This window comes from Cohaesibacter gelatinilyticus (assembly GCF_900215605.1).
GTDB lineage: Bacteria > Pseudomonadota > Alphaproteobacteria > Rhizobiales > Cohaesibacteraceae > Cohaesibacter > Cohaesibacter gelatinilyticus.
Genome location: NZ_OBEL01000003.1, coordinates 1 through 115,343, shown reverse-complemented (window position 1 = coordinate 115,343; position 115,343 = coordinate 1). Strand labels below are relative to the sequence as shown.

103 protein-coding genes and 1 tRNA gene (1 of these 104 running past the window's edge) are annotated in these 115,343 nt (G+C 51.5%); 41 read left to right on the top strand and 63 right to left on the bottom strand.

Going from position 1 to position 115,343, the window contains the following annotated elements; genetic code table 11:
* Window positions 1-502 carry the 5' portion of a heme ABC exporter ATP-binding protein CcmA gene (gene ccmA / locus CRO57_RS14370; protein ID WP_097154467.1) on the bottom strand. The gene continues 167 nt to the left of window position 1, outside the view, so 502 of the gene's 669 nt are visible here — the first part of the coding sequence; it begins with the start codon at window positions 500-502; its stop codon lies off the left edge, out of view.
* A 235-nt stretch (window positions 503-737) separates the two neighbouring features.
* Here ccmA and acnA point away from each other — a divergent pair, with 235 nt between their 5' ends.
* On the top strand, window positions 738-3,413 hold the full coding sequence (acnA, locus tag CRO57_RS14365) for an aconitate hydratase AcnA (RefSeq protein ID WP_097154180.1): 2,676 nt from the start codon (window positions 738-740) through the stop codon (window positions 3,411-3,413).
* Window positions 3,414-3,476: 63 nt separating this feature from the next.
* Here the strand turns inward: acnA and CRO57_RS14360 are convergent, their stop codons facing one another.
* The 3 genes from CRO57_RS14360 to CRO57_RS14350 all read right to left on the bottom strand — a co-directional run bounded on the left by CRO57_RS14360 (window position 3,477) and on the right by CRO57_RS14350 (window position 5,215).
* The gene (locus tag CRO57_RS14360; RefSeq protein ID WP_097154179.1) at window positions 3,477-4,265 is read right to left on the bottom strand and encodes an RDD family protein; all 789 of its coding nucleotides are present in this window, start codon (window positions 4,263-4,265) and stop codon (window positions 3,477-3,479) included.
* 97 nt (window positions 4,266-4,362) lie between these two features.
* On the bottom strand, window positions 4,363-4,821 hold the full coding sequence (locus tag CRO57_RS14355) for a thermonuclease family protein (RefSeq protein ID WP_170956113.1): 459 nt from the start codon (window positions 4,819-4,821) through the stop codon (window positions 4,363-4,365).
* A gap of 94 nt (window positions 4,822-4,915) precedes the next feature.
* Window positions 4,916-5,215: a DUF1674 domain-containing protein gene (locus CRO57_RS14350; protein WP_097154466.1), complete on the bottom strand. Its 300-nt coding sequence runs from the start codon at window positions 5,213-5,215 to the stop codon at window positions 4,916-4,918.
* Window positions 5,216-5,327: 112 nt separating this feature from the next.
* On the opposite strand from CRO57_RS14350, the gene htpX reads away from it, so the two are divergent.
* A complete protein-coding gene (gene htpX, locus CRO57_RS14345; protein WP_097154177.1) occupies window positions 5,328-6,326 on the top strand; it encodes a zinc metalloprotease HtpX in 999 nt (332 codons plus the stop codon).
* Between the two features lie 281 nt (window positions 6,327-6,607).
* Here htpX and CRO57_RS14340 read toward each other — a convergent pair whose 3' ends face one another.
* A complete protein-coding gene (locus tag CRO57_RS14340) occupies window positions 6,608-6,988 on the bottom strand; it encodes an MAPEG family protein (protein WP_097154176.1) in 381 nt (126 codons plus the stop codon).
* Window positions 6,989-7,098: 110 nt separating this feature from the next.
* On the opposite strand from CRO57_RS14340, the gene CRO57_RS14335 reads away from it, so the two are divergent.
* Window positions 7,099-7,683, top strand: coding sequence for a TetR/AcrR family transcriptional regulator (locus CRO57_RS14335; protein WP_097154465.1), 585 nt, complete (start codon window positions 7,099-7,101; stop codon window positions 7,681-7,683).
* Here the strand turns inward: CRO57_RS14335 and CRO57_RS14330 are convergent.
* The 6 genes from CRO57_RS14330 to CRO57_RS14300 form a co-directional block, all read right to left on the bottom strand.
* Window positions 7,658-8,176, bottom strand: coding sequence for a P-loop NTPase family protein (locus CRO57_RS14330; RefSeq protein ID WP_097154175.1), 519 nt, complete (start codon window positions 8,174-8,176; stop codon window positions 7,658-7,660). The two genes, CRO57_RS14335 and CRO57_RS14330, sit on opposite strands and share 26 nt — an antisense overlap.
* 123 nt (window positions 8,177-8,299) lie before the next feature.
* Window positions 8,300-10,120: a translational GTPase TypA gene (gene typA, locus CRO57_RS14325; RefSeq protein ID WP_097154174.1), complete on the bottom strand. Its 1,821-nt coding sequence runs from the start codon at window positions 10,118-10,120 to the stop codon at window positions 8,300-8,302.
* A 497-nt stretch (window positions 10,121-10,617) separates the two neighbouring features.
* The gene (locus tag CRO57_RS14320; RefSeq protein ID WP_097154173.1) at window positions 10,618-11,493 is read right to left on the bottom strand and encodes a hydrogen peroxide-inducible genes activator; all 876 of its coding nucleotides are present in this window, start codon (window positions 11,491-11,493) and stop codon (window positions 10,618-10,620) included.
* 459 nt (window positions 11,494-11,952) lie between these two features.
* Window positions 11,953-12,471: a DUF1643 domain-containing protein gene (locus CRO57_RS14310; RefSeq protein ID WP_097154171.1), complete on the bottom strand. Its 519-nt coding sequence runs from the start codon at window positions 12,469-12,471 to the stop codon at window positions 11,953-11,955.
* 79 nt (window positions 12,472-12,550) lie between these two features.
* Entirely contained in the window at window positions 12,551-13,777 is a 1,227-nt protein-coding gene (locus tag CRO57_RS14305) for an argininosuccinate synthase (RefSeq protein WP_097154170.1), read from the bottom strand.
* A gap of 261 nt (window positions 13,778-14,038) precedes the next feature.
* Complete coding sequence (locus CRO57_RS14300; RefSeq protein ID WP_097154169.1) at window positions 14,039-14,818, bottom strand: phosphatase PAP2 family protein; 780 nt, start codon at window positions 14,816-14,818, stop codon at window positions 14,039-14,041.
* A gap of 203 nt (window positions 14,819-15,021) precedes the next feature.
* Between CRO57_RS14300 and CRO57_RS24305 the strand changes: the two genes are divergently transcribed.
* The gene (locus CRO57_RS24305) at window positions 15,022-15,471 is read left to right on the top strand and encodes a hypothetical protein (protein ID WP_101728128.1); all 450 of its coding nucleotides are present in this window, start codon (window positions 15,022-15,024) and stop codon (window positions 15,469-15,471) included.
* A 183-nt stretch (window positions 15,472-15,654) separates the two neighbouring features.
* Here the strand turns inward: CRO57_RS24305 and CRO57_RS14290 are convergent, their stop codons facing one another.
* The 9 genes from CRO57_RS14290 to CRO57_RS14245 all read right to left on the bottom strand — a co-directional run bounded on the left by CRO57_RS14290 (window position 15,655) and on the right by CRO57_RS14245 (window position 26,682).
* The gene (locus CRO57_RS14290; RefSeq protein WP_097154168.1) at window positions 15,655-16,980 is read right to left on the bottom strand and encodes a TRAP transporter large permease; all 1,326 of its coding nucleotides are present in this window, start codon (window positions 16,978-16,980) and stop codon (window positions 15,655-15,657) included.
* Entirely contained in the window at window positions 16,977-17,657 is a 681-nt protein-coding gene (locus CRO57_RS14285; protein WP_097154167.1) for a TRAP transporter small permease subunit, read from the bottom strand. Before CRO57_RS14285 ends, CRO57_RS14290 begins: the two co-directional genes overlap by 4 nt.
* Window positions 17,658-17,876: 219 nt before the next feature.
* A complete protein-coding gene (locus CRO57_RS14280) occupies window positions 17,877-18,890 on the bottom strand; it encodes a C4-dicarboxylate TRAP transporter substrate-binding protein (RefSeq protein WP_097154166.1) in 1,014 nt (337 codons plus the stop codon).
* Between the two features lie 751 nt (window positions 18,891-19,641).
* Window positions 19,642-21,030, bottom strand: a complete 1,389-nt coding sequence (locus CRO57_RS14270) for a sigma-54-dependent transcriptional regulator (RefSeq protein WP_097154164.1) — start codon at window positions 21,028-21,030, stop codon at window positions 19,642-19,644.
* Window positions 21,027-22,901 carry a sensor histidine kinase gene (locus CRO57_RS14265; protein WP_170956112.1) on the bottom strand — a complete coding sequence of 625 codons (1,875 nt, stop codon included), beginning with the start codon at window positions 22,899-22,901 and terminating at the stop codon, window positions 21,027-21,029. The genes CRO57_RS14270 and CRO57_RS14265 overlap by 4 nt, the downstream gene beginning before the upstream one ends.
* A 204-nt stretch (window positions 22,902-23,105) precedes the next feature.
* A complete protein-coding gene (locus tag CRO57_RS14260; RefSeq protein WP_097154162.1) occupies window positions 23,106-23,558 on the bottom strand; it encodes a hypothetical protein in 453 nt (150 codons plus the stop codon).
* Window positions 23,559-23,620: 62 nt separating this feature from the next.
* The gene (gene rlmN, locus CRO57_RS14255; protein WP_097154161.1) at window positions 23,621-24,934 is read right to left on the bottom strand and encodes a dual-specificity RNA methyltransferase RlmN; all 1,314 of its coding nucleotides are present in this window, start codon (window positions 24,932-24,934) and stop codon (window positions 23,621-23,623) included.
* Window positions 24,935-25,273: 339 nt separating this feature from the next.
* Window positions 25,274-25,786, bottom strand: coding sequence for an invasion associated locus B family protein (locus CRO57_RS14250; protein ID WP_097154160.1), 513 nt, complete (start codon window positions 25,784-25,786; stop codon window positions 25,274-25,276).
* A 353-nt stretch (window positions 25,787-26,139) separates the two neighbouring features.
* Window positions 26,140-26,682 carry an RNA methyltransferase gene (locus CRO57_RS14245; protein WP_097154159.1) on the bottom strand — a complete coding sequence of 181 codons (543 nt, stop codon included), beginning with the start codon at window positions 26,680-26,682 and terminating at the stop codon, window positions 26,140-26,142.
* A 210-nt stretch (window positions 26,683-26,892) separates the two neighbouring features.
* On the opposite strand from CRO57_RS14245, the gene CRO57_RS14240 reads away from it, so the two are divergent.
* Window positions 26,893-27,867: an NADPH:quinone oxidoreductase family protein gene (locus CRO57_RS14240; protein WP_097154464.1), complete on the top strand. Its 975-nt coding sequence runs from the start codon at window positions 26,893-26,895 to the stop codon at window positions 27,865-27,867.
* 13 nt (window positions 27,868-27,880) lie between these two features.
* Here the strand turns inward: CRO57_RS14240 and CRO57_RS14235 are convergent, their stop codons facing one another.
* The 3 genes from CRO57_RS14235 to CRO57_RS14225 form a co-directional block, all read right to left on the bottom strand.
* Window positions 27,881-28,252, bottom strand: a complete 372-nt coding sequence (locus CRO57_RS14235; protein WP_097154463.1) for a YkvA family protein — start codon at window positions 28,250-28,252, stop codon at window positions 27,881-27,883.
* A gap of 128 nt (window positions 28,253-28,380) precedes the next feature.
* Window positions 28,381-29,295, bottom strand: coding sequence for an RNA polymerase sigma factor SigJ (gene sigJ, locus CRO57_RS14230; protein WP_097154158.1), 915 nt, complete (start codon window positions 29,293-29,295; stop codon window positions 28,381-28,383).
* A gap of 108 nt (window positions 29,296-29,403) precedes the next feature.
* Window positions 29,404-29,832: a carboxymuconolactone decarboxylase family protein gene (locus CRO57_RS14225; RefSeq protein ID WP_097154462.1), complete on the bottom strand. Its 429-nt coding sequence runs from the start codon at window positions 29,830-29,832 to the stop codon at window positions 29,404-29,406.
* Between the two features lie 249 nt (window positions 29,833-30,081).
* Between CRO57_RS14225 and CRO57_RS14220 the strand changes: the two genes are divergently transcribed.
* Window positions 30,082-30,867, top strand: a complete 786-nt coding sequence (locus CRO57_RS14220) for an SDR family NAD(P)-dependent oxidoreductase (RefSeq protein WP_097154157.1) — start codon at window positions 30,082-30,084, stop codon at window positions 30,865-30,867.
* A gap of 78 nt (window positions 30,868-30,945) precedes the next feature.
* On the opposite strand, the gene purH is transcribed toward CRO57_RS14220, so the two are convergent.
* The 8 genes from purH to CRO57_RS14180 form a co-directional block, all read right to left on the bottom strand.
* Window positions 30,946-32,559, bottom strand: coding sequence for a bifunctional phosphoribosylaminoimidazolecarboxamide formyltransferase/IMP cyclohydrolase (gene purH, locus CRO57_RS14215; protein WP_097154156.1), 1,614 nt, complete (start codon window positions 32,557-32,559; stop codon window positions 30,946-30,948).
* 192 nt (window positions 32,560-32,751) lie between these two features.
* Window positions 32,752-34,449 (bottom strand): heparinase II/III family protein, encoded by a 1,698-nt coding sequence (locus CRO57_RS14210; RefSeq protein ID WP_097154155.1) that lies wholly within the window; start codon window positions 34,447-34,449, stop codon window positions 32,752-32,754.
* A gap of 228 nt (window positions 34,450-34,677) precedes the next feature.
* A complete protein-coding gene (locus CRO57_RS14205) occupies window positions 34,678-36,021 on the bottom strand; it encodes an RsmB/NOP family class I SAM-dependent RNA methyltransferase (RefSeq protein WP_097154154.1) in 1,344 nt (447 codons plus the stop codon).
* Window positions 36,022-36,282: 261 nt separating this feature from the next.
* A complete protein-coding gene (xth, locus tag CRO57_RS14200; RefSeq protein ID WP_097154153.1) occupies window positions 36,283-37,101 on the bottom strand; it encodes an exodeoxyribonuclease III in 819 nt (272 codons plus the stop codon).
* Between the two features lie 171 nt (window positions 37,102-37,272).
* Window positions 37,273-37,932, bottom strand: a complete 660-nt coding sequence (locus tag CRO57_RS14195) for a LolA family protein (protein ID WP_141401251.1) — start codon at window positions 37,930-37,932, stop codon at window positions 37,273-37,275.
* Window positions 37,933-38,162: 230 nt separating this feature from the next.
* Window positions 38,163-41,153, bottom strand: a complete 2,991-nt coding sequence (locus CRO57_RS14190) for a DNA translocase FtsK 4TM domain-containing protein (protein ID WP_097154151.1) — start codon at window positions 41,151-41,153, stop codon at window positions 38,163-38,165.
* Window positions 41,154-41,262: 109 nt separating this feature from the next.
* A complete protein-coding gene (locus tag CRO57_RS14185) occupies window positions 41,263-42,456 on the bottom strand; it encodes an aminotransferase class I/II-fold pyridoxal phosphate-dependent enzyme (RefSeq protein ID WP_097154150.1) in 1,194 nt (397 codons plus the stop codon).
* Window positions 42,457-42,857: 401 nt separating this feature from the next.
* The gene (locus CRO57_RS14180) at window positions 42,858-47,684 is read right to left on the bottom strand and encodes an NAD-glutamate dehydrogenase (RefSeq protein ID WP_097154149.1); all 4,827 of its coding nucleotides are present in this window, start codon (window positions 47,682-47,684) and stop codon (window positions 42,858-42,860) included.
* Window positions 47,685-47,885: 201 nt separating this feature from the next.
* Here CRO57_RS14180 and CRO57_RS14175 point away from each other — a divergent pair, with 201 nt between their 5' ends.
* Window positions 47,886-48,488 carry a peroxidase-related enzyme gene (locus CRO57_RS14175; RefSeq protein WP_097154148.1) on the top strand — a complete coding sequence of 201 codons (603 nt, stop codon included), beginning with the start codon at window positions 47,886-47,888 and terminating at the stop codon, window positions 48,486-48,488.
* 102 nt (window positions 48,489-48,590) lie between these two features.
* On the opposite strand, the gene leuB is transcribed toward CRO57_RS14175, so the two are convergent.
* The 5 genes from leuB to CRO57_RS14150 form a co-directional block, all read right to left on the bottom strand.
* Window positions 48,591-49,700, bottom strand: coding sequence for a 3-isopropylmalate dehydrogenase (gene leuB, locus CRO57_RS14170; RefSeq protein ID WP_097154147.1), 1,110 nt, complete (start codon window positions 49,698-49,700; stop codon window positions 48,591-48,593).
* Between the two features lie 140 nt (window positions 49,701-49,840).
* Entirely contained in the window at window positions 49,841-50,518 is a 678-nt protein-coding gene (locus CRO57_RS14165; protein WP_097154146.1) for a formylglycine-generating enzyme family protein, read from the bottom strand.
* 92 nt (window positions 50,519-50,610) lie between these two features.
* Window positions 50,611-51,216: a 3-isopropylmalate dehydratase small subunit gene (gene leuD / locus CRO57_RS14160; protein ID WP_097154145.1), complete on the bottom strand. Its 606-nt coding sequence runs from the start codon at window positions 51,214-51,216 to the stop codon at window positions 50,611-50,613.
* Between the two features lie 82 nt (window positions 51,217-51,298).
* Complete coding sequence (gene argC / locus CRO57_RS14155) at window positions 51,299-52,255, bottom strand: N-acetyl-gamma-glutamyl-phosphate reductase (RefSeq protein ID WP_097154144.1); 957 nt, start codon at window positions 52,253-52,255, stop codon at window positions 51,299-51,301.
* A 145-nt stretch (window positions 52,256-52,400) separates the two neighbouring features.
* Window positions 52,401-52,673 carry a hypothetical protein gene (locus CRO57_RS14150; protein WP_097154143.1) on the bottom strand — a complete coding sequence of 91 codons (273 nt, stop codon included), beginning with the start codon at window positions 52,671-52,673 and terminating at the stop codon, window positions 52,401-52,403.
* A gap of 404 nt (window positions 52,674-53,077) precedes the next feature.
* On the opposite strand from CRO57_RS14150, the gene CRO57_RS14145 reads away from it, so the two are divergent.
* The 3 genes from CRO57_RS14145 (at window position 53,078) to CRO57_RS14135 (ending at window position 55,003) form a co-directional block, all read left to right on the top strand.
* On the top strand, window positions 53,078-54,127 hold the full coding sequence (locus CRO57_RS14145) for an aspartate-semialdehyde dehydrogenase (RefSeq protein WP_097154142.1): 1,050 nt from the start codon (window positions 53,078-53,080) through the stop codon (window positions 54,125-54,127).
* Between the two features lie 106 nt (window positions 54,128-54,233).
* Window positions 54,234-54,539, top strand: a complete 306-nt coding sequence (locus CRO57_RS14140) for a hypothetical protein (protein ID WP_097154141.1) — start codon at window positions 54,234-54,236, stop codon at window positions 54,537-54,539.
* Window positions 54,536-55,003 carry a GNAT family N-acetyltransferase gene (locus CRO57_RS14135; protein ID WP_097154140.1) on the top strand — a complete coding sequence of 156 codons (468 nt, stop codon included), beginning with the start codon at window positions 54,536-54,538 and terminating at the stop codon, window positions 55,001-55,003. The genes CRO57_RS14140 and CRO57_RS14135 overlap by 4 nt, the downstream gene beginning before the upstream one ends.
* 22 nt (window positions 55,004-55,025) lie before the next feature.
* On the opposite strand, the gene CRO57_RS14130 is transcribed toward CRO57_RS14135, so the two are convergent.
* The 4 genes from CRO57_RS14130 to CRO57_RS14115 all read right to left on the bottom strand — a co-directional run bounded on the left by CRO57_RS14130 (window position 55,026) and on the right by CRO57_RS14115 (window position 59,029).
* Entirely contained in the window at window positions 55,026-55,670 is a 645-nt protein-coding gene (locus CRO57_RS14130; protein ID WP_097154139.1) for a carbonic anhydrase, read from the bottom strand.
* Window positions 55,671-55,727: 57 nt separating this feature from the next.
* Window positions 55,728-56,687, bottom strand: coding sequence for a threonine/serine dehydratase (locus CRO57_RS14125; RefSeq protein WP_097154138.1), 960 nt, complete (start codon window positions 56,685-56,687; stop codon window positions 55,728-55,730).
* Window positions 56,688-56,697: 10 nt separating this feature from the next.
* The gene (gene pdxY / locus CRO57_RS14120) at window positions 56,698-57,660 is read right to left on the bottom strand and encodes a pyridoxal kinase (RefSeq protein WP_097154137.1); all 963 of its coding nucleotides are present in this window, start codon (window positions 57,658-57,660) and stop codon (window positions 56,698-56,700) included.
* 196 nt (window positions 57,661-57,856) lie between these two features.
* The gene (locus CRO57_RS14115) at window positions 57,857-59,029 is read right to left on the bottom strand and encodes an NAD(P)/FAD-dependent oxidoreductase (protein WP_097154136.1); all 1,173 of its coding nucleotides are present in this window, start codon (window positions 59,027-59,029) and stop codon (window positions 57,857-57,859) included.
* Between the two features lie 214 nt (window positions 59,030-59,243).
* Here CRO57_RS14115 and CRO57_RS14105 point away from each other — a divergent pair, with 214 nt between their 5' ends.
* From CRO57_RS14105 to CRO57_RS14095, 3 genes are read left to right on the top strand one after another with little or no spacing between them, the layout of a single operon-like run.
* Window positions 59,244-60,131 carry an HpcH/HpaI aldolase/citrate lyase family protein gene (locus CRO57_RS14105; RefSeq protein WP_097154134.1) on the top strand — a complete coding sequence of 296 codons (888 nt, stop codon included), beginning with the start codon at window positions 59,244-59,246 and terminating at the stop codon, window positions 60,129-60,131.
* Window positions 60,132-60,133: 2 nt separating this feature from the next.
* Complete coding sequence (locus tag CRO57_RS14100) at window positions 60,134-60,343, top strand: DUF1737 domain-containing protein (RefSeq protein ID WP_097154133.1); 210 nt, start codon at window positions 60,134-60,136, stop codon at window positions 60,341-60,343.
* A gap of 39 nt (window positions 60,344-60,382) precedes the next feature.
* Entirely contained in the window at window positions 60,383-60,811 is a 429-nt protein-coding gene (locus CRO57_RS14095) for a DUF5333 family protein (RefSeq protein ID WP_097154132.1), read from the top strand.
* 71 nt (window positions 60,812-60,882) lie between these two features.
* Here CRO57_RS14095 and CRO57_RS14090 read toward each other — a convergent pair whose 3' ends face one another.
* Window positions 60,883-62,100: a glycerophosphodiester phosphodiesterase family protein gene (locus CRO57_RS14090; protein ID WP_097154131.1), complete on the bottom strand. Its 1,218-nt coding sequence runs from the start codon at window positions 62,098-62,100 to the stop codon at window positions 60,883-60,885.
* 228 nt (window positions 62,101-62,328) lie between these two features.
* On the opposite strand from CRO57_RS14090, the gene CRO57_RS14085 reads away from it, so the two are divergent.
* From CRO57_RS14085 to CRO57_RS14005, 17 genes are all read left to right on the top strand, one after another.
* A complete protein-coding gene (locus tag CRO57_RS14085; RefSeq protein ID WP_170956111.1) occupies window positions 62,329-63,381 on the top strand; it encodes a MaoC family dehydratase in 1,053 nt (350 codons plus the stop codon).
* 337 nt (window positions 63,382-63,718) lie between these two features.
* Window positions 63,719-64,117, top strand: coding sequence for a succinate dehydrogenase, cytochrome b556 subunit (gene sdhC, locus CRO57_RS14080; RefSeq protein WP_097154129.1), 399 nt, complete (start codon window positions 63,719-63,721; stop codon window positions 64,115-64,117).
* 16 nt (window positions 64,118-64,133) lie between these two features.
* Complete coding sequence (gene sdhD / locus CRO57_RS14075; RefSeq protein ID WP_097154128.1) at window positions 64,134-64,514, top strand: succinate dehydrogenase, hydrophobic membrane anchor protein; 381 nt, start codon at window positions 64,134-64,136, stop codon at window positions 64,512-64,514.
* A 4-nt stretch (window positions 64,515-64,518) separates the two neighbouring features.
* Window positions 64,519-66,381: a succinate dehydrogenase flavoprotein subunit gene (gene sdhA, locus CRO57_RS14070; protein ID WP_097154127.1), complete on the top strand. Its 1,863-nt coding sequence runs from the start codon at window positions 64,519-64,521 to the stop codon at window positions 66,379-66,381.
* A gap of 102 nt (window positions 66,382-66,483) precedes the next feature.
* The gene (locus CRO57_RS14065) at window positions 66,484-67,266 is read left to right on the top strand and encodes a succinate dehydrogenase iron-sulfur subunit (protein WP_097154126.1); all 783 of its coding nucleotides are present in this window, start codon (window positions 66,484-66,486) and stop codon (window positions 67,264-67,266) included.
* A 467-nt stretch (window positions 67,267-67,733) separates the two neighbouring features.
* Window positions 67,734-68,186, top strand: a complete 453-nt coding sequence (locus CRO57_RS14060) for an arsenate-mycothiol transferase ArsC (RefSeq protein ID WP_097154125.1) — start codon at window positions 67,734-67,736, stop codon at window positions 68,184-68,186.
* Between the two features lie 142 nt (window positions 68,187-68,328).
* Window positions 68,329-68,967, top strand: coding sequence for an AprI/Inh family metalloprotease inhibitor (locus CRO57_RS14055; RefSeq protein ID WP_097154124.1), 639 nt, complete (start codon window positions 68,329-68,331; stop codon window positions 68,965-68,967).
* Between the two features lie 174 nt (window positions 68,968-69,141).
* Window positions 69,142-69,714 (top strand): AprI/Inh family metalloprotease inhibitor, encoded by a 573-nt coding sequence (locus CRO57_RS14050; RefSeq protein ID WP_097154123.1) that lies wholly within the window; start codon window positions 69,142-69,144, stop codon window positions 69,712-69,714.
* Window positions 69,715-69,807: 93 nt separating this feature from the next.
* Window positions 69,808-70,941, top strand: a complete 1,134-nt coding sequence (gene zapE, locus CRO57_RS14045) for a cell division protein ZapE (protein WP_097154122.1) — start codon at window positions 69,808-69,810, stop codon at window positions 70,939-70,941.
* A gap of 149 nt (window positions 70,942-71,090) precedes the next feature.
* Window positions 71,091-72,056 (top strand): malate dehydrogenase, encoded by a 966-nt coding sequence (gene mdh, locus CRO57_RS14040; protein ID WP_097154121.1) that lies wholly within the window; start codon window positions 71,091-71,093, stop codon window positions 72,054-72,056.
* A 123-nt stretch (window positions 72,057-72,179) separates the two neighbouring features.
* Window positions 72,180-73,376: an ADP-forming succinate--CoA ligase subunit beta gene (gene sucC / locus CRO57_RS14035; protein WP_097154120.1), complete on the top strand. Its 1,197-nt coding sequence runs from the start codon at window positions 72,180-72,182 to the stop codon at window positions 73,374-73,376.
* Window positions 73,377-73,381: 5 nt separating this feature from the next.
* On the top strand, window positions 73,382-74,296 hold the full coding sequence (gene sucD, locus CRO57_RS14030) for a succinate--CoA ligase subunit alpha (protein WP_097154119.1): 915 nt from the start codon (window positions 73,382-73,384) through the stop codon (window positions 74,294-74,296).
* 119 nt (window positions 74,297-74,415) lie between these two features.
* Window positions 74,416-77,400, top strand: a complete 2,985-nt coding sequence (locus tag CRO57_RS14025; RefSeq protein ID WP_097154118.1) for a 2-oxoglutarate dehydrogenase E1 component — start codon at window positions 74,416-74,418, stop codon at window positions 77,398-77,400.
* Window positions 77,401-77,439: 39 nt separating this feature from the next.
* Window positions 77,440-78,651, top strand: coding sequence for a 2-oxoglutarate dehydrogenase complex dihydrolipoyllysine-residue succinyltransferase (gene odhB, locus CRO57_RS14020; protein ID WP_097154117.1), 1,212 nt, complete (start codon window positions 77,440-77,442; stop codon window positions 78,649-78,651).
* Between the two features lie 100 nt (window positions 78,652-78,751).
* Window positions 78,752-79,180, top strand: coding sequence for a hypothetical protein (locus CRO57_RS14015; RefSeq protein WP_097154116.1), 429 nt, complete (start codon window positions 78,752-78,754; stop codon window positions 79,178-79,180).
* 5 nt (window positions 79,181-79,185) lie between these two features.
* Window positions 79,186-80,586, top strand: coding sequence for a dihydrolipoyl dehydrogenase (gene lpdA, locus CRO57_RS14010; RefSeq protein ID WP_097154115.1), 1,401 nt, complete (start codon window positions 79,186-79,188; stop codon window positions 80,584-80,586).
* Window positions 80,587-80,891: 305 nt separating this feature from the next.
* On the top strand, window positions 80,892-81,314 hold the full coding sequence (locus CRO57_RS14005) for a hypothetical protein (protein ID WP_097154114.1): 423 nt from the start codon (window positions 80,892-80,894) through the stop codon (window positions 81,312-81,314).
* A gap of 21 nt (window positions 81,315-81,335) precedes the next feature.
* Here the strand turns inward: CRO57_RS14005 and CRO57_RS14000 are convergent, their stop codons facing one another.
* The 3 genes from CRO57_RS14000 to fsa form a co-directional block, all read right to left on the bottom strand.
* A complete protein-coding gene (locus tag CRO57_RS14000; protein WP_097154113.1) occupies window positions 81,336-81,749 on the bottom strand; it encodes a hypothetical protein in 414 nt (137 codons plus the stop codon).
* A 100-nt stretch (window positions 81,750-81,849) separates the two neighbouring features.
* Window positions 81,850-82,800, bottom strand: coding sequence for a tyrosine recombinase XerC (locus CRO57_RS13995; RefSeq protein WP_097154112.1), 951 nt, complete (start codon window positions 82,798-82,800; stop codon window positions 81,850-81,852).
* Between the two features lie 238 nt (window positions 82,801-83,038).
* Window positions 83,039-83,692 (bottom strand): fructose-6-phosphate aldolase, encoded by a 654-nt coding sequence (gene fsa / locus CRO57_RS13990; protein ID WP_097154111.1) that lies wholly within the window; start codon window positions 83,690-83,692, stop codon window positions 83,039-83,041.
* Between the two features lie 242 nt (window positions 83,693-83,934).
* Between fsa and CRO57_RS13985 the strand changes: the two genes are divergently transcribed.
* The 8 genes from CRO57_RS13985 (at window position 83,935) to CRO57_RS13950 (ending at window position 93,011) form a co-directional block, all read left to right on the top strand.
* A complete protein-coding gene (locus CRO57_RS13985; RefSeq protein ID WP_097154110.1) occupies window positions 83,935-86,130 on the top strand; it encodes a primosomal protein N' in 2,196 nt (731 codons plus the stop codon).
* A 218-nt stretch (window positions 86,131-86,348) separates the two neighbouring features.
* A complete protein-coding gene (locus CRO57_RS13980; RefSeq protein WP_097154461.1) occupies window positions 86,349-86,909 on the top strand; it encodes a F0F1 ATP synthase subunit delta in 561 nt (186 codons plus the stop codon).
* On the top strand, window positions 86,909-88,438 hold the full coding sequence (gene atpA / locus CRO57_RS13975) for a F0F1 ATP synthase subunit alpha (RefSeq protein WP_097154109.1): 1,530 nt from the start codon (window positions 86,909-86,911) through the stop codon (window positions 88,436-88,438). Before CRO57_RS13980 ends, atpA begins: the two co-directional genes overlap by 1 nt.
* A 31-nt stretch (window positions 88,439-88,469) precedes the next feature.
* Window positions 88,470-89,357, top strand: coding sequence for a F0F1 ATP synthase subunit gamma (locus tag CRO57_RS13970; protein WP_097154108.1), 888 nt, complete (start codon window positions 88,470-88,472; stop codon window positions 89,355-89,357).
* A gap of 23 nt (window positions 89,358-89,380) precedes the next feature.
* Window positions 89,381-90,808, top strand: a complete 1,428-nt coding sequence (gene atpD / locus CRO57_RS13965; protein WP_097154107.1) for a F0F1 ATP synthase subunit beta — start codon at window positions 89,381-89,383, stop codon at window positions 90,806-90,808.
* A 39-nt stretch (window positions 90,809-90,847) separates the two neighbouring features.
* Window positions 90,848-91,249: a F0F1 ATP synthase subunit epsilon gene (locus tag CRO57_RS13960; protein ID WP_097154106.1), complete on the top strand. Its 402-nt coding sequence runs from the start codon at window positions 90,848-90,850 to the stop codon at window positions 91,247-91,249.
* A 119-nt stretch (window positions 91,250-91,368) separates the two neighbouring features.
* Window positions 91,369-92,424: a glycosyltransferase family 4 protein gene (locus tag CRO57_RS13955; protein ID WP_170956110.1), complete on the top strand. Its 1,056-nt coding sequence runs from the start codon at window positions 91,369-91,371 to the stop codon at window positions 92,422-92,424.
* A gap of 287 nt (window positions 92,425-92,711) precedes the next feature.
* Complete coding sequence (locus CRO57_RS13950) at window positions 92,712-93,011, top strand: RES family NAD+ phosphorylase (protein ID WP_170956109.1); 300 nt, start codon at window positions 92,712-92,714, stop codon at window positions 93,009-93,011.
* A gap of 20 nt (window positions 93,012-93,031) precedes the next feature.
* On the opposite strand, the gene CRO57_RS13945 is transcribed toward CRO57_RS13950, so the two are convergent.
* The 14 genes from CRO57_RS13945 to CRO57_RS13880 all read right to left on the bottom strand — a co-directional run bounded on the left by CRO57_RS13945 (window position 93,032) and on the right by CRO57_RS13880 (window position 105,282).
* Entirely contained in the window at window positions 93,032-93,532 is a 501-nt protein-coding gene (locus CRO57_RS13945) for an RNA pyrophosphohydrolase (RefSeq protein WP_097154103.1), read from the bottom strand.
* 4 nt (window positions 93,533-93,536) lie between these two features.
* Window positions 93,537-94,643: a divergent polysaccharide deacetylase family protein gene (locus tag CRO57_RS13940; RefSeq protein WP_097154102.1), complete on the bottom strand. Its 1,107-nt coding sequence runs from the start codon at window positions 94,641-94,643 to the stop codon at window positions 93,537-93,539.
* A 115-nt stretch (window positions 94,644-94,758) separates the two neighbouring features.
* Window positions 94,759-96,219: a S41 family peptidase gene (locus CRO57_RS13935; RefSeq protein WP_097154101.1), complete on the bottom strand. Its 1,461-nt coding sequence runs from the start codon at window positions 96,217-96,219 to the stop codon at window positions 94,759-94,761.
* Window positions 96,216-97,628, bottom strand: coding sequence for a murein hydrolase activator EnvC family protein (locus CRO57_RS13930; RefSeq protein ID WP_097154100.1), 1,413 nt, complete (start codon window positions 97,626-97,628; stop codon window positions 96,216-96,218). The genes CRO57_RS13935 and CRO57_RS13930 overlap by 4 nt, the downstream gene beginning before the upstream one ends.
* 127 nt (window positions 97,629-97,755) lie before the next feature.
* Complete coding sequence (rlmH, locus tag CRO57_RS13925; protein WP_097154099.1) at window positions 97,756-98,238, bottom strand: 23S rRNA (pseudouridine(1915)-N(3))-methyltransferase RlmH; 483 nt, start codon at window positions 98,236-98,238, stop codon at window positions 97,756-97,758.
* Window positions 98,239-98,363: 125 nt separating this feature from the next.
* Window positions 98,364-98,741, bottom strand: coding sequence for a ribosome silencing factor (gene rsfS / locus CRO57_RS13920; protein WP_097154460.1), 378 nt, complete (start codon window positions 98,739-98,741; stop codon window positions 98,364-98,366).
* Window positions 98,742-98,887: 146 nt separating this feature from the next.
* Window positions 98,888-99,541, bottom strand: a complete 654-nt coding sequence (locus CRO57_RS13915; protein WP_097154098.1) for a nicotinate-nucleotide adenylyltransferase — start codon at window positions 99,539-99,541, stop codon at window positions 98,888-98,890.
* A 30-nt stretch (window positions 99,542-99,571) separates the two neighbouring features.
* Entirely contained in the window at window positions 99,572-100,846 is a 1,275-nt protein-coding gene (locus CRO57_RS13910; protein ID WP_244580103.1) for a glutamate-5-semialdehyde dehydrogenase, read from the bottom strand.
* 36 nt (window positions 100,847-100,882) lie between these two features.
* Window positions 100,883-102,022, bottom strand: coding sequence for a glutamate 5-kinase (gene proB / locus CRO57_RS13905; RefSeq protein ID WP_097154097.1), 1,140 nt, complete (start codon window positions 102,020-102,022; stop codon window positions 100,883-100,885).
* Entirely contained in the window at window positions 102,010-103,047 is a 1,038-nt protein-coding gene (obgE, locus tag CRO57_RS13900) for a GTPase ObgE (RefSeq protein ID WP_097154096.1), read from the bottom strand. Before obgE ends, proB begins: the two co-directional genes overlap by 13 nt.
* A complete protein-coding gene (locus CRO57_RS13895) occupies window positions 103,044-103,592 on the bottom strand; it encodes a GNAT family N-acetyltransferase (RefSeq protein WP_097154095.1) in 549 nt (182 codons plus the stop codon). Before CRO57_RS13895 ends, obgE begins: the two co-directional genes overlap by 4 nt.
* The gene (locus CRO57_RS13890) at window positions 103,592-104,179 is read right to left on the bottom strand and encodes a GNAT family N-acetyltransferase (protein WP_170956108.1); all 588 of its coding nucleotides are present in this window, start codon (window positions 104,177-104,179) and stop codon (window positions 103,592-103,594) included. Before CRO57_RS13890 ends, CRO57_RS13895 begins: the two co-directional genes overlap by 1 nt.
* A gap of 158 nt (window positions 104,180-104,337) precedes the next feature.
* Complete coding sequence (gene rpmA / locus CRO57_RS13885; RefSeq protein ID WP_097154093.1) at window positions 104,338-104,607, bottom strand: 50S ribosomal protein L27; 270 nt, start codon at window positions 104,605-104,607, stop codon at window positions 104,338-104,340.
* A 24-nt stretch (window positions 104,608-104,631) separates the two neighbouring features.
* Window positions 104,632-105,282: a 50S ribosomal protein L21 gene (locus CRO57_RS13880; protein ID WP_097154092.1), complete on the bottom strand. Its 651-nt coding sequence runs from the start codon at window positions 105,280-105,282 to the stop codon at window positions 104,632-104,634.
* A 395-nt stretch (window positions 105,283-105,677) separates the two neighbouring features.
* Here CRO57_RS13880 and CRO57_RS13875 point away from each other — a divergent pair.
* A tRNA-Ser gene (locus tag CRO57_RS13875) sits at window positions 105,678-105,767 on the top strand.
* Between the two features lie 212 nt (window positions 105,768-105,979).
* On the opposite strand, the gene CRO57_RS13870 is transcribed toward CRO57_RS13875, so the two are convergent.
* The 4 genes from CRO57_RS13870 to CRO57_RS13855 are packed head-to-tail and all read right to left on the bottom strand — an operon-like array spanning window position 105,980 to window position 110,423.
* Window positions 105,980-106,711 (bottom strand): hypothetical protein, encoded by a 732-nt coding sequence (locus CRO57_RS13870; protein WP_097154091.1) that lies wholly within the window; start codon window positions 106,709-106,711, stop codon window positions 105,980-105,982.
* A 20-nt stretch (window positions 106,712-106,731) separates the two neighbouring features.
* Window positions 106,732-108,024 carry a lipopolysaccharide biosynthesis protein gene (locus tag CRO57_RS13865; RefSeq protein WP_097154090.1) on the bottom strand — a complete coding sequence of 431 codons (1,293 nt, stop codon included), beginning with the start codon at window positions 108,022-108,024 and terminating at the stop codon, window positions 106,732-106,734.
* Between the two features lie 9 nt (window positions 108,025-108,033).
* Window positions 108,034-109,185 (bottom strand): lipid II:glycine glycyltransferase FemX, encoded by a 1,152-nt coding sequence (locus CRO57_RS13860; RefSeq protein ID WP_097154089.1) that lies wholly within the window; start codon window positions 109,183-109,185, stop codon window positions 108,034-108,036.
* The gene (locus CRO57_RS13855; RefSeq protein ID WP_097154088.1) at window positions 109,182-110,423 is read right to left on the bottom strand and encodes an ATP-binding protein; all 1,242 of its coding nucleotides are present in this window, start codon (window positions 110,421-110,423) and stop codon (window positions 109,182-109,184) included. The genes CRO57_RS13860 and CRO57_RS13855 overlap by 4 nt, the downstream gene beginning before the upstream one ends.
* Window positions 110,424-110,642: 219 nt before the next feature.
* Here CRO57_RS13855 and CRO57_RS13850 point away from each other — a divergent pair, with 219 nt between their 5' ends.
* Both CRO57_RS13850 and CRO57_RS13845 read left to right on the top strand, forming a co-directional pair.
* Window positions 110,643-111,728 (top strand): GNAT family N-acetyltransferase, encoded by a 1,086-nt coding sequence (locus CRO57_RS13850; protein WP_097154087.1) that lies wholly within the window; start codon window positions 110,643-110,645, stop codon window positions 111,726-111,728.
* Window positions 111,729-111,862: 134 nt separating this feature from the next.
* Window positions 111,863-112,873: an NAD-dependent epimerase/dehydratase family protein gene (locus tag CRO57_RS13845; protein WP_097154086.1), complete on the top strand. Its 1,011-nt coding sequence runs from the start codon at window positions 111,863-111,865 to the stop codon at window positions 112,871-112,873.
* Between the two features lie 75 nt (window positions 112,874-112,948).
* Here the strand turns inward: CRO57_RS13845 and CRO57_RS13840 are convergent, their stop codons facing one another.
* Window positions 112,949-114,931, bottom strand: a complete 1,983-nt coding sequence (locus CRO57_RS13840) for a M23 family metallopeptidase (RefSeq protein ID WP_097154085.1) — start codon at window positions 114,929-114,931, stop codon at window positions 112,949-112,951.
* Window positions 114,932-115,343: the final 412 nt, after the last annotated feature.

The following is a 115,343-nucleotide window of genomic DNA, read 5'->3' as shown; positions in this document are numbered from 1 at the left end:
GGATTTCGAGTTTGCGCTCGGAAGCCGCATCAAGAGCAGAGGTTGGCTCATCCAGCAGCCAGAGCGGACGGTGGCAAACAAGCAAGCGGGATAGGGACAATCGACGACGTTGACCAGCCGAGAGATATGCCGCTGGCATATCGATGAGATCACCAAGATCCACTTCCAGCAAAGCTTCATAAGCCGTGCGGGTAGGGGAGCCATAAAAGCTCTGCCAGAAATCGAGATTTTCTTTCAGGGTCAGCGCTGGTTTGATGGCATCGGCATGACCGAAATAATGCGCTTGCTGACCAACGCTTAGTTCCTCGTCGCCACCTTCCAGCTTAACCGTGCCAGCATTGGCGTGAACAAGACCTGCAAGCGTACGCAACAGAGAGGATTTCCCGATGCCATTGGGGCCTGTGACGACAAGGGCTTTGCCCTGTTCCAGCGTAAAACTGACATTTTCCAAAACCGGACGCCCCCCGCGAATGCAGCTCAGGCCATTTACGATTAATTGCATGGTCATCCTTGTCGGTTGGCGCTTGGGTCATCTGGTTTTTAGCGGCTTGGCTCGCTTTTGCCTTGATTTTTATCATCTGGCAAGACGCATGATCTTCAATTCTAAGTATCAATGCCTATTTCATAAGTGCACGCAGGTGTGAAGGGACAAATTTCCTTCATCTGTGGCATGATAGAAGAGACCTCATACTTATATATTGCCCCTTTTGCCAGACCAAGCCTAAGGACCGACCATCATGACTAAATCCCTGAATAGTTTCAACGCCAAGCAAAGTCTTGAAGTGAATGGCAAGACCTATCATTATTTCAGCCTGATTGAGGCCGAGAAGAATGGCTTGCCCGGCATTTCGAAATTGCCTTACTCTCTGAAGGTGGTGTTGGAAAATCTCTTGCGGTTTGAGGATGGCCGATCCGTGACGGCCGATGATATCCGTGCCTGTGCCGATTGGCTGAAGGAGCGCCGCTCCAGTGCCGAGATTTCCTATCGTCCAGCTCGCGTCTTGATGCAGGACTTTACCGGTGTACCGGCCGTAGTGGATCTGGCTGCCATGCGTGATGCAGCTTCCGATCTTGGGGCGGATCCGCAAGCCATCAATCCGCAGGTGCCGGTGGATCTGGTGATTGATCACTCGGTCATGGTGGATCATTTTGGCAATGAGCGTGCTTTTGGTCGCAATGTTGAACTGGAATATGAGCGCAATGGCGAGCGCTATGAATTCCTGCGCTGGGGACAGCAAGCTTTTGATAATTTCCGCGTTGTGCCTCCCGGGACCGGTATCTGCCATCAGGTCAATCTGGAATATCTGGCCCAAACTGTTTGGACGCGGGATGAAGATGGCGAGACAATTGCCTATCCTGATACATTGGTTGGAACTGACTCCCACACCACCATGGTCAATGGTCTGTCCGTTCTTGGCTGGGGTGTCGGTGGTATCGAGGCGGAAGCGGCGATGCTGGGTCAACCGATCAGTATGCTGATCCCCGAAGTGATCGGGTTCAAACTGACCGGCTCCATGGTGGAAGGGACAACAGCTACCGATCTGGTTCTCACCATCGTGGAAATGCTGCGTCAAAAAGGCGTGGTTGGGAAGTTTGTTGAATTTTATGGTCCCGGTCTTGATCATCTCACATTGGAAGATCAGGCAACCATTGCCAATATGGCGCCGGAATATGGCGCGACTTGCGGTTTCTTCCCCATTGATAGCGATACATTGAACTATCTGGACGTCACCGGGCGTGATCAGGATCGAATAGCCTTGGTCGAAAGCTATGCCAAGGCGCAAGGCATGTTCCGTGAAAGCGGAAGTGAAGATCCTGTCTTTACCGATGGCCTGGAGCTTGATCTGTCTGAGGTCGTGCCCTGCATTTCAGGCCCGAAGCGCCCACAGGATCGCATCACTCTGGATGCAGCGGCGCAAACTTTCACGTCCGTCATGGATAGTGAATTTGGCAAAGCTGGTGAGCTCCAAAAGCGTGGTGATGTTGATGGAAAGGACCATGATCTTGGCCATGGGGATGTGGTCATTGCAGCCATCACCTCTTGCACCAATACGTCCAACCCGTCGGTTCTGATCGGGGCAGGGCTTGTGGCGCGAAAGGCACGCGAGAAAGGTCTTTCCATCAAGCCATGGGTGAAGCCTTCCTTGGCACCGGGATCTCAGGTCGTGACCGACTATCTGGAGAAAGCCGGGGTTCAGGATGATCTGGATGCCTTGGGCTTCAATTTGGTTGGTTATGGCTGTACCACTTGTATCGGCAATTCCGGTCCATTGCCGCCTGAAATCTCAAAGGCGGTTCAGGATCATGATCTTGTGGCTTGCTCGGTTCTTTCCGGCAACCGCAATTTTGAAGGCCGCGTGAACCCCGATGTGCAGGCCAATTTCCTGGCCTCGCCCCCGCTTGTGGTTGCTTATGCCTTGGCTGGCTCGCTGTATGTGGACCTGACCAAGGATCCGCTTGGTGAGGATAAGGAAGGCAATCCGGTTTATTTGAAAGACATTTGGCCGAGCAATGCCGAGATTGCGGCTCTGATGCGGGAAGCCGTCAGCAGGGATATGTTTGTCTCGCGCTATGGCGATGTCTTCAAAGGCGATGCCGAGTGGCAATCTATCGAGATAGAGCCAGGTCAAACCTATAAATGGAATTCCGGTTCAACCTATGTGCAGAACCCGCCCTATTTTGAGGGTATGAGCATGCAGCCAAAGCCGGTGGAAGATGTGAAGGGCGCGCGTATTCTATCGCTCTTCCTGGATTCCATCACCACAGATCATATCTCTCCCGCAGGTGCGTTCAAGAAAGATACCCCTGCGGGCAAATATCTGACGGATCGGCAAGTGGCAGCCAGGGATTTCAATTCTTATGGGTCTCGTCGTGGCAATCATGAAATCATGATGCGCGGTACCTTTGCCAATATCCGGATCAAGAACCAGCTGGCTCCTGGCACGGAAGGGGGCTTCTCCGTCAAGGATGGCTCGGTTCAGCCTATGTATGATGTGGCCATGGCTTATAAGGCTGAAGACACGCCACTGGTTGTCTTCGGTGGCAAGGAATATGGCACGGGCTCTTCCCGTGACTGGGCGGCAAAAGGCACCAATCTTCTTGGTGTGCGTGCCGTGATCGTCGAGAGCTTTGAACGCATTCATCGCTCCAATCTGGTTGGCATGGGCGTCCTGCCGCTTCAGTTCAAAGATGGGCAAAGCTGGCAATCCATCGGCATCAAAGGGGATGAGGAAATCACGATTCTCGGCCTCGAGAGCCTGCACCCTCGTCAGGATGTAGCGGTTCAGATCAAATTTGCAGACGGATCAGAGAAGACCATCCAGACCCTATGCCGGATCGATACCGAAGATGAGCTGGATTACTTCAAGAATGGCGGCATCCTGCATTATGTGCTGCGTGGACTGGCTGCGTAACTTCAGCCCAATTCAAATTGATGAAAGCCCCGGAGTTTTCACTTCGGGGCTTTTGTGTTTGGCTTAATCTTTGATCACCTTGAAACCGGTCAGTCGATCATAAGGCATTTGGCCCTGCCAACGAATGAGAGGGAGGATGTACCAGAAAAAGCCGAGAGCAAATGTCATTATGCCAATGATGATTGCGATCCAAAGATTACTGGCTAGGAAGTTTATGACCTTGGATTCTTGGTTTGTTAAAGCAGCGATCCAAACAATTAGGCCATTGGCGATTAGAATGACTGTAGGCAGGTATTTAAGGAATTCTCTTTTGACATAGCGACTATAGGTCGGCTTTTGATCATTGATCAACTTTAAGCCGAGATGCTCTTTTGCTATGGTTTGGCCCCTATTTTTCATAAGAATATATGCGATCAAAAAAACCAGGAATGTCCAAAAGAAGAGAGTGTAGATATCGGTTGCTGGGGTCGGATTGCCATGCTTGTCTATCGTTGATGAATATGATTTTCTGAAGGTGCTTGAGTTCCCATCTTCGTCAGTGCTCTCTGTTTCTGAAAAGGCAATACCAACGGTTCCTGACTCGAGAAAGAACGCATAAATAGTACAAACTCTATAGTTCACTTTTGCATCAGGTTTGAAATAATCAGTAGGTATTTTCTTTCGAAATGCGTCTGTTGGTTCTTGCCTTGGAAGGCAGCTATATCCGTTGACGGGAGCATCCAGAATAACGAAATAGTTTGGTTGAATTACAGTGAGCGGGTAGCTGATCATAAATGCTAAGATGCCCATATAGAGGCAATCAAGAATGAAGGCGAATCCGCGTCGCCAGAAATGTCTTGGTTCTTGTTCCATATTGGGGCAATCAAGTGAGAGTTGAATTTGAATATTCTCTCTATGGTAGTGTTGTAATTTTCAATACACCAGTTTCGATTATAAAGATTTCCGTGTTTTAGACAGGTTTGCACCAGCTCTTGCGTTTGCCTTTTTTGTAGAGGCGGGCGAGGCCGGATCGGAGCATGTCCTGGGAGAGGTTCTCTGACTGATCAGTTTGAACGATTGCCACAACCCTGCCGAAATATTTACCGCCCTGAATGGATGTGAGTTGCAAACTCTGATCACTGAGCAAGGATGCCAGATATTGTCTGGATTGGATTGCAAGTTCTTTCTCGGCAGCACATTTGGGACGGCGGAGTTCCGGGGCATCGATACCATTGAGGCGCACCAGAATTGAAATGCTCTGATGAAGCCAGATCTTGGCTCGGACGCGGATCGTATCACCATCCAAGACTTCAACAAGTTCTGCTTCTACCGGGCCAGCCAGATAATTTGCCTTTGACCATGCGAGCTTTGAAAAAGCTCCATGATATAAAAGTGTTAGACAAACTATGGACAGGGTGCGAATCAGCATGGTTTGGATTTTTATAAAGAACATTCCATGAACATATAGAATGATTCTTAAGCAAATCCAAGCAGATCGGCTTTAAGATTGTGATGCCATCCAGTTAGAAATCGATGACACGACCATCGATTTCCCAATCATCATATCGGGTGGGATCGAGGCCACCACGCCCACCAACTTCGGTTGGCAGCTTTTCAGATTCCTTGACCACATCGCGCTGTTTGCGGCGCTCTTCGGCTTCCTTCAGAGCGCGTTGGGCTGCTGGTGGCAGATCTTCAAAGCGGCGGCGCTTTGGCTCTTCTTCCTCGGCGGGTTTTGGCGGTTCCCAATCGGTTTGCTTGAATTGCAGAATCTCGGCACTTTGGCTCTTGTCTGCTTGCGGCTTTTTGCTGTCTTCAACCATGGTTGCGCCTCTTCGCTCTTGAAAAAGGATGGTGCTGTCTACCATATAGAGAAACAACAGACCAGTGATACGGGTCGCATTTGATAATGATGAGTGAAAGGACCGCTTTTCGATGAACTTCTTCCGTACCGCAATGCTCTTGGCCGGGATGACCGGTCTTTTCATGGGAATCGGCTATTTGCTGGGCGGATCTGGCGGCATGATGATTGCCTTCATCATTGCGCTTGGCATGAATGTCTTTTCCTACTGGAATTCGGACAAGATGGTTCTGAAGATGCATAACGCTCATGAAGTGGATGAGCGCGATGCCCCGGAATATTATGAGATTGTGCGCCGGCTGGCCGAAGCCGCCGAGCTGCCCATGCCAAAGGTTTATGTGATTGATAGTGATCAACCCAATGCCTTTGCGACGGGTCGTAACCCCGAAAATGCTGCCGTTGCTGCATCAACCGGCTTGCTGAACCGCCTGTCTTACGAAGAAGTGGCGGGCGTGATGGCGCACGAGCTCGCGCATATCAAGAATTATGACATCCTGACCATGACGGTGACAGCAACGCTGGCCGGTGCCATCTCCATGCTTGCCAACTTTGCCTTTTTCTTCTCTGGCTCCAATGATGACGAAGAAGGTGGTGATCTTGGCTTCATCGGTACAATCGCGCTGATGTTCCTTGCGCCAATGGCAGCCTCCATCGTGCAGATGGCTGTGAGCCGGACACGCGAATATCAGGCTGACAAAATTGGTGCGCAGATTTGTGGTCAGCCGCTTTGGTTGGCGTCCGCCTTGGCAAAAATCGCCAATGCTGCGGGTCGTGAAGTGAATTATGCCGCCGAGCGCAATCCGGCAACGGCGCATATGTTTATTATCAATCCACTGTCCGGCCAGCGGATGGACAATCTCTTCTCTACCCACCCGGATACCCAAAACCGTATTGATGCTCTGCAGAGCCTGCATCAGGACTGGTATGGGCAGGAAGATGCCCTGCGGGTGAGCTCCGGTGGGTCGCTTGGTGCCAATCAGCGTCGCAGCCAGATGGATCAGGATGATGGTCCCTGGGCTGGCGGTTCTTCTTCCTCGCAGGCCCATGATGATCATGGTGGCCCGTGGGGCTAAGAGGTTGATTTAAAAATCCTGAACCGGGCCCTCTCCCCCTCCCAAACCACCCGTCATCGTACCCTCTTGGTACTTTCAGGGGCGGTTGGAAGGGGGAGAGGGCTGGTGATGCGGCCTACAGCGCGTTCCCGAAAAGTTGCAGACTTTTCGGATAAGAACTCGCTCTTAAAAGTCTCATTCAGAGACTTTTAGATCGGGCACTAAGAGTTTCAACTCTGTGAAAGAAAGGCGCTTCTCCTGGATTAGGGAAGCGCCTTTTTCTTTGGGTCTTTTGGAAAACTCTAGCCAAGAAGCGAAGCATAGATGCTCCATGCCCCCAGAAGGATACCGGGAAGGAGCGTGAAGACCATGCCTATGCCACGTTTGGAGCTGTTGAAATGGTGGTAGTGCCAAACCCGACCAAACAGAAATATAGCGACTGCAAGCCAAAGCCATAAAGTGCCAAGGTCGAGTAACTCGGCGATCAACAGGGTTAGTGCAAAAGCAGGCGTGGTTTCCGTCAAATTGCCATGGATGCGAATGCGTTTGTGCAATTCTGTGTCCTGTTTGTCTCCATGTAGAGCAAGGACGGCTTTTCTGCGTAAGCCGACACGGGCAACCATGATGAAGAGAGCAATGGCATAGAAGGTCACAAAAACTGCTGTAACGGGAAGGGACGGCATAAAACGCCTCACTATCGATTTAAACTGCTTGCCATATTGAAGGAAGCTTAAATATGTTCAAGAACATATTTAGATTTTTTGCTATGGTGATGTGTAATCAGGAGAAAGCCATGCCCTATTCTGCGGAACATAAAGCTGAGGTGCGAAAGCGTATTGTCGAGAAAGCGCGCATATTGTTCAATCGTCATGGTTTTGAAGGGGTTTCCATTGATCAGATCATGGCGGAAGCAGGCCTGACCCGCGGTGGTTTCTACAATCATTTTCGCAACAAGGAAGAGCTTTATTCCGAGGCTGTTTCCAGCTTTCTTCATGGTCGTGGCAAAATCTGGCGGGATGAAGCGGGTGTCGATCCCATGAATGGTGGACCGCAAACGGTACAAGCCATGATCCGCAGTTATCTGTCTTCCGGTCATCTGAACGATCTCGATGGGCATTGCCCAATGATTGCATTGCCGTCAGATGTAGCACGGGCAACGCCAGAGGTCCGCTCTTCCTACGAAAGTCTTCTGAGGGCCATGGTGGGCTTGTTCCAGCATAATATGGATACGGAAGGGGACACCCGCGAAAAAGCGCTCGTGCTGGCCTCTGTGTGCGTTGGCACAATGATATTATCGCGTACTGTCGAGGACAGTGCCCTTGCTGATGAACTTCGCTCTGCTGCCGGCAAATTTACGAAAGTCTATCAATCTGGCTGAGTGATTTCAGAAAATGACGCACTTCTGTCGGGCTTTTCAGCTGATGCTTGGGTCCTTTGAAGTCATCAAATCGTTTCTGCAGGCCGGGGCCGGAGCGCTTTTCGAAATTCCAGATCCATTTGACAAATTCCCAGTCAATTTGTTCTGGGCAACCTTTCGCCATATCGGGTCGCGTTTTACCAAAGCTGAGCGCAATGCGTTTGAACACGCGATAGAGGCAAAGCCAGCGCGGGAAGTCGAGATAAATGAAGAGATCGGCCCGCTCCAGACGGTTCGGCAATGTTTCCTTGTAATTGCCTTCCATGATCCAGCACTCATCTTCGGCAAGCTTGAAGATCTCCGCCTGAAATTCAGCCTTCTCTTTCTGCACCCATCCGGGCAGCCAGAAATGTTTGTCCATATGAATGATCGGAAGATTGAAGATCTGACCAAGCCTGCTGGCAAGGGTCGACTTACCAGCGCCTGCACAGCCAACAATGACAATACGCTTCATGGGAAATACCTGAAATATGAAAAGGTGGGACGCGGGTCATAGCTTTGTTGACTTGGGAATGCAACAAAAAAGCCGCTCTGGATGTCCAAAGCGGCTTTTCTAAAATTTGGAAGCTAGCGAAGATTAGCTGGCTTTTTTCGCTGCGCGTTCTGCTTTTTTACGATCATTTGGATCCAGCAGGATTTTGCGCAGGCGAATGGAAGCTGGAGTGACTTCCACCAGCTCATCATTGGAGATGTAAGACAGGGCTTCTTCCAGGCTCAGCTTGATCGGGGTGGTGAGCTTGACCGCATCATCCTTGCCGGAAGAGCGGATGTTGGTCAGCTGCTTGCCTTTCAGGATGTTGACTTCCAGATCATTGCCGCGGGTATGTTCGCCCACGATCATGCCCTGATAGACCTTGGTGCCCGGATCAACCATCATTGGGCCACGATCTTCCAGCTGCCACAGAGCATAAGCCACTGCTTCACCATTGCCGTTGGACAGCAACACACCGGTGTGACGGGATGCGATATCGCCTTTATGCGGAGCATATTCGTGGAAGATGCGGTTCATGATGGCGGTGCCGCGCGTATCGGACAGCAGCTCTGACTGGTAACCGATCAGGCCACGGGTTGGCGCGTAGAAAACCAGGCGGGTACGACCGCCGCCGGATGGGCGCATTTCGATCATTTCGCCTTTGCGCTCAGCCATTTTCTGCACGACAGCACCTGAATATTCGTCATCAACGTCGATGATGACTTCTTCAATTGGCTCCAGAACGTTGCCTGCATCGTCTTTTTGCATCACGACCTGAGGACGGCCAATGCCGAGTTCGAAGCCTTCGCGGCGCATATTCTCAATCAGGATGGAGAGCAGCAATTCGCCACGGCCGGATACGATGAACGCGTCGGCATCGTCAGCTTCGCGAACCTTCAGGGCCACGTTGCCTTCGGCTTCTGACAGCAGACGAGCACGGATCACACGGGACTGAACCTTGTCGCCTTCGGTACCGGCCAGCGGGCTGTCATTGACGCGGAAGGTCATGGACAGGGTTGGTGGATCGATAGGCTGCGCTTCGACGGCATCCTTGATTGAAGGCGCGCAAATGGTGTCAGCAACAGTAGCTTTTTGCAGGCCAGCAATGGAAACGATATCGCCGGCTTCGCCTTTGTCGATGGCCTGACGCTCCAGACCACGGAAGGCGAGAACCTTGGAGACACGGCCATTCTCAACCACAGAGCCATCACGGGCCAATGCCTTGACGGTCATGTTTGGTGTCACTTCACCAGCAATGACGCGACCGGTCAGGATACGACCAAGGAAGTTGTCGGACTGAATGGTGGTCGCCAGCAGGCGGAATTCACCTTCTTCAACCTGTGGCGCAGGCACATGATCGATGACCATGTCAAACAGAGGCTCGAGGCTATCCTGTGGGCCTTCTGGCTCGGTTGCCATCCAGCCGTTCTTGGCAGAACCATAAAGAACAGGGAAATCGAGCTGCTCTTCGTTGGCGTCCAGGTTGGCGAACAGATCGAAGACTTCGTCCAGAACTTCGTCAGCGCGTTGCTCAGGCTTGTCGATCTTGTTGATGGCAACAATCGGACGCAGGCCGAGTTTCAGGGCCTTGGAGACCACGAATTTGGTCTGTGGCATTGGGCCTTCAGCCGCGTCAACGAGAACGATCACACCGTCAACCATGTGCAGAATACGCTCAACCTCACCGCCGAAGTCGGCGTGGCCCGGGGTATCCACGATGTTGATGCGAGTGTCGTTATGCTCCAGCGAAGTGACCTTGGCGAGAATGGTGATACCGCGCTCACGCTCGATATCGTTGCTGTCCATCATGCGCTCTTCGGTCTGCTGGTTTTCACGGAACATGCCGGAGGCTTTCAGCAGTTCGTCAATAAGAGTGGTCTTGCCATGGTCAACATGGGCAATGATCGCGATGTTACGCAAGTTCATGAGGTTTGATCTCTTAATCGATAGGGCACAGAAAATGCGCCCGGTTGCGACCGGGGAACCGTGTTCGACCCGCCTTGTCTATGGAATTGGCGCAAGCTCTATACTATTGCGCATGATTTGAAAAGCCTTCATTGCGCGTAAATGCGCAGATTTGCGCCACAAGGCCCGATTAGGGTTAGGACGTAGTCTCATAGATGCGGTAGATTTGGTAGAGGCAAGTTTTTCTGCTCACTAGAAGCAAGAGTGCAGACAATATGGTCTATTTTCTAGCTCTTGTGACGCGATGAGCAGAAAAAATCGCCCTATCCTTCGGACGACAAAATGGTCAAGATCTGGCGTCGATAAAGAGTTTGAATGGGCAACCAGCCCATCCTTCACTCTTTTTCTAGCCATATCAGACCATTTTGACGCCAAATCCATCTCATCTATGAGACTACGTCCTGTTGCTTATCGACTTCTCGTGACAGGATCATGAAGTTGAATCCGGGGCCTTGGACCTATCGCAACTTGATGATCTCGGCCAGTGCTTCGAAATCTTTGCTTCTGGGTGAGCTTTTGCGCCAGACCATCCCGATTGTGCGGCTGGGGGCTGGATCCAGGAATGGGATCAGACTGATATGGTCCAGCCCGGCTTCTTTCTCGATGCACATTTGCGGCAATAGTGTGCTGGCATAGCCATTGGTGATGAGCTGGATAAGCGTGGTGAGGCTGGAAGCACCAAAGCTTTTCATCAGCGGATTGGTCGCTAGACTACAAACCTGCAAGGCTTGATCGCGCAGACAATGGCCTTCTTCCAGCAGCAACAGATCGTCCATGGGAATTGAGGAGGCTGAAATAGCGCTGGGTTCGAGCTTCTTTTTGGGAGCGGCAAGATAGAAGGGATCTTCAAACAACGGCAGGCAGTGCAAACTTTCTTCGGCAAGCGGCAACGCCACTATTGCTGCATCCAATTGACCTTCTTCCAACTCGCTGATCAGATTATTGGTGCGACTTTCGCGCAGGATCAATTCCAGATCGGGATAGGTTTGGCGAAGGCGCGGTAGAATATCTGGTAACACATAAGGACCGATGGATGGAATGACACCCAGTCGGAAGGGCCCGGTAAGCGGACCTTGCCGGGTTTGGCCAAAGGCTTGCAGATCTTGTACTGCCAGCAGGATCTGTCGGCTTTTTTCGAGAACCTCCTCGCCAACATCGGTCAGACGCGCACCCCCGGAATACCGTTCCACCAATGTAAGGCCGAGATGGGCTTCCAGATCCTTGATCTGGACGGAAAGGGCGGGTTGTGAGACGGAGGCACGTTCGGCTGCACGACCGAAATGGCCTTCCTTGGCAAGGGCTTCGAAATATTGAAGTTGGCGCAGAGTGAGCATGGAGGTTTTCCAATAAGAAAAAATTATTGAACTGAGAAAAACATAATATTGGATCCTATGGAAGTTTTTTATCATTGTGGGTGCAGGTCATGTGAATGATCAACTTCGACGAGGACCAATGGAGCCATTTTGCCCGTACCCCAATCAAAGGAGAGCCTGTTGTGAGCCCAATCGTTTTGACGGTCCAAAAGACAATTAATCAGTGGCTGAGCTTACGTTTGATCTCTCAGGGGTTGCGGACCGCCATGATCACTGAGAAGGCAATGACGGTTACTCTCAGTTCCGTACGCTCTTTGAACTGATGACTGCGGACCATCAAGGATGCTTCATGGATATTCTTGTTGAAGCAAGAAATAAACGAAATCAGGATTTTCTGGTAGGTTTCTCTCCAGGGTTGCCTTCCAGTAAAAGTGGGGATGGGGTCCTTGGTGGCCTCATTTCTGCGTTTGCATCCTGAATCTAAGTCACTTCCCAATGTCGGGGTTGTTCCTGATAGCCGATATAGAGCGGATGTTTTGGGTGACCATCCTTGCTCAGCCCCAGATGCAATAGATTATAGCCATTATGGCGCAAGAGTGCGCCGATTGCCGGGCCTATTCCCATATGGGCGCCGTGGGTTCCCCATGCGCATAGAATATCATCTGCCCAATCAGCGGCCTTTAGAATTTCGACCAGATTGTCCGGGCCGATGGGCTCTTTTTCTTTTTTCAGATCGCGGGGGTCGGTGGCGCAAAAGGCAAAGAGATTGCAGGCGGTGAAAGCACCATAGCCAAGGGCTAGAGCACGTCGCTCGCAGCGTTCGATGGTAGGATCATTCTTCAACTCCGTCGCCTTGGACGGATTAAGCATGATGAAGAGCAGCTTCTTGCCTGTGGCATCCCATTCCCGGCTCAAGGCATAGCGATAGCGCTGGCAGGGCGAATAGAGCGCCTTTGAGACTTTGCCATCTTCGCTATGGGTCCGGATGATCAGAGACATGGAGTAATTCTCTTGATTGAGACAAAAATGGCGGAGCCAAGCCCCGCCATCTGAATGTTTGATCAGGTTCTAAAGCTTCTTATTTTAGCTTGCGATTGCGGTAAGCGACGGTACGCAGACGCAGAGCATTCAGCTCAATGAAGCCAGCTGCATCGTTGTGATCGTAATCGACTGCGCCTTCCTCGAAGGTCACAAGATCTTCGGAATAGAGGCTATGCTCGCTATCACGGGCAATCACATCGCAATTGCCTTTGTAGAGCTTCAACTTCACGGTGCCGGTGACATGTTCCTGAGACTTGTCGATCAGGGCCTGTAGCATTTCACGCTCCGGGCTGTACCAGAAACCGTTATAGATCAGCTCGGCATAGCGAGGCATGATGCTGTCTTTCAGGTGTGCAGCGCCACCATCCAGAGTGATGGATTCGATGCCACGGTGTGCTTCGATCAGGATGGTGCCGCCTGGGGTCTCATAGATACCGCGAGACTTCATGCCAACGAAACGGTTTTCAACCAGATCGAGGCGACCGATGCCGTTGTCACGACCCAGCTCATTCAGCTTGGTCAGGATCTCAGCAGGAGACATGGCAACGCCATCAATGGAAATTGCGTCACCTTTTTCAAAACCGACTTCGATGATGGTGGCTTTGTCTGGTGCATCTTCAGGGCTGATGGTGCGGGAATAGACATATTCTTCCGCAGGGACTGCCGGATCTTCCAGTGCCTTGCCTTCGGAAGAGGTATGCAGCAGGTTGGCATCGACGGAGAAAGGAGCTTCGCCGCGCTTGTCCTTTGCGATTGGAATCTGGTTCTTTTCAGCAAAGTCGATCAGCTTGGTGCGAGAGGACAGATCCCATTCGCGCCATGGAGCGATGCATTTGATGTCCGGGTTCAGAGCGCGAGCGGCTAGCTCGAAGCGCACCTGGTCGTTGCCTTTGCCTGTTGCGCCATGAGCAATTGCGTCAGCACCGACTTCTTCAGCAATCTCGACAAGACGCTTGGAGATGAGCGGGCGGGCAATGGATGTGCCAAGCAGGTAAACACCTTCATAGAGGGTGTTGGCGCGGAACATCGGGAACACGAAGTCGCGGACGAATTCTTCGCGGACATCTTCGATATAGATGTCCTTGATGCCCATCATCTCGGCTTTCTTGCGTGCTGGTTCCAGCTCTTCACCCTGACCAAGGTCGGCGGTGAAGGTTACCACTTCGCATTCATATTCGGTCTGCAGCCATTTCAGAATGATGGAGGTATCCAGACCACCGGAATAAGCCAATACGACTTTCTTGATATCGCCTTTTTTAGCCATGCGACTTCATCCATTTTCAGTAAGGCCAGCACGGGATGGGCAGGATGCCACCACTGGCCGGGAGGGTCGTCAATAGGCTGTATGATCAGCCCGTATTTTCAATTCTGGCGCACTATAGGCACTAGAAAGCTCTGCGCAAGGGAAAAGACGCCAAATTTTATGCTGTTTTGCGTCATTGCTACCCTTTGAAGCGGTTTTTAAAGCTCAGTTAGCGATTTTTGATTCGAAAGCTGAGCTTTAACTTCTTTTTGAAGCGAGTTCTTATCCGAAAAGTGCTGCAACTTTTCGGCAATACGCTCCAACCCTGTCTGCTGCTCTATCCCAGCTTGCTTCGAGTCTTTCCTCACGCAGCCAGTGAGGCGGATGGTTGGAAAGGAACTTCCAAAAGGCCACCATGACAAAGGCCGTGATCACCCAGGAGAGCAGGATATCGGAGAGATAATGGCCTCCGAAAGCCATGCGATTGACGGAGATGATTGCGCCGAACCAGCCAAGGCACCAAAGTGCGCTGACGCGATGAGTGACGGGGACCAGCAAGGCAAGCCCCAGGAACCAGAAGCCCATGGCGCCTTCGCCTGAAACAAAGGAGCAATTGGATTGGCAATTGCCTGCGATGACCCACACTTCGCTATAAGGCCATTCGCCACCAAAGAGATCGGTCTGAGCCGGGCGAGCGCGACCCCAATGGCTTTTCAGGATGAGATTGACAATGATGCCAGGGCCAATGATGGCGGATCCGAGCAGGAACAAAGCATTCTTGATACTTAGATGTTTGTTGAGTTTCGGCCAGATCAGTCTTGCGAACAGGAACAGGACCAATCCCAGAATGGCCAGACGCGGCACCAATATACCGATCCGACGCAAAAGACGTGGTCCATCAAGGACGCGCATGGGGAAGGAACCCTTGCCATCATAGAAGAGATTGGCTGCCCAAAGATCGATTTGAGGGAAGAGCAGGAATATCAACGATAGGAGGCCCCCAAGGGCGAGGATGGCTCGCAAGGGTCGGGACCGGAACTGGTCTTTCAATTTCACAAACATGGAAATGCTGTTCACCGCTCATTCAGATGATATTTCGTAGGCACTATTTAGGCCATTTCGGATCAGAAAGAAAGACGATTGGCTCGGTTGCAAACTGCATCGATCTGTTGCACCAGTTGGCCACTGGTTCTTGGGGAATCACAGATGTTTCTAAGCGCAGTCGGGTGATGCTGCGCAAAGCCCAATGGGCAAGGTGAGAGAAAATGAAAGCAAGATTTGCGAAAAGTGGGGCATTGGCTCTGGCACTGACAATTGGTTTGCTCGGATCTGTAGCTCTTGGCGTCGGTTCGGCGGAAGCTGCGGAATGTAAAGGCAAATCCAAGAGCGCTTGTGGTTCGGACAATTCCTGTACCTATGTGAATTCTTACAAGACCAAGACGGGCAAGAAGGTAGATGGCTATTGCCGCAAAAAAGGTGGCCAAACCAAGAAGAGCACGTCCAAGAAAACCTCTTCTGCCAAGAAGGCCGTAGACGATAAGAAGGCTGACGCAAAGAAATCTGCTGACAAAAAAGCAGATGCGAAGAAAGCAGATGCTAAAAAAGCGACCAAGAAAGCTGAAGCCAAGAAGTCTGATGCGAAGAAGGCTACCAAGAAAAAGCCTGTCGTAAAAAAGAAGAAGACGACCAAAAAGAAAAGCACCAAGAAGAACTGATCTTTCTGCTCGCTTCAAAGCTTGAATGAAAAAAGGCGCCGGAATTTCCAGCGCCTTTTTTGTTGTTCTGATTTGTCTTTGCTAGTGCTTGTGCGATGAATGGCAATCATCGCACAAGCACTAACACTTTTCTGATGCGAATCTTTTACGCTGGATTGTGAAGTCAATCCAACGAGACGCGCACTAATTGAACATCTGTTGTGGGAGCCACAATACGATGGAAGGGAAGGCGATCAGCACGCCGACTGTCAGCACATCAGCAAAGAAGAAAGGCGTTGCCCCTTTGAACACATCTTGAACCGGTATATCCGGCCTGACCCCGCTGACCACAAAGCAATTGAGGCCAATCGGAGGGGTGATCAGGCAAAGCTCAGCCATTTTCACCACAATGATACCGAACCAGATCGGGTCGTAACCAAGGGCAATGACGGCTGGATAGACCACAGGCAGAGTGAGCAACAGCATGCCGATGGCGTCCATGAACATGCCAAGGATTGCATAGGCCAGCAGGATCAGCAGCAAGGTGACGATCGCTGGTTGATCAAGAGATGTGATGAAATTCTTGAAGGCTTCGGGAAGGCCGGCAAAACCAAGGAACCGTACATAGAGCAGCACACCCCAGATGATCGTGAAGATCATTGCAGTCAGTTTGGCGGTTTCATGCAGGGCCTGGCTGAGTTGCTTCCATCTCATGCCTTTCCAAAGTGCAATCACGAGAATGACAAAAGCGCCAAGAGAACCAGCCTCGGTTGGGGTTGCCAGACCGAGATAGAGGCTGCCGAAAATGATGCCAACCACGATCAGGATCGGGAAGGTACCGGGAACGGCGGAGAATTTCTCAACCCAACTATAAGTGCGAGTGGAAGGCGCCATGTCCTTCTTCCACATCGCAAGGCCAATGACGATACCACCATAGATGAGGGCTGAAACCATGCCGGGAATGAAACCGGCAATCAGTAGCTGACCGACCGATTGTTCCACGATGATGGCATAGATGACCAAGATCGTTGAGGGCGGGATCAAGGTTGCCAGAGTTCCGCCTGCGGCGACGACACCTGCGGCCAAAGGCTTGGAATAGCCTTCCTTGAGCATTTCCGGAATGGCAACGCGTGAGAAGACAGCAGCGGTGGCAACGGATGCGCCAGAGACGGCAGCAAAGCCAGCTGTTGCGAAAATGGTCGCAACACCCATACCGCCCGGCAGCCAGCCAAGCCAGCGTTTGGAGGCTTCGAACAATTTCTTGGTCAGACCTGCATGGAATGCGAGGAAGCCGATCAGGATGAAAGTTGGCAGAAGCGACAGAGCATAGGTGACGGACTTGGAATGGGGTATGGTGCCCGCCATCTTGATGGCGACCCAGATACCTTTGTCAAAGCCCAGTTTCATGGTGAAGATGGTGGCAAGGCCCAGAAAACCGATCAGGCCAGCAGCAAAAGCAACACGCATGCCCATCAGAACAAAAACGAGAAGCAGACCGGTATAGAGAAGGCCAATATCAAACGGGGTCATTGGACGTTCTCCCTGGATTGGCTCTTATTGGAGATATCACCTGTTTCATCACCCAATGCGTCTTCAATTTCATGCTGGGCATGTTCCTTGATAGACTCGATCAGAGGCACTGCAACCGGTGCTTTGTCCGGGGCAAGCAACAAACGTGCATAGCCTGCAAACTGGATGATCAAACGCAGCCACAGAAGGGACAGGGCGATTGGAACAACCAGTTTTGATGGCCAGGTTGGCAAGCGGATATCAATTGTGGAATCACCAAGATTCCAGGAGCGCAGGAAATGATCGAAGGAGCCATTGATCAAGGCTGCAATCAGAACCAGAACCAGCAGTGTGGCGAAAGCTTCTGCAAACCAGAGAACACGACCGCTGAGACCGGATAATATGAGTTCCATTCGAATATGGCCGCCCAGACGCTGGGTATAGGCTATGCCCAAAAAGGCAAAAAGGGCCATGGATTGCTCGACAAAGTCGATGAAACCAGGAACTGGTGTATTAAAGACGGCTCGGCCAACGACCTGAACAACCGCCAGAAGAATGAGAAAGAGAATGGACAGCCCCGCCAAGGCGTTGAAACTGTCTTCGATTTTTGCAACCCATCCATCCCAAAGACGCAAGGTTGGTGCGTCTTGATGGGGAGTGTGTGGGTCTGGATGTATCGATGTCGATGATCCAGGCATGATATATCGCTCCGCAAGGAAGGTCGGTGACCAGATGCCCCAAAGTCTCTCATGGAGACATTACGCCTGATCGACAGGCATGAGATATTGATTTTGTTTGGGGCTTGGTGCGATTCCACGCCCACCGGCAGCGAGGGCGTGGAAGGCAATGGTCAGAGGTTGCTGTTGGAAACCTCTGACATGTAATCCAAATTCAGGATCTACTCGCAAGGAGCGGTCTTATTTCAAGTTGTCCTGAACGAGCTTGAACAAGTCATCGCCCGGAACGCCTTTTGCCTTCATGTCAGCCAGCCATTTATCCCAGTTTGGCTTGCCCGCCGCAGCTTTGAAGGCCGCCAGCTCGTCTGCATTGAAAGTCACTTTTTCGATGCCCAGCTTATCCAGCTCAGCTGCAAACTTTTCGTTCAGCTTGGCATAATTGGCAACGTAATGAGCATAGGCTTCATCGATGGAATCCATCAGAGCTTTCTTATGGTCATCGGACAGAGCTGCCAGCGCATCGGTGTTGGCGACAACCGGGCAGTTCACGGTGCCTGGATTGAGGTTGGTGGTGTACCATTTGCCAGCTTCGACTGTCTTGAAGGCCAAGTGAGCATGTGGAGCAAAGGATGCTGCCTGAACAGTGCCGGATTCGATTGCCTGATAGGTTTCAGACGCGGTCACGGTGGTTGGAACAGCACCGATTGTCTTCATGGCAGCGCCAACGCCACCAAGAGCGCGAACGCGCATACCTTCAAAGTCTTTCAGGCTTTTTGGAGCATCGCCACGACCCACAAAGTTATATTGTGGCATTGGGGAAGACATCAGGATTTCTGCATTCCAACGGCCCAGATCTTTTTTCACGGCATCGGTTGCATAGACCAGCTTGTCCAGTTTGATCTGGGTTTCCAGATCTGGCACGCCCAGGAATGGCAGTTCCAGAACGGTGATGGATGGGTTCTTGTCTGCATGATAGGAGGCGCAGAACTGAGCCATCTCGAATGCACCGATGGAAATGCCGTCAAGATTTTCACGAGATTTGGAGAGAGCTGCACCATAATGAAGCTTGATCTCGAATGTACCATTGGTCTTTGCATTGACCAATTCAGCCAGTTTCTCAACATGCTCGGTAAAGGCGCGACGTTTGCCCCAGAGGGATACGTTCCAGGTTACATCTGCAGCGGCAGCTTCGCCTACAAACAGAGCAGCCATGCCAATGACGGTGGTGGTGGTAAGCAGTTTCTTCAAGGACATGTTTTCCTCCCTATGTCACTTGTTGTTTTTCTTTCGTCTGGTCATTGCCTCGAGTAATGTCCAGAAGGTCTTGATCAGCATTGTAGCAAACACCATGCCAACTTGAATTTTGCAAAGATGCAAGGCAAAGAAGCGAATTTATTGCCGCATTGAGGATAATGTGAGCGGATTTTCGCCTATGTCGAGATGTGGTCGAGCAAAAACCCGCCTATGGGTAATCTGATTGATCTTATATTCCAGGACGCCAAATCCAGTTCATTTATGAGCCTACGTCCTAATAGAGATTTCGGTATTGGCGGGCTGATTCTTCGAGCCAGATATATCGACCATGGCGATTGCTCTTGTGATGGCATTTTGGTGGATGGCCCGTTGAAGAGCAAAAGGCGTGCCACCATTGATGCCCCTTCCATGTTTCGCAAAAGCAGGTAATACCAACGAGGGGGAACAATAACCCATAGGATGCTTTTCGATTGCTCGCTGACAAGGCAGCTTTCGACGGACAATGCCGGGGCATTTTCGGAAGAAAGATAACGATGTTCAGCGAGCAATCGAAAAACACCAAAGGCCGGATTTTCAAGCTTCGTGGACTGCGTCGCCGCTGCCTTGTGGTCAGTCAGACCAAGACGGCACCCGCTCCTTGCCACAAAGCCCGAAAAGTTCGGTCATATGGGGCATTCTTTCCCTTCGTTGATATAATATCAAAATATGGACCCTTAGCCCAGATTGCTGCAAATATTGCTTTGGAACGAACTTATAAGAAATCCGAACGTTCAATGGCATATTTGGCCATCTTTTCATTCAAGGTTCGCCGCGGCAAATCCAGTCTTTCCATGGCTTTGGCAATGTTGCCTGATGTCTCGTTCAGTGTTTGACGGATCAAGGCTGCCTCAAAGGCTTCCATGCGCTCTTTCAAGGAAATGGGGGAATCGCTCAGTGTGTTTTCAGAACTGGCAGAGCCATTGAGCAACTCCTCTACGCTTGTGGTCTTTCGGATATTTCGCAACACATAGCGTTCGGCAATATTGATGAGCTGGCGCACATTGCCTGGCCATGTATAGGATAACAACGCCAGACGATCGGTTGCGTCCGGTGTCGGGCTGGACCGATTATATCGTTGTCCAAAACGGTATGTGAAAAGATCAAACAGGATCAGAACATCTTCTCCACGCTCTCTTAAAGGCGGAATATGCAGCTCCACGCTGTTGAGGCGATAGAGAAGATCTGACCGGAAGTCCCCCTCATTGGCAGCCTTTTCCAAGTCCAGATTGGTTGCGGAAATCACACGGATATCGACAGGCAGAAGCTTTGAACCACCAAGCCGTGTGATCTCTCTTTCTTGCAGGGCACGGAGGAGCTTGGGCTGTAATCCTACTGGTAATGCTGACAATTCATCCAAAAAGAGGGTTCCCTTGTCCGCCTGTTCGAACCAGCCTGCGCGCTGGTTATTGGCTCCAGTGAAGGCTCCTGCTTCATGGCCAAAGACTTCGCTTTCGAACATGCTTTCCGGAATGGCGGCACAATTGATGGCGGCGAAGTCATGGTCCTTGCGCGAGGATTGATCATGCAGAGCGCGGGCGACCAATTCCTTGCCGGTGCCCGTCTCGCCTACGATCAGAATGGAGGCATCCGTCTGTGCAAAGGTCAGAATATCCTCACGCAAACGATGCATGACTTCGGATGTTCCGACCAGGCGTCCGCCCAATTGTCCGGCCTCATCCAGATTGTGGCGCAAGCGTCTGTTTTCCATAACGAGATTGCGCTTGTCACATGCACGGGCGACGATATCGACAAGAAGTTCCGGGTCGAATGGCTTTTCGATGAAGTCATAAGCTCCCGCGCGCATGGCAGAAACTGCCATTGGCACATCGCCATGGCCTGTGATCAGAATGACCGGCAATTCCCTGTCTATCTTCTGGCAATGAGAGAGAAGATCATGACCATCCATGTCGGGCATCTTGATATCGCTCAATATGATGCCTTCAAATTCCTTGGTGATGTGGGCAAGAGCATCTTGTGCGCGTGAATATTCCTGTACCTGATAGCCTGCGAGGCCAAAGAATTGAGCGATGGATGCACGCATATCGCTCTGATCATCAACAAGAATGACGGGACCTTTGGGCGTGGTGGGTGCAATATTCATGAGGCCCCTGTTTCTTCAAGTTTCGTGACAGAAAGACTGGTTTGGCTCTGTTTTTTTGATTTTGCGGGCAGAAGTGGCAATTGGACCGTGAAAATGGCACCCATGCCCTGCTGGTTGCTGTTTTGTGCACTCAGGCCGCCGCCAAAACTCTCGACAATTTTGGTGGAGATGGCAAGTCCCAGACCCAGACCATCGCCATGAGGTTTCGTTGTAACGAACGGATCAAACAAAGTGGTCTCGATATCCTGTGACAATCCCGGCCCTGAATCGTGGATGCTGATTTTGGCCATTTCGTCCATATTGGTCATGGTCAGGATGATTTTGCGGACCGATTGATCAGACACCGCATCGATGGCATTTTGCAGGATATTGAGGAAAACCTGCTCCATTTGGCCACGATCCCCCATGATCATCAAAGGAGTATGGAAAGGTTTGATGGTGAGGTGAACATCCAGTGTTTTGAGACGCGGCTCGGCAACGGCCAAGGCGCTCGTCACCGCATCCTGCAGATTGAGTGGACTTTGATGCTGGTCTGATTTGCGGGAAAAAGCCTTCAACTGGCGTGTGATGGCCGTCATGCGTTTCATCAGGCTATCGATTCGTTCCAACGTGCCGCTTGCTTCATCCAGACGGGATTGTTTCATCAACATCTTCATGCCTGCAATGAAGGTGGTTGCGGCGGCAATATGCTGGTTGATTTCGTGAGAAATGGTTGCTGACATATGACCCAGCGAGGCCATTTTTGATGCATGGATGAGATTGCCCTGGGTGGCACGCAATTCTTCCTCTGTCCGTTTGCGTTCTTCGATCTCACGTTCGAGACGTTGATTGAGCCGGCGTTGCATTTTGGCGTCAGCCTGGGCACGCAGGGATTGACGTTTCAGATTCGTGCCACGCAAATAGAGAAACAGAACCAACAGGGATGAGAGCGCCAATCCTTCCAACGCCAGTGCAGACAGGCTGCGTTTTTCGACCTCGGATGCCGGGGTGAGATAGTGCAAGGTCCAGGTCTGGCTGGCCATCTTGCGCGATTGATGGATGAAAGCTGTACCATCGAGAGAAATCTCACTGGCATCATATAGTGATCTGGCCCCGTGATGCAGAGGGGGAAGGTCATTTTCGGCGAATTGGCGTTCCTTGCGAATTGTCTGCAGATCCCCATCGGATAGAGGTCCGACCACATGGTAGAGATATTGTCTATCGCTGGATAGAACGACGATGCCTCGTTGATCGGTGACAAAGACTGTTTCCCGGGCTTCCTGCCAGCTTTGCTCAAGCGGACTGAAATCGACCTTGACCGCCATGACACCAATCACTTTGCCATTTTGTCGAACCGGACTGGAATAGAACATGCCTCTGGTTCTGGTGGTGACACCTACGGCGAAAAATGCACCATCCCTGCTGTTCAAGGCGTCCTTGAAATAGGGGCGGAAGGAATAATTATTGCCGATAAAGGAGGTTGAATCCCTGAAATTGGAGGAGGCGATGGTCAGGCCTGATGGATCCATCAGGTACAGTGCTGCCGCTCCGGATTGTTTGACAAAACTGGCGAAGCGTCGATTGACCAGATCTCCTTGCTGTTTTGCATGTGGGCTTTTTTGCTGATGTTGTACCAGTAATGTCTGGACGGTGGAATCCTTTGCCAAAACAAAGGGAAGATATTTGTATTTCTCCAATTCGGCGGAGAGAAATGCGCGGTGCAGAGCCAGACGCTCCGCTGCAAGATCGGTTGCAACCTGGCTATAGTGAGTGCGTAAATAAACATAAGATGCCACCAAAATAGCCCCGACCAGCATCAGTCCGACGACCCAAAGGGCGCGCTGATCCCGCGGTTTGTTGTGATGGCGGATTGTTTTGGTGGATTGATCCATCTTTGGGCACTGCATGAGGGTGACAAGATGGGGCTATTATTACGATCTGGTTTGAAAAGCCAAGTTTAAAGCACTTCTCACAATCGTTGAATCGTGAGTAGTGCTTTAACTCTTTGATCCAAAGCGAGTTCTTATCCGAAAAGTGCTTCAACTTTTCGGGAACACGCTCTTATTGCCTGGCAAGCGATAGAGCAGGGTCAGGCGTCAGAAAGATTTTGGCTTGTTGGCTGCATTGCGTTTGACCACGCCGGCTCCACGACCGGCAATCAGCCAATAGACAAAACCTCCGACAAGACCTGAAGCCATGGCTCGCATATCTAGGGCGGTTGCAACCTGATCCTGGGCTTCTTGTGGCAGATGGAAGGCAAAGAGGGACAAGGCGAGACCGAAGCCGAGATAGATATAGAGGCTACGCCAGGATAGCAATTCAGCCACCAGCAGGAATGCCAATGTCGGGGTTGCTGACAGCGGACCAAGCATTGCGGCAATAACGACACCCCAGAACAGGGTGAAAATGGACTGAATTTCCGGATCGGATGCCTGATGAGGATCCATGGTGAGCAAGGCGAAGGCCAGAAAGATGCCAGTTGCGAGAATCGCACAAAAAAGGCCGATTGGTACCATCATCAGGCGGGCAATTATGCGGGAAAAGCTCACACTCTCTCCAATCTTGATGCAAATGCAGGTCTGTCTTGCCGTTGGCAATTATGGGACAAGGACTATTCCTCGTCCTCCATATTGTCACTGGAGCCGTCTCCTGCAAGGTTGGAAAGGCGCATTCTTTCCAAGGCTTCCAGTTCGAGCTTCTCACGCTCGACTTTGCGCAAGCGTTCGGTCTCGGATTTCAGCTGACCGCAGGCAGCAAAGATATCGCGACCGCGTGGGGTGCGGACAGGGGAAGCGTAGCCAGCCTTGTTGATGAAATCGGCAAATTCTTCAATCTGGTCCCAATCTGAGCATTCATATCGGGTTCCGGGCCAGGGATTGAACGGGATCAGGTTGATTTTGGCGGGAATGCCTTTGAGCAATTTGACCAGCTTTGCTGCATCATGCAGGGAATCGTTCACGCCTTTCAGCATCACATATTCAAAGGTGATACGTTTGGCGTTCGATACGCCGGGATAGGTACGGCAAGCTTCCAACAGATCCCTCAAGGGCCATTTCTTGTTGATCGGCACCAATTCATCGCGCAGCTCATCATTGGTGGCATGCAAGGAGATGGCCAATGCACAGCCTGTCTCTGCCCCGATACGTTCAATATTTGGCACATGGCCGGAGGTGGACAGCGTGATGCGGCGGCGGGAGATGGAAAGACCTTCTCCATCACACATGATCAACAATGCTTTTTTGACATGATCATAATTGTAGAGCGGCTCGCCCATGCCCATCATCACGATATTGGAAACAAAGCGACCGGTTTTTGGTACGATGGCACCGGTCTCGGGTTCACGCTCCGGGAAGTCGTTGAGCATTTCCCGCGCGATACGCAGCTGGGCAATAATTTCTTCTGAGGTGAGGTTGCGAACCAGTTTTTGGGTTCCGGTATGACAGAATGTGCAATTGAGGGTGCAGCCGACCTGACTGGATACGCAGAGCGTGCCACGGCTTTGATCTGGAATATAGACGGTTTCCACTTCCACCGGTTTGCCTGCACCACGGGCTGGAAAACGAATCAGCCATTTGCGAGTGCCATCAACGGAAATCTGTTCGGCAACCAGTTCCGGATGAGCAATGGTGTGTTGTTCATCCAGTTTGGCACGCAGATCCTTGGAGACATTGGTCATTTCGTCAAAGCTGGCTGCACCACGCAAATAAATCCAGTGCCAAAGCTGATTGACCCGCATGCGAATCTGCTTTGGTTTGACGCCAATGCTTTCCAGAACCTGGCCGAGATCATCGCGATCCATACCTACCAGATTGGTTTTGGCAGGATCTGCAATTTCCCAATTTCCGGGACGGGCAGGGGTTTCGATTGCCACAATTGTGGTATCGGAAGTGGTGTCTTGAATGTTTACGGCTGCTTCTGCACTCATCTGGCTCTCCCCCAATTTGAGGGCCTCTTTTCAAGGTTGATTGGCAGCGCAAATCAGGTGTCCCGTTCAGGAATGCGTATGCTCAATCCATGTATTCACCATTCCAGACGGATCCTTTGCCGGTGAGCCGGGCAGGGAAGGACCTCAGCTTTGCCCTTGGTGACAGTTTATTATCATTCAGGGGGTGAATAAGTGTGATTAATTAGGTCGTTCTTGGTCTGCTTCAATAGCAAAACGGCGCAAACCATCAATGGTTTTACGCCGCTTGTTGTGCCTTATAGGCCAGAAAGGTTGCTTTGTCAGCTTCTTTCTTGGCGAAATTTCCGCTCTGGTTGCCACTTATTGGCAGGATTCCAGTGCTTTCTTGGTGGCAGCCGTAATGCCAGCCAGAGAATAGGTATCGATGGTCAGAGTGCCGCGGCGAGACGTGCCACGGACAACCATGGTGGAACCACGGCGCATAGCATTGACCAAGCGTGCCTCATCAGCGGCATTTTCCAGCCATGCCCCATCACCGGAGGTGTAGAGGGAGAAACTGTCAGAGCCAATCTGAATGGTGGTCTTGGAGCCTTCCTTATAAGGATAGCCAGTGATCACATTGACTTCTTCACGGACGCCTTCGCGAGGGCGGGTGGTGATGAAGAAGTAAACCGGGTCACGGTTCACATTCTTTGGTTCCATATCTTTTGGCTGACTGGCTGCAAAACACATTTTGCCGCGCTGACTGTCATTCAGAACATAGGTGCCCCAGTCCTTGAACTGCTGGATACGGGATGCAGAACCCTGCGCAAAAGAGGCAGAGGAGGCAAGAGCGAATAGGGTGGCTACACCAAGGATTTTCAAGCTTTTCATATCGACCTGTCGTGCGTTCGTTCGACTGGGATTCGTGTGGAGCGCAATGCCCACTCATTCATATTAGGTTTACCCAAAATGGGGTTACCAAACCGTGAAGCATTTGCAAAAAATTGTCTTTAATGTTCGGGAGGACACCTGCAAGAGCATTTTTTGCGCTTAAAGCATGTCCAGTAATTGGTGAATCGCGAGACTTGCTTCAGGCTTTTATTCTTTAAAACGGGCCCTGATCCGAAAAGTGCTTCAGTTTTTCGAAGACGCGTTCCAAATTTACCTTGGTTGCAGAATGCGGCAAGAGATTGACAAACTTGGCAACTCCAACCCTTCTTTTGGCCAAGGATGACATTTCGGTTCTAGCCTTTCAGAGCATCTGGCACACCTGAGCGAAATTTGGGCTGACCATGTTTGTGAATTCTCTCTTCCGCGGGCCCGCCAGCGCGCACCGGACGTTCGGAAAACCCGCCCATGGATTGAACGCGGTCATACATGATGATAGAGCCGGCCGTCGCGACATTGAGACAGAACTTTGTTGGGATCTTGATGATGAATTCGCAACGATCCTGCATGTTCTGCGTGAGGCTTCCTGCTTCCGGGCCAAGTATATAGGCTGCTTTTGTGGGATGGCGAAAGCTAGGCAAGGTAACAGCATCATCGGTCAGCTCCACGCCAACCAGGCGGCAATCCTTCGGCAGCATCATCTCGTCGGCATTGGCCCATGGATAGTAGGGAATATGATCAGATGTGCGTGAGGTGTCGGTTCCTTGACGAGAGAAAATTTTCTCGGCGGAGACCGTGAAAAAGAAGCTGGCTCCAAAGGCATGGGCGGTTCTGACGAGATTGCCGAAATTGCCCTGTTTGGATAAGCCTTCCACTCCGATTGCAAAATATCCGCGCATTCTGATCCTCGTTGCTGCGTCGCCAAGGGGTGTTGTAAATATGTTCCTTGCAATAGGCATTTGTACGTGAATTGTCCATCTTTTGCTGATTATGAGCGGTTCAAAGACATGCTTTTCCAGTCCGAGGGGCCAAGAAAGTTATCTTCCGCTCTTTCAAATGCCATGCTAGCCCTATTGTGGTTGGGGCGAATCAATCATGGGGGGAATATGATGCGTGCCGTATTGTGCAAGAGCTATGGCGGACCGGAAGAATTGGTGGTTGAGGAAGTTGCCAAGCCAATTGCTGGTCCTGGTGAGGTGCTGATCGCAGTAAAAGCCGCAGCGTTGAATTTTTTCGATACACTCATCATTCGTAATAAATATCAGTATAAACCTGCCTTGCCTTTTTCTCCGTCGGCCGAGATTGCCGGTGTCGTAGAAGCTGTTGGTGAAGGCTGTGAGACCTTGAAGCCCGGCGATAAGGTTGTCGCCTATTTGCGTTGGGGCGGTTGCCGCGATTATGTGGTGGTAGCGGAAGAAGAAGCCATTTTGATGCCCGATGGTGTGGCGTTCGAGAAAGCTGCCGGTTTGATGGTGACCTATGGCACCACGATTTATGCTCTGAAGAATCGCGCCAATTTGCAGCCCGGTGACACATTGGCTGTTTTGGGGGCTGCAGGTGGAGTCGGGCAGGCTGCCATTGAGATCGGCAAATTGATGGGTGCGCGGGTGATTGCCTGTGCCTCATCGGAAGAAAAGCTGGACTTTTGTGAGCAGTTTGGTGCGGACGAGCGCGTCAATTACCTGGCTCAAGATTTGAAACCGGCGTTGAAAGAGCTGACCAATGGGCGTGGTGTGGATGTTGTCTATGATCCGGTTGGTGGGGATTTGGCCGAGGCGGCGCTGAGGGCTACCACATGGTATGGTCGTTTTTTGGTGGTTGGATTTGCTTCTGGCACCATCACCAAGATGCCGCTCAATCTGGTGATGCTGAAAGGCGTTGATGTCTTGGGCGTCTTCTGGGGCGAGGCTGTTATCCGCGAACCGGAAGAGCATGCTGCCAATGTGCGGCAATTGCTGGATTGGGTCGCCAATGGAGATCTGGTGCCGCATATTCACCAGACTTATTCTTTGGAAGAGACGCCAAGGGCTTTGGTTGCGATTGCCAATCGTGAGGTCAAAGGCAAGGTCATCATCACTCCGTAACCGGTTGCGCGGATCAGTTGGCGCCTTCATCATCCATCAGGTGATCATGCAGGGCTTGTTTGGCCTTGCGGCGATGCTCGTCAGAAATATGACTGGCGACGCTGCGGATGGCCAAAGTCAGCACTGCCAGGTCGTCTCCAAAGCCAAGACCGAGGATGAAATCGGGTATAAAATCCAGCGGTAAGACGAAGTAAGCCAAGGCACCGATCAGGGTCAGGCGAACCTTGGACGGGGTGTTTCTGTCAAAAGCGCAATAATATCCCGCCACGACATCTTCCATGATCGGGATTTGGCGGGCGGCCTTTTTGACCACTTTCCAGAATTTCTGTCGAACGGACTGGGCCTTTTTCTGATCTTTGGCAGACGCATGACCTTCCTCGTCCATTGCTGCCTGTTCTGGCGGCAATAGCTCCAGTTCGTCTTCGTCATAATGCTTGATCGGCTTTGTCATTTCTCTCCCCCGTCCTGTACCTGCTTCCCTTTTGATATGGGGTCAAATCATGCATTCGCAAGTTATGGCTGAAGATTTGGAAAGATACGATCAAGGCGATTGAGCTTGTCCGGGTTCCTCATGATATAGATGGCATTGGTCTGCTGATCTGAATTGTAACCAAGGGAAAGTGTCGCTGCGATTTCGTCCCCTTCCATGATCAAAAGCGCAGGTTGTCCATTCAAAGTCTGCTTCTTGCAGGAGACGAGGCGATCTCGCCAGGCGGGGAATAGAGCCTTGTCGAAGAATTTCAAAACAGCCTTGGAACCAAAGATCGGTTTGCTGATTGCGGTTGCCTTACCACCCGAATCTGCGGTCAGGACGATATCGTCTGCCAATAGCCCGGTTAACGTGTTCAGGTTGCCGTCTTGCAAGGCGATATAAAAGGCATCAACCATCTTGGTTTGATGCTGATGGTTGGGGGATTGTTTCTTTTTGCACTTGTTCAGTCTTTTCCGTGCCCGCGAAACCAGCTGACGGCAATTGTCCTCGGATAGATCAAGGCTCAGGGCAATCTCGCCATAGTCCGAGCTGAAGATTTCTCGCAACAGATAGGCTGCCCGTTCTTTTGGCGATAGATTTTCCATGAGCATCAGAAAAGCCATGGTCAGATCTTCGGAGAGCAGGATCTGTTGTTCTGCATTGGGTGGTGCTTCGGTGTTCACCGGTTCTGGCAACCATTCCCCATAATAGCTTTCCTGCATGCGTTTGCGGGCGCGCAGACGATCGATTGCCTTGCGTGTACAGGTTACGGCAAGCCAGTTTGCCGGCTTTTCTATCGTCTGGGGATCACTTTTGAGCCAGGTGAGATACACATCCTGTACGATGTCTTCGGCATCATGATGTGAGCCCAGCAATCGATAAGCCAGACCCAATAATTTGGGTCTGGTTTCATCGAAGATTGCATCCAGACCTGACTTTGATTGGATGGTGGACATGAGCTTTCCTAGATCCAGCAAGATGAATTCAGTGCATCTTACTGGATCTGGCTCCTTCTTGAAGCGAGTTCTTGTCCGAAAAGTGCTTCAACTTTTCGGGAACGGGCTCTAATGATTGGCGACCTGAATTCGATTCCACAAATTGATCATGGCGACTTTTGCTGTCAGCAATGCCAGTTCCTTTTCACTGAAGAATTGGCGCAGGTCTGATCTTAGTGACGCATTATCACCATCATTTTTCAAACTGGTAAGGGCTTCAACCCATGTAAAAGCAACTTTTTCCTTTTCGGTGAAGTCTGAGACATGGCGCCATACGATCAGACGGTCAATTCGTTCCTGCGTCTCTCCATCTTCAAGAGCCTCGCGGATATGCATTTTCACACAGAATGCACATTGATTGATTTGGGATGCGCGAAGGGCAACCAGATGGAAGAGATTTCTATTCTCGCTTTTTGCCAGTTCTTCCTCAATGGAGATCAAGAGAGGGCTGATTGCTTGGGCTTCCTGATGGAAGTTGATCGGGTTTGTCTGTGTCATGTATATGTCTTTCAAATAATTGAAGGTCATGAACAAGACGTCTGTTCACTCGGATTTGTGACAGACAAGCGCAATTATTTTCAAAAAATCAGAATGATAGACTGAATATAACTTAATCTATATCTTCTATCTATCTGTATTTACGTTGCTATTAGGTATAAGTGGACGTTTACGTCAATTTCCGTTAGATCTTGGGCAAAGAATATTTAAGGCAGCGTCCGACCAATGGTCGAGATAAGGGATTAAGACATGGAAATCAAAGCAGGTATGGCCGCGATTGTGACCGGCGGAGCGTCTGGTCTGGGTGAGGCAACAGCACGCCGTCTGGCATCTCAAGGCATGAAAGTGGCTCTGTTTGATATGAATGCCGAGCGCGGTGAGAAAGTTGCCGAGGAGATCGGTGGCATTTTCTGCTCTGTTGATGTGACGGATGAAGCGAGTGTGGATGCAGCGCTTGCCAAGGCGCGCGAAGCCCATGGTCAGGAAGCCGTGCTGGTCAATTGTGCCGGTATCGTGGTCGGGAAAAAGACTGTTAGCCGGGATCGTGAAACCGGTGAGACGAAAGCCCATGATTTGAGCCTGTTTGCCAAGGTGATCAATGTGAACCTGATCGGCACCTTCCATATGATCGCCAAATCTGCTGCGGGCATGGCTTCTGGCGAGGCACTGGATGATAACGGCACCAAAGGTGTGATCATCAACACCTCTTCCATTGCTGCTACTGATGGTCAGATGGGGCAGGTTGCCTATTCCGCATCCAAAGGTGGGGTGCTGGGGCTGACCTTGCCAATTGCTCGTGATCTGGCCAAGGAAGGTATTCGGATTTGCACCATCATGCCAGGTCTGTTCCATACCCCGATGTTCGACAGCCTTCCTCAGGACGTTGTCGACAGCCTTGGTGCAAAGACACCATTCCCACCGCGTTTGGGTAAAGGCGATGAATATGCACAGCTTGCACAGCATATCATCGAGAATGACATGCTGAATGGTGAAGCGATCCGTCTGGATGGCGCCATTCGTCTTGAGCCTAAATAAGGTTCGGCAAATTCAGATACTAAAAAGCCCTGTCAGTTTGAGGCTGACAGGGCTTTTTTGTCTTGTTAGAAGGCCAAATTAGTGGCGGAAGTGGCGCATGCCAGTCATGACCATGGCAAGGCCAGCCTCATCAGCGGCTTTGATCACTTCATCATCACGCATGGACCCACCTGGCTGGATGACTGCGGTTGCACCAGCAGCAGCAGCGGCCAGCAGACCATCAGCGAATGGGAAGAAGGCGTCGGAAGCCACCACGCAGCCTTTGGTCAGTGGCTCGGAGAGACCTGCGGCTTCGGCTGCATCTTCCGCCTTGCGGGCTGCGATACGAGCGGAGTCGACACGGCTCATTTGGCCAGCGCCAACGCCAACGGTTGCGCCGTCTTTGACATAGACGATGGCATTGGATTTGACATGTTTGCCAACCTTGAAGGCAAATTTCAGATCAGCCATTTCCTGCTCGGTTGGCTGACGCTTGGTGACGACTTTCAGATCCAGATCATCGACCACGCCATTGTCGCGAGATTGAACCAGCAGACCGCCAGCAACGGATTTCACCATCACGCCTTCTTCACGTGGATCGGCCAAATCGCCAGCCAGCAACAGGCGCAGGTTTTTCTTGGAAGCGATCAGTGCTTTGGCTTCATCGGTTGCGGCTGGGGCAATGATGACTTCGGTGAAGATCTTGATGATCTCGGTTGCGGCTTCCTCATCCAAGGTGCGGTTCAGAGCCACAATGCCGCCAAAGGCGGAGACTGGATCGCACTGCAGGGCTTTCCCGTAGGCTTCCTTCAGGGATGCACCGGTTGCAACGCCACATGGATTGGCATGCTTGATGATGGCAACAGCTGCGCTTTTTTCAGGATCAAACTCACTGACCAGCTCGTAAGCTGCATCGGTGTCGTTGATATTGTTGTAGGAAAGCTGCTTTCCCTGCACCTGAACAGCGGTTGCAACGCCAGGACGGGTGGAAGCATTCTTGTAGAAGCCTGCTTTTTGGTGCGGGTTCTCACCATACCGCATGACTTCTGACAGTTCACCGCCGAATGCGCGGTAGGTCGGTGCTTCGATTTCCAACTCTTGCGCGAACCAACCGGAGATAGCCGCATCATAAGCGGCGGTACGGGAGAAAGCCTTGGCGGCAAAACGCTTGCGTTGCTCATATGGCACGCCACCATGTTTGCCGATCAATTCCAATACCTGTGCATAATCGGATGGATCGACCAGAGTGGTCAGGAAGGCGTGGTTTTTAGCGGATGCACGGATCATGGCTGGGCCACCAATGTCCACATTCTCAACGGTGGTGGCGTAGTCCTTGCCTGCTTTGACTGTTTCTTCGAATGGATAGAGATTGACCACGACCAGATCGATTTCCGGGATATTGTGCTCTGCCATCGCATTTGCATGGCTCTCTACGGAGCGGGCGCCGAGCAGACCGCCATGGACGCGCGGATGCAAGGTTTTGACGCGACCGTCCATGATTTCCGGGAAATCGGTGATTTCAGAGATATCTTTGACCGCAATTCCGGCATCTGCAATAGCTTTGCGGGTGCCACCGGTGGAGACCAGCTCAACACCTTTGTCGGCAAGCGCCTTGGCAAAATCGATGATGCCGGTTTTGTCAGAGACGGAAAGAAGTGCGCGCTTGATGGTAACAACCTCTGGCGCAGTGACGGATAGCGGTGCAACAGCCATAATGGATCCCGAAATGTGCGAATATGCAGGTTCTGGAACAGGGGATCAGGCCATGAATTTGGCCGTTCAAACCCGTTCAAGAATGGAGATGCTGCCCGATATCATGTTTTGGCCCGCGTTGAAACAATCCTTTTTGCAGAAATTGCAAAGTTAATGTTCGCGAATTGGCATCATTGGCTTGAATGAATGTGATCATTCGGCGTTTGGCTGAGCAAATGAGACCCGTTCAAAATACCAATGGATTGAGGAAATGTGGCTGGCATGGCCGTGAAGGACCAATTGTTTGGTTGGGCGAATGCCATGGATATCGGACAGGAAGACACTCTCTTCGAGCACGATATGGCTGTCCTGACAGACAAAATGCCAGATCTCACCATTGGAAAGAGCGAAATAGGCGCGGTCTTCTTCTGCGTTCAGTTCAACATGAACAGATGGATGTAGATGGAAGCGAATGGCATAGGCATCTTGTCCTCGTTTGATGCCGCTTCCACGAGGGAGCAATGCGTCCTGCCCATCCAGACGACGTCCATCAATCGCCATCCAGAGTTTGCGATTATGGCGGATGCCGAATTGTGCAGCATAGGCATCATGATGCGCTGTAATGGTTTCCTGACCGTGCTCAAGAGTGCGTTCGCAATAAATGCTTCCAGGACCGACGAGGATGGGCCGACCGTGAAGATCGGCAATTCTGGTTCCAAACTCGCAGGTATTGGTATCCTGAACAATCATGGTTGAATGTGCCGCTGTACTGCGTGCCAGCTCGCGCCAGTTTTCATGACGATTGGATGGTGCACCACAATTCACAACGAGCGGAGATTGACCGATGCTCAGCTCAAAAGCGAAGGTTCCAGCATGAGCTTGCACTGATTGCTCCAACGGTGGGCGATCACCATAGTCAAACAGGGCTAGCATGGGCCCTGCTTCCAGCCGATGATAACCGGAGAAGGAAGCATTGGCGACCGGTGCGCCACGTGTTTCATCATAGGCGAGAATGGTGGCCAGAAGATCGGCCGGTGTTGCACCAGCCCCATTGAAATGGGCCATTTCGCCGCTTGGATGACGGAAGAAGCGCAACATTGGCATCATGCGTTCAATTGCGTCCAGCAAACCATCGGGTGGCACCATATCGCGTGCCAGAAATGCCTGGCGCAGTGGCAGCAACTCGAGAAGGCACTGGATCAACACCATGGAATTGCGCGAAACATGACCACCATCCGGCAGGATCTGGTCTTCCAACTCGCTAACCAGCCGCTTTGCGGTGGCTTTGACATATCTTTCCTTACCGGAAAGTGCAAGCCAACCAGCAAGCTCTGCCATCAGGATAAACAGACGGATTTCATTTTTGGGGCTGCTCTGGAAACTGGCGCGTAAATAACGGATTTGAAGGTAGAGCGCCCGGATGAATTGCCGATAGAAATCATGATCTGCATTTTGAAGGATCAGCGGTGAATTGTTTAGCCATGCCATGACGCGATGAGCCGTCACATCCAGCTCCCAGGCTTGTGGGGCATGTTGGCGGCTTCGTTTGATCCAGTCATCGACTAAAATCTGGGCATTGGACTTGGTCAAGGGGGTGCTGGAGGCGCGCAAATGGCGAAGCCAACGAAAGCCATGCAATTCGCGAGTCCAATCTTGCGAACGGGAAATGTGAGCGAAGGGAGAATGGCCATCACAATTCTCGACCTGACCCGCAAAGACGAAAAGACCGGCATAGATATCATCTGCCAATGTGGGATCTGTGGTTCGTAAATCCTGCGGAGCGATGAGCAAGCGGTCCGGACAGCCTGCCACATAGCGTGCCTGACAATTGGGCTTGCGAACGCGCGCACTGCCAAATCGTCTGGACAGGGCTGCCAATTGCATCTTCAATTTTCGAAAGCCACTCGCCATTCTCGTCTTGTCTTTGTTTTCACTGTTGCCGGTATGAGCGGATTGATTCGTGTTCAGCTCTCATAAACCTTTGTTCCGAAGCGGGTTCTTACCCGAAAAGTGCTGTAACTTTTGGGGAACGTGCTTTAGACAAGAGAGGTTAAAGTGATGCCTGCCTTTTAAAAAAATGGTTAGTTGATGGTTAGCAATCTATCAAAATAGGGTTAACAAACCGCTGCATTTGTAAGATTACGCATATTTGCGGAAGCGAATGATATAGAAGCCGTCCAGTCCGCCCAGCTCTGCCATTTGATCCGGTCGTGTTCGCAATGATCCGTCTGATTGGATGAAAGGAGCAAATTCCGGATGGTTTTTTTCCTCGACCGGGTCGATGCCGAAATCGGGATATTCCATCAGGAAATCCGGGATCAGATCAGGGCCTTCGGCTGCTTGCAAGGAGCAGGTGCAAAAGACCAGAACGCCATTATCGTCCAGAAGATCAGCTGCCCGGCGGAGCATCCTTGCTTGCAATTTTGCAAAATGGGCAATGTCAGCCGGAGATCGTTGATGGATCAGTTCCGGATGGCGGCGCATTGTGCCGGTGGCAGAACAGGGCGCATCGAGCAGAATGGCAGGAAAGAGCTTGCCGAACTTGTGTTTCAGCGCATCACCTTGCACCAATTTCGCTTCCAGTTTGGTGCGATCGAGATTTTTCTGAATGCGCTGCAGGCGCTTTCCGGAAAGATCCAATGCAGTGACATCGGCACCAAGGGCCGCCAACTGCATGGTCTTGCCGCCAGGAGCAGCACAAAGATCCAGTACCTCGGTGTCTTTCACATCGCCCAATAGCTTGACTGGCAAGGAAGCTGCGGTGTCCTGAACCCACCATTCACCAGACTCGAAGCCTTCGAGCTCATCCACCTTGCCATGAGAGGCGAGGCGTAAGCTGCCGGTTTCCAGCCATTGTCCTTCCAGGACTTCAGCCAGCTTTTGGGCATTCTCGTCATTGGCTTTGAAGCTAAGATCCAATGGTGTGGAAGGGGCATTGCTGACCTCGACCATTTGATCAACCTCATCCTTGCCATAAGACTTCAACCAGTCCTGATAAAGCCAATCTGGAAGATTGGCCTTGGCGGTGTCAATTTCCTTAAGGCGCTCGGCGCCTTTCTGGCTGACTTGGCGAAGGACAGCATTTGTCAGGCCTTTGAATCCGGCATATTTTTTCCATGTGCGGAAATGCGTGACAGCGCTATCGACTACAGCGTGAGATGGGACTTGCAGGAAAAGCAGTTCCGCTACGCCAAGGCGCAGGATGTTGCGCAATGGACCGGACTTCTTTGGGATGCCCCGATCCATGAAGCTTGCCAAAATCTGATCAATTTCGCCCAGATGCTGGAGCAAGGTGATGACAATGCGCTTGGCAAATGCCCGATCATTGCCGGGTAGTTTGCGCAAAGGGCCATTTTCGAGTTCGGCCTGATAGGCTTCATCGAGCATTTTCTTGTCATTCAGCACGGCATGGGTCAGACGTAACGCACCCTCACGGGCGGCCATACCGGCTTTGCGGGACGAAAAGGAAATTGGATCAGTCATAGCCGCGCCTTAGACCACACTGGCGGTAAGGGTTCAAGCCTTGTTCTGTCAGATTTTTCAGCTTGTTTCCGATCCTTGTGAAAATACCTATAGAAAACTCCAAGGGTAAGTCCCTTATTGAGTGCCCGATTTAAAAGTCTCAAGTTGAGACTTTTAGGCCGCATCACCAGCCCTCTCCCCCCTTCACCCCGCCCACAAGGGTACCATATCGGGTGGGATGCAGGGGGGAGAGGGCTTGGTCAAGACTTTTAAGTCAGGCTCTTAGAGATTGCGCCATTCCACGTCCAGTTTGGCGATGATTGGCGCGTGATCTGATGGTTTTTCCCAAGCACGAGCGGTTTTGTAAACTTCGATGGCGCTCACCTGATCGGCAATATGCGGGGTTGCCCAGATGTGATCAAGGCGACGGCCTTTATCGGACTTTGCCCAATTGGGTGAGCGATAGGACCACCAGCTGTAAACACGTTCGGAAGTCGGGATATGGTTGCGAACGGAATCCACCCAGTTGCCTGCATTTTGAACCTTGGCAAGTTGCTCGACTTCAATCGGGGTATGGCTGACGACTTTCAGCAATTGTTTGTGGGACCAGACGTCGTTCTCATGGGGAGCGATATTTAGATCGCCAACCAGAATGGCGTTGCAATTGGTTTCTTCACCCTGCAACCACTCTGTCATCTCATTCAGAAAATCCAGTTTGTGTCGGAATTTATCATTCACTTCCGGATCTGGCACATCTCCGCCTGCAGGCACATAGAAGTTATGGATCTTGATGGGGCCTTTGTCGGTGTCGACTGTCACTGCGATATGGCGGGCATCGCCCTTGTTGCAGAACTCGCGGATCTCGACGTCCGTGAAAGGCACGCGGGAAAGGGTGGCAACGCCGTGATAGCTTTTCTGACCATTGATTGCCAAATGCTCGTAACCCAGTTTCTTCAGGGCTGCAGACGGGAATTGGTCATTCATGCATTTGGTTTCCTGAAGACACAGGATATCCGGAGCCCGGTCACTTTCGAATTGCTCAACCAGTTTGATGCGTGAGCGCACAGAATTGATATTCCAGGTGGCAATGGTCAGTGTCACGATGTTGCTCCGTCGATGGCCGGGGAAGGGATTCGAATCTGTGACAGATAATGTAGCGTGCGCAGAGCGGATATCCAGAGCCAAAATGCAAAAAGGCGTCCGGTCTGAATGGACGCCTTCAATTCTTGTCTATTGGGTAAATTCGCCCTGACGATCAGGACATCATGTGAGCTAGTTTTCTTCTCTGCGTTCGGGCATCAGATCGCGTTTGATCTTGAAGAGAGATTGCTTGATCGGTTTGCCGGTTTCAATGTTGAAGACGGTAACCGTCGTGTCATTGCCTTGTGCGTCCTGAATGGTCCATTGCCGCAACAAGCTGCTTTCGCGCTCAAAGACGAGGGTCAGGGTGCCATCGCCAAACAGACTTTCCTGTTCAACCACCACCGAGACGATATCCTGAGCCAGATCGACCTTCTTGACGCGCTTGTCCCTTGCCAGATCAAGCCTTTCCGACAACAACACTTTCAACGGTGTTTTTGACAGAGGATAGATGTCCTGGGTTTTGAGTTTTCGGTCTTCGATGGACAGGGTTTTGCCATCGGCAATGATGTCGGTATAGGACGGGGCCGAATAATAGAAGCGGATCTTGCCCGGGCGTTGAATGAAGAAATAACCTTGCAAAGTATCGCCACTGCCCGCTGTCTGGATGAATTCACCATTCATGGTCGTGTTGGCGTTGAAGGCCTTGGAAATGATGGTGAGTGCCTTGGTAGCTTCATTGGTCATTGCTTGGGCACTTGAGACCATGGGAAGTGTCAATGCCAGCCCGGTTGCCATGACAAGACCAAGAAATGAACGACGGGATTTCAGTGGGCGAGAGGGACGAAACATGAATTGGCGTTCCTTCGTATTATTTTGGGTGCCTTTGCAGGCCAGCAAATCAAATCTGATTTCAACCTAGTCGATCAATGAGGCCAAAAACAGGAACAAATATGGTTTTCTTGCGGTTTGTTGCCAGATCCTGATTTAAAAGTTCTGGCCTAGCCCTCTCCCCCTCCCAAACCACCCGATATGGTACCCTTGTGGGCGGTTTGGGAGGGGGAGAGGGCTGGTGATGTGACCTACATGGTCGCTCCCTCTTCTGGTACCAGAATTTCGCGTTTGCCCGCATGGTTGGCCGCGCTGATGACGCCTTCCTGCTCCATTTGCTCAATCAGTGTTGCAGCGCGGTTATAGCCGATGGAGAGGCGACGCTGGATATAGGAGGTTGAGGCCTTGCGATCCCGCAGCACGATATCGACCGCCTTGTCATAGAGTGTGCCTTCTCCGCCAGAACTGGAGCCAGAGCCATCACCAGAACTTTGCTCTTCCTCAGTGTCTTCGGTTACAGCTTCCAGATAGTCCGGTACGCCTTGCAGTTTGAGGTGCTTGACGATTTCTTCGACTTCCTCGTCCGCTACAAACGGACCATGAACACGCTGTGTGCGACCGCCGCCAGCCATATAGAGCATATCACCCATGCCAAGCAATTGTTCGGCTCCCATCTCGCCAAGAATGGTGCGGGAATCAATTTTCGAGGTCACCTGGAAGGACATGCGGGTCGGGAAGTTCGCCTTGATGGTACCAGTGATCACATCGACCGATGGACGCTGTGTTGCCATGATCAGGTGAATGCCGGCGGCGCGGGCCATCTGGGCAAGGCGCTGAATGGCGCCCTCGATATCCTTGCCTGCAACCATCATCAAATCGGCCATCTCGTCAACGATGATGACGATATATGGCATCGGCTCCAGGTTCAGCTCTTCCTGTTCATAGATCGGATCGCCGGTTTCCGGATCAAAACCGGTTTGCACGGTGCGTGTTACGGCTTCGCCTTTGGCCAAGGACTGGCGCACACGATTGTTGAAGCCATCGATATTACGCACGCCCATCTTGGACATGTGTTTGTAGCGCTGCTCCATTTCCCGCACGGCCCATTTCAAGGCAACTACTGCCTTGGATGGATCGGTCACGACCGGGGTCAGCAAATGCGGAATGCCGTCATAGATGGACAATTCCAGCATTTTCGGGTCGATCATGATCAGGCGGCACTGCTCTGGTGTATGACGATAGAGCAGGGACATGATCGTGGTGTTGATCGAAACCGACTTACCGGAACCGGTGGTACCGGCGACCAGCACGTGCGGCATACGGGCCAGATCGGCAATAACCGGATCACCACCAATATTTTTGCCGAGGCAGATTGGCAGTTTGGCTTTGGATTTCTCAAAGTCAGAGCTTGATAGCAATTCGCGCAAATAAACGGTCTCGCGGCGGGCATTTGGCAGCTCGATACCAATGGCGTTGCGACCGGGAACCACCGCAACACGAGCGGAGATTGCACTCATGGAACGGGCGATATCGTCCGCCAGACCAATGACACGAGAAGATTTGATGCCTGGAGCCGGTTCCAGCTCATACAATGTCACAACCGGGCCCGGGCGTACCTTGATGATTTCGCCGCGAATGCCGAAGTCGGACAAGACACCTTCCAGAAGACGAGCATTATGCTCCAGCTGATCAGCGGTCAGGCCCGCATTGGGACCAAGGCTCTTTGGTTCTTCCAGAAAAGACATGGGCGGGAACTGGAATTCCTGCTTGCGAATGAAGGTGTTGTTTTTGGCTGCGCGGACCATGCGCTTGCCAACGCCTTCACGCATTGTTTTCGACTGAACTTGCTCGTTGGTTACAGCTTGTTGTACCGGAGCCTGCGTCTCGCGGGCGAGTTGGGATGGAGGTGCCATGCCGACCGGGCCGGTTTGCTCGGTAGATGCATCTTCCCAGGGTGCCGCGCCTTGATCTGGCATCATGGCAGGATCTTGCTCATGCCCTGCATTGGGATATCCGGTATTTTGATCGTATTGATGAAAATTCCGGCCCTGATTCTGCCCCTGATCATGCTGAGCCATTGGTTGTTCTTGATATCCCAAAGGGGCCTGCATGGTCTGGCTATTTTGCGTCATGTGACCATGAGCGGTGGGATGGACGGCGTGCGTAGGGGCCTGACCCATGCCCATGGCAGGATGTTGCCCATAGGGGGCGGCACCCATATGGGGTTCCTGACGATTGGCCAATGTTTGCAGACCATCATCTTCCTCGCCAGCCAACTGTGCTTTGATCGCGGCCCAGAGACCTAACGGGCGTGATGGTTGTTGATGGGTTGCAGGCATATGATTGTATTGTGTGGCCGGGTCCTGCATGGGAGCTGGATGAGGCTCTGCTACTGGCATTTGTTCTGATGTTTGTGACGCCGGGCGCTGTTTCTGTGCCTTTCGTGCCAGTAACCAGTGGCCAATAGCACCACGGGCGATTGCCAGAGGGCCTAGTTTTCTTGGTTGATTTTGGGTGCGATCCAGAACTTGATCATCTGATGCATGAGATTGTTCCGCATAAGCTGGATCAGGTTGCTCATATGACTGACCATACTCATTATCATCTTCGAAATAATCTTCTTCTTCTTCGACAATTTGCACGGGTGCCCGTCGGCGCGACAGAAGTTGACGCCAGGTGGTGTCGACAGAATTGAGCAGCAATAGAATACCTCCGGCGCAGAAAGCCGTGCCGATGATTATTGCGCCCAACCCATTGATGAAATGAGGATCGATCATGGAAATGACGGCGAGGAAACCATCACCGATCATGCCACCAAGACTGATGGGAAGAGGCCAACTGTTAGGAGCAGGGATTGTCGAAAATGCAATAGCAATTGCTGCTAGGCCACCAAGCCAGGCCAAGGATCGTATACGGGTGATACGCATAGGATGAATACGCACCAAACGCCAGAACCAGATGACGGGCGGGATAAGGAGGAAGGCCGAACCAAGGCCGAAGGTCTGAATCATCAGATCCGAGATCATGGCACCGGGAAGGCCAAGGAAGTTGCGTGGTGCAATTTCTGTTGCATTGGATAGCGACGGATCTGCGACATGCCAGGTGGCCAATGCTCCGGCAATCATGGCGCAGAGAGCCAGACCAAACAGGCCGGTTGCCGCAAAGGCATTGCGGCGCAGGGCACGGCGCAGAGCGCTATCCCGGTCCTTGTGAAGTGTTTCAAAAGGTTGCGTTGCAGACATATTGGTCAGTCTCAAAGTTGTCTCAAGTTCATAGCCAGTCAGGAGATCCCACCCTCCTGTGAATTACGGTCATCAAAGGCTCTGCGCACCCATGGCGAGCCTTTTGCTTCTATTGGTCAAGCAGACAGGATTTCAGTCTGCTCAAAGCTGTGGAAGTTTCATCCAATGGGGCGACCAGAGCCAATCGGATGAAGTCTTCGCCCGGATTGATATTCTGCCGGTCGCGACGGGCAAGAAAGGATCCGGGTATGACCCTTACACCTGCCTGCTTCCATAATTTTTTGGTTACAGCTATATCCGTGCCAAAAGCGCGGATATTGAGCCAGAGGAAGAAGCCGCCTTCCGGTTGCTGATAATCCAGATCCGTGCCCAAAATGCGGCGTGCTGCCTCATATTTCTCATTATATAGTCGGCGATTTTCTTCAACATGTGCCTCATCGCGATAAGCAGCAGCGCCTGCGGCCAGCAATGGCAATGGCACCTGTGGGGCCGCCATGTTGCGATATTTTGTCCATTGGGTGAGAAAATCGGCGTCACCTGCAGCAAATCCGCAGCGCAAGCCTGCGAGATTGGAACGTTTGGAAAGCGAATGAAATGTGATGATGTTTGACACATTGCCTTCGCATGCTTGCAAAATGCCCGGTGGCGGAGTTGTTCGATATATTTCCGAGTAGCATTCGTCGGCAAAAATCATGAATTTATGCTTGCGGGCCAATGCGATCAGCTTCTGCCAGTCTTGCAGGCTTGCAATGCTGCCTTGCGGATTGGCGGGTGATGCATAGAAGAAGGCAATGGTACGATCCAGCAAATGAGTCTCAGTTGCCAACTCATCCAGATCCGGCAGGAAATTGCTCTCGTTGGTTCCGTTCAGGAATACAGCTTCCGCATCCATGGCATGAGCGCCAGCAGCATAGGAATGATAGAAGGGATTGGGCAGTAAGATGGCAGGATTTTCAGTTGGTTTGCCGGGCTGGGTTTTTGCCCAGTCGCGTGCGCCAATGGCTGCATGAAACAGGCCCTCGCGGGTGCCGTTCAGGGGCAGAATATGCTTCTCGGCGGTGATCAGGTCGCCGGTTTGGTAACGGTTCTCTATCCAGCTGGCCACAGTTTCGCGGAAGTCATCCGTTCCTCGGATAGGTGGATAAGGGCGAAAACCGGTTTCATTTTCGCGGATGATATCTCCGATAAAGGCAGGCATGGCATGCTTTGGCTCACCCAGAGTGAGATTGATCGGGCTTTGGCCCGGCTCAACGCCTTCCAGAAGATCTGCGAGCTGTTGGAACGGAGAGCGTTCTTGCTGCATTGGGTCTTTACTGCCTTTTTTACGGATTCGGTTGAGGCAATTGTAAGGAAGGCTTGGTTAAGGCAGCTTTAACTTTTCGCATTGTGCAAGAGTGTAAGTAGTACCAACGGTGCGAAAGCATAATCCCTATGATTGGATTTCTCGGGGTATATGACGAAGAGCTAGAGCTGTGAAAGTCTGGTTGATTACGAAGTACTTGGAGATCTGGCCTTCGATGTTTCTCACTGGCCTGTTGAGCTTCGTTATCTTTTTAGGAAAATTTTCCCTGCATTGTCCGTCGAAAGCTGCCTTGTCAGCAGACCAGTGAGAAACATCCTATGGATCATTATTACACCCTTGATATTGCCAATAAAAAACGCGCCCCGGATTTTCGAGGCGCGTTTTTTTGGACAAATGCCGAACTAGTTTTTGGACAGATCGGATAACAGGCCTGCCGCGACAGCAAATTTGGAGACCGTGAGGTCATCGCTGTCAGTGATGGCATTGACGGCCTTCACCGTGCGTTCGATGGCTTCACCCTGATTTTCCAGCCAGATGGTCAGACCGTCCTTCTTGGTGGTTGCCAGATCAAGTACATTGGCTGTCATCTGGTTGTGAGCTTCGGACAGATTGTCGCGAACACGGTCAAGGGCCAGCGCTTCATAATAGTCGGATACATCAAGGTTGAGGGCCAATGCATCGATGCGACCGATTTTGAAGTGACCGGCGACAGCAAAGTACGCTGCCGCTGCCTTGGACAGGGATTTGCCGGTGCGGTCCGCCACCAGAATGATATCCGGAATACGGGAGAGCAGGGACAGATGTGCGATGCGGCTGGCCAAAGCTTTTGGCACTCCTTCGTCCATGAAACGGTTGATTTCCCGTTCCAGCTTGGTGGCCAGATAGGGCGGTAGGTGGCTGTTCAATTCCTTGGCAACCTTTGCAATGCCGGAGCCATAATGCTTCACGGCATCAGCGATGCTCATGGAAGAGGGAACATTGCGCATGAACCACAGGATCTGAGAGAGAAGCAGCTTCTGGATTTCTGCATACAGCGAAAGCTGGGTGTCGCCGGAAACCTTGTTATCCAAGGCATCGATAGCGTCGTTCAATTCACGCATTTCGAAGCTGTCCCGCACGGCGATGAAGGCCCGGGCAATGTCAGCGGAACTGGCACCGGTTTTGTCCTTGATGCGTGGAATCAGGGTCGCTCCACCACGGTTGATCATGGAATTGGTGATTCCGGTAGAGATGATTTCGCGGCGCAGTCGGTGCTCGGCGATCTCGATTGCATGTGTTTTTTGCATCTTATCCGGGAAGTAGCGCACCAGTTCCTTGTCCATGTAATCTTCGTCAGGAATGGAACTTTCCAGCAATTCGTCATAGAGCGTGTTTTTGGCATAGGCCAACAGAACACCGATTTCTGCACGAGACAGAGGCAGAGCTTTTTTGACATGCTCGCTCAAGGCTTCGTTGTCTGGCAGGAATTCGACGTCACGGTCCAATTCGCCCATCTCTTCGAGCATTTCCATCAGACGTTTCTGATAGCCGAAATCTTCCATGCCGCGCAATTGGGTGAGCGAGATGGAGAGGGTCTGCAGATAGTTGTTGCGCAGAACCAGATCGGCCACATTGTCGGTCATGGAAGCCAGCAGGGTGTTGCGGGCTTCGACATCCATCTTGCCAGCACGCACAGCTGCGCCAAGGGCAATCTTGATGTTGACTTCCATATCGGAACTGTTCACACCAGCCGAATTATCAATGGCATCAGAGTTGCAGCGACCGCCCAGCTGGTTGAACTCGATACGAGCCTTCTGGGTCACACCAAGATTTGCGCCCTCGCCAATGACCTTGACACGGAGATCGCTTGGAATGATGCGGATGGCATCATTGGCGCGATCATCGGCGTCCGCATTTGTCTCGTCAGAGGCGCGGATATAGGTGCCGATACCACCGAACCACAGAAGGTCAACGGGAGCCTTGAGGATGGCCTGCATGATTTCCTGAGGGGTGGCCTTGTCCTGATCCAGACCAATGGCGGTTTGTGCTTCCTTGGACAGGGTGATGGATTTCTCAGAGCGGGAGAAGATGCCACCTCCCTTGGAGATCAGCTTCTCGTTGTAATCGCGCCAGGAAGAACGGCCAAGATCGAAGACGCGTTTGCGCTCCTTCCAGCTTTTGTCGGTATCCGGATCCGGATCAATGAAGATATCGCGGTGATCGAAAGCGGCAATCAACTTGGTTTCCTTGGATAGCAGCATGCCATTGCCAAAGACATCGCCGGACATGTCGCCTACACCAACAGTGGTGAAGGGTTGGGTCTGGATATCGCGGTCCATTTCGCGGAAGTGGCGTTTTACCGCTTCCCAGCCACCCCGAGCGGTGATGCCCATTTTCTTGTGGTCATAGCCTACGGATCCGCCGGAAGCGAAAGCGTCACCCAGCCAGAAGTCCTTTCCTTCAGATATGCCATTGGCAATATCGGAGAAGGTTGCGGTGCCTTTATCGGCTGCGACCACCAGATATGGATCATCTTCATCGTGACGGATGACCTTGGTTGGTGGCAGAATTTTCTGACCATCCAGATTGTCGGTTACATCCAGCAGGGACGAAATGAAGAGTTTGTAGGATGCGATGCCTTCTGCCATGAAGGCTTCGCGATCACCGCTGGTTGGCAATTGCTTTGGCACGAAGCCACCTTTGGAGCCCACTGGTACGATGACGGCATTTTTAACCTGCTGGGCTTTTACCAGACCCAGAACCTCGGTGCGGAAATCCTGCGGACGATCCGACCAGCGAAGTCCACCACGGGCAACCTTGCCAAAGCGCAAATGCAGGCCTTCGACGCGGGTGCTGTAGACGAAAATTTCCCGGAACGGACGTGGCTCCGGCATTTCTTCCATGGCGCGTGGGTTGAGTTTGAAGGCAAGGGTCGGCTTGTTGTTGCCAGCCCCATCACGCTGGTAGAAATTGGTGCGCAGGGTTGCCTGAATGACGTCAACAAAGCGACGCATGATGCGATCATGATCAAGATTGGCCACGGCTTCCAGAGCGGTGTCAATGCCACCGGCCAGACGTGCGGCCTCGGAGACACGGTTTTTCTGATCCGGGTTGAAGCGGGTATGGAACAGATCCACGATCAGTGCTGACAATTCAGGATAGCTGTTCAGCGTCTGCCACATATAATCCTGGGAATAAGGAATGCGAACCTGACGCAGATAGCGAGAAATGGTGCGAAGGATCGTGATATCGCGCCAAGGCAGGTTGGCATGCAGAACAAGCGCATTATAGCCATCATTCTCGGCTTCATCATGCCAGATGGCAAGGAAACAGGCCTGCAGATTGTCACGGATTTCGTTGATATCAATATCCTGACCGTCTGCATGTTCCAGTTCCATGTCATGCATCCAGAAAAGCTTCTCACTTTTCACCGGTTTGATGTCATAGGAGCGCTCGTCGATGACGCGAAAGCCCATATTCTCGAGGATTGGAACACGCTCTGACAGCGGGATCGGGGTTTCCTGATGGAAGATCTTCAAAGCAATTCGATTGTTTGGATCTTCAGGTTTGCGATAGAGCTGGATGGCGGTATCAACATCGCCATTCATGCCTTCCATGACACGGATATCCTTGACCGCTATTTCCGGCTCGAAGGTATCGCGATAGGCGTCAGAAAATGCGTCGCAATAGAGATTGATCAGCTGGGCGGCCTTGGCCAACGGGCAGGTTTCTTTCACGGCTTCTGCCAATCCGTCAGCCCAGGTGCGCACAATTTTCTGAACGCTTTCTTCCAGTTCATTGCGGCTTGGGGTCGGTGTCTTGCCGGAGGAACGGCCGATGATGAAGTGGACACGGGCCAGAGGTCCGTCAGGGAAATCCGGATAGACGGCGGAAAGACGGCCGTCATAGGCACCTTTCAGAAATTCTCCGATTTTCAGACGGATTGACGTGTTGTAGCGATCACGCGGAACGAAAACCAGCACCGAGACGAAGCGATCGAATTTGTCAACGCGGGAAAGAACCCGGATGCGTGGGCGCTCATGAAGGCGTAGAATTTCCTGACTGAAGCTCAGGAGAATTTCCTGGTCGATCTGGAACAGCTCATCGCGTGGATAGCCTTCCAGCACGTTCAGCAATGCCTTGCCGGAATGGCCGGACGGATCAACGGCGGCTTTTTCCAGAGTTTGGGTTACCTTGCGGCGCAAGAAAGGAATATGGGTAGCCGAGCGATTATAAGTAGTGGAGGTGAAGAGACCAACGATGCGCAACTCGCCGGTCAATGTGCCGTGATCATCATATAGTTTGATGCCGATATAATCCATGTAGGCACGACGATGGACCCCGGTCTTCACATTGGTTTTGGTGATGATCAAGGGTTCCGGTTTCATCAGGAATTCCTTGATTTCCGGAGTCATGGTCACCAGCTCGTTGCCACGACGCAGCACTCGGACTTCAGGATTGCGCAATACACCGAGGCCGGGTCGGTCGGTGCGGGCCAGTTCGCCTCCATCGGAATCGGCGTTGATGGCATATTCGCGCATGCCGAGCAGTGTGAAATTGTTATTCACCAGCCAGCGCAGGAATTCCACGGTCTCGTCAATGTCTTCCTGTGGGAGAGGTGGAGGGGTGATCTTGAAGATGGCGATGGTTTCTTCAAGGCGCAGCAGCATGGCTTTCCAGTCTTCCACCACGGAGCTGACATCATTGAGGATGTCGTTCAGGGCATTATGCAGCTCTTCACGTTGTTTTTTGCTGCCAAGGCGTGAGACATGGACGTGGATGAGACTTTCACGACGCAGTTTTGGATTGGTCTGGGCTGCTGCACGTTCATGCAGGTCGGACAGGGCCTGATTGTCATCACGTTCTGCGGTTATGATCGGATGCAGGACGAGATGAATGTCATGGCCGGCATTTTGCAAGACACCCATAACCGAATCAACCAGAAATGGCTTGTTGACATTGTGCAGTTCGATGACCGTGACCTGATTGATCAGAGCGTCTGCATCATCCTTGAATGTCAGATCTGAGATATGGATCTGGTGATGCCCATCAAAGCTTTTGGCGAAATTGTCCATCGACCAAGACGCCAATTGAGCCAGTTCAGCAGCGCTGTAGCGTGCGAGATCCTCTTTATCCGACTGATAAAAAAGATGTTTCAGGTATGTTTGATGGAGGGGGCCAGCCTTGGCGATCAGTTTCTGTGCATCGGCTATATGCTTTGTGTGATCGCTATCAAGATCCAAAGTCATCTTTGTTTCCTCTGTAAAGGGACCAAACCCATCGCTTTTTTATGTGTTTGGGAGAGGTGCCCTTTCGCGTTTTGAGACCAATTGTCGCGATTAACCGTCATTTTTATCAGGTTCTAGACTAAAGGATAGTGAAAATTGGTTAAGCGAAGTCCATACAAATTGAATAAACTTTCGGTTATGTCAGGGGAGGAAATTGACACCATGGAACAAAATGAAGACCAATGTCCGGCAAAACAGAGTAATCGACCGGTGATTGCCCTCGATTTGCCAAGGATGGACCCGCTACCTGCCGATATCGATAAGTATTTGAAGGTATGTAAGGAGAAGCTGGGACTGGTTCCGAATGTATTGGAAGCGCATACTTTTTCTGAGGATAAGTTTCGGGTCTTCTCAGACCTTTACAATGGCTTGATGCTGGACGAGAGTGGCTTGTCAAAGCTTGAGCGGGAAATGATTGCGGTGGTGGTCAGTTCCGTCAATCGTTGTTTCTATTGTCTGGTAGCTCATGGACAGGCTGTGCGGGACTTATCAGGTGATCCGCAATTGGGTGAAATGATGGTCATAAATTATCGTGTGGCCAAGCTAAGCAAACGTCATCGCGCCATGCTGGATTTCTCGGCCAAACTGACGGAAAAGCCATCCGAGATCGTTGATGAAGATCGCGATGCTTTGCGGGATGCTGGTTTTTCCGAACATGATATCTGGGACATCGCCAATGTGGTTGGCTTCTTCAACATGTCCAACCGTGTGGCCATTGCGACTGATATGATGCCCAATGATGACTATCACGGTATGGATCGATAGAGATTATTTAAAAGGCATTTTTCAGAAACGGGCTGTAAATCATGAAAAAGGCCGGATGAGGGATCATCCGGCCTTTTGAATTTTTACTTACCTGCGAGAGGATTATGCGAGAGCTTTCAGCTCGGCGATGATGGCATCGCCCATCTCAGAGGTGGTGACAACATTTGCGCCTTCAGTTGCGATATCGCGGGTGCGCAGGCCTTTGTCCAGAACGTTGGAGATAGCAGCGTCAACCATTTCAGCTTCCTTGATCAGGCCGAAGGAATAGCGCAGTGCCATGCCGAAGGATGCAACCATTGCGATCGGGTTGGCAGCGCCGGTGCCTGCAATATCTGGAGCAGAACCGTGTACTGGCTCATACAGGGCCTTGCGTTTGCCTGAGGCAGCATCCGGAGCACCGAGGGATGCGGATGGCAGCATGCCGAGGGAACCGGTCAGCATTGCAGCAACGTCGGAGAGGATGTCGCCGAACAGGTTGTCACAGACAATCACGTCATACTGCTTTGGATTGCGAACCAGCTGCATGGCGCAGTTGTCGGCCAGAACATGCTCAAGTGGCGTGTTTTTATATTCCTCGGCACCGATGCGGGTGACGACTTCTTTCCAGAGCACACCGGATTTCATCACATTGTGCTTTTCAGCAGATGACACGCGGTTGGAGCGGGTTTTTGCCAGATCAAAAGCAACGCGGGTGATGCGCTCAATCTCGGATGTGGTGTAAAGCTGGGTGTCGACAGCGCGCTTCTGGCCATCTGGAAGATCGGTGATTTCCTTTGGTTCACCGAAATAAACACCACCAGTCAGCTCACGAACGATCAGGATATCGAGGCCTTCGACCAGCTCTTTTTTCAGGGAAGATGCATCAGCCAGAGCAGGGTAGCACAGGGCAGGGCGCAGGTTTGCGAACAGACCCAGATCCTTGCGCAGACGCAGCAGGCCAGCTTCCGGACGTACTTCATAAGGAACATCAGCCCACTTTGGGCCGCCCACAGCGCCGAACAGAACGGCGTCAGCGGTCATGGCTTTTTCCATGTCTTCTTCAGAGATGGCAGCGCCATGCGCGTCATAAGCAGATCCGCCTACCTTGCCTTCGTCGATCTCAAATGAAATAGCATCGAGATTGGCATTCATCCATTCGATGATCTTTTTCACTTCATCCATGATTTCAGGGCCGATGCCATCACCGGGCAGGAGGAAAAGCTTGTTGGACATGCGAATGCTTCCTTAAAAGTGTTGTTCCGTTCTCCCCGCTTGCGCGCAAGGATCGGAAAGGTTCGAACTGTTGGGTTTTCGATTAATACCCGAAGACATGGAATGCAAGGGGAAAGGGCATATTCCTTGGTTGGGGGAGGCTAAAGTGACCTTGCAAGCCGAAAACCCAGATCATCTATGGAGAAAGTGGGATGACTGCGGCGTCGATTTGTGGCCAAACATCCGCGTGCTTCGTCTGCCCAACCGCCTCCTCGAAATATTCTATAGGTGCCATATGTTTCTGGGTCATAGACATCTGAACACCATTCCCAGACATTGCCAAGCATGTCATACAGGCCCCATCCATTGGGCTGTTTTGTTCCCACTGGCTGAGGATGTTCGTTTGAATTGATCTTGTACCAAGCGATTTCGTCCAGCGCTCCATATCGAGGGCCGTGAGTTCCCGCCCGGCAGGCATATTCCCATTCGGCTTCTGATGGCAGGCGATAGCCGTTGCTATCGGGGATGAGCTTGGCGTCTTGCTGATCTGCTGAAAATATATAGCAAGCTTGGAGGTTGGCCATTTTTGAAAGTTGATTGCAAAATTCTACTGCTTCAAGCCAGGAGACAGATGTGACGGGAACAGTATCGCCGCTGAAATCGCTGTCGGTTGGTCCCATTATTTCTTGGAACAGTGACGATGTAACCTGAAACTGGCCAATCAAGAAGGGGGCAATCGTTGCAGACCAGCTTTTCTTAATGCGGTTGTCCTGCATCAGAATTGTCCCCGCCGGGATGGGCTGAAGTTGATCTTCGATGTTGTCTATCAGAGCAATCATGTCATGTATTTCAGAAACAAAAAGCCAGACCTTGGTGGGCCTGGCTCTTAATCGATTTGAATATGCGCTGTGATCCTTGGATCCTCAACTCATCAGACCCAAGGACGCTCACTGGTCATGGTGTCTTCGAATTTGTCGACGTTATCGATCTTCTGCATGGAGAGACCGATATCATCGAGACCCTCGAGCAGGCATTTCTTTTTGAACGGATCGATTTCGAAAGAGATCTTGCCGCCATCAGGGCCTTTGATGACCTGGTTTTCGAGGTCGATGGTCAGGGTTGCATTGGCACCGCGAGATGCGTCATCCAGCAGCTTCTTGTGGTCGTCTTCATTGACCACGATTGGCAGGATGCCGTTCTTGAAGCTGTTGTTGTAGAAGATATCAGCAAAGCTGGTGGAGATGATGCATTTGATGCCGTAATCCAGCAGAGCCCAAGGCGCATGCTCACGGGAAGAGCCGCAGCCGAAATTGTCGCCAGCCACAATGATTTCTGCCTTGCGATAGGCGTCATTGTTCAGAACAAAATCCGCATTCTCGCTGCCATCTTCGTTGAAACGCATCTCATGGAACACGTTGGCACCAAGGCCGGTCCGTTTGATGGTTTTCAGAAACTGCTTCGGGATGATCATATCGGTGTCGATGTTGATCAGCGGCATTGGGGCAGCGACTGCGGTCAGCGTGGTGAACTTGTCCATTTCAGCTCGGTCCTTGTTGTCGTCGTGCCGGTTCGCAGTTGGTCTGCAAGCCGGCGTCTTGATTTGAGTGCGGGGGATGTGCCTAGAGCGGTGCAACAGGCAGGCTTGTCGCCTCATCCAGTCCCAGCATGATATTCATGTTCTGTACAGCGGCGCCGGATGCGCCTTTGCCAAGATTGTCATAAACCGCCAATAGCAGGGCCTGACCGGTCTCATCATTGCCATGCACATGGATATGCAGACTGTTGGTTCCGTTCAGATGTTCTGGTGTGATTTCTTCCAGACGGCCAGCTGCGTTCATAGGTGCTACTTTGACGAAGGTTTCCCCTTCATAGCGTGCAGAGAGGCATTGATGCAAATCTGTCAATGTGAGCTTTTGGTTCAAAGCCCAGAGATTGAGTGGCAGGGCATCAATCATGCCTTGTGCATAGCGGCCAACGGCTGGCTGGAAAATCGGTGCATGGTCGAGACCTGCATAAGTCTCCATTTCCGGCACATGTTTGTGCGCCAGTGTCAGACCGTAAGGCCAGTATGGGGTTTCAACCGGTTGATCTGCTGTCTCATAATCCGCAATCATGCCCTTGCCACCACCGCTATAGCCAGAAATGGCATTCATGGTGGCCGGGAAGTTGCTTGGCACCAGACCGGCATCGACCAGAGGACGCATCATTGCGATATAGCCCTGCGGATAACAGCCCGGATTGGTGACCCGTTTGGCGGATGCGATTTTCGCCCGCTGATCCGGCAGCATTTCGGCAAAGCCATAGACCCAGCCATCTGCTACACGATGGGCAGAGGAAGCATCAATCACACGAGTGGTGTCATTGTCGATCAAGCTGACAGCTTCAATCGAGGCAGCATCAGGAAGGCAAAGAATGGCAATGTCAGCGGCATTGAGCATTTCTGCCCGTGCATCGCGATCTTTCCGCTTGTCTTCGCCTAGTCGCAGAAATTCGATATCGCTGCGGCCGGACAGGCGCTCACGGATCTGCAATCCGGTCGTGCCAACTTCGCCATCGATAAAGACTTTCGCGCTCATAATTCTGTCTCGTTCTTCTCGTGTTTCGTTTTGTGTTGAGGAGCAGGTATCCGATCCTGTCAGTTCCCAATATGGACTTCACAGGTAAATGTCGGGTTTCAGGCCAATCCCCTACACCAGTTGGATGGATTAGCCAAGGATTTTGTCATCGGGTGAAATGATTGAGGAGCCAAAGGACAAGGAAAATGGCAAAGATTGCGCCGCCAATGCGGCCAATGCGAGTGCCCCAGACTTCCATCGGATCATCTTGATCGCTGTCAGTCGCGTTGAAATGATCGCGTGCCTTATTGGCCGTCCGGGCAAAGGAAGAGGTGCCCAGAGTCTCGCCTTCCGCATCCACACGGGCAAGGGCCCGCTTGGCTTCTTCTTCCTTGGCGGTGCGGCGTTCTTCGCGATTTGGTGTCTTGTCTGTTGTCATGCTGGTGTTTTAACCTGTTTTTTTGACACTGTCTCGGCTTTTATCGCATTATTCTTTCGTATAACAATCCCTGCTATGATGATTGTTACTTGACTTCACGGCATGTGTTGGGCAAAAAGCACATCTGAAACCGAGAGGGTCCGCGAATTTGCGGGCTGAGTTTGAGAAGGTCTGATTGGGATGTCTATCTCCCTTATCAAAATTGCAACCATGACCACTGGCAAGATGACTGCCGGTGCGATTGCTGCTGACATGCTCAAACGCACAACTACCACTACCACCAAGGTTTAAGCGCCTCTCGCTCCCTTCAGGCTCTCCCGGGGATGTGAGGGGAGCCATTCTGCCTGCGCCGTTTCGGCCCGGCAGGAGACTTTGGGGGAGCCGGGATCAGGAGATCATTTGTTATGGGTTATAAAATTGCAATCGTCGGTGCCACGGGTAATGTGGGCCGGGAGATGCTTGATATTCTGTCTGAGCGCGGTTTTCCGGCAGATGAAGTGGTGGCGTTGGCCTCCTCTCGCTCCAAGGGCAAGGAAGTGTCCTTTGGCGATTCCACGCTGAAATGTCAGGTTCTGGATCATTATGATTTTTCTGACACCGATTTCTGTCTGATGTCTGCTGGTGGTTCCCTGTCCAAGGAATGGTCTCCAAAGATTGCCGCTCAAGGCTGTATCGTCATCGATAACTCCTCCCAATGGCGTTATGACGAGCGTATTCCACTTGTCGTGCCAGAGGTGAATGCGGCTGTGCTGGAAGAGTGGATTGCAAAAAAGGATCGCATCAATATCATTGCGAACCCAAACTGCTCTACTGCGCAGCTTCTGGTGGCTTTGAAGCCATTGCATGAAAAAGCCAAGATCAAACGTGCGGTGGTTTCCACCTATCAGTCTGTTTCTGGTGGTGGCAAGGACGCCATGGATGAGCTGTTCACCCAGACCCGTGCGGTCTTTGTGTCCGATCCGATCGAGCCAAAGAAATTCCCCAAGCGCATCGCTTTCAATGTGATTCCGCATATCGATGTCTTCATGGATGATGGCTCCACCAAGGAAGAGTGGAAGGTTGTCGCCGAGACCAAGAAAATGCTTGATCCATCCATCAAGGTTAGCTGCACCGCTGTACGTGTGCCGGTTTTCGTTGGCCACTCCGAAGCCGTGAACCTGGAATTTGAAGGCCCGATCACTGCTGATGAAGCTCGTGATATCCTGCGTGAAGCTCCTGGTTGTCTCGTCGTCGACAAGCGCGAAGATGGTGGTTACATCACTCCTGTTGAATCTGCTGGTGAAGATGCGACTTACATCTCTCGTATCCGTGAAGATTCCACTGTTGAGAATGGCCTCAATATCTGGGTTGTTTCCGATAACCTGCGTAAAGGCGCTGCACTGAACACCGTGCAGATCGCTGAGACCCTGATCAATAAAGGTCTGGTCAAATCACGGGCAGAAGCTGCTGCGTAAAGCAGTGCTTGAATAAATTATCGATAAAACCGGTCTGTCTTGATAGGCCGGTTTTTTTATGTTTGGGTCTCAATCATATTTTTATTGATTGAGGCTCACGAAATGCATGCATACATCATTGAACCGAAAAATATCCCGATTGGCTTTGATTTCAGGTTTGACTCTGATCCCGGTCTTGTTGCTGGTTGACGCCTATCCCGCGTTTCCAATTCTGCTGCCTGGATTTGCCAATCTGATTGTTTTTGGTGCGTCACTTGCTTATGGGCCCATTGCTCGTTGGCTGTCTCGCTTTTATCGCAGTTCGCTTTTTGATGGCAGTGAGGAAGGCGAATTGCTTGCTCTGCATCGGAATTTTGCCGTTAAAATCCTGAAACTGATCGGATTATGGGTAGAGGAAGAGGCTGCGTCATGAGCGATGTGATTGTTGATCATTTTGTCATTCGCCGTGCCAATGAGTATGAGTTGGTCGAGGTCGCAAAACTGTTTCGATTATCTCGCACAGTTTGTTTGCCCTTCTTACCAACGCTTCATACGCCACAAGAAGATCTTGCTTTCTTCACGCATCATGTCTTTGCCAAGCAGCAGCTATATGTTGCTCTGGACGGTGCCGATATTGTGGGCTTGATGGTGATGGAGGGAGATTGGCTGGACCAGCTTTATCTGCATCCCGATCATATCGGCAAAGGTATTGGCTCGAAATTGCTTGCTGATGCCAAGGCACAGTCTGATGGCTATTTGAAGCTGTATTGTTTTGTAGAAAATGAGCGGGGCAGGCGCTTTTATGAAGCGCGGGGATTTATTGAGGTGAGCCGTTCAGACGGGTCGATCAATGAAGAAAAAATGCCCGACATCCTGTATGAATGGCGGGCATCTTGAAATTGTTCAGGCGGTCGGACTTCTAGCTGTCGACTTTCACGAATGTGTCTTGATCTTTTTCGAAATATTCCAGATCGCCAGTGGCAATATTGAACCATGCGCCGTGCAGGCAAAGCTTGCCTTCTTTTTCCAGCTCGCGAACACATGGGAAGGTGCGCAGGTTGTTCAGTGACTGGATGACGGAGCTGCGCTCCAGCAGGCCCTGACGGTCCAGATCATCACGCTTCAGTTCATCGAACTTCTTATCGCAGCAGGCGGGCTGTAACAACGAGACCCATTTGCCGATATAGTCGCCTTCGGAGAGTGGTTGGAACTCATCGTCCAGAAAGGCTCTGACACCGCCGCATTGGCCGTGGCCCATGATGACAATATGCTCGACTTTCAATCCTTGAATGGCAAATTCAAGTGCGGCCGGGGTGCCGTGATAATCGTCTTCTTTTTGCGCTGGTGGAACCAGATTGGCAACGTTACGGACGATGAACATTTCACCTGGACCAGCATCAAAGATCTGCTCTGGTGTTGCGCGGCTATCGCAGCAACCGATCAACATGATTTTGGGTGTCTGGCCTATTTCCGCCAGTTGGTGATAACGCTCTCGATCCTCTTCGAAGCGTCCTGATTTAAAAGCAGAATATCCATCAAGCAAGCGTTTCGGTAGTTGGGCCATATGGTCCCCCTCCAATCCTGGTGTTCTATTCCATGCTGAAAATCATCCAGCCAAATTTCACAGAAGATCGTTACTTTGTGCCAATTTTTCAAGCTCTACATTGGACCCGCATAGCACAATTGCCACTTTTTCGCCTTTGGGTGGGGAATAAACTCCACTTTGCAAGGCTGCAAAGGCGGTGGCTCCACCTGCTTCGGTTACAAGATGGTAATCATGCCAGAGTGTGGCCTGTGCTCTCAGGATGGCGTTGTCACTGACAACTACACTTTCATGCAGTTTTGATTGCAGAATTTCAAAGCCTTTTGTACCGATGCGTTTGGCACCCAGGGAATCTGCAGCCACACCCCCGACTTCGACATCCACTGGCTCATCCTTATCGATTGCCTGGTGAAGAGCACAGGATTGCTCGGGTTCTACGGCGATGATTTTGATGCGCTGGCCAAACCAGCTGGCCAACCCTGAAATCAGGCCGCCGCCACCGACGGCCACGATCAGACTGTCCGGGAGATCATCCCCCCATTGTTCTTCCAGCTCCTTGCCCAGAGTTCCCTGACCGCAAATGGTGTGAAATCCATCATAGGCATGCAGGCCAATGGCACCGCTATTCGATTGATGAGACTCACAAAGCGCCAAAGCGTCGGCATAGCGCTCACCTTGGACGACAACTTCAGCGCCAGCATGCTGGATCTTCTTGATTTTGGCAGGGGAGGAGATTTCCGGCACAAAGATCTTGGCGGTGTGTCCCAGTTTATGAGCAGCGTGAGCCACCGCCGCACCATGATTGCCGCCAGAAGCCGCAGCAACTCCGGAAGCAGGAACATCACGGCTCAGCAGATTGTAAAAAGCGCCACGGGCTTTGAAGGAGCCGGAATGCTGGAGCATTTCCAGCTTCAGATCGACAGGTTGATCCAATCCGAAGGCAGCACCATCAATGGAGAAGATAGGGGTTTTGCGGATATGGGATTTGATCAGGCCATGGGCATGCTTGATGTCGTCTTGTGACGGAAGATTGGTCATGGAATATCAATTACTCTGAAGAAGTTGGGCGAGGACGTTTGGGACCTTTGCGGAAAGTGGCCAGCTTGGGTTTGCCACCAATCTTGCGCAGATTGACCATCGCCATCGGAGCCATGAAGCGGTCCTGAAATGTGGAGAGAGCCAGATCCTTTTCGCCGATATTGACAGTGCGGGCTACGACTTCGAAGACGCCGCTTGAGGCCAGTTTCAGGCTTTGCTCCTCGTTTTTGATGTTGAGTAAATGTCCTAAAAACAGCGCGGAAAAGAGATCGCCGGTCCCGTGAGGTGTGTTGGGCAGGGATTGATGCTCACAGAGCAGGGCATCCAGCTCTGCTCGATCATTTGGAGATGGGGTGAGCAGTAAATTGCCGATGGCGTTTTTCAGCATCGGAAACGCGCTGGTGATGACAGACTTGGCGACGGGCCAGTTTGATGCCGTCTCCATCATGTCTTCATTGCAGGTTGGCTCGGAATTGGTGAGCCATGCAAATTCAAAGCGATTGGGTGTGGCGATATCGGCGCGGGGCAGCAATTGCTCCCTGATGGCAGTTGCGGTCTCAACCGGTATATAGAGACCGTTTGCTTCACCCATGACCGGATCGCACAGATAGAGGGCTTCCGGATTGGCGGATTTCAGCTCATCAACCAGCTTTGCGATGGCGTTTGCCTGAGATGCTTGTCCCAAATAGCCGGACAGAATGGCGGCAACATTGGCAAAGTCGGGATGGTTGGCCAAATCCTGCAAACACTGAGCAAAATTGTCTTCATCCGGAATCTGCCGGGTGGAAGGGCCATGACCGGGATGCCAAGGCAGCATGATGGTAGGGACTTCCCATACCTGATAGCCCATCCGCTCCAGGGCAAAAGCGGCGGCGCGATTGCCCACTGATCCGGCCATCACATGGCTGGAAATCACGATGATGATTGGCTTTGGGCCCTGTTTGCCTTGGGCTGGATTGGTAGGCTGGCTCATTCAGGCTCTCTCAATGCTCTCCTTCCCTAATGTTTGGGAAGGAGGTTTGCTTATTTGGCAAAGACTTGTCGTCAGTCTAACCGCAGAAAGAGCCAAAATGCTAGAGGCTTTCAATGTCTGTTAGACAGTTGAAATTGCTCTAGGTTCTTCTGCGCGAATTCTTATCTGAAAAGTCGAACAACTTTTCAGGAATGCGCTATATCACATTCAACTCGCGCACAGGCGTGCCAGAGATGATGCGCTCATAACCGAAGATGGACGGATCCAGCGTCTTATAGGCGCCATGCAGGAACAATTCGCCAATGGCGAGGCCGGTTCCAGGGGCATGTTGCAGGCCGTGGCCAGAGAAGCCTGCTGCAATATAGAAATTCTCGATTTCCGGATGGGCACCGATGACAGGGTTCTGATCCAGCGTGCAATATTCGTAATGGCCCGCCCATGCATTGGCCATCTTGATGGCATCAAAGCCGGGCATGCGCTCATAGAGAGATGGCCAGATGACCTCTTCGAACAGATCGTAATGCGGATCGACATCTTCGCAATTCACCGCGATATCGCGTTCTGCTCCCGGCGATACTCCGGAAATATAGAAGTCACCTTCCGGGCGAATATAAACGCCGGATGTGTCGACCATCAATGGCATGTTTGGATGAGGGGTCTTGCAGTCAATCACGAAAACAGTGCGTTTGCGTGGTTCGATTGGCAGCGGAATATCAAGATAGCTAGCCACGGTGCCTGCATTAGGTCCGGCGCAATTCACTGCGGCGCTACAGGCAATGGTGCTGCCAGACGCCAGTTTCACGCCGGTGACCTTATTGCCTTCGCGCGTGAAACCGACAACTTCATCCTTGATGAATTCTGCACCAGCCGCAATGGCGCCTTTGCGCACCAGATCCAGAAGCATATGAGCATCGAACCAGCCTTCGCCGGATCGGCCATAGGAGCCGCCCGCCAGATCGTCGACATTCATCCATGGGAAGGTGGCTTTGAGTTGTTCCGGGCTCATCAGATCGATGTCGGCGCCTGCTGCCATTTGTACTTCGTGATTTTGCTTCAGGACAGGAAGGCCGGCCTCGGAGGCCAGCAGCAGATAACCACCTTCATGAAAACCGATATCAGCGTCCGGGCCAAAGCGGTCCTTGAGCTCATGAATGAATTTCAGACCGAACTGGGACAGAGCGATATTCTGCGGGGTGGAGAATTGCTGGCGAATGGATGCCGCCGACAGGGTTGTCGAGCTTTTGGCATAGGTGGGATCGCGCTCCACCACCACGACCGAGCCGGTAAAACCCAGGTCTTTCTTGAGGAAATAAGCAACAGATGCACCGACGATGGCTCCGCCTATGATCACCAGATCTGCTTTTTTCATAATCTTGTTCCGTCCTTAAGAAACGCATCCTCTGAAAGTTGTCCGACTTTCGGGAAAAGGATCCGCATCAAAACAAAGGTGATGCATGGTTTTTGCCATGCGGATTGGTTATTGCGATAACTTCAATTGGTCTAACGAAGGGGGTAGCTAAGTTGATCCAAGCTGTTTATCTTGCAGTGCAACAAGACCTTCTCGTTTTCAGGGAGAAAGACCAATGAGTTTCCGTCCTCGTCGTACCGCTCTTTATATGCCCGGGTCAAATGCTCGTGCACTGGAAAAAGCAAAGACCCTGCCGGTCGATGTGTTGCTGCTTGATCTGGAAGACTCTGTCGCGCCAGACCAAAAAGACATGGCTCGTGAACAGGTGGTCGAAGCGGTGAAAGAGGGTGGCTTTGGACATCGTGAAGTGGTCATCCGCATGAACGGTCTGGACACCCCGTGGGGTGAAAAAGATTTGGCTGGTGTAATTGAAGCCCGGCCGGATGCGGTACTGGTGCCAAAGGTGGATTGTGCCGAGGATGTCTATGCTATTGGCCGCAAGCTTAATGATGCGCATGCTAGCCAGGATCTGAAAATCTGGGCCATGATGGAAACTCCAGGAGCCATGGTGCGTGCACTGGAAATTTCCTCTTCCAAATTGGAGTATCATGGGTCTCGCCTTTCCTGTTTCATCATGGGAACCAATGACTTGTCGAAGGAAACTCGCGCTGCTCTGATCCCGGGACGTGCGCCTATGATGCCGTGGTTGATGCAATGTCTGGCCGCTGCACGTGCCTATGAAATCGACATCATTGACGGGGTTTATAACCAGTTCACCGATGCGGAAGGTTTCATTGCAGAATGTGAGCAGGGCGCGGAAATGGGTATGGATGGCAAGACCATCATTCACCCGAAACAGATTGCTGATTGCAACCGGATCTTTTCTCCAAGCGAGGAAGAAATTGCTCGTAGCCGGGAGATCATTGATGCCTTTGATGCACCAGAAAATCAGTCCAAAAATGTGATGACAATCAACGGCAAAATGGTAGAACGATTGCACGCTGAAATGGCCCGTCGCGTGGTCGAGATTGCCGATGCAATTACCAAACAGGATGAGCAATAGTCATGCAGGTTTATCGTTTACTCACTGAAGAAGATGATGCTGTTTTTTGCCACAAGGTAACAGAGGCCCTGACCAAGGGATGGGAGCTATATGGCTCTCCCACTTATGCCTTCGATCCATCCACGAACAAGATGCGTTGTGGACAGGCAGTCGTCAAAGAAGTGAGTGATGATTTTGTCTATGACAGGGATGTTAAGCTGGGTGCGCTCTAGAGCGCACTTTTTTTGTTTTGAGAAGATCGATTTTAAGTGATGAAACAAATTATTGCAGCATTGATCATGGCCTGGTCGATGGTTCTTGTCGTCAGCCATACTGCTGACGCAGCAGGTCAAAAGAAATTCTATGAGATTTCGGGAGAGCCCAAGAAAGCCTTCAATAAATGGGCTGAGAATACCGGATTTGCGATGTTCTTTGCCAAGGGCTGTAACAGTCTGAAAGAAGATCGGATGGCGGTTCGAAGCGCTGGCTGGGCAATTCAGAAGAAATACAAGCTTTCAAACCCTCAGTGGCAGCATTTAGGATCGCAGGGGCGTCAATACGGACAGCAAGTGCTGAAGAAAGTGCAGGCCTATATGAAAGCCAAGGGGTTGACCAAAAACTCCAATGACAAGATTTGTCGTTTGGGTCATCGTCATCTTGCCAAACGCACGGCGATTGGACGCATGCTGAAAGCGCGTTAAAAATGCAAAAGGCAATCTTTTCCGGATCGCCTTTTTTGATTAGGACGGCTAGGTGGGTCGTTAAGCCGATCTTATTCCAGGCCCATGCAATTGGCATAGAAACTGGTTGTTGCTGGCCAATCGGAAAAGACGCCTTTCACACCGACATCTTGTGCAAGCACATGCAGAACTTTGAGCATGTCGCTGTCTTTTTTGATCAGCTTTTTCACTGTCTGATAATACCAGCCGCCGCCATTGTTCAAAGAGCCTGAGCGCTCCAATGACCAGGTAATGATATTGATGTCCGCTTCCTTGGCTGCCTTTGCGTAAGCGGACGGCACAATGCTCTCGCCTTGCGTCTTGAGCAGCATCCAGATCGGTGGCGCAATATAGTTGACGCCCATTTCCTTCAGCTCTGCCATGGACGGTTTGAAGCTTTCCGGATTGTCTGGGTTCAATCCATCACGGGCGCGGCCATCAAGGAAGACGGCCTGCTTGCCAAAGTCCGGTTCATTCTCGATCCAATATTGGATATCGGCAAGATTGAAGCTCTGCAGCCAGACATCGGATGGTGGAATTTCAGCATCGATATATTCATCGACCAGCTTTTGCGCATAATCTTCCTGACTCATGTCATCAAAAGGCATGGAGACAGCGGGGGTTTTAAGCTCGGGTGTGAACTTGACGCCAAGTTCCTTGAACAGCGCGAGAGTGTCTTTGTGGCTGAGAAGGGTTCCGCCCTGACTTGCATAAAGATCGGTGCGCCATTTGGCAGTGCCGTTCAAGAACTCTTCAACTGTTCTGGCATTTTTGTTGGCCGCATCCATCTTTCCGGTGAGATGTTTGAATTCGGAAAGCAGGATATCCGAGGTCCTGCATTCTGCGGAGGCTTTTTCACCGTTACCAGCAGGTGAGAATGGCTTGGCGCAGGTGGCCGCCAGATCCGTTTCCAGAATATTGGTCGTTGTTGCCAGATCATTTTGGCTATGGCGGCAGACCAATTCCTTATCCTTGGTGAAGGTCACATCGCATTCGATAATGCCGGCACCCATGCGAGCGGCGGCCTTGTAGCCTTCCAAGCTATGCTCAGGGAATTGCAAGGGTGCCCCGCGATGGCCAATGGAGAAAAGGCTTTTTATCGGTGCTTTGCCAGTTCGAAACTCTTTGGCGCAGGAGAGCAGTTTTTCCTTCAGCGGACTGTCTTCCATTTGATCGACCAGAGCAAAAGGCCTGGGCCCCAAATTGGCAGCATTGGCGATGGAGATGCTTGATACAAAGAGTGCAGAGAGCAAAATCTGGCGAGCGGGCATTGGAGACTCACGAAAAGGGACTGAAGTATACTGATTTTAGCATAGTCTCTTTGTCAAAGATAAGACGGAATTGCACTAGATGAAATTATCCCACCATTCCCTTTGCTCACGTCTTCTCATTCTTTGGTTTGGATGACATTGCTTGTGCAGTGCAATATGATAATTGGAAAGAGACCTAGAAAGCCTGTTTCCAATTGATCGGGCAAAGAGGCCGAGGGAGAGATTAGAATGAGCAAGACCAATCCGGGCAATTATTTTGAGGATTTCAATGTTGGGCAAATCCTCCGTCATGCCACCCCACGTACTGTGAGCGTGGGAGATGCATCTCTTTATACGGCGCTTTATGGATCGCGCTTTGCGGTGCAGTCATCGGATGCTTTTGCACAAGGGCTGGGATATGAGCGCTCTCCAATTGATGATTTTCTTGTCTTTCATATTGTCTTTGGCAAGACGGTGCCGGATATCTCCCTCAATGCTGTAGCCAATCTTGGCTATGCCGGGTGTCGTTTTCTGGCGCCTGTTTATCCGGGTGATAGCTTGTCCGCTTCTTCAGAGGTAATAGGGTTGAAGGAGAATTCCAACGGCAAGACCGGTGTGGTCTATGTGCGCTCGACTGGCGTTAACCAGGATGGCATCACGGTTCTGGATTATGTGCGCTGGGTGATGGTACGCAAGAAAGATCCGTCCACGCCAACCGGTCACAATAATGTACCAAGCTTGCCTGCGGCTCTGGAAGCTGCCAGTCTTGGTGATGCTGTGCCGATACTCAATAAGGACGCGTTTGATTGGGATTTATCCGGTTCGGTTCATATGTGGGATGATTATGAAGTGGGCGAGACAATCGACCATGTTGATGGCATGACCGTGGAAGAAGCCGAACATCAAATGGCTACACGTCTGTATCAAAACACTGCCAAGGTGCATTTCAATCAATTCACCGAAGGGCAGGGCCGGTTTGGTCGTCGTCTGATCTATGGTGGACATGTGATCTCGCTTGCACGCGCCTTGTCCTTCAACGGTCTGGGAAATGCCTTCCATGTTGCGGCCATCAATGGTGGTCGCCATGTGGCTCCGCTCTTTGCAGGTAATACTGTCTTTGCCTGGTCCGAAGTGATCGACAAGGCCGAACTGCCAGGTCGTGAGGATGTGGGTGCGCTTCGCCTTCGTATGTTTGCGACCAAGGATCAGCCATGTGGTGAACTGCCGGGTAAGGGTGAAGAAGGATATGATGCTTCCGTCATTCTGGATCTCGACGTCTGGGTGCTTCTGCCACGCGGTTGATAGCTCCGGTTGAAAGAAAATGAACAGATAAGTGATAGCCTGGTGACCAATGTATGGTTGCCGGGCTTTGTTTTTTGGATCACACTTCATTTACCCTCAACCCTTAGGGTAGGGCATATTGATTTTGAGTCGCCTTGGGATGCTCTGGTCTATTGTACATTACTCTGACGTAACGTAATGATTTTGCTTTGTTCCTTAGGCGAATTTTGTCGTTTTTGTGACATTTTGCGCGGCTTTCGCTTTGACCTTACGCCAATTTGTCGCTATGAGAAACAGGAATGCGAACCTGACCTATGGTTACCTTTACGCAAGCGTCACCTGTCGAGGACCTAAAGAAATGACAGACGTCGACCTGAAGGGCAAACGCCCTCTTTCTCCGCATCTGCAGATTTATCGTCCGATGCTCACCATGACTATGTCCATTGTGCATCGTATTACTGGAGCTGCGCTCTATTTCGGAACAGTTTTGCTGGCTTATTGGCTGATTGCTCTTGCAAGTGGCCCGGAAGCATTCGAGACCGCTCAGGCTATCTTCGGATCCTGGATCGGTCGTCTGGTTCTGTTTGGCTATACTTGGGCTCTGCTTCACCATATGCTTGGTGGTTTTCGTCACTTCATCTGGGACTTCGGTCTTGGATTTGGTGAGCAGGAGCGCGAGTGGCTAGCTCGTTTGACATTGATCGGTGGCCTGGTGTTGACCGCACTGGTCTGGATCATCGCATATAGCGTTTTGTAAAAGCGGGAGAGAGTAGATGACTATGAAAACGGATATGAAAAGCGTCCGTGGTCTGGGTTCCGCTCACAGCGGGACGCACCATTTCTGGATGCAGCGTGTTACTGCGACTGCCAATGTCTTTTTGGCGATTGCTTTCATCATCATTCTGATCAAGGCGGCTGGCGCTGATTATGAAGCAGCCAAAGCACTCGTGGCATCGCCTTTGGTTGCCATTCCGATGATTCTGTTCGTGGTGTCCGGTATCTATCACATGCATTTGGGCATGCAGGTGATCATCGAAGATTATGTGCACACCGAGAATTTGAAAATTCCTCTGGTGATGGGCAACAAATTCTTTTCAATCGTGATCGGTCTGAGCTGTATTTACGCAGTGCTCACACTGTCCTTTGGGGGTTAAGCAGATGGCAGGTGAATATAAGCCGGGCGCTTTCAGCATCAATGGTCGCGCCTATCAGGTTGTCGATCATCATTTTGACGTGGTTGTTGTCGGTGCCGGTGGTGCTGGCTTGCGTGCAACACTTGGTATGGCAGAGCAAGGTCTGAAGACTGCCTGTATCTCAAAGGTGTTCCCGACCCGCTCGCATACTGTTGCGGCGCAGGGTGGTATCGCAGCATCGCTCAAGAACATGACGCCAGACAGCTGGCAGTGGCATATGTATGACACTGTTAAGGGTTCTGACTGGCTTGGCGATACTGACGCCATGGAATATCTGACCCGTGAAGCGCCGGCAGCGGTTTACGAGCTGGAGCATTATGGTGTGCCATTCTCGCGTACCGAGGAAGGCAAGATCTATCAGCGTCCGTTCGGCGGTCACATGCAGAATTACGGTGAAGGTCCTCCGGTACAGCGCACTTGTGCTGCGGCCGACCGTACCGGTCACGCTATCCTGCACACCTTGTATGGCCAGAGCCTGCGCAACAATGCGGAATTCTATATTGAATATTTCGCGCTTGATCTGCTGCAGTCCGAAGATGGTCAGACCCAGGGCGTTGTAGCCTGGAACCTGGATGACGGCACCATTCATCGCTTCAATGCGAAAATGACTGTCATGGCAACAGGCGGTTATGGCCGTGCCTACTTCTCTGCAACCTCCGCCCACACCTGTACGGGTGACGGTGGTGGAATGGTGGCCCGTGCTGGCCTACCAATGCAGGATCTGGAATTCGTTCAGTTCCACCCAACCGGGATTTACGGCTCCGGCTGTCTGATCACCGAGGGTGCTCGTGGTGAGGGTGGCTATCTGGTCAACTCCGAAGGCGAGCGCTTCATGGAGCGGTATGCGCCAAGCGCGAAGGATCTGGCGTCTCGTGACGTTGTATCCCGCTGCATGACCATGGAAATTCGCGAAGGTCGCGGTGTTGGCCCTGATGGCGATCACATCTTCCTGCATTTGGATCACCTGGATCCGGAACTGCTGGCAGAGCGTTTGCCTGGTATTTCCGAATCCGCCAAGATCTTTGCCGGTGTTGATGTGACCAAGGCGCCAATTCCTGTGCTTCCGACTGTTCACTACAATATGGGTGGTATTCCGACCAACTATTGGGGTGAAGCTCTGAATGCGGATGGCGACAATCCAACCCGTATCCAGCCAGGTCTGATGGCCGTGGGTGAAGCCGGTTGTGCTTCTGTTCACGGAGCGAACCGTCTCGGTTCCAACTCTCTGATCGACCTTGTGGTGTTTGGCCGTGCGGCCGCTATCCGTGCCGGTCAGGTGGTGGATCGCGAAGCAGCCATCCCAACTGCCAATGAAGCGTCTTTCGAGAAGATCATGGATCGTTTCGATAATACCCGTTTTGCTGATGGTGGTACGCCTACTGCTGATCTTCGCCTGAAGATGCAAAAGAGCATGCAGAACAATGCTGCCGTGTTCCGGACCCAGGACACTTTGGAGCAGGGCTGCACCGAGATGAAAGATATCTGGGGTGAGATGAAAGATCTGAAAGTGACTGATCGGTCGCTGATCTGGAACTCCGATCTGATGGAAACGCTCGAGCTGCAGAACCTGATGCCAAACGCCATTCTGACTGTGAATGGCGCCGAGGCCCGCAAGGAAAGCCGCGGTGCGCATGCCCGTGAGGACTTCAAAGATGGTCCTTTGGCTGGTCGTAATGATGATGAGTGGCGCAAGCATACTCTGGCATGGGTTTCCGACGAAGGTGATGTGAAGCTTGATTATCGTCCTGTTGTTCTCGATCCGCTCACCACGGAAGAAGAAGGCGGGATTGATATGAAGAAGATCGCGCCGAAGGCACGTGTCTACTAAGATTTCATGCCGGACGCAACAATGTGTCCGGCTCTTTCGATATTTGATCTTGGTTCCATCGGCATGGGAGCAAGATGAGGACCGAACTAGCGGAGCGAGATTATGGTAGAACTTGCGCTGCCGAAGAATTCTAGAATGCAGGAAGGCAAGACTTGGCCGAAGCCCGAGGGTGCGACCAATGTCACAGAATTCCGCATTTATCGTTGGAACCCGGATGATGGCAAAAATCCGCAGATCGATACATTCTATGTCGATCGCGATGCCTGTGGTCCAATGGTGCTGGATGGGCTGCTCTATATCAAGAACAGTGTTGACCCGACCCTGACCTTGCGTCGTTCCTGCCGTGAGGGCATTTGTGGTTCTTGCGCCATGAATATCGACGGCACCAATACTCTGGCTTGTACCAAGGGTATAGATGAGTGCATATCAGACGTCGTGAAGGTTTATCCTTTGCCACATATGTCTGTTGTGAAAGATCTGGTTCCGGATTTGAACAATTTCTATGCACAGCATCGCTCCATTGAGCCTTACCTGAAAACGGTAACGCCGGAGCCGGAGACTGAATGGCTGCAATCTCGTGAAGATCGTGCCAAGCTGGATGGTCTTTATGAGTGTATTCTGTGTGCCTGCTGCTCGACTTCCTGCCCATCCTACTGGTGGAATGGAGATCGCTATCTTGGCCCATCGATCTTGTTGCAGGCCTATCGTTGGCTGATTGATAGTCGTGACGAATTTACTGGCGAGCGTCTGGACAATCTGGAAGATCCGTTCCGTCTGTATCGTTGTCACACGATCATGAATTGTTCCAAGGCTTGTCCGAAGGGTCTGAACCCTGCGAAGGCCATTGCCGAGATCAAGCGCATGTTGGTTGATCGCGAGATCTGACTTTCAGATAACGTTCAGCTTTATGTCTATAGATATCAGACACTGCCCGGTCAGAGGACCGGGCGGTGTTTTTGTTTTTGGGTATCAGGTCTTGAATTGAAAATCTTGCTTTTTGCTGAATGAGCGAAAGTTAAGGTGACATTGGTCTTGTAATTATCTAAAGGTGACCAAGATAAGGAAGGTCCGGAACAATACGAATGCCTAACTTTTGTTTGAAAAAGTGCTGGTATTGATGTTGGCTTTTGTATATGGAATGGGCCATTCATCGCTGTTGTGATTGGTAGAATTGTCATGCAAATGTCTAAAAGATGGGATACATCGCCCGTGACATTTGAAGATAGGGGCTGTTCTCATGCTGATTTTCATACCGCAAGATTGTCTTGTTCAAAGGCAAGTGTATGAGTTTGGTGTGGGTCAGGTTCAATATCCGGATCAGCTTTTAGCGATGTAGTCCCAAGGAGACTGTGATGCTACAAACGAATATTCTGTTTGTTGATGCGACCAATAATGGCCGTTCTATCATGGCGGAGGCTTATTTCAATCAGCATTGCCGTGGGCATTTGCGCGCCTTTAGTGCCGGAGCAAATCCGGATGCTGAACTGGATCGCCATATTCTCGAGATCCTGAAGGAAAATGACATCACTCCTGATGATTATTGTCCCAAACCGATCGATATCTTCTTGCAGCCCTATTCTCCGCGGATCGATATGATCGTCGGTTTTACACCAACCATTGATCAGTTTGTTTTGCCAATCTTTCCACATCAGCCTGAGATGACACATTTGCAGATCAAGCCTGTTGTGGAGCGTATGGAAACCGTCAGCCGCAAGCAAGCCGTGCGCGAGTGCTTTGCAGACATGCGTCTGGTGGTTGATCGTGCCCTGGCTTCTGGTCAGTTGCCTCGCAACGAGGCTGCCTGAATTCCTATCTTATTATCCACGATGTATGTTTGAGTGGCTTCTATAGTGCTTTAGGGCTGGACCTTGATGCATCAAGGTCCTAAGGTCTTGTCAATCTGAGCAGTATGGGTGCGTAACTGTGAATCAAAGTCCTTCTTGGTGCATGACGGGTGTGTTGACCAGCTTGTTGTTGGCAGGCTGTGCATCAAGTGGTTCTCTGGGGACATCGGATGCCAATCGCAGTATAGCTGTTCCTGTTTCATCGGTTGATCAGTCCAGCTTGCCGCCTCTCGATAACAGCGAAGCTGGCAAATTCTCTCAGTCCGATGATGGGTCCCTTGTTGTGGCGCAGGCAGCAAGTGAGTTGGTTGAAGAAGAGGCGGCAGCCTATCAATCATCAGAGCAGGCCAATCAGATTTCCAATCGAGTTGTGTCCGCGAATTCCAAAATGCTTGGAAGCTGGGTTGTGCAATCTCGAAGTGCCAAAACATCAGATCGTCTCAGCAAGTTGACTGCAATGGCCAATCGTTTGTTTGATCATTCCGAGAGCGCACGAAGCCAGATTTGTCAGGTGCAATTTGGTTCTGATCCGGTCGAAGGTGGATATAAGGCTGATGGGGCTGCGTCCTGTCCGACCATGTTGTTCATGTTGGAAAGCTGGCGTCCTTATGGTGACAAGGTGATTTTGAAAAATCACATGGGTGATGAAATCATGCGCCTTACTTCTCGTTCAGGCGACCTCTGGGTCGGGGTTGATGAGAAGGGCCAAACTTTCACTCTGAAACGCCCTGCTGGGAGCTGATCCTTTTGATCTGATTTCATTGAGGCATATAGCTTGTTATAGCCTTATAAAGACGAATTGTGTTTTCTTCCCGTTTCGTGGCATTTTGGTTAAGTAAATCAAGCTAGGCTTATTGTGGTCTTGATCTTTGATGACTATAGGTCAAGTCTTGAAACGTGCGACAAGGAGAGCTTTATGATTCGCTTTTTCATCATTGCTGGTGCTGGTTTGGCGCTTGCAGGATGCTCTTCCGCCGGATTGGATCGATTTGGTGGGCGAGCAGGCTCTTTGACGCCTGCGCCGACTGCTCCAGTGCAAAGCCAGAGCCTAACTCCTCTTAATCCAGCCAGTAATGTTGCCGGCAATGTGCAGCAGAATGGCGGTCAACCGATCAACAACGCTCTTGGAGCCGAGGCTGGCCTGCAAGATCAATTCACGCCCAATCAGCAAGTTGCCACCCTGAATGCTCCATCAAATGCCAGATCCCTGTCTCGTACAGATCTGCTCGGAGCGTGGACTTTGGCTTCTGGTGCCGAACAGTGCAAGTTGAATGTCAATCTGACCAGTTGGTCGGGTGGGTATCGTGCCTCGACCCGTGGTTGTCAGTCGTCCGAACTGCAGCGTGTGAATGCCTGGAACCTGAATGGCAATCAGGTTCTTTTGCTGGCCGAGGATGGTAGCACGATGGCGCAACTTTACTCCTCCAGTGCGGGGAGATTTGACGGGCAGATTCAAACAGATGGTCGTGCGGTTTCCTTCTTCCGATAGGAAGGGATTCGCTGGGCAATTGTTTGACTGGAAGAATGAATAAGACGGTGCAAGTCGACTTGATTGTCGGTTTTTACCGATCCCGGAGTTGGTATGTCCAGAACCGTATCGGGCCTTTATGATCTCAAGGTCGAGCATGGTGAAATTGATTTGGATGAAGCTCAGCGGTCGCTGGCTGTACATTTCGATGATCTGCTAGAACGCATTACCACCAGTCGTCTTGCCAACAAGCATTCCACGCTTGGCTGGCTGTTTGCCAAAAGGCAATCGCCTGAGACTGTCAAAGGACTTTACGTCTGGGGTGATGTAGGTCGTGGCAAGACCATGGTCATGGATCTGTTTTTCGAGGTTGCTCCGGTCAGGCGCAAAGGCCGTTTTCATTTTCATGAATTCATGCGTGATATGCATGCGCGCATCAAGCAGGCAAGGGCGGATATTGCTGCTGGCAAGATCAAGGGTGATGATCCGATCAAGCCGGTGGCCGAAGCCTTGGCGGATGAAGTGCGTCTTCTGTGTTTCGATGAATTCTCTGTTACCGATATTGCTGACGCCATGTTGCTTGGGCGGCTTTTCACACGATTGTTTGCCAAGGGTGTGGTAGTGGTCGCGACATCCAATGTGCAGCCGCGCAATCTCTATATGGATGGTTTGAACCGCCAGCTCTTTCTTCCTTTCATCGAATTGCTTTCAGAGCAATGTGAAATTCTGCAGCTGGAGTCACGAACCGATTTTCGCATGGAGAAACTGGGTGGTCAGCCCATTTATCTGCATCCACTGAATGAGGAGACGGATGAACGCATTCAATCCATGTGGGAGGCGTTGATCGAAGGGCCGCGTGCGCCAAGTGATGCGGTTTCCAACCAAGGACGCACCATTCATGTGCCGCAAGCCTATCATGGGCATGCCCGTTTTCACTTCAATGATCTATGCGCAACCCCCCTTGGTGCGTCGGATTACCTGAAATTATGTGATCTCTATCACACGATTGTTATGGAGGGCATTCCACAACTTGGCTTCACGAATCGTAACGAAGCGAAACGTTTTATCACGTTTATTGATACCCTTTATGACAATCATGTGCGCCTTATTGCTTCTGCACAGGCTTCCGCCTTTGAGCTTTACGTAGCGGAAAAGGGCACGGAAGCCTTTGAATTTGCACGCACCACCTCGCGTTTAATTGAGATGCAGTCAGACGAATATCTGTCTACAGGTGGTCATTTTTCCTGACGCTGACGTTAAGGTTATGTCCTCCTAAAATCTTATTTTTTTTGCAGAAATTCAACTATCTGCGACTTGAAAGCGCACCTCAAAAGCGGTAGTTACAGCCATCCATTCCCTCTTATGGGACAACCTTACGTTTGGGGAAACTACCTAAAATGGCGCGGAACAAAATTGCTTTGATCGGTGCGGGCCAAATCGGTGGCACGCTAGCTCATCTCGCTGGTCTGAAAGAACTGGGTGATGTCGTTCTTTTCGATATCGCTGAAGGCACTCCAGAGGGCAAGGCTCTCGATATTGCTGAATCAGCTCCTGTTGATGGCTTTGATGCGAAACTTTCCGGTACCCAGTCTTATGAAGCGATTGCTGGTGCTGATGTGGTGATTGTAACTGCAGGTGTTCCGCGCAAGCCGGGCATGAGCCGTGATGATCTGGTTGAAATCAACCTGAAAGTCATGCAACAGGTTGGTGCGGGCATTGCCAAATATGCTCCGGATGCTTTCGTGATTTGCATCACCAACCCACTGGATGCCATGGTTTGGGCCTTGCAGAAATTCTCGAATCTGCCAAAGAACAAGGTTGTTGGCATGGCGGGCGTTCTCGACTCAGCTCGTTTCCGTCACTTCCTGGCTGACAAATTCGACGTATCCGTCAAGGATGTGACCGCGTTTGTTCTGGGTGGCCATGGCGACACAATGGTTCCTCTGACCCGTTATTCCACTGTTGCTGGTATTCCTCTGACCGATCTGGTTAAGATGGGCTGGCTGACCCAGGAAGAACTGGATCAGATTGTACAGCGTACTCGTGATGGCGGTGCCGAGATCGTATCTCTTCTGAAAACCGGCTCTGCTTTCTACGCACCTGCCGCTTCCGCTATTCAGATGGCCGAATCTTATCTGAAAGATCAGAAGCGTGTTCTGCCATGTGCAGCGCATCTGTCTGGTGAATATGGTGTTGATGGTCTGTATTGCGGTGTTCCAACCGTTATCGGTGCTGGTGGCATCGAGCGTGTTGTCGAGATTGATCTGAATGGCGACGAGAAAGCCATGCTGGATCACTCCATTGATGCCGTGAAAGGCCTGGTTGAAGCTTGTCAGCGCATCTCTCCTGATCTGGCTGACTAAGTTCGATAAGATCTGTCCTGCCCGTCACTGTTTCGGGCAGGATCCTTTGATCAAAATGAGGAAGAATGATATGTCGGGAAACCAATGGGGCATGTCATTTCGGAGTGAAGGAGTGAAGCTCCCATGAACATTCATGAATATCAGGCAAAAGCGCTTCTGAAAGAATTTGGTGCCCCTGTTGCTGAGGGCGTGGCCATTTTCTCTGCAGACGAAGCTGCCGCTGCTGCAGACAAGCTGGGCGGTCCGCTTTGGGTTGTGAAATCCCAGATCCATGCCGGTGGCCGTGGTAAGGGTAAATTCAAGGAAGAATCCGCTGGCGAAAAAGGCGGCGTTCGTCTTGCTTTTTCCAAAGAGGAAGTAACCGAGTTTGCTACTCAGATGCTTGGTTCTACCCTTGTAACCGCTCAGACCGGCGAAGCTGGCAAGCAGGTTAACCGTCTTTACATTGAAGATGGTGCGGACATCGAGCGTGAGCTGTATCTGTCCCTTCTGGTTGACCGCACCTGTGGTCAGGTTGCCTTTGTTGCTTCTACCGAAGGCGGCATGGACATCGAGCAGGTTGCTGAAGAGACGCCTGAGAAAATCCTTACCCTGCCAATCGATCCAGATGCTGGTGTTACCGCTGCCGCTGCTGGCGAGCTTTGCGATGCGCTGAAGCTGGATGGTGTGGCTCGTGAAGATGGCCTGAAGCTGTTCCCGATCCTCTACAAGGCATTTGTCGAAAAAGACATGTCCCTGCTGGAGATCAACCCGCTGATCGTCATGAAAGACGGCCGTCTGCGTGTGCTTGACGCCAAATGCTCCTTCGATGGCAATGCTCTGTTCCGTCATGATGACGTGATGGCGTTGCGCGACAAGACCGAAGAAGACGAAAAAGAGATCGAAGCCTCCAAGCATGATCTGGCTTATGTTGCTCTTGACGGCAACATCGGCTGCATGGTGAACGGCGCTGGTCTTGCCATGGCGACCATGGATATCATCAAGCTCTATGGTGCTGAGCCTGCAAACTTCCTCGACGTTGGTGGCGGCGCTACCACCGAGAAAGTAACCGCTGCGTTCAAGATCATCACGTCCGATCCTAACGTTGAAGGCATTCTGGTTAACATTTTCGGCGGCATCATGCGTTGTGACGTGATTGCACAAGGTGTTCTGGAAGCTGTGAACGAAGTTGGTTTGCAGGTGCCACTGGTTGTTCGTCTTGAAGGCACCAAGGTTGAAGAAGGCAAGAAAATCATCAATGACAGTGATCTGAACGTGATCCCTGCTGATGATCTCAACGATGCAGCTCAGAAAATTGTTGCTGCTGTGAAGGGGGCGTAAGTACGATGTCCATTATTGTCAACAAAGACACCAAAGTCATCGTGCAAGGTCTGACCGGTAAAACCGGTACCTTCCACACCGAGCAGGCTCTGGCTTACTACGGCACCCAGATGGTTGCCGGTGTTCACCCTAAAAAAGGTGGCACCAACTGGACCGGTAACGTAGACGGCAAGGAAGTTCAGGTTCCTATCTTTGCGACCGTTAAGGAAGCAATGGAAGCAACCGGTGCGAATGCCTCCGTGGTTTATGTTCCACCTGCAGGCGCCGGTGCTGCGATTATTGAAGCGATTGACGCTGGCGTTCCTTTCATCTCCTGCATCACCGAAGGTATTCCGGTTGCAGACATGGTGAAAGTGAAAGCGCGCCTCGACAAGTCCGATTCCCGTCTGCTGGGTCCAAACTGCCCAGGCGTCATGACCCCTGAAGAGTGCAAGATCGGCATCATGCCGGGCTCCATCTTCAAAAAGGGTTCTGTCGGCATCGTATCCCGCTCTGGTACTCTGACTTATGAAGCTGTTTTCCAGACCACTCAGGAAGGCCTTGGTCAGACCACTGCCGTTGGTATCGGTGGTGATCCGGTCAAAGGCACCGAGTTCATTGACGTGCTGGACCTGTTCCTGGACGATGATGCAACCGAATCCATCATCATGATTGGTGAAATCGGTGGTTCTGCAGAAGAGGAAGCATCCGAGTGGCTGAAAGAACAGGCTGCCAAAGGTCGTAAGAAGCCAATGGTTGGCTTCATTGCCGGTCGTACTGCACCTCCAGGCCGTACAATGGGTCATGCTGGTGCTGTTATCTCCGGTGGCAAGGGCGGCGCAGAAGACAAGATTGCTGCAATGGAAGATGCGGGTATCCGTGTTTCTCCATCTCCAGCGAGCCTGGGTAAGACTCTCGTCGACTTGCTAAACGGTAAGTAACAGTACTATGACAGTATGAGGGGGAAGCATTAACCATTTTCCCCTCATAATCCGGCAAATCGTTCGGCAATGGTGCCGACGAAACGAAAGAGCGCCGGGAGAAATTCCGGTTGGTGGCGATGGCACGTCAGGACGCAAATGAAGCGTTCGCGTTAACCTCCTTTCTTTATGGTGGTAACGCGTCCTATATCGAAGATCTCTACGCCCGTTATCAGGAAAATCCGGCAGCAGTTGCTCCTGAGTGGCAGGGATTCTTTCAAGATCTCCAAGACAAAAAAGAAGATGTGATTGCGGGGGCACGTGGTGCATCCTGGAAACGACCTGATTGGCCGATTCCGCAATCTGGCGAACTGGTTTCTGCTCTGGACGGTGATTGGGGTCCCGACGAGAAGAAACTGGGCGACAAGCTCAAGACCAAGGCTGCGAGCCAGGGTATTGAGCTGAGCGATGAGGCAGTTCAGCAGGCGACACGCGATTCCGTTCGTGCCCTGATGATGATCCGTGCTTATCGCATGCGTGGCCATCTTCATGCAGATCTCGATCCGTTGAAACTGGCGGAAGCCAAGGATCACGAAGAGCTGCATCCGACCTCTTATGGTTTCACCGAGGCCGATTATGATCGCAAGATCTTCATCGACCACGTGCTGGGCCTGGAATTTGCCACCATTCCTGAAATGCTGGAAATTCTGCGTCGGACTTATTGCTCTACCCTTGGTGTCGAATTCATGCATATTTCCGCTCCGGCGGAAAAACGCTGGATCCAGGAGCGCATCGAAGGACCGGACAAGCAGATCGCATTCACTGCGGAAGGCAAGAAGGCGATCCTTTACAAGCTGGTAGAGGCGGAAGGCTTCGAGAAATTCCTCGATATCAAATATACAGGCACCAAGCGTTTTGGTCTGGACGGCGGGGAAGCTTTGATCCCGGCTCTGGAACAGATCATCAAGCGTGGCGGCGCCATGGGTGTGAAGGAAATTGTTCTGGGCATGGCACACCGTGGCCGCCTGAACGTCCTCTCCCAGGTTATGGCCAAGCCACATCGTGCGATTTTCCATGAATTCAAGGGCGGTTCCTACGCTCCTGATGATGTGGAAGGGTCTGGTGATGTGAAATACCATCTGGGTGCATCGTCTGACCGCGAATTTGACGGCAACAATGTTCATCTGTCCTTGACCGCCAATCCGTCTCACCTTGAGATCGTGAATCCGGTTGTTCTGGGTAAGGCGCGTGCCAAGCAGGATCAGATTTCCGCAGGTGATGGCCCGTTCATCGAGACGACCGAGGTAGACCGTACGACGGTTCTGCCGCTTTTGCTGCATGGTGATGCGGCTTTTGCCGGTCAGGGTGTTGTGGCTGAATGTCTGGGTTTGTCAGGTCTTCGTGGCCATCGTACCGGTGGTTCGATCCATGTGATCATCAACAACCAGATCGGTTTCACCACCAACCCGCGCTTCTCTCGTTCTTCTCCATATCCTTCCGATATGGCCAAGATGATCGAAGCGCCGGTGCTGCACTGTAATGGTGATGATCCGGAATCTGTTGTCTTTGCAGCAAAGATTGCTACCGAATTCCGCCAAACCTTTGGCAAGCCGGTCGTGATCGACATGTTCTGCTATCGTCGCTTCGGTCACAACGAAGGTGATGAGCCGGCCTTTACCCAGCCGATCATGTACAAGAAGATCCGTCAGCATCCAACCAGCCTGCAGATTTATGCAGACAAGCTGATTGCTGAAGGTACGATTACAGCTGAAGATCTGGAAAGCATGCGGGCAGATGTTCGCAAGGCTCTGGATGAAGAATTCGAGGCTGGTCAATCCTTCTCACCGAACAAGGCTGACTGGTTCGATGGCAAGTGGGCAGGTCTTTCTACCGCCAGCGCTGAAGATGATCGCCGGTCTGGCGAAACAGGTGTTGCGATTGATGATATTCGAGCAATCGGTGCGAAACTCACCCATGTGCCGGAAGACTTCAATGTTCACCGGACCATCAAACGCTTCCAGACCAACCGCGCGAAGATGTTCGAAACCGGCGAAGGCTTTGACTGGGCGACAGCAGAGGCTCTGGCCTTTGGCTCCTTGCTGAGGGATGGTCATCCTGTTCGCCTGTCCGGTCAGGATTGTGAACGTGGTACTTTCTCCCAGCGTCATTCCGTTCTCTATGATCAACAGGATGAGGGCCGTTTCATTCCGCTCAACCATGTCTCTGAAGGACAAGAGCGTTATGAAGTGATCAACTCCATGCTGTCCGAAGAAGCGGTTCTTGGCTTTGAGTATGGTTATACCCTGTCCGAGCCACGTGGTTTGACCATGTGGGAAGGTCAGTTTGGTGACTTTGCCAATGGCGCACAGGTTGTGTTTGATCAGTTCCTGTCTTCGGGTGAGCGCAAATGGTTGCGGATGTCCGGTCTCGTGATGCTTCTGCCGCATGGCTATGAAGGTCAGGGGCCAGAACATAGCTCGGCCCGTCTTGAGCGTTATCTGCAGGCTTGTGCCGAAGATAACATTCAGGTGGCAAACTGTTCCACGCCTGCCAACTATTTCCATATCCTGCGCCGTCAGGTGAAACGTTCTTTCCGTAAGCCGCTTATTCTGATGACGCCAAAGAGCCTGTTGCGTAACAAGCGCTGTGTCTCTCGGATTGAGGAAATGGGCGCTGATAGCACCTTCCATCGTGTCTTGTGGGATGATGCACAGAGCAATCCGAACTCCGAGACCAAACTGGTTTCCGATGACAAGATCCGTCGTGTCATCATGTGTTCCGGTAAGGTCTATTACGATCTGTTGGAAGAGCGTGAGAAGCGTGGCATTGATGATGTTTATCTTCTGCGTGTCGAGCAGCTTTATCCGTTCCCGGCCAAGGCCCTGATCAAAGAACTGAGCCGCTTCAAGCAGGCGGATATGGTCTGGTGTCAGGAAGAGCCGAAAAACCAGGGTGCCTGGTTCTTCGTCGAGCCTTATCTGGAATGGGTGCTCAACCAGATTGACGCGAAAACCAAGCGTGCAGCCTATGTGGGTCGTGCAGCATCTGCTGCGACTGCGACCGGCTTGATGAGCCGCCATCTGGCTCAGCTGCAGGCCTTCCTTGATGATGCGTTTGCCGAATAACCGGCTGACCAATGCGAATTTGAAATGTGAGAGAGACGAATGGCTACAGAAATCAAGGTCCCAACTCTTGGGGAATCTGTGACCGAAGCGACCATCGGTCAGTGGTTCAAGCAACCAGGTGATGCGGTTTCTGCCGACGAGCCGTTGGTAGAACTGGAAACTGATAAAGTTACCATCGAAGTGCCAGCACCATCTGCTGGCACCATGGGTGAGCAGCTTGTCGCTGAAGGTGATACTGTTGAAGTTGGCGCTTTGCTTGCCATGCTGAATGAAGGTGAGGGTGGTGTTGCTGCTCCGGCTGCATCTGCTGCTGCACCAGCGCCATCTGCTGCGCCTGCGCCCGCAGCTCCTGCTGCAACTTCCATGCAGCCTGCTCCATCTGCTGCCAAAATGATGACCGAGAACAAGATTGATCCGGCTGCCGTTGCTGGCTCGGGTGTTCGTGGTCAGGTGCTCAAAGGCGATGTGCTGAATGCGGTTGCTTCCGGCACCACGGCTCCGGCGGCTTCTGCTGCTCCTGCAGCGCGTGCACCGTCTGCTCCGGAAGATGCCGCGCGTGAAGAGCGTGTTCGCATGACCAAGCTGCGTCAGACCATTGCACGTCGTCTGAAAGACGCGCAGAACACCGCAGCCATGTTGACCACCTTCAATGATGTGGACATGTCTGCGGTCATGGGTCTTCGCAAGCAGTATAAGGATCTGTTCGAGAAGAAGCATGGTGTGCGACTTGGCTTCATGGGCTTCTTTGCCAAGGCTGTGACCCAGGCTCTGCAGGAAATCCCTGCTGTGAATGCCGAGATTGATGGTACCGACATCATCTACAAGCATTTTGTGAACCTGGCTGTTGCCGTTGGCTCCCCACGTGGTCTGGTTGTTCCAGTTGTGCGTGATGCTGATCAGATGTCCATTGCAGAGATCGAAGGATCCATTGCCAATCTGGGTCGCCGTGCTCGTGATGGCCAACTGACCATGGAAGACATGCAGGGCGGTACATTCACCATTTCCAATGGTGGTGTTTACGGTTCCATGATGTCTACCCCGATCCTCAATGCGCCTCAGTCCGGAATTCTGGGTATGCACCGCATTGAAGACCGTCCGGTTGTCCGCAATGGTGAGATCGTGATCCGTCCGATGATGTATCTGGCTTTGTCCTATGATCATCGTATCGTTGACGGCAAAGAGGCTGTGACCTTCCTGGTTCGCATCAAGGAAGCTCTGGAAGATCCGCAGCGTCTGGTGCTGGATCTCTAAGCCGGATCTACAGTTTTCCAAACGGGGCGTCTGCGCCCCGTTTGTCGTATTCAAGATGGTCTCCATGATTGAGGCCAATGGGATGTGAAAGGCGATTGCTTTGGCAGGAGCTTTGAAATTTGGCAGCTGGATTTGCGCCATTTATGTGATTTTCATCGCTCTGGTTTGGCTGGTGGGTGGCTTTCTTGTGACCAATGCAATCAGCAATGGTGCCGAATCTGTTTCAGGTCTTGAACTTGTTCCGCAGCTTTTCTGGCCTGTTCGTGCCATCGTTGCCGCGCTTGGCGTGGTTGGCGCCATTATTTTGGTCCTATCCCGGCCCGCATTCTTGCGGGTTCTCGCTGTCTGGTTTGCATCCGAGCTTGCTTTGCTGGTCTGGCTCTTTGCAACTGGTTTTCTCTCTTCTCAGTTTGAAACAATGAGCGATGTGCGCAATCTTGCCATCTGGCAGGTCTGCAATCTGGGCGTGGTGATGTTCGCCTGGGTGAAACATCGTGTACAGTTTCAATCTGCTTCCATATCGGAGTGAATGATATGTCTTATGATCTTGTTGTGATTGGCACCGGCCCTGGCGGCTATGTCTGTGCGATTCGCGCAGCGCAGTTGGGTATGAAGGTTGCTGTTGTCGAAAAACGCAAAACCCACGGCGGTACATGCCTCAATGTTGGTTGTATTCCGTCCAAGGCGTTGCTGCATGCCTCCGAGCTGTTTGAAGAAGCAGGTCATGACTTTGCCAATATGGGCATCAAGGTTGGCACCCCTGAGCTGGATCTGCCAGCCATGATGGGCCACAAGCAGGAAGTGATCGACGGCAATGTGGCTGGTATCGATTATCTGTTCAAGAAGAACAAGGTCGATGTTTTCCAAGGCACTGGCAAGATTGTTGCCGCTGGCAAGGTAGAAGTGACCCCTGACGAGGGGGATGTTCAGACCGTGGAAGCCAAGAATATTGTGGTTGCGACGGGTTCTGATGTTGCCAATCTGCCGGGCGTCGAGATTGACGAAAAGCAGGTTGTTTCCTCCACTGGTGCTCTTGAGCTGGACAAGGTGCCATCCAAGATGATCGTGGTTGGTGCTGGCGTAATTGGTCTGGAGCTCGGCTCTGTCTGGCGTCGTTTGGGCTCTGAAGTCACCGTCGTTGAGTTTCTTGATCGGATTCTGCCTGGCATGGATGGCGAAACTGTCAAAAATGCTCAGCGCATGTTCAAGAAGCAGGGCTTCAAGTTCAAGGTGGGCACCAAGGTTACCGGCGTTGAGAAAAGTGATGCTGGCCTGAAGGTTGCTATCGAATCTGTCAAAACCGGTAAAGCAGAAGAGCTGGAAGCTGACGTGGTTCTGGTTGCCATTGGTCGCCGCCCTTACACCGATGGTCTTGGTCTGGATGCTGTCGGTGTTCAGCTGGATGATCGTGGTCGGGTTGTCACTGATGGTCACTTCAAATCCACCGTTGATGGCATCTATGCAATCGGTGACGTGATCGAAGGCCCAATGCTTGCGCATAAGGCTGAAGATGATGGTGTGGCTCTGGCCGAGATCCTGGCTGGTCAAGCAGGCCATGTGGACTATAATCTGGTGCCTGGTGTGGTTTACACCATGCCTGAGATCGCGGTTCTTGGTCAGACCGAGGAGCAGCTGAAGGAAGCGGGTACTGCTTATAATGTTGGTAAATTCCCGTTCTCAGCCAATGGCCGGGCCAAAGCACAGCGCCATACAGATGGCTTTGTGAAGATTCTGGCTTGTAAGGAGACCGACAAGGTTCTCGGCGCGCACATGATTGGTGCCGGCGTTGGTGAAATGATCCACGAAGTGTCTGTTCTGATGGCCTTTGGTGGGGCTGCGGAAGATCTGGCGCGTACCATTCATGCTCATCCGACCTTGTCTGAAGCGGTCAAAGAAGCAGCTTTGGCAGTCGATAAGCGCCCGATCCATATGTAAAAGATTCGCACTAGCGTTTTGACGCAAAAAACTCGTGATGCAGAAATCTTTGTAAGCGCATACCAAAACTGATTTTGAAAAGGCGGCCTTTTGGGTCGCCTTTTTTGTTTGGCCTTCCGGATAATATGAATGCAGCCTATGATTTGATTGTTTAAATTAACCCTGCAACCAAGATATGTATCTGACTTGAATGTTAACCATTTGTAAATCCTTAATGATTGGTTAGTTTGTGTTTATTGAATTACTTAAAAGAGAGCTATCGAGCGTATTCGGAATTTGAAGAATTCACTTGGTAGACAGGGAAAATGACTATCAATAGACATCAATCAGATAATCGGGTTCAGGATATTATCAGAGCGTCTCGCAAGAATGTCGAGCGTCCGGTTTTCAAGCAGGAACCTTACCCCAACTGCCGTCGCCGCAGTCCTCGTCAACGGGTGCTGAAAGGGGCCAAGATTACATTCAATGACTATTATGAAAGCGTGTCTTGCCGGGTGGTGAGCCAGTCCGAGCATGGTGTGATGCTGCGTATGGACTATGACAATCTCTATCTTAACAGCTTCAAACTTGCCATCCCGATGGATCGCGGGCAATGGAAGTGCCGTGTGGTTCAGCGTGATCTGCCTGATGTTCGTGTCGAGTTTGTCAGCGAAAAGGAAGAGTTGGATCAGGATCTATCAGTCCATGCCAAGATCCCGGCCAATCCTTTTGTGATGGCGATCGAATAGTTCGGCGAGTGTAATTGTATTCTATTGCTTCCAGAGCACGAAGGAACGCTGCTGGTCGGATTTGCGTGGATCGTGAAAGTCGTCATAGACAATCACATCCATGCGCTTGCCATTGATGGAGCCTTTGACGAGCCGCTTGGCGAAGAATGTTCGATAGAGCACTTCGACATATTGTTCATCTGCCTTCTGAGCAATGGATCGGCCCCAAGTGCAATCACGTGGGGCGCAGGCTGTATATGCCTTGACCTTCAAATGCGGCACGGTCTCATTGCTGCATACTTCCCAGATTTCGAGTTTGGTAATATCGGACTTGTTGCCAGCAAAAGGATTGAGCCATGTGCCTATGGCCTGACTTTGGATGCATTCGCCACTCATTGCTTGCTGGCTCCATGCCAACATCATGAGAATTGAGAGAAATGCCAATCGCTTTGCCATGATTTTCCCACCAGCTTCAGAAGCTCATTTGGTGAGTAGTCTATCAGAAATGGATTACTCTGTCCTTAAGGGGTAATCCGGGTTTTGCGGGCTGGAGACTTTAGCTGCGTGGATGTGCTTTTTGATAGATGTCCATCAGTTCACCCATCTCTACTTGGGTATAGCTTTGGGTCGTTGAAAGGCTTGCATGGCCTAGCAATTCTTGAATGGTGCGTAAATCTCCGCCATTGGCAAGCAAGTGTGTTGCAAAGGAATGGCGCAAGGCGTGAGGCGTTGCGGTTTCGGGCAATCCAAGTGAGCCGCGCATTTTCTCCACAGTGCGCTGAACCATGCGTGGGTTCAATGGGCCGCCTTTAACACCCCGAAAGAGCTTGTCTTTCGGCTCCAGTTCAAAGGGGCAGAGTGCAAGATAATGTGTGACGGCCTTTTGCACGATTGGCAGTACCGGTACGCGGCGTTGCTTGTTGCCTTTACCGGTGATGGTCAGGGCATCGCGCCCTTCGATTGGTGCTTCCTGAACATTAAGCCCGAGCGCTTCCGAGATACGCAAGCCACATCCATATAAAAGAGCCAGAATGGCCGAATCACGTGCAATGACCCAAGGATCCTCCTCCAGGGACTGGGAGGGATCGATCAGATTGGTTGCCTTCTCTATGGTCAGTGGTTTTGGCAGGCCCTTGGAATATTTGGGTGTGTTGACGGCGGCAAAGGGTGCACTTGTCGCCATATTGCGGCTTTCCAAGTGGCGCACGAAGGACCGAATTCCTGCCATGGTGCGTGCCAAGGATCGTGACGATAGTCCGGTCTGTCGTTGGGAGGCCATGAAAGAGCGCACATCCATGGGTTTGAGGATTTGGAAATGGCTGACATCGGCCACTTCTCCCTGATGCATGGTCAGGAAAGAGAAAAAAACATCCAGATCCCGATCATAGGCAGCGAGCGTTGAAGCAGATAGGCGGCGTTCATTGGCCAGAGCTTGCTGCCATAGTTTCTGTGCTTGCCGAAGTCGCGGTGTGGCGATCAGGAGAGGGGTATTGGATGTCTGGACCATGTGGTCTTGTCTCGATTGGTTCGTAAAGATTGCGCATCTGGAGACAAAAAATCCCCGATCCTTTTCAGCATCGGGGATAAATCTTGAGAAAGTCTCTGCGCCCGACCTAAAAATCTTCGAGTGAGATTTTTAGGCTGCATTTCCTGCCCTCTCCCCCTCCCAAACCGCCTTTGATGATACCATATCGGGTGGCTTGGGAGGGGGAGAGGGCTTGGCTCAGGACTGTTAGGCCTAAGCCTTACAGGATGGACTGGCCGGTTTTTGCCCAGTCAGCCAGGAATGCTTCCAGCCCTTTGTCGGTCAGAGGATGTTTTGCCAGACCTTTGACGACAGATGGTGGGATGGTTGCCACATCGGAGCCAGCCATCGCACACTGTTTCACGTGGTTGCCAGTGCGGATGGACGCCGCCAGAATTTCGGTCTCGAAGCCGTAATTGTCATAGATGATGCGGATGTCTTCGATCAACTCCATGCCATCGATGTTCATGTCATCAAGACGACCGATGAATGGTGAGATGAAGGTTGCACCAGCTTTTGCAGCCAGCAGAGCCTGATTGGCAGAGAAGCACAAGGTCACGTTGACCATGTGGCCCTGGTCGGTCAGGGCTTTACAGGCTTTCAGACCATCAATGGTCAGTGGCAACTTGATACAAACATTTTTTGCAATTTTCAGAAGCTCTTCAGCTTCCGCCAGCATTGCATCACATTCCAGTGCGGTTACTTCTGCTGAAACAGGACCATCTGTCAGTTCGCAGATCTCAGCGATGACTTCCTTGAAGTCGCGGCCGGACTTTACGATCAGGGATGGGTTGGTGGTGACACCATCGATGAGGCCGGTTGCGGCCAGTTCACGGATTTCGTTGGTATCGGCGGTATCGACGAAGAATTTCATTTGGCGATAAGCTCCCTATAACGGTGCCTTGAAACAGAGCGGAGGATTTCAGCAATTTGTCTGCCTATCTTGGGATAGGCGCATTAGTTGGCTGACATTGGTGAACCCTTTAGCCTAAAGTGGACGTTTAGTCAGCCCCTAAGTGATGCATGCTGCAGCATAAGCGCGCTTTTTCGGCTCAATATGACAATTTGTTCCAATTGGTCGGCCCAATTGGACGGGACCAAGTGGCAACAGATTAGATGCAGGATCTCCTCCTTTCCGAGCAGATAGTGGCGGTATTGGTGCCGGTCTATGTGGACCAGAGCTATAGCTATCGCGTGCCGGAACATATGGTGCCAAGTGGAGGTCTGCGTCCCGGCATGCTGGTTCGTGTGCCATTGGGGCCGCGTTCGGTGCTTGGGGTGGTTTGGGATGACGACGCCCAGTTCAAGGATGCTTCGCGTCTGAAAGATATTGAAGCGATTTTTGATGATTTCTGCCTTAGTGATGATCTGCGCAAATTTGTCGACTGGATTGCTTCTTACACATTGGCCCAGCGTGGCATGGTTCTGCGGATGATCTTGCGGGGTGAAGAGGCTTTGCAGCCGGATAAGCCTGTCAAAGCGATTCGCTTGGTCGGAGATGTGCCGAATCGCCTGACCAAGGCTCGCTCCCAGATCTTAAGTGTCATGGAAAATGGCTTGGCTCGTTCCAAGAAAGAGGTGATGGAGGAGGCCGGGGTTTCCAGTGCAGCCATTGATGGCTTGATCAAGGCAGGCACGCTTGGCTATTGCGAATTGCCACCGCCTGCTTTGTTTGAGGAACCAATCGCGGACTTTGCACCGCCAACCTTGTCTGATAGCCAGCAAGAAGCGGCCAATGAGATCAATGCCTGTTTTGAGGCAGGTGGCTTTCAGGGCATGTTGCTTGATGGCGTGACCGGGTCTGGTAAGACCGAGGTTTATTTCGAAGCTTTGGCGCGTTGTCTGGAGAAAGGCCAACAGGCTTTGATCCTGGTGCCGGAAATTGCCCTGACCAACGCGTTTCTTGATCGGTTCACGGTGCGTTTTGGTGCAAGGCCTGCCGAGTGGCATTCGGATCTATCCCAAAAGCAGAAGAATAGAGTTTGGCGGGAAGTTGCCAAAGGCAAGGCGAGAGTTGTAGTCGGTGCGCGCTCCGCTTTGATGCTGCCATTCCGTGATCTTGGTCTCATCGTGGTTGACGAGGAACATGATGGTGCCTTCAAACAGGAAGATCGGGTTATCTATAATGCCCGTGACATGGCGGTTGTGCGCGGCCATCTGTCCGGGTTTCCAGTTATTCTTGCCAGTGCAACGCCGTCTGTAGAGACTCGCAACAATGCCAATACAGGCCGCTATAAGCATATCAAGCTGACCAGCCGCTATGGTGGTTTCGCCATGCCGGATATCAGATTAGTGGATATGCGTAGTGATTCGCCCGAAAAGGGGCGTTGGCTGGCTCCATCGCTGGTAAATGCGGTGAATGAAACGCTGGAAGCGGGCGAGCAAAGCCTTCTATTTCTCAATAGACGCGGCTATGCGCCCCTGACCCTGTGTAGATCCTGTGGACATCGTTTTCAGTGCCCGTCCTGTTCGACCTGGCTGGTTGAGCATCGGTTTCGCAAATTGTTGATGTGCCATCACTGCGGACACAGCGAGCCCGTGCCGCCATCCTGTCCGTCGTGTGGGGCGGAAGACAATCTGGTTGCCTGTGGCCCCGGGGTAGAGCGCGTTGCTGAAGAAGTGGCCGAACGCTGGCCGGACCGACGTGTGGTGATTCTTTCCTCAGACTTGATCCATGGTGTTGCCCAATTGCGGGCAGAACTGGAAGCCATTGCCAAAGGGGAAGCCGATATTGTCATTGGTACCCAATTGGTTGCAAAGGGGCATAACTTTCCTGCCATGACCCTTGTTGGCGTGATTGATGCAGATCTTGGATTGGCACACGGAGATTTGCGGGCCGGGGAGAAAGTCTTCCAGATGCTGGCCCAGGTGACGGGCCGGGCCGGGCGAATGGGGGGCAAAGGACGGGGTCTTTTGCAAACCCATGCAAGTGATCACCCGGTTATCCAATGTTTGTCCAAAGGTGATTGGGAAGGTTTTTACACATATGAATTGGAGCAGCGCCAGCGGGCGCAAATGCCTCCATTTGGACGTTTGGCAGCCCTCATCATTTCGGGAGAAGATCGCGAGGCGGCGCTGATGTATGGGCGTGAGTTGGTGCGTCATGTGCCACAAGGATCAGCGGTTCGAGTTCTTGGACCGGCAGAGGCTCCCTTGGCTGTGTTGCGCGGACGCTACCGCTTTCGGCTGCTGGTCTGGGCGGAACGATCCTTTGGAATATCGTCCTTTTTACGACATTGGTTGGGTCAATGTCCGACACCTCGTGGATCGGTTCGATTGCAGGTAGATGTGGATCCAGTCTCTTTTGTCTAGGAATCCGACCCGCTTTTCTCAGTCTTTTGCATTAGAATTGCAAATTACGACTTATGGCGCTCAAGCTGATATTGCGCCCCGCCATGGCATGTGCTAGACGAAGCGCGGTTTTAGGGGTTTTTATAACCCTTGGCAGATGAGACTGAAAATCCGGATGAAGATGTTTCGGCAGCTTTTGAAGGGTTGGTTCTATTCTCCCAATGTCAGAGAGCGACCAGGTGACGGATACGAATTCAGAAATCTCAGGAGTGGCCGAACGATACGCTCGCGCGTTGTTTGACCTCGCCCTTGAAGAAAAAGCTCTGGATGCAGTTGAGAAAGATCTCAGCTCCATCGAGGCTATTATGGATGAAAGTGAAGATTTCATGCGTCTGGTACGCAGCCCGGTCTTCACAGCTGACGAGCAATTGGCTGCAGTTTCAGCCCTTCTCGAAAAAGCTGGCATTTCTGGCATTGTCGGGAATTTCGTCCGTGTTATCGCAAATAATCGCCGGCTGTTTTCCCTGCCGGGGATGATCAAAGCTTTCCGCAACATCGTTACAACCCATCGTGGTGAGCAGGTGGCTGAAGTCACGTCTGCGCAGCCATTGACCGATGCCAACCTGAAGGCGCTCAAGAAGTCGCTGAAAGAAGCATTGGGTAAAGATGTTGCGATTGATGCCAAGGTTGATGCCGATATTCTCGGCGGCCTTGTCGTAAAAGTAGGTTCGCAGATGGTAGATTCCTCTGTGCGCACAAAACTCAACTCGCTCAAGATTGCACTGAAAGAGGTCGGCTGATGGATATTCGGGCCGCGGAAATTTCCGCAATCCTTAAAGAGCAGATCAAAAACTTCGGCTCAGACGCGCAAGTATCTGAAGTCGGACAGGTTCTGTCTGTTGGTGATGGTATCGCCCGCATCTATGGTTTGGACAATGTTCAGGCCGGTGAGATGGTGGAATTCCCTGGTGGAATGCGCGGTATGGCGCTTAACCTTGAAATGGACAATGTCGGTGCCGTGCTTTTCGGTGACGACCGTGCCGTTAAAGAAGGTGACGTCGTAAAGCGTACCGGCGCTATTGTGGATGTTCCTGTTGGTAAAGGCCTGTTGGGCCGTGTTGTTGATCCGCTTGGAAACCCAATTGACGGTAAGGGGCCTATCGAGGCTACCGAACGTCGTCGTGTGGATGTGAAGGCTCCAGGGATTATCCCTCGCAAGTCCGTTCACGAACCAATGCAGACCGGCCTGAAAGCCGTTGATGCGTTGATTCCAATCGGCCGTGGCCAGCGTGAGCTGATCATTGGTGACCGTCAGACCGGTAAAACTGCCGTTGCTCTGGACGCGATCCTGAACCAGAAGTCTGTGAATGACTCTGGTGCCGAGAACGAAAAGCTGTATTGCGTATATGTGGCTATCGGCCAGAAGCGCTCTACTGTTGCTCAGTTCGTGAAGACGCTTGAAGAAAACGGCGCTCTGGAATATTCCATCGTTGTTGCCGCGACCGCGTCTGATCCAGCTCCAATGCAGTTCCTGGCTCCATTTGCCGGTTGTGCAATGGGTGAGTATTTCCGTGATAACGGCATGCACTCCCTGCTGGTTTATGATGATCTGTCCAAACAGGCTGTTGCTTATCGTCAGATGTCCCTGTTGCTGCGTCGTCCTCCTGGACGTGAAGCGTATCCTGGTGACGTTTTCTATCTGCACTCCCGTCTGCTGGAGCGCGCTGCGAAGCTGAACGAAGACAACGGTCTTGGTTCCATGACCGCTCTGCCGGTTATTGAAACCCAGGCAAACGACGTGTCTGCGTTTATTCCGACCAACGTGATTTCCATTACCGACGGTCAGATCTTCCTGGAAACCGATCTGTTCTATCAGGGTATCCGCCCTGCTGTGAACGTTGGTCTTTCCGTGTCTCGCGTGGGCTCTTCTGCCCAGGTGAAAGCAATGAAGCAGGTTGCTGGCCCGATTAAGGGTGAGCTGGCTCAGTATCGTGAAATGGCTGCGTTTGCGCAGTTCGGTTCCGACCTTGATGCCACCACGCAGAAATTGTTGAACCGCGGTGCACGTCTGGTTGAACTTCTGAAACAGCCTCAGTTCTCCCCACTGAAAGTGGAAGAGCAGGTCGCTGTGATTTACGCCGGTGTGAACGGATATCTGGATGGCATTGAAGTCAAACAGGTTCGTGCGTTTGAAGATGGTCTTCTTTCCGTGATGCGCAATGAGCACAAAGACGTGCTCGAAGCCATTCGTGACAAGAAAGCTCTTGATGACGAAATCACATCTAAACTGAAGGCGGCGGTCGAAGGTTTCGCAAAGAACTTTGCGTAAATCGTAAGACTGGCGGGGAACGGAGGCTATTATGTCAAGCCTTAAGGACCTCAAAAATCGTATCGCCTCAGTTAAGGCGACACAGAAAATCACCAAGGCCATGCAGATGGTTGCGGCTGCAAAACTTCGTCGCGCGCAAAGCGCGGCGGAAGCTGCGCGCCCGTATGCCGAACGTATGGATGAGGTGCTGGCCAATATCGCAGCGAATGCGGTTGGAGGTGACTCCACCCCCAAGCTTTTGGCAGGAACCGGTTCTGATCAGAACCAGCTTCTGTTGGTAGCGACTGCTGAACGTGGTCTCTGTGGCGGCTTCAACTCTTCTATCGCGCGCCTGGCGCGCGATAAAGCCCGTGCTTTGAAAGCAGAGGGCAAGACAGTCAAGATTTTGTGTGTTGGCAAAAAAGGCGCCGATGCACTCAAGAGTGAATTTGGCAATGACATCATTGATGTCATCGACATTCGTGATCTGAAACGGATTGCATTTGCCGATGCTGAAGCTCGCGTTGGACGCCGTATTCTCGAGATGTTCGAGAATGAGGAATTCGATGTCTGCACTCTGTTCTATGCCCGGTTCAGATCCGTGATTGCACAGATCCCGACCGCGCAGCAGATCATCCCGGCTGTTTTCGAAGAAATTGAAGGTGATACAGCAAAATCATCTGGTGCCATCTATGAGTATGAGCCAGATGAAGAGGAAATCCTTGCAGATCTTCTTCCAAGAAACGTATCGGTGCAAATCTTCCGTGCGCTTCTTGAAAATGGTGCTTCCGAGCAGGGTGCTCGTATGTCCGCTATGGACAACGCGACGCGCAATGCCGGCGATATGATCAGCAAACTTGAGCTGACCTATAACCGCCAGCGCCAGGCGAAGATTACGAGCGAATTGATTGAGATCATCTCGGGTGCTGAGGCGCTCTGACGGCGATTGACGAGGATAGACGAATGGCAGCAAAAAAAGCTACCGGACGCATCACGCAGGTTATCGGCGCTGTTGTGGACGTCCAGTTCGAGGGTGCTTTGCCACCCATTTTGAACGCACTTGAAACCGAAAACAACGGCCAGCGCCTTGTTTTGGAAGTTGCTCTGCACCTTGGTGAGAACACTGTTCGCACCATTGCTATGGACAGCTCTGAAGGCTTGGTTCGTGGCCAGCCTGTATCCGACACCGGCAAAGCGATTGCTGTGCCAGTTGGTGAAGAAATGCTTGGCCGCATCATCAACGTTGTTGGTGAGCCGGTGGATGAAGCAGGCGAGATCAAAGCATCTGGCACCCGCGAAATTCACCAGCCAGCTCCAGAGTTCGTAGAGCAGTCTACCGAAGCTGAGATCCTGGAAACCGGTATTAAGGTTGTTGACCTTCTCGCACCATATGCGAAGGGTGGTAAAATTGGTCTGTTCGGTGGTGCCGGTGTTGGCAAAACCGTTCTGATCATGGAGCTGATCAACAACATCGCTAAAGCACATGGTGGTTATTCCGTCTTTGCTGGTGTGGGTGAGCGTACTCGTGAGGGTAACGATCTGTACTGGGAAATGATCGAATCCGGCGTGAACAAAGAAGGCGGCGGCGAAGGTTCCAAATGTGCACTGGTTTATGGCCAGATGAACGAACCTCCTGGAGCCCGTGCTCGTGTTGCTCTGACCGGTCTGACCGTTGCTGAACAGTTCCGTGATGATGGCCAGGACGTGTTGTTCTTCGTTGACAACATCTTCCGCTTCACACAGGCAGGTTCCGAGGTGTCCGCGCTTCTGGGTCGTATTCCTTCCGCTGTGGGTTACCAGCCAACTCTGGCAACCGACATGGGTGGCCTTCAGGAACGTATTACCACCACCACCAAGGGTTCCATTACGTCTGTGCAGGCCATTTACGTGCCGGCCGATGACTTGACTGACCCTGCGCCAGCTACTTCCTTTGCTCACTTGGACGCAACCACCGTGTTGAACCGTTCCATTGCTGAGAAAGGGATTTATCCTGCGGTGGATCCACTTGACTCCACATCTCGTATGCTTGACCCACGTGTTATTGGTGATGAGCATTACGAGACTGCCCGTCAGGTACAGGAAATTCTGCAGCGCTATAAAGCTTTGCAGGACATCATTGCAATTCTTGGTATGGATGAATTGTCTGAAGAAGACAAAATGGCCGTGGCTCGTGCTCGTAAGATCGAGCGCTTCCTGTCTCAGCCTTTCCATGTTGCCGAGGTCTTCACCGGTTCTCCAGGTAAACTGGTTTCCCTCGAAGACACCATCAAAGGCTTCAAAGGCCTGTGCAATGGTGAGTTTGATCATCTGCCAGAAGCTGCTTTCTACATGGTTGGTTCTATGGACGAAGCCATCGAGAAAGCTCAGGCACTTGCAGCGGACGCGGCGTAAGCCGCTCCTCAACACCCTGATTGGGAGTAGGTATCTATCATGGCCGAGGCTTTCAACTTCGAACTCGTATCCCCAGAGCGGCTGGTTCTTTCCGAGCCCTGCAACTCTGTGCTGGTTCCCGGTAAAGAAGGTTTCTTTACCGTGCTGAAAGATCATGCGCCGGTGGTTGCCTCAATTTCTCCCGGTGTTCTGAATGTCGAACTGGAAGATGGCACCAAGCGTGACATCTATGTCCGTGGCGGTTTCGCCGATGTGGCAGAATCCGGTTTGAAAGTATTGGCAGAACAAGCTGTTCCCGTCGAAGATCTGGATGCCGAGCAAGTTGCTCAGTTGATCAAGGACGCGGAAGAGGATGTTGCTGATGCCAAAGATGACGACACCAAGAGTGAGGCCGAGATCCGGCTAGGGCGTTTGAAAAATCTGCAGGCGGCGATCTCCTGATTGCGCTTGAAAACGCTGAAATGATTCAAAGCCGCGAGGGTGTTTCTCTCGCGGCTTTTTTATGTTCAAACCAGTGACAGGTTTGTTCTTTTCTTGATGCAGGAAGCAGGATGGTTGATATGACAATTGCAATTGTACTGCCACGTGCGATGGTATTTTCGCCAAAAGGCGCGACGTCCATTGATCTGGTTGCAAAAGATCTGCTGTTTCACAGTCGCTTGAAGGATCAGACTGTCGTCTATGGGCCCGACATTGTAGAGCCATTCGATGGTTTCCAGTTTGTGGGGTTGAAGGCCAGTAATCAGAGACAACGGGACCGTGAGCTGGTTGAGCATCTGAAATCCCAAAAGCCAAGCTGTGTGGTGGTGCATCAATATGTTCAAACAGCGGCACTCATCGCAAGCAAGCTACCCGATAGCCGAGTGATCCTGCACAGACACGGCTTGCTCAAGAAGCGCAAGAATGCACTTGCCAGATTTGTGAAATCCCGCTCCTATCGCAAGCTTTCCCACATCATATTTGTCAGCAACTTCATTCGAGGAAGCTTTTTGGAAGATTTTCCAAGCTTAAGAGAACGTAGTCTTGTCCTGTATAATGGTGTTGATACGACGACCTGGTGTCCCTCAGCAGAGAAAAAGAAGCAAGTTGTCTATATCGGTCGGGCACGAACCGATAAGGGCATACTTCCTTTGATTGAGGGCTTTCGGAAGGCAAATTTCTCGGATTGGCGTCTGAAACTGATTTGTGCAGTTCAGACAGAAGAAGAAGCCGATTTCTATCGGGATCTTCAAGCTAAAACTGCCAATGACAGTGTTATCGAACTTGTTGCCAATTATTCAATTGATCAAGTTCGGGATTGCTTGGCCGAGTCTCTCGTAGCAATCTCACCGTCCATCGTAAAGGAAGGATTTTCACGCGCCCTTATTGAGGCGATGTCTTGTGGGTGTGCCAGCATTGGGACGCTGAGTGGAGGGATGGCGGAAGCTGCAGGTGATGCTGCTTATGTGCTGCAAGGGGTTGATATGAATTCCATTGCCGAGGCTTTTGAGGATCTTTTGGCTGACCCGGAAAAGATTGGGCATTTTGGTAAGCTTGGCCGGGATCATGTCTGTGCCAATTTTGATATTGGTAAGATGTCCAATGCTTATGATGAGATACTAGAGCATTTTGAATGAATACCTGGTCATTCAAAATGCCCAAGCTATTGTTTCCAAGTATATTTTGTCCGAAAACTGCACACACTTTTCGGGAATATGCTCTAATGGATGAGATGGTTTAATAACAACGAGGGCCAGATTTTCAGATTTTGTGGACTTCGTCCCTGCTACCTTTTGGTTAACCAGACCATGGCAGCAGCCCGCTTCAATAGGAAGGGGCAGGATGCGCTTTATCTCAGCCGTGATGAGAAAGTGCCCGCGTTGCTATTGGGCAATATGTGACTGAGGATACAAGGGAGAGGCTCTTGCTCACCTTCTGTGTCTCTCAGTGCAAGCTGTTTGATCTGCGATCTGATGAAGCTCGAGATGTTGACCGTCTGGCTTCGCAATCATGGATGAATGCACTGAGCCGTGGTGAGGAGCCATGGTCCTGGGTGGCGGCTGATAAAATTCGTAGTTTGGGCTATGATGGTCTTATCGATCCATCTCGCCGCAGGCCGGGCCTATGGCACATCGCGCTTTTTCGATGGAACGATGACAATGCGCCACAGGTAGAATTGCTAGGTGTGCCGAAGCAAATCACATTGGATCTTGACTATCGGTGAACACTCTTTGCCAGCTGGCACTAGACGAGCTTTTTGAAGGCTTCGACGACCTGATCATAGACCTTGCGTTTGAAGGGGACGATCAGTTCGGGCACGTCGGATAGATCGGCCCAGCGCCAGTCTTCAAATTCCTGATGTTGGTTTCCGTCGCCGGGATTGAGGATATTGATTTCGTCATCGCGACCATCAAAGCGAAAGGCAAACCAACGCTGGCGTTGACCACGGAACTTGCCTTTCAGACCCACCCCGATCAGATCATCTGGTAGATCATAATGGAACCAATCGTCAGCCTCGCTCAGCAGTGTGATGGAGTGGATGGAGGTTTCCTCGAACAGCTCGCGTTTGGCTGCTGTGAGGGGCACCTCGCCCTTGTCGATGCCGCCTTGTGGCATTTGCCATGTATAGGAACTTTTGGATAGCTCACTTGAGCCAACCCGATTGCCGATCCAGACCTTGTTATCCTTGTTGAAGACACAAATGCCCACGCAGTCGCGATAGGGTAGATCTTCGCGCTTTACCATCAGATTATTCTTTCAAAAGTGTTGTAACCGGGACCAAAGCAAAGCCTCGCTGGCGCAGATCCTGTGTCCATGTGGCAATGGTTCTCACCGAAATCGGAAAGGCTGTCGCGACTCCCAGCGCTCTGCCTTTTTCCTGAGCCAGTGTTTCCAATTGCACCAAACGGGTCTCAATATCCTGACTGCGTCCTCTAGCATCAATGATGTAATCGGCACGCAAGTTCGGCACATTCATGTTGTTGGCGAGATCATTCATACGGCTACGACCTGATGCGCCATTATCGACATAGGCGAGACCGCGACTGGCGAGTTCTCGCACCAAATCTCCGCCAGCCAGCTCATCAGCCGTGAAGCGGGCACCCATATAATTCATGATGCCGATATAGGAATCAAAGCGATGCAGCAACCAGTCCAGATTTTTCTGGTTGTCTTCGCTTGTCGCTGATGTCAGCAGCGTGTGGGGGCCTGGGTCGTTGTTGGGATAATCAAATGGTTCCAGAGGGATCTGTACCAGCAATTCGTGTCCCTGTGCGCGCGCCTTGCTTGTCCAGCGATCCAGACCATTGCCGTAGGGGGCAAATGCCAGTGAGATATCTGGCGGTAACAGGCTCAAGGCCTCCTGGGTGGTGGTTTGTGACAGGCCAAGTCCGTCAACAATGATGGCAATCTTGGGTAAACCCGCGATGGCTTCGCTGTTTATCTGTCTGGCATTTTTCTCCAACGGAGTGCTGGCGCGACCGGGCGGGTTGGCAAGGCTTGGGTCTGCAGGATCCAGAACTCTGATTTCACCGCTATTGGGTGTAAAACCGGAGGATCCGTTGTTTGAGTTTTGGGGTCGTCGTACAGAGGTGCTCAGGGCTTCCGGGACGCCGGGTTTGATGCCGGGTCGGATGCCGTCGATGCCGATCATGGCCTGATTGGCCGGTCCGTCGGGCAATGCGACGATCTTCATTGGGTACCCGCCATTTGGTTGATCCGTGAAAATCAACCATCCAGCCAGCCCTACAACAAGTGTGAGGAGGAGGCCTACAGATGCCAGCATGAAGCGCTTCGCAGTAAGAAGAGGCGCTTTTTTTGACTGGCCCAGAGGCTTCTTCAGATCATTCGCCGCCATGATCTGTATCCTTTATAGCGCATTTCCGAAAAGTTGAATCATTTTTCGGATGAGAATTCGCGTTGAATCTAAGAGTGGGAAGGGCAGCGAGATGGCTGCCCTTCGGGTCTTGAGTTTATTTGGATGCCATCTTCTTGGCGGGGAATGCTTCATTGCTTTCCTCACCACGCATCAGTTTCAGTGCATATTGCAGCTGAGTGTCTTTTTCCACTTCGGGCGGAACATAGGAAGGAGAATAGGCTTCCTTCGGATCCTTGGCGTCTTTTGTGTCGGCTTTGGGAGCATCCGTTTTTTTGGCCTCGTCCTTTTTCAAATCGCTTTCCGCATCCTTGTTGCCATCCTTTTGAGCCTCTTTCTTAGCTCCGGATGCCTTGTCGGTATTTTCCAGATGACCACGCAGGTTGGCTTCTGTCTGGGAGGTTTGAGGGAACCGATCCTTCAAATCATCTGGCAATTCCTGTTTGATGAAGATATCCGGAACAATGCCTTTGGCCTGAATGGAGGTGCCAGATGGGGTGTAGTAGCGTGCGGTGGTCAGACGGATGGCACCATTGTTACCCAACGGTATGATGGTCTGAACCGAGCCTTTACCGAAAGACTTGGAGCCAATCAGAGTGGCGCGATCATGATCGGACAGGGCACCAGCAACAATCTCGGATGCAGAGGCGGAGCCGCCATTGATCAGCACGATGACTGGCAAGCCTTTGGTCAGATCACCGGCGCGGGCATAATAACGTTTCACTTCGTCCTTGTTACGGCCACGGGTGGAAACGATCTCACCCTGATCCAGGAAGGTGTCGGAAATGGCGATGGATTGATCCAGCTGGCCGCCGGGATTGGAGCGCAAATCCAGAACGAAGCCCTTGAGCTTGTCAGATCCGATTTCCTTTTCCAGTTTTGCGATGGCATTTTTCAGTCCATCAAAGGCCTGGCCATTGAACTGGGTGATACGCACATACCCAATGTCATCCAGAGCTTTCGAACGAACAGAAGAGATCTTGATGATTTCACGGGTGATATCAATCTTGATGGGCTGCTCGACTTCCTTGCGGACGATGGTCAATGTGATCTTGGTGCCGACCTTGCCACGCATTCTATCAACGGCTTCGGTCAGGTTCAGACCGCGAACAGCTTCGCCATCAAGATGGGTGATCAAATCATCGGCGAGAACACCGGCTGCATGCGCAGGTGTGTCATCAATTGGTGAGATGACTTTGACCAGACCATTTTCCATGGTGACCTGGATGCCAAGGCCACCAAATTCACCAGACGTCTCAACAGCCATTTCTTCGAAACTTTCCGGAGAAAGATAGCTGGAGTGAGGGTCAAGGGAGGTCAGCATGCCATTCAGAGCAGCAGCGATCAGATCCTTGTCCGTCGGTTCCTCAACATATTCCTTGCGAACCCGCTCGAAGACATCGCCAAACAGATTGATGTGACGGAAAGTATCGGACGTGGCGGCGTTGGCATTACCAATGCTGAGATTTGTGCCGGTCCATGGTGCGTAAGTGAAGGTTGATGACAATCCGGCACCAACCACGACGCCACAGAGCAATAGGGAGATTTTACGAATCATCCGTCTGCCTTTTCTTTTAAAGCTACTGTCCACCATGGTGCCGGATCAATCGCAACACCATCTTTTCTCAGTTCCAAATAAAGCACAGGTCTGGATGCGCTGTCTTGCAATACATCCGATTGTGCAAGTTTTGTTTGTTTCATTTGACCAATCGGCTCATTGGCCAGAATGAATTGTCCCAATTCTGCGGTCAGGTTTTCAAGGCCTGCCAATAAAATATGGTAGCCGCCTCCGGCATTTATAATCAAGAGCTTCCCGAATGAGCGGAAAGGACCCGAATAAACAACCCAGCCATCTGCCGGGCTGGTGACTTGCGCCCCGGAGCGCGTGGCAAGGGAGAGGCCTTCAGCTTTGCCTCCAAATCCGTTCGCGCTGCCATATTGTTTGATTATCGTTCCTTCTACCGGAAGGCGAAGCAGTCCCTTTATTTTATCAAAAGGTATGGCAGGAGAAAGGCGTGCGGCGTTTTTTAATGCCGCAATCTTCTGTTTTTTTGTGGCAATTTCCTGCTCGATGGCCAGTTTTTCCGATTCCTTGGCATCCTGCACGGCCTGACGGGCTGCTTCGATCTCGCGCTCCATGGAGGCGATCAGCTCATTCAGGCTGTTGGCTTTGAGGGCCAATTGCTCGGTCTTGGCGCTTTCATCCTTGATGGCTTGCCGGTTTTTTTGTTCTTCTTCCTGTTTTTTGGCGATCAGCAGATCAAGACGTTTGCGTTCTTCATTGAGCTTTTCGAGACCGGTTTGCAGTGCCAGCTTTTCCTCATTGATTTTTGTTTTCAAGTTGATTAGCTGCTCCAGCTGACTGGCGAGAGCCTGGGCTTCGATGCGAATTTCCGGTACCAGAGTGCTGAGCAGGATTGCTGAGCGTACGGCATCCAGTGCGTCTGATGGCTTGATGGCCAGTGCTGGAGGAGGATTGCGACCGATGCGTTGAAGGGCTGCCAGAATGCCCGAGAGCGCGTCGCGCTGTTCTGCGAGTGAGACCTTCAAAGCTGTTTCGTCCTGAAACAGAATTTTCAGACGGGCTTCGCTCTCGTTCAATGAACGTTCCAAAGTCTTGATGCGATCAGCGGTTTCAATCAGGCCGCTGGCAAGGTTTTGGCGATCACCTTCCAGCCTTGCCACTTCTTCCTGAAGCTCAGCTTGACGCTCTTTGGAGAGTTTGATGGAGCCTTCCAGCTCTTCCAGCGCTTTTTGTTGTTCCTGTCGGGCTTTTTCGCGCGCTTGCAAGGCACGCGCAGCTTTTTGTTCGGCTTCGTTGATGGGAGGGGAGGTTGGCTGAGCAGGCGTTTCCTGAGCTGATTGCGCAGGAGGGGTTTGTTGCGCCAAAGTTATCAAAGGAAATTGCCCCAGCAGAATACCAAACAAAGCGACGGATAGGCGCTTTGCGAAATGTTTGGCTAGCATATCTGGACAGCTCGGCAAGCGAATCACCTTTTCAAAACTCTTTGCGCCAATTTAGAGCATGGAAGAGATGGGTGGAATCGCTTGAATTCACTTTTGCGCGGCTAGTTGGTGAGCGGTTTCGTTGTTCTCAAGTTCTGTGGTAGGGGTGGCCGGTCAGGATGGTCATGGCGCGATAGATCTGTTCGGCGATAAGCATGCGGGCAATCTGATGGGGCCAGGTCATGGAGCCGAGGGCCAGTTTGCTTCTGGCGGTTTGCAACAATGCCTTGCCATGCCCGTCAGGGCCACCGATCACCAGCGCAATTGAACCATGGCCTGCACTGCGTTCACGGTCCAGCAGTCTGGCAAAATCCGGGCTTGAGAGATTCTTGCCATGCTCGTCCAGTGCGATGATGAAAGAATTGGAGGGCAGGGCCTTGAGCAGTTGCTCGGCTTCCTGATCCTTGCGCTCGGAAGTGGATTTGGCCCGGCTTTCCACCAGCTCGATCATTTCGATCGAGGTGAAGCCCAAACTGCGCCCGGCTTTGCGGGCGCGGTCAAGATACCGCTCAAGCAACTCTGTTTCCGGGCCTGCCTTTTGGCGGCCAACGGCAGCAAGGATCAGTTTCATGACAGGTCCGCTCGGATCAAGTCTTAAAGCCTTTCTGTAGATTGTTGAATCGATGGAAAGGCTTTATATCTTTGTTTTAAGCAAATTCTTATCCGAAAAGTTGAAGCACTTTTCAGGAATATGCTCTAGTCGTCCTGGCTTTCAGCGGACCACATTTTCTCGATATTGTAAAACTCACGCACTTCCGGGCGGAAGATATGGACGATATGATCGCCTGTATCAATCAGCACCCAGTCGCAATTTGGCAGACCTTCGACATGGGCATTGCCGAACCCGTTATCCTTCAGATCACGCAGCAGACGATCAGCAACAGCTCCCACATGACGGTGGGACCGACCAGAGCTGATGATCATGAAATCGGCAAGAGAAGACTTGCCGCGCAAATCGATGGAAAGGGTGTCTTCAGCCTTGGAATCATCCAGGCTCGACAAGATCAGGGTAAGCGCTTGCTCTGGATCCTTGCGATCTGTTGCAGGGGCTTGGGGAGAAAGGCCGTTGGGCATGGTCTCCATTTGTGTTGCGGTGGACAAATGCACCTCATTTTCCAAAACTGGATCATTCCTTGCTCGGTATGGCCCCCATAGACTGGCCAAGAATGTGAGCGAAGGTTGATCCGTCGAATCTCTCGACTCTTATAATCTAAGTCATTCTATGTGACATTATCAAGGCTGTTGCCAGTGCCCTCACCCTTGCGCTTCTTTTCGCGCAGCAGTGTCGATGACAGATGTGACCGCGGTCCATGGAGGAAAACCCAGCAGGGGCCGCGGTTGGCAGATAGGCCTTTCGCCTCTTTTTCTGGCAGGCGCCAGCGTTGATAAGTCTGGGCTGCCTTGGAAGAAAGAGGCGACAGGCTGTAACCCGGACGGTCAATGATTGCAATGGGTAAAGTGGCAAAAATGCGCTTCCATTGCCGCCAATGATGAAAATTGGCCAAATTATCGGCTCCCATGAGCCAAACAAAGCGATTTTGCGGATATTTCCTGGTTAACCAGAGAATGGTCTTGGCGGAATAGCCGGAACTGAGTTGCTGCTCGAGCCCGGTCAGCGAGATGGATGGGTGATCCATCATGTTGGCTGTTTGCTCCAGTCTCTCTTCCAGTCGAGGAAGGCTGGAATTGTTCTTGAGCGGATTGCCCGGCGTGACCAGACACCAGATCTTGTCCAGCTCCAAGCGCTTCAAACCTGTCAATGCGACATGGCGATGCCCGTCATGAGGTGGATTGAAGCTGCCTCCATAGAGCCCGATGGTCATACCGGGCTCGATAGGTGGAATGCGCGTGCCGTGATTGGGTGATCGGCTCATGGAGTTTGGGTCCAGCTTTCTCGTTCACAATTATGGACGAATCTGCCCGGTGCCGTGAACGCGATATTTGAAGCTGGTTAATTGCTCCAGACCAACCGGGCCACGGGCATGCATGCGGCCGGTGGCGATGCCGATTTCGGCGCCCATGCCAAATTCGCCACCATCGGCAAATTGAGTGGAGGCATTATGCATGACAATGGCACTATCCACTTCATTGAGGAAACGGCTAGCAGCCTTGGCATCCTCAGTGATGATGCTCTCTGTATGAGAGGAGCTGTAGGTCGCGATGTGATCGATGGCCTCTGCGATATTGTCGACCAGTTTCACAGAGATGTCGGCTGAGAGATATTCGGTGTGCCAGTCTTTATCACTCGCTGCTACCACATTATCAGTCAGCGCAATTACTTCCTCGGTGCCATGAATAGTGCAGCCGGCGTCCTGTAGGGCTTTTACAATCGGTTTGGCATGGCTTTGCGCGAGCTTGCGATCCAGCAGCAGGGTTTCTGCTGCGCCACAAATTCCGGTGCGGCGCATCTTGGCGTTGACGGCGATTGCCAGTGCTTTTTCCGCATCCGCTGCTTCATGGATATAGAGATGGCAAACACCTTCCAGATGTGAGAAGACCGGCACGCGTGCTTCATCCTGAACACGGCCAACCAGACCCTTGCCGCCTCGGGGCACAATCACGTCGACATTGCCACCCAGACCTTTGAGCATTTCTCCCACAGCTGCGCGGTCTGTGGTTGGTACCATTTGAACGCAATGCTCGCTCAGGCCCGCGGCTTTCAAGCCCTGCATCAAGCAGGCATGAATGGCACGAGAGGAATGATAGCTATCCGAGCCACCACGCAGGATTGAGGCATTGCCAGCTTTCAGACATAGGGCACCTGCGTCGGCTGTAACATTGGGGCGGCTCTCATAAATCACACCAATCACACCGAGGGGGGTGCGAACGCGTTCAATATGCAGGCCGTTGGGACGATCCCATCCAGCCATGATACTGCCAACAGGGTCAGGTAGTTTGACAATGGCGTCCAACCCCTGGGCAATGGCGTCAATGCGTTTCTCATCCAGTGTCAGGCGATCAAGGAAGGAGGCTGCCATGCCGTCCTTCTTGCCTTTTTCGACATCTTTTGCGTTCGCGGCGAGGATTTCCTTGGTCGATGCGCGAATAGCAATTGCAGCCTCGGACAGGGCTTTGTTTTTTTGTGCTGTCGGGGCGTTGGCGAGCTCTCGGGCGGCGGTTCGAGCTTTTTGACCCAATGTCATCATGATCTCGGTCACATTGCCTGTCATGTCATTCATTTGCCTGTTCCCCTCAAGGCTTAAATCTGAAATCTGTTATCTATTTTCGAATTCGCTCAGAACCATATCATCGCGGTGGATGACTTCGGCTCTACCATCGTAGCCAAGCAAGCCTGCAATCTCATGGGATTGCCGACCGATAATTTTATCGGCTTCCGTTCGATCATACGCGACCAGACCACGGGCGATTTCTTCTCCATCCGGTCCGTTTAAAATGACGGCGTCCCCGCGAGAGAAGGCGCCTTCCAGTCTGGTGACACCTGCTGGTAGCAGGCTTTTACCGGAGAGCAGCGCTTTGACTGCACCGGCGTCCAGCATGATCATTCCATGGGGTTCCAGTGAGCCATGGATCCAGCGTTTGCGGGCGGTGATCGGGCTGGCTTTAGCCAAAAACCAGCTGCATTTTGCGCTACTGACAATGGCTTGCAACGGATTGTAGCCAGCACCGTTGGCGATAACCATGGATGTGCCTGCTTTCACAGCGATTTTTGCAGCAGCAATCTTTGTGGTCATGCCGCCTTTGGCAAGGGATGATCCGGCACTGCCTGCCATGGCCTCAATCTCCGGGGTGATTTTTTCAATCACGGGAAGATGCCTGGCATCGGGATTGGATGCCGGTGGTGCGGTATAGAGGCCGTCAATGTCAGAGAGCAGTACAAGACAATCGGCGCTGATCATGGTGGCTACACGTGCGGCCAGACGGTCATTGTCGCCATATTTGATCTCGGATGTGGCGACCGTGTCATTTTCATTGACGATTGGTACAACGCCCAGTTCCAGCAAGGTCGCAAGCGTGGCCCTAGCATTGAGATAAGGGCGACGTGCTTCGGTATCACCCAATGTCAGCAGAATTTGACCTGCTATCAGCTCTACCTTGTTCAGGGCGTCTGCATAAGCTCGGCCAAGGCTGATTTGGCCAATGGCTGCTGCAGCCTGACTTTGCTCCAGCTTCAAATGGCCTGTTGGCAAGTTTGTTTGTTTGCGGCCCAGAGCGATGGCACCGGAGGATACAATCAAGACTTCCTTGCCCTGCTCCTTCAGCCAGGCAATATCATCGACCAATGTTTGCAGCCAGGCTGCGCGCAAACGCCCACTTTTGGCATCAACCAGTGTGGCTGAGCCAATTTTGATGACAATGCGTTTTTGATCTTGCAATCGTGGAATTAAGGACGCCATGGTTCGGGCTCAAGATCTGCTTCTTCTTCGCGTTTGTTCTCGGTTTCAATCTTGCTCATGATAGCACGCAAGATATCGTCCATATTGGTTCGGGCAACAGCAGAAATGGCCATCGGTCGGAAGCCATAAGCCTCTTCAAATGTTTGGAGTTTTTCTTCCAGCTCTTCTTCTAGCAGCGAATCAACCTTGGTCAGGGCGACGATTTCGTCTTTCTGGCCCAAGCCTTCATCATAGGCTTCCAGTTCACCGCGGATTACCCGATAGGCGTCGACGAAATCCTCCTGGGTTGCGTCGATCAGATGCAACAGCACACGACAGCGCTCGACATGGCCGAGGAAGCGGTCTCCGATGCCGATGCCCTCATGGGCTCCTTCGATCAGACCGGGAATGTCGGCCATGACAAATTCACGGCTATCAATGCCCACAACACCCAGATTGGGATGCAGAGTGGTGAATGGATAATCGGCGATTTTTGGTTTGGCAGACGAGACTGATGCAAGAAATGTGGATTTGCCAGCATTTGGCAGGCCAACGAGACCTGCGTCAGCGATCAGCTTCAAACGCAACCATATCCAGCGCTCTTCGCCATCTTGCCCGGGATTGGCATGGCGTGGGGCCTGATTGGTTGCGGATTTGAAATGAGTGTTGCCAAAGCCTCCATTGCCACCTTTGGCGAGCAGAATCTTCTGGCCGATTTCCGTCAGATCAGCGAGAACCTCATCATTGTCCTCATCCATAATCTGGGTGCCGATGGGTACACGCAACACCACATCCTTGCCTTTATGGCCATTGCGGTTACGGCCCATGCCATGCAGACCGGTATCGGCTTTGAAATGCTGTTTGAAGCGGTAGTCAATGAGCGTATTCAGGCCATTGACACATTCGACCCATACATCGCCGCCTTTGCCGCCATCACCCCCATCAGGGCCACCCATGGCGACATATTTTTCGCGGCGGAAGGAGACGCTGCCAGCGCCTCCATTGCCTGATCGAACAAAGACCTTGGCCTGGTCAAGAAATTTCATCGTACGCCCTCATAATATCGGTTTGCAGTCAGCTCCAGTTCGATCTGGGCAACATCTTGACTGCGTGCCGGGCTAAAGCCCCGTCCTCTGCCGATTTCCTTGAAACCCATGCGTGAGAGGATAGACAGGGACCTTGGATTGTCTTCAAACACTGCAGAGCGGACCCGCTCGGTCGGCTCCAGCGGCATATACCAGGCCAGAAACCGGGCAACTGCTTCACTCATATAGCCTTTACCCCAAAAGGACTGGTCAAGCCAATAGCCAATTGAGGGAACAAAGGCATGTTGTAACCGCTCGGTTGATGGCGCCATGCCGATAATGCCGATCAATTTGTCTTTTTGTATGATGGCATAGTGAATGCCTTCCAGCCCCTGTTGGCATCGTTCGATGAAGCTGGTGGCGCTTTGCCTGGTGTAAGGGTAGGGGACACGACCGAGATAACGGGTCATCGATACATTGCTACAAGCAATTTGGATGGCGTCTGCGTCCTCGGTATGCAGAGGACGCAGCAAGAGGCGGTCGCTTTTCAAGCTTGGCAACAACATCAGGCTGCTCCTTTGTTAGGGGTTAAATGATTCCAGTCTCTCAAGGCTTGCCAGACCCGGCGATCGAGCTTGAATCGATCGGTCGGGATCATGCCTTTGTAAAATGCGGAGCGAGTCATGCCCGTGCCACAATATTGGAAACCGCATTTTTCCAGAAGGCGCTTGGAAGCCATGCTTGAGACACGGGCCAAGGCAAAAATGCAGTCCAGATTATCCTTTGAGAATGCCAGATCCAGCATCGCCTGGGTTGCCAGTGTACCATATCCACGGTTCCAGCAGGCTTCATCGAGCCAGATGGAGAGCATATGATTGGCGTTGGTGTGATCTGGCTGGTAGCCAATCATGCCAAGGGGCTGGTTGAGGGAGTTGGCGATGATGAGAGTGCGGCCGGAAAAATTATCCAGCTGATTGCATTTCACCGCGCAGCTTTCGGCAGACAGATTTTTTGCGATGCGAGGATTGGAGGCGATTGCTGCCAGTTTCCCCTGATCGCAGCTTTGCGGAAAGCGAAGGATAATAGCGCCGATCCGCAAAGGGGTGATACTGTCAGGTTCGTCCTGCTGTATGCCTTCATCTATATCCAACATGAGTTCCTCCTCAAGAATTGTAGTTATGAGATGATTGAAAAGAAAAAGGGAAGATGGTGTCCCATCTTCCCTTCTCATCTCAGCTACCCTTTTAGGGGAACTATCATCGACTTGTCGGGGTCAGGGACACCGGCAAGTCTTGTGTTTCATGCCGATGCTTATTCTGCGGCTTCCGCCACCGGGTTCACAGATACGTAAGTTCGGCCGTTAGCCTTTGCGCGGAATTCCACCTTGCCTTCAACGGTAGCAAATAGGGTATGGTCCTTGCCCATACCGACATTGCTGCCCGGATGCCATTTGGTGCCGCGTTGACGCACCAGGATGTTGCCAGGAATCACTGCTTCCCCGCCATATTTCTTTACGCCCAAGCGACGACCAGCTGAATCGCGGCCGTTACGGGATGAACCACCTGCCTTTTTATGTGCCATTTTGGTGTCTCCTCGTTCCTAAACTTATTTCTCGGCTGCGAGAGCAGCAGCCTGCTCGAGCCAGTTGTCACGTTCGATGCGGCCTTTGAAGTTCAGCGCATCGTCGACTTTAGCAATGTCTTCTGCAGAGAAGGCTGCTACCTGAGCAAAAGTGGTGATGCCCAGAGCGTTCAGTTTGCCTTCCAGAACAGGACCAACGCCGGAAATCTTTTTCAGATCGTCCTTGTCGCCAGCCGGAGCGTCGAAGAGTGCTGCGACTTCAGCGTCAGCTTTTTTCGCTTTTGCCTTTGCAGGAGCTTTCTCTTCCTTTTTCTCAGCTTTTGCAGGTGCCGCTTTCTTTGCAGCTTTTGCAGGTGCTTTGCCGCCGGTCAGGATCTCGGTGATCTTGACGGAAGTGAAGTGCTGACGATGGCCGTTGCGACGACGGGAATTCTGACGACGACGTTTCTTGAAGATGATGATCTTGCGGCCACGGCCCTGATCCACGATCTCGGCAGCAACAGTTGCACCGTCTACCAAAGGAGCGCCAACCTGTGCGTCACCTTCGCCGCCAACCAGCAGCACGGAATCAAAAACCACGGTGTCGCCAGCTTCGCCTTCGAGCTTTTCGACCTTGATCACATCTTCAGGGGAAACAGTATACTGCTTACCGCCTGTTTTGATGACTGCGAACATTTTTTTCTCCTGTTCAATCCGAACTTCCCGATTCTGGGAGCCGTCTTTTTTCAGTCGGTGAATGGATTGTCCGTCTGTCAATTTCCATTTAATTCCAAATGCTTGGAGTTAAACTTGTCTTTACAAACAAACAGGCGCGGAAAGGGCTTCCACGCCAGACTTGGCCGCACTATAGCTTTTGATGCCGCAGAGTCAAGGAAAAGAGCGGACTTTTGGCCAGATTTCGACCCTTAGGACAAAGAGTTAGCGCATTGCGGATTTCTCTACCTTTCTTCTCGTCGTGATTGATTGTGGGAATGAATGAGGGTGTCTTGAGCTTGATTGGAGCTGTGTGTAAGGTCCGCTCATGTTCGTTTGAGCTCGTTCGATCTTCATCTTGGCTCGTTCGAATATGCGGAGAGGTGCCGGAGTGGTCGAACGGGGCGGTCTCGAAAACCGTTGTGCCTTTGCGGGTACCGGGGGTTCGAATCCCTTCCTCTCCGCCATTTTCATTTGCACATTGCCACCCGCCAACCCAATGTGCGATGGCTCCGAGTTCGAATTTCGTTCTTCACTCTCCGCCATCTTATCTTGCGCCTTGCCGCCGACCAACCCAAGTGTTTGGGCTCTGAGTTTGAACTTTGTTCTTCACTCTTTGTTATTTTGTTCTGGCAGGCAACCGCCACGCCAATCTAGCCACCCGAATCTGGTGTTCGTCTCACTGATCCGTATCCAGAGGTTCCGTTTTTGCGATATTGACTTGCAGAGTGAACTGATTGTGGAAGTGATTGAATGTCGTAAGAAGATGAAAAATGCTCCAGCACACTATGCCGAAAAATTTTGCACTGTCTTCAAGATAGACGAGATAGGCATCAAGGCTGTGAAAGACCAGATCGATAAAGATCGAGCTGGCGAGTGCGATTGCTCCGAGTGCAAGCATCCACCATTGTTGTCGGAAGATATATTTCCAACTGGTCAGGACATATAGTCCTGCCAGAACCATATAACTGATGATGACCAGTGTTTGTGGAACCCCAACAGCCGGGAATACCTTTTCGTGGACAAGAAACATGTCATCAATGGCAATCCATGCGGTCAGTGATCCCGCCGAGAGCGCAAATCTTGTAAAGGGATCCTGTTTGTCAACAGACAAGACAACCAATCCCATCAGGAGGCAGACGGCAGCGGTGCCTGTCCAGAGCAGTAGCCCCATATTGGATACAAGTCCGTAATAGACGTGACAACAATCAGGTGCATATTCTGCTGCTGCCAAAGTGTCCAAAAACATCCATTTGGGTTCTGCAAAGGGTTGGAGCAGTACGGACGCCAGGAAAATGGTCGGAAAAATGAAGAGAGTATAGGTTGCAATCCGGTTGGCGAGCTTGAAATCTTCTGTTGTGCGGGTGATCGTTTGTGTGTGCAACCTTGCACGATTTTCATTGATAACCATATTCAACCTCTTTTTATCTCTCAAGCCCAAACGGCGCAATTGATGCCGGTCTTTTGTTTGGCCGACAGCCACATTGCTATGGCTGTAAATCCCGTCGCCGCGAGATACCCCCAGGCAACCATGGTCAGTCCACCGAGCTCGAAACCACCCATTGTCAATACAAGGGATAGGGCGAGGGATATCAGAAGGATTTGGGCAATCCTGTGATGATTGCGCTTCATGCCAAGCACTGCAGGTGCCGGTCCGAACAGGGCGCGAATTGGCAATGTGGCCATGATGATCATCAGAATACCATGGCCCTGCTCGAATTCGTTGCCGAAAAGACCCAGTATAAACTGGCCTATCAGGGCAATTGTAATCCAGGCGGCAGTTGCATAGGCCAATGTGATTCTGCTGGATAGTCTGATGAGGCTTTGAGTTTCTCCATTTTGTTGTTGTGCATTGGCAGAAAAAACCTTCGGCATCAGCAAGGAATAAAGAGCCTTCATACCGAAACCGGCCAATTGCCGGATCCGGAAGCTGATATGAAGCATTGCCACCTCAAATGGAGCAAATAGCAGGCTTGCGAGAATGATATGGATTTCGATGAAATAATCCCACAGCAAGGTTATGACAGTCCAGCTGGGAGCCATTTGCCACCATTTTTTTCGTTCTTCTTCTTGCTCTGATGCAGTTCCCGCTTGTTTTGACAATGTGCGTCTTAATCTGATCCATTGGATGGCAGCTGTTGCGATGAATATGGCTGTGGCGGCCAGAACCAAATGTGCAATGGAGACATCATCGATCATGAGGGCGATCAGGCCAAAGCTTGCAATCAGTAGCAAGGGTCTTAGCAGCATGTCGGGCAGCTGGCCGGAGAATTGGCGTTGTAGGCCGATCAGGATGCTTCCGTTGAAATAGATATAACCCATGGCCATGGCAGAGGGTATGGCGCCCGCCAGAATGATGGACAGATCATAGGCACCTTCAGAAGGGATCAGCATTGCTGCAACAGTTGCAGGAATTGCGGCAATCAGGCTCATTATGACTATGAGCCTGTGCCCGTATTGCGTAAAGAAGCTGAGTAGGCCAAGCCTGTTGAGCGCTCTATATTCGGCGGCTATCATCGACCCTATGGCGTGGAAACCACAGGGCAGCAGGACGGATGCAAGACTGGCGATTGCCAGAAAAACCGAATATTGCGCCATCATGTTTGCGCCAAACTGTCTGGTGATCAGAAAGGTGATCGCAAAGACACATAGGGCCCCGACAATTCGGGCCAGTGTCAACAGAGCCATATGAGAAAACAGACGCTTGAGCTGTGGATTGGACATGGGATCGGCTCAATCGGCAAAAGCGGCTTTGGGACCCTTGGTCCGGACGTCATGAACAAGTCTTGCGATTTCGCCCTTCTTGCGTCGAGCAAAATAGAGCATATGGCCAAGGATACGTGATTTGATACTGGAGCCATAGTGATAGTAGCGAGGGGTAATGACCGTGCTGCCTTTCTTGCCGACAAAGCCACGTTTGAACTGATGCAGATGGCAGTCCTTGTCTGCTCCGCCAAGGTCATACCAGCGACAGATCGGGCTTTTTACGAGATGTTGGGCGATTGCCCAATGCATCACAAAGCCTGCATTGAGAGGCAGGGCCTTGTTGTTTGTTGCCCCGTAGAGATAAACCGCTCTTTCGCCCGTGCTATCAATTGCAGCTCCCGCAACCAGTTCATCTTCGTACTCAACCAGCAGAATTTCTGGTCTGAGGGCCAGTTCATCAGCTTCCATCAAGTCCTTTAATGTGCCTATGGCTGATGTGTCATGAAAGTCCTTGCGGTTCTGCATGGCTTCATATAGCTGCATGAATGCTTCATGCCCTTCAGCATCATTGGCAAAGCGACATGTCAGGTTGTTCTTTTCGGCCTTATTGAGATTGTAGCGCCATTTCTGGGTAAGGCTGGCACGCAGATCCTCCAGGGAAATATCAGTGTTGACAAAATAACGAAGGGGAGAAGCCAATTCCTCACCAGCTACGAAGCCGCATTTTTCGAAGGTGCTGACCTCAAGTTCTGAAATGTCAGGGTCTGCGCGGGGGAAGAATGTCAGAAAGTAATCTCTCTCGATGGCATAGATGTCCTTCAGTCTTTCAACGGTCTCTTCAAGAATGCGTGGTTCAACCGGTAAATCATGGCGACGCCACAGCGGCCCCCATTTGACAACCGCAACACCCCCGCCAACGATAGGGAAGTCCATTTTCAGGACCATTGCAGCACTTACCACTTGTTCGCCTTTGTAGAAGGCAATGCGTTCCAATTGTTCGGGAGCCCAGCGTAATGCATTGAAACACTCGCTCTGCTCGTGAAGGATGTCGAGAAATTCGACCGCAATCTGGTCCCAGTTTTCCGGGTCAACAAAGCGATACACCAAGTCTTGATCCAGATTCAATGATGTCTCAACTGCGTCAACAGGCAAAGGCGATGTGGCCAAAGATGCATTCATTCAAGACATTCCTTGCGGATAAATAATTTGAACAGGAGAGGATTTTGAAAGCGTCGTCGGGTAATGGCACCGATAAGAGGCAAGCTGTCACAAAGAGTGATCAGGCCAGGCATGGGGTCGCCCGGAACGAACCCCATGTCGAGATCATCGTGGCGATAACAGCGAAATGCTTCCAGAGCGGATTTCAGTGCTTCGATGAAACCAAGCTGGCCATTGCGCAAGGAGTGTCTGATAGCGTCCAGCTCCCCGGCGATCCAACTGTAGCGCAATCCTGCTGACCCAATGATGGAGGTATCAGGGTGTGTAGTATTTTCGGTCATATCAATCAACCAGCCGCTCAAGTCGAGCTTGCATGCTTCGGGTAGAGCGTGATTGCCTGCAATACGCGGGTTCAACTCCAGGAAATTGATGTCACCACTATCGGGATCGACGAGATATTGCGCACACCCGATGCCATTATACTCGAGAGCTTTGATCAGTTTACGGGTATAGCCTTCTATGATGGTGCAAGGTGTGACGGTCTCACCCTCGACCGCCAACCCTGATCCATCGGGTTGATCTGTTCGAATGATCTTGGCGTGGAGATAGCGATGTATGTTGCCATCTTTGGCTGCAAAATAGATGTTGTCGCGCTTGCCCTTGACTTGGCGCTGAAGAAGCAATTGATAATTGCAGCGTTTCCAGATCTCATTCCGTTGCGAGAAGTCATCGAGATTGCTGCAGGTGATTGCCTTTGTGGAGCCGAGTAATTTGCCGGTTTCCAAGGGACGGATGACGAGCGGAAAACCGATTTTTTCTGCTAGTGCGTAAAGATCGTTCCGGTTCCGGGTTTCCGCGAAAGGTGCGACAGGAATAGTCAGATCCCTGGCGTGTGTGAGCAATGCTCTTTTATCGAGGCAATGCTGAACCAGTGTGCCATCCATGGTGCCCATACGGATATGGTCCGGAAGATTGAGCCGCCCTTCAGCAACAGCACGGACCACGGGTTCGGCGATGGGGTAAATATCCGTGATATCAGGATGTTGTTCCAGAAATTTGGTCAGTTCTGTTTGAAACTGCTCAAACTCGGTCTGATAAGAGGCATGTTTCCAGACCTTGTCAACAAAGCGGGAGACCTCAGCGCCCCGATCATAACCATCAAGCCCTGAAATGACCTGATATCCCCTGCTTTTCAGGCTTTGTGCAAGTATGAAGGTTGGCCGATAATTGCCGATCAACAGCGCGATATTACCTGTCATAATTAAAGTCTGCTTACCAATTGTGATTTAGAACTAACTCTATGTGGCAAAAGTTAAAGCCGACTTACGGGTATTCTTGTAGCTTTGTGTCAGAGTGGTTATGTGAATTCGTATATTCAGGATTTTCGAGTTTGCATATATAGCTTGTCGGTCTGCTTATGCGCTCCGGGGAGCTGATGTTTTCAGGAATTGCTCCAAAATCAAGTATGGGAACACTTCGTGTTTGAGATCACACTGCATAATGAATTGGATTTTTTGTCAGAGACTTATCAAGATCTCTATAATCGATCCAATGCTACGGCCTTTCAGCATCCCATCTGGATGTCTGCGATGCAGAAGAAACTTTGTAAAAGCCTCTCCTTTGAGCCGGTGACACTGGTGGTCAAAACTGTGAAAGAAGGTCTTCTGGTTGCTCTTTTGCCGCTTGTTCAAAAACGGTTGGGGCCATTCAGGATCCTTGAATATTCCAATTTTGGTGTGGTGGATCATGCATGTGCGATCGTTGATCGTGATTTTCATGATGAATTGATGAACTGGTCTGAGCTCCCAGATATGGTCGACAATGCTTTGGGTGCCTATGATCTGCTATGGATCAAGCATGTTCGCCATCAGGAGCTTTGGCTGAGCACGTTTTTTGGAAAACAGATCGTTATAAAAGAAGCCGGTTTTGGAACCTATGCCACCGAACTTGGCGACAATTATCAGACCTGGAAGCAAAACAAGCTGTCCGCCAACCGTCGGAGTGATCTCAGGCGCAAGCGTGGCAAGCTTGAGCAGGCCGGATCTCTGGAATTGCGTATAGCTAGTCAGGCTGATGAGATCGACCGTTTGTTTGATTTTCTTCGTACCGTGCGGGCAGATCGCTTTACTGGAGCGGATGGCAAGGATTTTTTGCAGAATCCATTATTCTTCGATTTTTACAAACAGTTGGCTCAAACACATTCTGTTCACGGTTATCCTGTTACAGCTGGCCTGTTTCTTGATGGTGCCATTGTTGCGGCAGCTTTCGGCATCAAGGATGGAGGAACCTTCAAATTTCTGCTGCCCGGGGCTGATTATAAACGATTTGGACGGTTCTCGCCCGGCAAGGTACTTATTGATCTCATGATTGAGCGGCTCATGGACAAAGGTGTAACCTGCTTTGATTTGTCCGTTGGTGATGAAGATTACAAGGCTTCTTTTGGTACGAAACCTGAGAATATCTATACGCTGAGAGCCAGCAAAAGCGTTGCAGGTTGGGCAGGTTTGAAATTGATTGATGTAATCAAGAGATTGCGTGCATCAGGTGACCCCTTGTCAGGTTGATGATGCATTGCTAGAGACGTTGATCATATCGCCGAGTTGTTTGGCCAAGTTTTTGTACTCTGCGTCGGGATGATGAGAGAGTTGCCCTGTCGAGAGATTGCACCGGATTTCATGAAATTTCACAGGAGAGAGATGTGAAGCGCATCTTCATCACGGGTACGGCCGGTTTTATCGGATTTCATCTTGCCAAAATGCTGCTGGCAGAAGGTTTTGTTGTTCATGGCTATGACGGCATGACTGATTATTATGATGTGCGCTTGAAAGAGCGGCGTCATGCCATGCTGAAGCAGAATGTCAATTTCTCCGCTACCGAAGGAATGCTGGAAGATACGATCCTGGTCGACCGGGTTATGGATGAGTTCAAACCCGATGTGGTGGTTCATCTGGCAGCTCAGGCTGGTGTTCGTTACAGCCTTGAAAATCCTCGCGCCTATATTGATGCCAATGTGATTGGAACTTTCAATGTCATGGAAGCCTCTCGCCGGCTTGAAGTCGAGCATCTTCTCATGGCATCGACCTCTTCTGTTTATGGTGCCAATGAAGACATGCCATTCATTGAGACGGAAAAGGCGGATACCCAGCTGACCATTTATGCGGCGACCAAGAAGGCAACCGAAAGCATGGGGCATTCCTATGCGCATCTGTGGAACCTGCCGATCACCATGTTCCGCTTCTTCACGGTTTATGGTCCATGGGGACGCCCGGATATGGCGCTGTTCAAGTTTGCTGATGCCATTTTAGATGGTCGCCCGATCGATATCTATAATCGTGGCGACATGTATCGTGACTTTACTTATGTCGATGATTTGGTACGTGGCATTCGTTTGCTGATTGATGCTGTGCCTGTGCGACCTGAAGACAAGGTCGTGCCGGAAGGTGACAGCCTGTCACCGGTAGCGCCGTATCGTGTGGTCAATATCGGGAATTCCGATAAGGTGCGTTTGCTCGATTTTGTTGATGTGATTGAGGCAGAGATCGGCATTGAAGCAATCCGCAATTATATGCCGATGCAAAAAGGGGATGTGCCTGCTACCTGGGCCAATGCAGATCTCTTGCAAAATCTGACTGGCTATAAACCCGAAACGAACTTTAAGGATGGTGTGGCAATGTTTGTTGCCTGGTTCCGGGATTATTATCAAAAATAGTGGTTCCATAGTTGCGAACCAAGATGTTGAAAGCAAAGAAGTCCGGATTCATTGAACCCGGGCTTCTTTGTTTCCTTAATTCGCCTTGGCAACGCGTGTTGGTTTGGGCTTTCCAAGCAATTCATCAATACGCTCACGATTGCCTTGGAAGCTTGCGAGCATTTCACCCTTCAGAGTTCGACCTCGTGGAAGGCGGATGCGCATTGGGTCTACGTGGCGGCCATTGACCGTGACTTCATAATGAAGATGAGCGCCGGTTGAGAGGCCAGTTGAGCCAACATATCCGATGATCTGGCCTTGTCGGACATAATCCCCGGTCTGGAACTTGTTGGAGAAAGCACTCATATGGGCATAGCCAGTAGCATAGCCGTTTGTGTGTTGAATTTGAATATATTTACCGTAACCACTGGACCATTTGCGTTTGACAATGCGGCCATTGCCGGATGCCATGATTGGTGTTCCACGTGGCGCAGACCAGTCCACGCCTTTATGGAGGCGTGAGATTTTCAAAATCGGGTGTCGACGCCAGCCAAAGGGAGAGCGGAACTTTCCGCCTTGCATAGGCTTTCGCATCAGGAATTTTTTGGCGCTGCGTCCATTCTCATCATAATAATCGACATAATTGTCGTCGCCGGTTCTGTAGCGATAATAACGCTTGGTTTTGCCGCCAATCTGGATTTCGAGAAACAGGATTTCTGGTTGATCTGTGGAGCCATCTCCAGGAATGGAATGGAAGACCTGAAGTGAGTCACCTGGTTTCACTCTGGTTTTGAAATCGATGTCGAATGACAGGATCTGTACCATCTTGTCGATCATCTCAGCATCAATGCCGTTCTTCAAGGCGGTCTGATATAGCGAATTATAGATATTCAAGCGAGGGCCAGAGCGTAGACTTTCCAGACTATTTACATTAGCTGGCAAAGTCGCAAACCCTTGTTGAGGTTCATCGGCCACCTGAAAGGAGCCAAGATCGGATTGAGCCAACGTGAGTTGATGTTCCTCACCATCATAGAGACTTATTCGCAAGGGAGCACGTTCTCGAATGCCATCACCCACCAATTGATAGACAATACGCAGGCGCTGATGGTTGCTTAACTCCGAGATGCCGGCTTCCGATGAAAAGAGGTTGGCCAATTCCTCCGCTTCGCCCTCAGTCGCTTCATTTTCAAGCAATAAATCACGAACAGTATCGCCTCGAACGGCGATTACGATTTTTTCTTCTGTTTCCGCTCCAGCGCTATCAAGCGCGGTTTTGGTTATGGAAGCCATATTTTCCGGAATAACGCGAATATAGGCATCAGACACGTTGCCCAATGATGCTCCGGGGAATTCAAATCGGGAAGGGTCGATCAGGTCGAAGGGATTGGAAGTCGTATTGCCTTCATCTGCCAAAAGGATTGAAGACTGATTGATCAGCTTTTGGATGACGAAGTCGTTTGGCCCGCCGGCTTCCAAGGCGTAAGCTGAGGCCAAATTCAAAGGCTCACTGCGAATGCGCATCTCTCCTTCAATATCTGCTGAATAGATGCTGTCTTCGTCAATGGAGCTGCGATCCTGTGTGGAATTCTGGGATGCGCTGGCAAAGATGCGCACAGCGTCAAATTCTGGCAGGCTGATATCGTTGTTTCTCTTTGTTTCAAGTGATGCCGAGATCAGCATATAGGGTCGACTTGAAATCAGGTTTTCGTTGCCAAGGGCAGAGATGGTGCTGACCTTGATTTCCTTGCGATGAGAAACCGGTCGAATGGTGCGCGAGAGGCGATCACTTTTTCGGCCCGCACTGATTAGCTGGCCCGGAGGAATGGATGCTGCATTGGCGGCCTGCTCGTTATAAGTCGCCAGCTCAGCCATTTGGTCTTGACTTTGAATGCCCGCAACAAGCGCTCCACCCATCAGGAAAATGGATGTGCAACCCGTTAGCACCGTGCCAATCAACCAGCGCATATTCAGGGTTCTACGATCTGGCGGGTTCAAACGAGCTGACGGAGTGAGCAAGGCTGGCAGAGACCCCAATTGAATTGGTCGCTGGTTCGGCGCTGTTTTGTTGCTCTGTGACATGCTTTGCTTGCCTGACCCTATATCATGTAAAGTGCAGAGGAGTTCATATGACAGGAACTCTCACTGACCAGCCGTTTTGATTTGTGTTGTCGTTTTAGCGCGAAATTGCTTTCGGGAAAAGACCCGGAAAATACGGCTAATTTTCGGCTGTGAGGATTTTTTTTCGTAAGATGAAAGTCGTTTATGCACTGGCCTGTGATTTTTCTGACATAAATCGAAATTAGACTTTGACAGTTTATGATTGTTTGCTTATAACGCGCTTCATCGACAGCGGCTTGCTGCTGGCGGCGGGGTCTTGTGTCCTTGTTATTGGGTGCTTGGTCTTAGAAAAGGTAGGTTTGTTATCTTTTGTTCTTTGACAATTTGTTTTTTGAAATAAAGAGAAACGTGGACGGCTTGGTCTTAGTCTCGC

Coding starts and splice junctions, on each gene's coding strand:
- acnA (WP_097154180.1), top strand. CDS start 738: ATGACTAAATCCCTGAATAGTTTCAACGCCAAGCAAAGTCTTGAAGTG.
- CRO57_RS14360 (WP_097154179.1), bottom strand. CDS start 4,265: ATGGAACAAGAACCAAGACATTTCTGGCGACGCGGATTCGCCTTCATT.
- CRO57_RS14355 (WP_170956113.1), bottom strand. CDS start 4,821: ATGCTGATTCGCACCCTGTCCATAGTTTGTCTAACACTTTTATATCAT.
- CRO57_RS14350 (WP_097154466.1), bottom strand. CDS start 5,215: ATGGTTGAAGACAGCAAAAAGCCGCAAGCAGACAAGAGCCAAAGTGCC.
- htpX (WP_097154177.1), top strand. CDS start 5,328: ATGAACTTCTTCCGTACCGCAATGCTCTTGGCCGGGATGACCGGTCTT.
- CRO57_RS14340 (WP_097154176.1), bottom strand. CDS start 6,988: ATGCCGTCCCTTCCCGTTACAGCAGTTTTTGTGACCTTCTATGCCATT.
- CRO57_RS14335 (WP_097154465.1), top strand. CDS start 7,099: ATGCCCTATTCTGCGGAACATAAAGCTGAGGTGCGAAAGCGTATTGTC.
- CRO57_RS14330 (WP_097154175.1), bottom strand. CDS start 8,176: ATGAAGCGTATTGTCATTGTTGGCTGTGCAGGCGCTGGTAAGTCGACC.
- typA (WP_097154174.1), bottom strand. CDS start 10,120: ATGAACTTGCGTAACATCGCGATCATTGCCCATGTTGACCATGGCAAG.
- CRO57_RS14320 (WP_097154173.1), bottom strand. CDS start 11,493: ATGCTCACTCTGCGCCAACTTCAATATTTCGAAGCCCTTGCCAAGGAA.
- CRO57_RS14310 (WP_097154171.1), bottom strand. CDS start 12,471: ATGTCTCTGATCATCCGGACCCATAGCGAAGATGGCAAAGTCTCAAAG.
- CRO57_RS14305 (WP_097154170.1), bottom strand. CDS start 13,777: ATGGCTAAAAAAGGCGATATCAAGAAAGTCGTATTGGCTTATTCCGGT.
- CRO57_RS14300 (WP_097154169.1), bottom strand. CDS start 14,818: ATGTTTGTGAAATTGAAAGACCAGTTCCGGTCCCGACCCTTGCGAGCC.
- CRO57_RS24305 (WP_101728128.1), top strand. CDS start 15,022: ATGAAAGCAAGATTTGCGAAAAGTGGGGCATTGGCTCTGGCACTGACA.
- CRO57_RS14290 (WP_097154168.1), bottom strand. CDS start 16,980: ATGACCCCGTTTGATATTGGCCTTCTCTATACCGGTCTGCTTCTCGTT.
- CRO57_RS14285 (WP_097154167.1), bottom strand. CDS start 17,657: ATGCCTGGATCATCGACATCGATACATCCAGACCCACACACTCCCCAT.
- CRO57_RS14280 (WP_097154166.1), bottom strand. CDS start 18,890: ATGTCCTTGAAGAAACTGCTTACCACCACCACCGTCATTGGCATGGCT.
- CRO57_RS14270 (WP_097154164.1), bottom strand. CDS start 21,030: ATGAATATTGCACCCACCACGCCCAAAGGTCCCGTCATTCTTGTTGAT.
- CRO57_RS14265 (WP_170956112.1), bottom strand. CDS start 22,901: ATGGATCAATCCACCAAAACAATCCGCCATCACAACAAACCGCGGGAT.
- rlmN (WP_097154161.1), bottom strand. CDS start 24,934: ATGAGTGCAGAAGCAGCCGTAAACATTCAAGACACCACTTCCGATACC.
- CRO57_RS14250 (WP_097154160.1), bottom strand. CDS start 25,786: ATGAAAAGCTTGAAAATCCTTGGTGTAGCCACCCTATTCGCTCTTGCC.
- CRO57_RS14245 (WP_097154159.1), bottom strand. CDS start 26,682: ATGCGCGGATATTTTGCAATCGGAGTGGAAGGCTTATCCAAACAGGGC.
- CRO57_RS14240 (WP_097154464.1), top strand. CDS start 26,893: ATGCGTGCCGTATTGTGCAAGAGCTATGGCGGACCGGAAGAATTGGTG.
- CRO57_RS14235 (WP_097154463.1), bottom strand. CDS start 28,252: ATGGACGAGGAAGGTCATGCGTCTGCCAAAGATCAGAAAAAGGCCCAG.
- sigJ (WP_097154158.1), bottom strand. CDS start 29,295: ATGTCCACCATCCAATCAAAGTCAGGTCTGGATGCAATCTTCGATGAA.
- CRO57_RS14225 (WP_097154462.1), bottom strand. CDS start 29,832: ATGACACAGACAAACCCGATCAACTTCCATCAGGAAGCCCAAGCAATC.
- CRO57_RS14220 (WP_097154157.1), top strand. CDS start 30,082: ATGGAAATCAAAGCAGGTATGGCCGCGATTGTGACCGGCGGAGCGTCT.
- purH (WP_097154156.1), bottom strand. CDS start 32,559: ATGGCTGTTGCACCGCTATCCGTCACTGCGCCAGAGGTTGTTACCATC.
- CRO57_RS14210 (WP_097154155.1), bottom strand. CDS start 34,449: ATGGCGAGTGGCTTTCGAAAATTGAAGATGCAATTGGCAGCCCTGTCC.
- CRO57_RS14205 (WP_097154154.1), bottom strand. CDS start 36,021: ATGACTGATCCAATTTCCTTTTCGTCCCGCAAAGCCGGTATGGCCGCC.
- CRO57_RS14195 (WP_141401251.1), bottom strand. CDS start 37,932: ATGTTTCGTCCCTCTCGCCCACTGAAATCCCGTCGTTCATTTCTTGGT.
- CRO57_RS14190 (WP_097154151.1), bottom strand. CDS start 41,153: ATGTCTGCAACGCAACCTTTTGAAACACTTCACAAGGACCGGGATAGC.
- CRO57_RS14185 (WP_097154150.1), bottom strand. CDS start 42,456: ATGCAGCAAGAACGCTCTCCGTTCCAACAGCTCGCAGATCTTCTGGAA.
- CRO57_RS14180 (WP_097154149.1), bottom strand. CDS start 47,684: ATGACTTTGGATCTTGATAGCGATCACACAAAGCATATAGCCGATGCA.
- CRO57_RS14175 (WP_097154148.1), top strand. CDS start 47,886: ATGGAACAAAATGAAGACCAATGTCCGGCAAAACAGAGTAATCGACCG.
- leuB (WP_097154147.1), bottom strand. CDS start 49,700: ATGTCCAACAAGCTTTTCCTCCTGCCCGGTGATGGCATCGGCCCTGAA.
- CRO57_RS14165 (WP_097154146.1), bottom strand. CDS start 50,518: ATGATTGCTCTGATAGACAACATCGAAGATCAACTTCAGCCCATCCCG.
- leuD (WP_097154145.1), bottom strand. CDS start 51,216: ATGGACAAGTTCACCACGCTGACCGCAGTCGCTGCCCCAATGCCGCTG.
- argC (WP_097154144.1), bottom strand. CDS start 52,255: ATGAGCGCGAAAGTCTTTATCGATGGCGAAGTTGGCACGACCGGATTG.
- CRO57_RS14150 (WP_097154143.1), bottom strand. CDS start 52,673: ATGACAACAGACAAGACACCAAATCGCGAAGAACGCCGCACCGCCAAG.
- CRO57_RS14145 (WP_097154142.1), top strand. CDS start 53,078: ATGGGTTATAAAATTGCAATCGTCGGTGCCACGGGTAATGTGGGCCGG.
- CRO57_RS14140 (WP_097154141.1), top strand. CDS start 54,234: ATGCATACATCATTGAACCGAAAAATATCCCGATTGGCTTTGATTTCA.
- CRO57_RS14135 (WP_097154140.1), top strand. CDS start 54,536: ATGAGCGATGTGATTGTTGATCATTTTGTCATTCGCCGTGCCAATGAG.
- CRO57_RS14130 (WP_097154139.1), bottom strand. CDS start 55,670: ATGGCCCAACTACCGAAACGCTTGCTTGATGGATATTCTGCTTTTAAA.
- CRO57_RS14125 (WP_097154138.1), bottom strand. CDS start 56,687: ATGACCAATCTTCCGTCACAAGACGACATCAAGCATGCCCATGGCCTG.
- pdxY (WP_097154137.1), bottom strand. CDS start 57,660: ATGAGCCAGCCTACCAATCCAGCCCAAGGCAAACAGGGCCCAAAGCCA.
- CRO57_RS14115 (WP_097154136.1), bottom strand. CDS start 59,029: ATGAAAAAAGCAGATCTGGTGATCATAGGCGGAGCCATCGTCGGTGCA.
- CRO57_RS14105 (WP_097154134.1), top strand. CDS start 59,244: ATGAGTTTCCGTCCTCGTCGTACCGCTCTTTATATGCCCGGGTCAAAT.
- CRO57_RS14100 (WP_097154133.1), top strand. CDS start 60,134: ATGCAGGTTTATCGTTTACTCACTGAAGAAGATGATGCTGTTTTTTGC.
- CRO57_RS14095 (WP_097154132.1), top strand. CDS start 60,383: ATGAAACAAATTATTGCAGCATTGATCATGGCCTGGTCGATGGTTCTT.
- CRO57_RS14090 (WP_097154131.1), bottom strand. CDS start 62,100: ATGCCCGCTCGCCAGATTTTGCTCTCTGCACTCTTTGTATCAAGCATC.
- CRO57_RS14085 (WP_170956111.1), top strand. CDS start 62,329: ATGAGCAAGACCAATCCGGGCAATTATTTTGAGGATTTCAATGTTGGG.
- sdhC (WP_097154129.1), top strand. CDS start 63,719: ATGACAGACGTCGACCTGAAGGGCAAACGCCCTCTTTCTCCGCATCTG.
- sdhD (WP_097154128.1), top strand. CDS start 64,134: ATGACTATGAAAACGGATATGAAAAGCGTCCGTGGTCTGGGTTCCGCT.
- sdhA (WP_097154127.1), top strand. CDS start 64,519: ATGGCAGGTGAATATAAGCCGGGCGCTTTCAGCATCAATGGTCGCGCC.
- CRO57_RS14065 (WP_097154126.1), top strand. CDS start 66,484: ATGGTAGAACTTGCGCTGCCGAAGAATTCTAGAATGCAGGAAGGCAAG.
- CRO57_RS14060 (WP_097154125.1), top strand. CDS start 67,734: ATGCTACAAACGAATATTCTGTTTGTTGATGCGACCAATAATGGCCGT.
- CRO57_RS14055 (WP_097154124.1), top strand. CDS start 68,329: ATGACGGGTGTGTTGACCAGCTTGTTGTTGGCAGGCTGTGCATCAAGT.
- CRO57_RS14050 (WP_097154123.1), top strand. CDS start 69,142: ATGATTCGCTTTTTCATCATTGCTGGTGCTGGTTTGGCGCTTGCAGGA.
- zapE (WP_097154122.1), top strand. CDS start 69,808: ATGTCCAGAACCGTATCGGGCCTTTATGATCTCAAGGTCGAGCATGGT.
- mdh (WP_097154121.1), top strand. CDS start 71,091: ATGGCGCGGAACAAAATTGCTTTGATCGGTGCGGGCCAAATCGGTGGC.
- sucC (WP_097154120.1), top strand. CDS start 72,180: ATGAACATTCATGAATATCAGGCAAAAGCGCTTCTGAAAGAATTTGGT.
- sucD (WP_097154119.1), top strand. CDS start 73,382: ATGTCCATTATTGTCAACAAAGACACCAAAGTCATCGTGCAAGGTCTG.
- CRO57_RS14025 (WP_097154118.1), top strand. CDS start 74,416: ATGGCACGTCAGGACGCAAATGAAGCGTTCGCGTTAACCTCCTTTCTT.
- odhB (WP_097154117.1), top strand. CDS start 77,440: ATGGCTACAGAAATCAAGGTCCCAACTCTTGGGGAATCTGTGACCGAA.
- lpdA (WP_097154115.1), top strand. CDS start 79,186: ATGTCTTATGATCTTGTTGTGATTGGCACCGGCCCTGGCGGCTATGTC.
- CRO57_RS14005 (WP_097154114.1), top strand. CDS start 80,892: ATGACTATCAATAGACATCAATCAGATAATCGGGTTCAGGATATTATC.
- CRO57_RS14000 (WP_097154113.1), bottom strand. CDS start 81,749: ATGGCAAAGCGATTGGCATTTCTCTCAATTCTCATGATGTTGGCATGG.
- CRO57_RS13995 (WP_097154112.1), bottom strand. CDS start 82,800: ATGGTCCAGACATCCAATACCCCTCTCCTGATCGCCACACCGCGACTT.
- fsa (WP_097154111.1), bottom strand. CDS start 83,692: ATGAAATTCTTCGTCGATACCGCCGATACCAACGAAATCCGTGAACTG.
- CRO57_RS13985 (WP_097154110.1), top strand. CDS start 83,935: ATGCAGGATCTCCTCCTTTCCGAGCAGATAGTGGCGGTATTGGTGCCG.
- atpA (WP_097154109.1), top strand. CDS start 86,909: ATGGATATTCGGGCCGCGGAAATTTCCGCAATCCTTAAAGAGCAGATC.
- CRO57_RS13970 (WP_097154108.1), top strand. CDS start 88,470: ATGTCAAGCCTTAAGGACCTCAAAAATCGTATCGCCTCAGTTAAGGCG.
- atpD (WP_097154107.1), top strand. CDS start 89,381: ATGGCAGCAAAAAAAGCTACCGGACGCATCACGCAGGTTATCGGCGCT.
- CRO57_RS13960 (WP_097154106.1), top strand. CDS start 90,848: ATGGCCGAGGCTTTCAACTTCGAACTCGTATCCCCAGAGCGGCTGGTT.
- CRO57_RS13955 (WP_170956110.1), top strand. CDS start 91,369: ATGACAATTGCAATTGTACTGCCACGTGCGATGGTATTTTCGCCAAAA.
- CRO57_RS13945 (WP_097154103.1), bottom strand. CDS start 93,532: ATGGTAAAGCGCGAAGATCTACCCTATCGCGACTGCGTGGGCATTTGT.
- CRO57_RS13940 (WP_097154102.1), bottom strand. CDS start 94,643: ATGGCGGCGAATGATCTGAAGAAGCCTCTGGGCCAGTCAAAAAAAGCG.
- CRO57_RS13935 (WP_097154101.1), bottom strand. CDS start 96,219: ATGATTCGTAAAATCTCCCTATTGCTCTGTGGCGTCGTGGTTGGTGCC.
- CRO57_RS13930 (WP_097154100.1), bottom strand. CDS start 97,628: ATGCTAGCCAAACATTTCGCAAAGCGCCTATCCGTCGCTTTGTTTGGT.
- rlmH (WP_097154099.1), bottom strand. CDS start 98,238: ATGAAACTGATCCTTGCTGCCGTTGGCCGCCAAAAGGCAGGCCCGGAA.
- rsfS (WP_097154460.1), bottom strand. CDS start 98,741: ATGCCCAACGGCCTTTCTCCCCAAGCCCCTGCAACAGATCGCAAGGAT.
- CRO57_RS13915 (WP_097154098.1), bottom strand. CDS start 99,541: ATGAGCCGATCACCCAATCACGGCACGCGCATTCCACCTATCGAGCCC.
- CRO57_RS13910 (WP_244580103.1), bottom strand. CDS start 100,846: ATGAATGACATGACAGGCAATGTGACCGAGATCATGATGACATTGGGT.
- proB (WP_097154097.1), bottom strand. CDS start 102,022: ATGGCGTCCTTAATTCCACGATTGCAAGATCAAAAACGCATTGTCATC.
- obgE (WP_097154096.1), bottom strand. CDS start 103,047: ATGAAATTTCTTGACCAGGCCAAGGTCTTTGTTCGATCAGGCAATGGA.
- CRO57_RS13895 (WP_097154095.1), bottom strand. CDS start 103,592: ATGTTGTTGCCAAGCTTGAAAAGCGACCGCCTCTTGCTGCGTCCTCTG.
- CRO57_RS13890 (WP_170956108.1), bottom strand. CDS start 104,179: ATGTTGGATATAGATGAAGGCATACAGCAGGACGAACCTGACAGTATC.
- rpmA (WP_097154093.1), bottom strand. CDS start 104,607: ATGGCACATAAAAAGGCAGGTGGTTCATCCCGTAACGGCCGCGATTCA.
- CRO57_RS13880 (WP_097154092.1), bottom strand. CDS start 105,282: ATGTTCGCAGTCATCAAAACAGGCGGTAAGCAGTATACTGTTTCCCCT.
- CRO57_RS13870 (WP_097154091.1), bottom strand. CDS start 106,711: ATGGTTATCAATGAAAATCGTGCAAGGTTGCACACACAAACGATCACC.
- CRO57_RS13865 (WP_097154090.1), bottom strand. CDS start 108,024: ATGTCCAATCCACAGCTCAAGCGTCTGTTTTCTCATATGGCTCTGTTG.
- CRO57_RS13860 (WP_097154089.1), bottom strand. CDS start 109,185: ATGAATGCATCTTTGGCCACATCGCCTTTGCCTGTTGACGCAGTTGAG.
- CRO57_RS13855 (WP_097154088.1), bottom strand. CDS start 110,423: ATGACAGGTAATATCGCGCTGTTGATCGGCAATTATCGGCCAACCTTC.
- CRO57_RS13840 (WP_097154085.1), bottom strand. CDS start 114,931: ATGTCACAGAGCAACAAAACAGCGCCGAACCAGCGACCAATTCAATTG.